We start from the raw sequence: 111956 nt of genomic DNA, 5'->3' as shown, positions 1-111956 counted from the left end.
TTCAAAAAATAAAAAAATTTGCGTTTTTGAAAGTGACATCTTGCATATACTATTAGCAGACAGTATAATAAGTACAGCGAAGCGGTTTCGAGAAATGAAAAAACTTCAATTTTTGAAAGCGGGTGACTATATGAAAACAATCACGAGAGCAAAATATCTCGATAGAATCATTGAACTGAATGGTACTCCTGACATCAAGATCATCACGGGCATTCGTCGATCTGGTAAGTCCAAATTGATGCAGGCGTATATTGCGTATCTGAAAAGCAATTTTGAAAACATCAATATTATCTTCATCGACTTCATGGATTTGGCGTATGAAGAAATCAAGGAATACCATGCCTTACACGCCTATGTGGAAGAACATTATCAGGAAGGAAAAACGAACTACCTGTTTGTAGACGAGGTTCAGATGTGTCCCAAGTTTGAGTTGGCAATCAATAGCCTGTACTCTAAGGGAAAATACGACATCTATGTAACAGGCTCTAATGCTTTCCTGTTGAGTGCAGATCTGGCAACTCTGTTTACCGGACGCTATATTGAAATTCATGTGTTTCCTTTCAGCTTCCAGGAATATTGCCAGTATTATGATGATATTAGTGACAAAGATAAGCTCTTTGATGAGTACGCTATCAAGGGCGGTTTAGCAGGTTCCTATGCTTATAGAACCGAAAAAGACAGAACAAACTATATCAAAGAGGTCTACGAAACGATTGTTACAAGGGATTTGGTACAGAAATATACTCTCCCGGACACTTTGGTTTTACAACGTCTGAGCGAGTTCCTTATGGATAATATCAGCAACCTGACTTCTCCGAATAAGGTCAGTCAGCTACTGACAGCAAATGAGACTCCAACCAATCATGTAACCGTCGGCAAGTACATTAAGTATTTGTGCAATGCTTTTGTATTTTATGATATTAAGAGATATGACATCCGAGGTAAGAAATACCTTGAAAGCTCTGAAAAGTTCTATTTGTGTGACAGCGGTATTCGATATGCAATACTGGGAAGCAGAAATATAGACTATGGCAGAGTATATGAAAACGTTGTTTGTATCGAGCTTCTTCGCCGTGGATATGATGTCTATGTCGGCAAGCTCTATCAAAAGGAAATCGACTTTGTTGCTCAGAGAGGTAGCGAAAAGATTTATATTCAGGTCAGCGACAACATTTCCGGGCAGGAAACATTTGAGAGAGAATGCTCTCCTCTGCTTCAGATTCGAGACGCTTATCCGAAAATGATTATTGCCAGAACCAAACATCCCCAATATAGCTATGAAGGAATCGAAATTCACGATATAGCCGATTGGTTGCTACAAGAATAAGCAAGGTGAAATATCTCCGTCATTCTCTTTTGAAATGATGGAGATATTTTTATTATGACGGAGATTGTAGAACAGAAAATTGTATCAGGTTGCAAAAATCCTTTCCGAACTTTTTACATAGCAGTCATGCACTACGGTGTGTGGCTGCTTATTTTTTTGTGAAAGGAGCAGATGCAAATGAAATTAGTTTTGGCTGAAAAGCCTTCGGTTGCACAGAGTATTGCCAAAGTGTTAGGTGCTGCCAAGCGTGAGGATGGCTACTTAGAGGGAAACGGATATGTGGTCAGCTGGTGTGTAGGGCATTTGGTGGAGCTGGCACAGCCGGAAGTCTATGATGCGAAGTACAGCAAATGGGCTTATGCAGACCTTCCTATCTTCCCGATGGACTGGCAGTATGAGGTTTCTGCCGGTACGAAAAAACAGTTTGGGATTCTGAAAAAGCTCATGGCCAGAGAAGATGTTGCGAGTCTTGTGTGTGCAACAGATGCCGGTCGTGAGGGCGAGCTGATCTTTCGGTTGGTGTACCACAAAGCCGGGTGCAGAAAGCCGTTTGAGCGGCTTTGGATTTCCTCGATGGAAGATGTAGCAATCAAGGAGGGCTTTGAAAATCTCAGGTCTGGAACGGAATATGATGCTTTGTATGAAGCAGCACTGTGTCGAGAACGAGCCGACTGGATTGTTGGTATTAACGCTACTCGACTTTTTTCGACCCTTTACGGGCAGACCCTGAATGTTGGTCGTGTTATGACCCCTACCCTTGCTATGGCTGTTATGCGAGAAGCTGCCATTTCCGCATTCAAGCCTGAACTGTTCTACACAGTTCAGATTGGATTGGATGGTTTTACGGCTGCAAGCGAACGCTTCAAAACCAAGGCAGCAGCCGAAGCTGTCAAACAAAGCTGTTCGGTGGCAATCGTTCAGAAAGCTGAATGTAAGGAGAAAACAGAAAAGCCGCCTGCGCTCTATGACCTGACCAGTTTACAGAGAGAAGCCAACCGTGTGCTTGGCTACACGGCACAGCAGACCTTGGACTACACGCAGAACCTCTATGAAAAGAAACTGGTCACTTATCCCCGTACCGACAGCAGGTTTCTGACGGAAGATATGGCACATAGCCTGACCGACCTCGTAAAGCTGGCTTTCCACACATTCCCCGTGGAGGATGTGGATAACATACCAGTTCATGCAGAGCAGGTTGTGAATAACAAAAAGGTCACAGATCACCATGCCATCATTCCGACCAGAGAATTGCAGAAATGCAATCTGAGCGAACTTCCCAAGGGTGAACTTGCAATTTTGCAACTGATCTCGAATCGGTTGTGCGTAGCTGTTGGCGATCCGCACCGATACGCAGAGACAGTTATTGAGCTGGACTGTGGCGGTACCGTGTTTTCCACCAAAGGCAAAACTGTTGTGCAGGATGGATGGAAAGCTCTGGTTCAGAAAAATGATTCGACAAAATCCGACGAAAACGTGCAGACACTCCCTTCTGTTTCCGTTGGTGACGAAATGACCGTCAGCGGCACGGAAATCAAGGAAGGGAAAACATCTCCCCCTAAACACTTTACCGAGGATACTCTGCTTTCTGCTATGGAAACTGCCGGTGCGGACGAAATGCCTGATGAGGTGGAGCGCAAAGGTTTGGGAACGCCTGCGACCCGTGCCGGTATCATTGAGAAGCTGGTTCGCATCGGTTTTCTGGAGCGTAAGGGTGATAAGAAAACCAAACACCTGATTCCGACCCACAAGGGTACGGCTCTGGTAACAGTCATGCCGGAACAGATTCAGTCCCCATCCATGACGGCGGATTGGGAAGAAAAATTGTTGCTCATTGAGAAAGGCGAATATGCCAGCGAGGACTTTATGGACGAGATCAAAGATGTGATTGCCGGTCTGATTCAGAACTATGAAGTAATCCGTGATTCCGAGGTTATGATGTCGAAAGAAGCCAATTCTATCGGCAAATGCCCGCTCTGCGGCAGTGCTGTAGAGGACAAAGCCAAGGCATTTTTCTGTTCCAACAGAGCTTGCAAATTTGCCCTCTGGAAAAACAATCGCTACTTTGCGAGCATCGGCAAGAGCATGACTTCTGCCACGGCGCAGAAATTGCTTGGTTCCGGCAAGGTAAAGCTCAAGAATTGCAAGTCCGAAAGAACGGGCAACACCTTTGATGCCACCGTCTTTATGGAGGTATCAGATGATGGCAAAACGAAGTTCAGTATGGAATTTGAAAATGGAGGAAAGCGCAAATGACAAATGAGTACAACCCGGATGGTAAGGAAATCCGATTTATCGACAGCCATTATAAGGATTTGTTTCATATCCCCGATGGCAGCTGTGTGCAGATTCACTACCCGGATGAAATGGTTGTGAAGCCCTGCACCTTCATTGACGAGTATCATACGCAGATCGGATACAATGTGTTTCATATCTGCCAGTTTGCAGAAATTATGGAGCGCAACGGCGCAAGCTATATGCCGGAGCCTGAGATTATGGGCGATGAAGCCGCATGGAAGGTCGGAAAGGATAGAATCCTTGCGGTGCAGACCTGCGAAGATGGTTACGACTACACCCTGTTGGATGAAAACTACAACGAGATTGATGGCGGTCAGGTTGATAACCCTGAACTGTCCATGCTCGAAGTCCGCCGGGATATTCTGGAATCCTTCGGGCTGGAGCGCCGGGAACTGCGGGCAATGTTCTATGAGGATGTCATGGAGCAGGCTTTTGAAGTCGGCAGACAGGCGGTGGTGGTCAATGACCCTATCGCTGAGCTTGCTTTTAAGCTCGACCGTTTTGCAGAGAACTTCGACCCCTATGAATATATGGATCAGGTCGATGATGTGCAGGCGCATATCCAAGAAATCAAGGCAGATCTTGCCGCTGGTAATACGGCTCCGTATCGTGAGTTCCTGAATACAGCCATTGAAGAAGCCCGTGAGGAAACTGCGGTTGAGGTTGCCAAAGTGCTGAAAAGTCAGCTGGATAAGCTCGACTCTCCGAAGCGTGAGTCGGTCATGGAAAAACTGGCACAGGCCGCAGAAAAAGCTGCGCCTGCCAGTCCCTCTCCCAAACGCAAAGAGCCTGAACGATAAGGAGGACACGGATATGAAAAACGAAAAATGGGATGATGTTCACGGAAATACCACCCCGGATGACAGAATGGTTGCTTTTCTGGAAAGCCCCACGGATTCCTATGCGATTCTTCAGCTGCGGGAAGATGTAGACGATAATATCCCGCTCATGTTTGCAAATTACAGCTACCTTCAGAAGAAAGAAATGGAGCCTGAGATTGACCGTTACGAGGTGGTCTATCATGGCTCCATTTCTATGTCCGAGGATGTGAATCGGCAGCTGGAAGATTTGTATGTAAAGTTCAATATTGACCACCCGGATGATTTCCGTGGTCACAGTATGTCGGTCAGCGACATCGTAGCCTTAAAGGTAGTCGGTGAGGTATCCTTTCACTATGTAGATTCTGTTGGGTTTCAGAAGCTGGAAAACTTTATGAAGTCCGAAAACTACCTGAAAAACGCAGAGATGGCAATGGAAGATGATTATGGGATGATTGACGGTATCATCAATAACGGAAAAGCGTCCGGATTAGAGGAACGTCCTTCGGTGTTGGAGCAGTTAAAGGAAAAGCCCGTGCCGGATGTTTCCCATAAGCCGCCCAAGAGCCACCCGGAAAGGGAGATTGAATGATGGATTTCACACAGGATGAGCGGAACATGATGATGCTTTACAGCCCTGGCACAAGGTCAGGGCTGTGTGAAGCACTGACACTGATGAAGGAACAGCTTTCGGAGGACGAGTCAGAGCTTTTTGCTTTGGCAGACTCGGTTCTCCGTAAAGTTTCAGCCATGGACGATGCCGCCTTTGAGAAGCTGAACCTTTATCCGGATTGATAGGATTGGAGGGATACAATGAACGCAAAAGAGCGATTTTATTCCGGATTAGCAAAAGAAACGATTGGGAAAATCACCTCGAACACAGATAACTGGACTTCGTTTTTGAGAACGATGTCCCGCAACTATGAGTTCACCTATCCGGAACAGGTGATGATTTATGCTCAGCGCCCCAATGCGACCTTTTGCAAGCCCTATGAGGACTGGAACGCTGAAAATTACCGCAGATATGTAAAGCGTGGCTCTACCGGCATTGCTCTGTTTGTGATGAACAGGGATAAACCGTATCTGCGCTATGTGTTTGATGTGGCGGATACCGGCGTTCGCCGTTCTTCCCCGGAACTGAAACCGTGGGAGGTGACGCCTGAAAACCGCTCCTATGTCATGGAAGCGATGGAGCGTACCTTCGGTGTTGCCGCTGACGGGGTACTGGAAGCACAGCTTGAAGATATTGCATCCGCACTGGCGGCTGAGTATTGGGACGATTACAAAAAGCAGTTCCTCGACATCGTTGCCAACAGCTTCCTTGAGGAGTATGATGAACTCAACATCGAAGTAGCTTTCAAAAATGCGGTGGCAAACAGCGTATCCTATACGATGTATTGCCGGTTCGTGGAAAGTCCCGACAACTACTTCGAGCATGAGGATTTCCAGAAGGTGTTTGATTTTAACACCAGACAGACGGTAAATGCCCTTGGTACTGCGGTGAATGCCATCAGCACAAGGATGTTTCAGGAAATCGAAAAAGCGATTGGAGAACATGAGCAGATTAAAGCTACCGAAAGGAGTACAGATTATGAGCGAGATGACTTACAGACAGGCCGGAGATTATCAGATTCCGAACCTTCAGTTGGAGAACGAGGGAGAGAAACCTCTGGGCAAGTACGGCAGGATGCGTCGAGCATTTTTGGAACAGAACAATCCGATGCTCCTGAACGACATGATTCTGACGGAGAGCCTGTTCCCGCACCTGTGGGAGATCGAGGAAACAGCGAAAGCCAGAGTGGAGTTTCTGATGGAGCAGTACCTGAAGGACAGCCCCGCACCGGACAAGGAAACGCAGCAGATGGCGTGGGTGCAGCACATGAACAGCCTGAAAGCACAGGCGGAGGAAGTCGTGATGACGGAGCTTATCAACAGCTGAGTCTGAACCTTTTCCTCTCCGAAAATGAACAAATCAGTTTTATCGACCGAGCAGAGAGCTTTACGCCCTCTGCTTTTTCTTTTGCCCAGGAAGAAATCGACCACTTCCTTCTGCTTGGTAGCAATACCGATGAAGCCCGAAAAGTCGTAGCGCTGGAATATATGAAGCAGAAGCCGTTGGAAGAAATCGTTCAGACCTTAAAGCAGGTCTATCACGGCGGCTATGGTCTGAAAGAAGATAGCGGGAATATCTGTGCGTGGTATGCCGAGGACGGTATCCACCTTGCCAAAGGTTCCTCTGCCATTGACAGCCCCAGAGCGCAGATCGTTTCTTGGGAAACGGTTGCCGAGCGCATTGGAGAACTGCTTGAAAATGGTCGGTTCGCAACTAATGTGGAACTGGTAGAAGCATCCGGATATGAGCGTCAGAAGTTGGCAGAATCCCTGTGGCATCTTTATCACGATTTGAGTGAAGAAGCCCGTTCCAGCAACTATCTGGCAATTCTTCATCAGGAACCGTTTCGTGGTTTCCCTGACGAAACCGCAGACTTGGCTGAAAAGTTGGATGACCCTCGTTTCCACGCAACCTTGGTACAGCAGTATTCGGAATTTAGAAAAACCCTTGCGGAAAATCCCGATCTGCTTCGTTTTCACTATCACAAGCTGAATCTCATTCAGAAACAGCTGTATGAGTTGAATATGCCTTTGCGTGAGTATCAGACCGATATGATGCAGATGCCCCTTGTCCGCCAGTTCATTACGGATGATGAAGTCAATGCAGACTTGACCCGTGGAAGCGGCTTTTCCGGTGGTAAAGCCCGTATTTATAACTACTGGCAGGAGAATCATTCTGCCAAGGAAAAGATGGACTTCCTGAAGCATGAATACGGAACCGGTGGTCATTCCCATGCCTGCTCTGGTGCAACGCACAGCGGTCAGGATCACGATGCCAAGGGTGTTGCTTACACCAAGAGCGGTTGCGATAAATTGCAGATGTCCTGGGCGCAGGTGGTGCAGAGAATCGACGGTCTGATACGAAAGGGACGCTACCTCAGCCCGGAGGAAGAAGCGGAACGACAGGCTATCGAAGAAGCTAAAACTGATCCGTTGGAAGATGTTTATGACCGTTTCGCAGTGATTGATACCGAGGATGGCGAGTATGCGATCTGGGATAATCAGACCGATGACTACTATGTAGACCCGGAAGGCGTTACGGAATACTTCACGGACGAATGGCTTGCCAATGACTATTTGGAGGAAGTTCGTCAGTCCGTAGCTGCGATGGAGTCGGTTCAGCCAGAAGCGCCTGTGGCAGAGCCTGCCGAAGTTGTGGAAGCATCTGCTTCCGAGGAACCGAAATGGAATTATCAGGTCGGTGACACGGTATATCTGGACGATACAGCTTTCCGTGTGGAGCAGATCACGGACAGAGAAGTTCAGCTGCGTGACCCTACGCTTGCTTATCCCATCTTCCGTGCCGAGAATCGTGAGAATTTCGAGCGTATGCTCTCTCAGGACGAAAGAAACCATGCGGTAAGGGTTGATGCCCAAACCGAAGAAAAGCCCGTTACAGAGGATTTTCTGGGCAAAACCGAACCGAGGGACTACACCCCTGAGTATCAGCTGTTAGACCGTCTGCGTATGGACTGCGAATACTTCCTTGGTGCAGGACAGCACAGCGAAAAGCATCTGTGGGCAGGCAACCGCCATGCACAGATTGCCAAGATGCGTGAGCTGTATGAAATGATTCCCGACAAACCAGAATGGCTGACACCTGAGATGATTAACAGCTACGAGGAGCGCATGGCTCCCCGCTATCTGGTTGCCGCCTACCATCACTTTGAAAACGGCTTCGATGATAAACTGGACTACTACACTCTGGAAGAAGCGGAAAAAGCTGCCCAGGGCTATGTGGACGGAACCATGGAGGATGACGGATTCAAGTACGATGGTGCTGCCGTTTACGATCAGCAGGAGCATAAGTGCATCCGTATCTATGGGGACTACCCTGACGAAAAGGCACACGCACAGGTCAGAGCCAGTGCGGAACCCGAACAGCAGGAACCGGAACACTTCATCGATCATTTTTATGTTGCCGAGGACATTCAGAAGCGGGGTGCGCTGGACATCAAGGAATACAGTTCCTTTGATGATGCCCTGCGAGCCTACTATGCACTTCCTGACACGCAGAGAAAAGCCCTGGGTGCAATGAATACCAGAGATCTGCCGGGTAGTCTGGACTTCGTACAGTGCGTAGATGGAAAGGACACCATCATTCAGGATTATGCCCAGGTGGACGGATGGCAGAATGCCGAAGTCATGGACATTATCGCTCAGCTTGAGCAGTCCATCACCACCAGAGAAATCCCACCTGTTCCTGCGGTGAACTTCCACATCACGGATGACAACATCGGTGAAGGTGGACCGAAGCAGAAATTCGCAAGAAACATCGCAGCCATTGAAACTCTGTTCAAACTGGAAAGCGAGAACAGGAACGCCACTACCGAAGAACAGGAGATTTTGTCGAATTATGTCGGTTGGGGCGGTCTGGCAGATGCCTTTGACCCGGACAAGGGAAATTGGGCGAAGGAGTATCAGACACTGAAAAACCTGCTTTCCGAAGATGAATATGCTGCGGCAAGAGCTTCCACCCTGAACGCACATTACACCAGCCCTACGGTCATTCGCTCCATCTACGATGCGGTCGGACAGATGGGCTTTGAAACAGGAAATATTCTGGAGCCTGCTATGGGTATCGGCAACTTCTTTGGTATGCTCCCTCCTGAAATGCAGAGCAGCCGTTTGTATGGTGTGGAACTGGATTCCATCACCGGCAGAATTGCTCAGAAGCTCTATCCCAACGCAGAAATCAAAGTAGCCGGTTTTGAAACGACAGACCGCCGAGACTTTTACGATCTGGCTGTGGGTAATGTCCCTTTCGGCAACTACAAAGTGTCCGACAAGCCGTATGACAAGCTGGGATTCTCCATTCACAACTATTTCTTTGCCAAGGCTTTGGATCAGGTTCGTCCCGGTGGTGTGGTCGCTTTTGTGACAAGCCGTTACACCATGGATTCCAAGAACTCTGACGCAAGGCGATATATGGCGCAGAGGGCGGAACTGCTTGGTGCAATCCGTCTGCCAAACGATGCCTTTAAGAAAAACGCAGGCACGGAAGTCGTGTCCGACATCCTGTTCCTGCAAAAGCGTGACCATCCGATTGACATTGTACCGGAATGGGTAAACCTTGACCGCACCGAAGAAGGACACACCATGAACAGCTACTTTGTCGCTCATCCTGAAATGGTTCTGGGCGATACGGTGGAAGAAAGTACCGCCTACGGCATGGACATTACAGTGCGTCCCATTGAGGGCATGGAACTGTCCGAACTTCTGAAAGAAGCAGTTTCCCACATCCAAGGAACCTATCAGGCTGTGGAGCTTCCCGAAGCTGACAAGGGTAAGGAAATCGAAACCATTCCTGCAACCCCGGATGTAAAGAATTTCTCTTATACCGTGGTGGATGGCAATGTGTACTTCCGTGAAAACTCCCTGATGCGCCGTGTAGACCTGAATGAGAAAGCAAAAGACCGTGTGATGGGCATGGTGGAACTTCGTGGTATCGTCAACGAGCTGATCGAATATCAGCTTGAGGATTACCCGGATGAAATGATTACTCAGAAACAGGCAGAACTGAATGATGCCTACGATGCGTTTGCCGCAAAGAACGGGCTTATCAATAATCGAGCCAATGGTCAGGCATTTGCTGACGATTCCTCCTACTATCTCCTGTGTTCTCTGGAAAATGTGGATGAGGACGGCAATCTGAAAAGCAAGGCGGATATGTTCACCAAGCGAACCATCAAGCCGGAACGCAGAGTGACGAGCGTGGATACGCCGTCCGAAGCTCTGGCAATCTCTATCGGTGAGCGTGGCAAGGTGGATTTGCCGTTTATGGCACAGCTGCTTGGAACACCTGGAGAATACGATGCGATTCAGGCAGAGCTTCGAGGGGTGATCTTCAAAGACCCGATGGCTCCCGATGCTGTGGAAGTTGGATGGCAGACTGCCGATGATTACCTTTCCGGTGATGTAAGAAGCAAGCTGCGTGTCGCACAGATGGCGGCAGACAGGGATTCTTCCTTCCACATCAATGTGGAAGCCTTGCAGAAAGCACAGCCGAAGGACTTGGATGCGTCCGAGATTGATGTGCGTTTGGGTGCAACATGGATTGATGCCGATTATATTCAGCAGTTCATGGAGGAAACCTTTGAAACGCCGTATTACTTGCGCCGTTCCATTGAGGTCAAGTTCTCCGAGCTGACCGCAGAGTGGCGCATCAACGGTAAGAGTTCTCCCAACTACAACGATGTGGCGGCGTATGTCACCTACGGTACAGAGCGAGCCAACGCATATCGGATTCTGGAGGAAACGCTGAATCTGAAGGATATTCGTATCTATGATACGATTGAAGATGCAGATGGTAAGCAGAAGCGTGTCCTCAATAAAAAAGAAACTACCCTGGCACAGCAGAAACAGCAGGCAATCAAGGATGCGTTCCGAGATTGGATTTGGAGAGATCCGCACAGACGAGAAACCCTTTCCACCAAGTACAACGAACTTTTTAACTCCACCAGACCTCGTGAGTATGATGGCTCTCATATCCGTTTCGGCGGCATGAACCCGGATATTACCCTCCGTGAACACCAGAGAAATGCTATCGCTCATGTGCTATATGGTGGAAATACGCTGCTTGCACACGAAGTTGGTGCGGGCAAGACCTTCGAGATGGCTGCATCGGCTATGGAGAGTAAACGGCTTGGATTGAGCCAGAAATCCCTGTTCGTTGTGCCGAATCACTTGACCTTACAGTGGGCAAACGAGTTCCTGCACCTCTATCCGAGTGCCAAGCTCCTTGTTGCCACCAAGAAGGATTTTGAAACAGCAAACCGTAAGAAGTTCTGCGCTCGTATCGCAACGGGTGACTATGATGCAGTCATCATCGGTCACAGCCAGTTTGAAAAAATCCCGCTTTCTGCCGAACGACAGGAACGGCAGCTGCGGGAGCAGATTGATGAGATCGAGGGTGCGATTGCGGAGCTGAAATGGCAGCGTGGCGAAAACTTCACGATCAAGCAGATGGAGAAAACACGAAAATCATTGGAAGCCAGACTGGACAAGCTCCTTGCCGCTGACAAGAAAGATGATGTCATTACCTTTGAGCAGTTGGGTGTAGACCGGCTGTTTGTGGACGAAAGCCATGCGTTCAAGAATTTGTTCCTCTACACAAAAATGCGAAATGTGGCAGGTCTGTCCACCTCCGAAGCCCAGAAATCTTCGGATATGTTTATGAAGTGCCGCTATATGGATGAGCTGACCGGCGGGCGTGGTGTGATCTTTGCAACCGGTACTCCAGTAAGTAACTCGATGACCGAGCTTTATACGGTCATGCGCTATCTCCAGTACAGTACGCTCCAGCAAAAGAACCTGACCCATTTTGATTCCTGGGCATCGACCTTCGGAGAAACAACAACTGCGATTGAGCTTGCACCGGAGGGAACCGGCTATCGTGCCAGAACCCGATTTGCGAAGTTCTTCAACCTGCCTGAACTGATGAATATGTTCAAGGAGGTTGCCGACATCAAGACCTCTGACCAGTTGCATCTCCCTGTTCCCGAAGCAAAGTTTGAAACGGTTGTGGTTCAGCCCTCTGAGTACCAGAAGGATATGGTGGCTTCCCTTTCAGAGAGAGCAGCAGATGTTCATGCCGGTATTGTAGACCCGTCCGTCGATAATATGCTCAAGATTACCAGCGACGGACGAAAATTGGGACTGGATCAGCGGCTAATGAACACCCTGTTACCCGATGACCCTGACAGCAAGCTCAATGCCTGCGTGGGAAATATCCTGCGTATCTGGCAGGACGGTCAGGCTGACAAATTGACCCAGTTGGTGTTCTGCGACCTTAGCACACCGAAAAATGATGGAACCTTCAATGTCTATGATGATGTCAAAACCAAGCTGATTGCAAACGGTGTGCCTGCGGAAGAAGTTGCCTTTATCCATGATGCAGATACCGAGGCAAAGAAAAAAGACCTCTTTGCCAAGGTTCGTACCGGGCAGGTGCGAGTGCTTCTTGGCAGTACGCAAAAGATGGGTGCAGGAACCAACGTCCAGGACAAATTGGTGGCAGTTCACCACTTGGATGTGGGTTGGCGTCCGTCTGATATGACCCAGAGAAACGGTCGTATCATCCGTCAGGGCAACCGGAACAAAGAGGTTCAGGTGTATCAGTATGTGACCGAGGGAACCTTCGATGCCTACCTGTATCAGACCTTGGAAAACAAGCAGAAGTTTATTTCTCAGATTATGACCTCCAAATCACCGGTTCGCTCCTGTGACGATGTGGATGAGCAGGCGCTGTCCTATGCGGAGATCAAGGCGCTGTGTGCCGGCAATCCGCTTATCAAGGAAAAGATGGACTTGGACATTGATGTGGCAAGGCTGAAGGTGCTGAAAGCTGACCACCAGAGCCAGCAGTACCGTATGGAAGATAAGCTTCTGAAATACTTCCCGGCTGAGATTGAAAAGCAGACAGGCTATATTCATGGCTTTGAAGCTGATATTAAAACCGTGGAAGCACACCCGCAGATTGCCGATGGCTTTTGCGGCATGGAAATCATGGGCAAAGCCTACACCGAAAAGGCAGATGCCGGTGAAATCCTCCTTGCGGCTTGTAAGGACACGAAAAGTGCCGATCCGGTTCCTCTTGGCAGTTACCGTGGCTTTCAGATGGAGCTTTCGTTTGACAGTTTCCGGAACGAGTTCGATGTGACCCTGAAGGGCGCTGTGAGCCACAGAGTAGCCCTTGGAACGGACGCACGAGGAAATATCACCCGACTGGACAATGCCCTTGCAGGCATCCTTGAGCGCTTAGAACGAGCCAATGAGCAGTTGAATAATCTCTACAATCAGCAGGAAGCAGCCAAGGCGGAGGTTGGAAAACCGTTCCCGCAGGAAGCAGAGCTGACAGCCAAAAGTCAGCGACTGGCAGAACTGGATGCAGCCCTGAATATGGAGGACTCTGTGGAAAATCGTGACGAAAGAAGCGAGTCAGAGCGTCCTTCTGTGTTGGCTGATCTGAAATCCAAAGCGGAGCATATCCCGCCTGCAAAATACTCTGAAACCCGTGAGGAGGTGTTGTAATGGCAAAGCGAGATCAGGATGTTCATTTCCTTGCATCCAAGGAGGAGGTCGAGCGAATCCATGAGAAGATGGACGAGCTTGGCATCCGCAGCATGGGAGCCTATCTGCGGAAAATGGCTCTGGATGGTTACTGTATCAGACTGGATTTGCAGGATGTGAAAGCCCTGGTTTCGCTCCTGCGAATCTGCTCCAACAACCTGAACCAGTACGCAAAGCGAGCGAACGAAACAGGCAGCATCTATCGTGCTGACATTGAGGATTTGCAAAAACGGCTGGAGGAGATCTGGACGGACATGAGAGAAGTTCTTGTTCGCCTGTCCTCAATCCAGTAATCCGACAACTTGTTGGGAAGTCGCAGTTTCGGCTGCGGCTTTTACATAAGGGTTGACATCATTGCGTTATGGCAGATACCCTTGTACAATATAATTAAAAGAAAGGGGTTGAGCCTATGAAGCTGGTATTGAAGATATTGGCACTGCCGGTGCTGTTCGTTGTAAAAGTGATTTGCATTCTTGGAAATCTGCTTACAAATGTTGTGTCCTATGTAATTGGTTTATTGCTCTTGGTCATTGGCGGATCTGCGATTTACTGCATTGTAAAGGCTTTGTGGCAGTCCCTGCTTATTCTTGTGGTTCTTGGAATTGCGACAATAGCAGCGGTGTTCTTGCTCGTCTGGGCTGTTATGAAAGTCGAGAATATTGGAGAAAGTCTGGGAGCATTTATCAGGTCATAAGATAATATCAGAGAAAAGTCACCGACCGGTGGCTTTTTCTTTTTGGGAAGGAAGTGATGGGAATGGCAGCGACAAGATTGATTGCACTCCATGTGAATAAGGGAAAGACGGTCGCTCAATGTTTGGCAGACAGAACCGACTACTCACAAAATGCCGCAAAAACCAATGATGGCGAATTTATCAGTTCCTATGAGTGTGATCCAAAGACAGCAGATGAGGAATTTCTGCTTTCCAAACGGCAGTATCAGCATATTACCGGCAGACAGCAGAAGAACAATATCATCGCATACCAGATACGCCAGTCCTTTAAGCCGGGAGAAATCACCCCGGAAGAAGCGAACCAAGTCGGCTATGAAACAGCGATGCGATGGACAAAGGGAAAACACGCTTTCATCGTTGCGACCCACATCGACAAATCCCACATTCACAATCATATCATTTATAATTCGACCTCGCTGGATGCCACACGGAAATTCAAAAACTTCTTTCTTTCCGGTCTGGCGGTGCAAAGACTCAGTGATATGGTTTGCCTGGAACACGGGCTGTCCATTATTACACCGAAGCCGTATCGGGAGCGCCAGAAAAGAACTGTTTATCCCAAGAAGCGTACCCAGCGTGACGAATTATGTGATGCGATTGATGCGGTGCTGAAGCAGAAACCAAAGAGCTTTGATGGCTTTGTTCAGGCTCTGGCTGACATGGGATTTGAGTTCAAGGATGGAAAGCAGCCTGCGTTCAAGGGCGAGAATCAGAAGCGTTTCATTCGGCTGCGTTCCCTGGGCGAAGGATATAGCAAAGAGGAAATTCAAGCGGTTATCTCCGGCAAGAACCTGCACAAATCAAAAGGCGGCTCTGCCAAGGCTCCTGCCCCGAAGCAGTTCCAGATGCTGATTGATATTCAGGCAAAGATGGCCGAGGGCAAGACGGTCGGTTATGAAAAGTGGGCGAAGAAGTTCAACCGAAAAGAAGCTGCCCGAACGGTAATCCTACTGAAAGAAAAAGGCTTGGGCAACTACGACGATCTGACTGCTCATATTGAAAATCTGTCTGCCCGGTTCGATGCGCTTTCTGATTCTATCAAGGTCGCAGAGAAACGTATGGTTGAGGTTCAGGCGTTGCAGCAGCACATCAAAAATTATCGCAACACAAGGCAAATTTATATCGAGTACCGCAAGTCTGGATATAGCAAAAAATTCTTTGAAGAACACCGTCAGGAAATCACAATTCATAAAGCGGCGAAGCAAGCCTTTGATGAATTGCAGATTACAAAGCTCCCGTCCATGCAATCATTGTATGAGGAGTTTCATCAGCTGGCAGTCCAGAAAAAGCAGGACTACGCTGAGTACCGTCAGATCAGAAAAGAGAAAGAAGAACTGCTGATTGCCAAACGGACGGTTGAAACGATTTTGAATATCGACAGGCAGAAAGAGCAGGAAAAAGAGAAAGAGAAAGAGGAAAAGAAGAACTTCCGTTAAAGCAAAAAGCCACGGTCTGCACTCCCCAAAGGGTGCGGATCGTGGCTGCTTTTTTGCTTTTCGATTTCGGTGCTTTCAACCATGGGCAAATTTTTATTCTACTGTTCTTTGAGAAACGATTGAAAATCGTGTAGCCATCATCGGCAGATGATGTTCAAAGGGGATTGGGGATGCTTCCCCAACAAGCAAATTTGCGAAGATTGCACCGAAGGGAAAATCGAGAAAATGAGTGAACCTGTACAGGTTTACACTGCTTGCCAATTTGTGAGATTATGAATTTAGTATCGAGAATAGGGTACACCTAAATTTTGCAATGCTGCAACCCTATCATCGTTGCATGGATGAGTTGAGTATATTGCACTGAGAAAACCATCATGCGGAACATCTGAGATATGTTGGTCTAATACCGTCGCTAATTCAAGACCAAAACCAATTTTATAAGCAAATTCATCAGCCAGATACTCATTTTGTCTCATAGACCACATCAGAAAAAGCATACAGAACTTTACCCATAACCAAGAAAGTGCTGTTGATATTCCTGCGAAAACTGCGGTAATTATACCCATTACACCACTACGAGAGCATATTGCGAACAGCCCCATGATTGCAGAAAAAATCCAGTAGGATATTTTGATTAACAGGAGGCACCCGGATATAAATATATTGCCCCCGCCAATCAATAATTGGATAACAGTATGTCCGTATGAGAGATGTCCGATCTCATGGGCGAGAATTCCAAGTATCATATCATCGGAGAGTAAAAGCAATCCGTCAGTTATGCATAGTGTTTGCCTACCTAGAGCAAATGCATTTGGAGCAGGATCATGGATAATCTTCACTTTCACTTTTTTAGGACAGTATGATGTGTTCTCTTTTGCTTTATCTAAAACATATTGAACCAGCGGGACAACTCGAAGTTTTATATCTACTCTTTTTATATCGCTTGCTCCTGCGAAGGCAGCCAGGCACATTTCGCCTAATGGGGATAAGCTGATAGCTACTGTGAAAAAGTAAATACAAATCAGTTCAACAATGCTTCCTGACGAACCGAACACAGCAACAATCAGCAGAATATTAAGAGTAAAGAACAGAAGAGTTCCTAAGTTTGAGAAGCGAACAATTCTGCCTACACGATGCCAAATATCCATAATGCACCCCCCTTTTATCGTGTTGTTGGTTTGAGCTTGCATTGTTTAATTACTCAAATGTAAAGAAATCTTTGTTTCGCTCTTTGAACAGAGCAAAGACAGTCTCTAACACAAATTCGTTTTCAACACCAACATATTCTTCTGTTTCATCGTCAATTTCTTTCAGCTGCAAAATAACAACTTGCCCATCCGAATCTCCAATAGGAAGCAGGACAACATATTCGTTCTGGCGATACGGTATTAAGTCAAGAAATTCAAATTCAACTTCGTTCCCATTCTCATCATTCAAAGTTATAATGTTGTCTTCATCCATGTCGTCGTTCCTTTTCTTAATATAAATAATTATCGTTGATAATGATGCCTAATAGTTCAAAGAGATTATCCTTTTTGGAAAGAATGCATTTTTTCATGGCTTGTTTAATTTGTTCCGTTGAAATGCTATCAGGCAACATTTCCCTTGGGACACCATGACCGAATTGCCGAAAATACTGTTCTTCGATTTCATAATACTCATTATCAATTTTCGGTTCAGGTGTATTAAGGAAGCTATTCATAAAATCTGCAACGCTCTTGTTTTTGTCCATTGTATGCACCTACCTTTCTCTGCTCAAGACCCTAACATGATTATCTGGTCTAATAGAATCAATCATTGAAGAAAAAATACCAAACGCTGTAGGAAAGAAATTTGCTAATAGCTCTAATTTGCCTTGGTCTCCCATAGACGCTTCAAAAAAGTGGGCAAAGGCTTCTGCTTGTAGATTGCCCGGTCTCGTCCAATAGTTCCTTGAGTGACCATAATTTCCGTGCAATTGACCATTTGTTGTCGCATCAATTAAGTCCGAGAAGGAGTGAGCTGAATCCTGCCTAATACGGGTCAGAAAAGCAGTTTGCTTTTCCACTGGAAGATTGTTATATAAGCTCAGGATTCTTTGTCCGTCCTCAACCAGTGCCTCAGCAAATTCTGGAGTATTGGATAGATTGCTCCGATAGTTGCACGAAGCATGGTCGATCATGTGAGCAAGCTCGTGGAAATAAGTTGTTCCTGCACCTCTTGGATTTGTCATATCAGAAGCTGCATTGTAGTAGACTCCTCGTGAATGCCCTATATAATTTCCCGGTGAGTAATGTGCTGTCTGATCCGGTGGATATTCAGAATCTTGTATCATCAGTTTACCAGCGAAATGGTCAAACACTTCTCTGACATTCTGCTCTGCATTTTCATGGCGTTGTGATATAACAGCGATATATCCGTCTGGTGTGCTACCTTGGGTTAGCACGCCAAGGCAATACTGATAAGACGAATTACCAACATTAGGTGTTTGCAGACCCTGGAGGAAAGAATTTCGTGCAGAAGGAGTGTCCAAATTAACATTATCATATTCTTGTACACTTTTGGCAAGTGAAGCAACGTATTTTTCGGCCTGAAGCATAATCTGTAAAATATCATTCAGGGCTTTGTTGCAATCTTTTACGATAGTTCCCAGCTCATCGTACTTCTTGTCATTCCATCCAATTCCCAATTGCTGATATTTCATCTTCACAGAACTTCTTGTAGTTTCGATAGAAGAAATGGAGGTCCGCATATTTTTCAGTATTGTCAGTAATTGAGTTGCATCAGCATTTACGTTGCTCAAACACTCACCTCCTCATTTGTTAATCATTTCGAGTGTAGCTACCTGTTACTAAAACCGGGATATATGTATCAAGCGATTGAGCTGCAAGTGTTCGATGTCGCCCATCACTCTGAAATACATAATAAGAACCTACCTGCGCAACCTGGACAGGATTATTGTAATAGCTACGAATGGTATCATCTAACACTGGGTTTTGTGAAAGCTCATCCAAAGACATTCCTGACTCAGTATTTTGACGAACATCTTGGATGTGCGAAGCTCGCCTTAGAATGTTTTCTCTCGACCATCCCTCTCGACCATTCCGTGTCCAAAATCCTTCCGGGTTCCCAAGTTCTCGGTCACTGAGATAAACTCCTTCAATATCCCTTGCTCTAACGTATACGAGTTCTGGATTTTCATTTCGAGAAAAGGTATAGTTCCCGTTCTCCCAATAATCTCGATATTCTTCATAGTGATTTCCACGGGAAAAATATCGTTCAGCTGATAGTCTGTCTTGAACAAATGCAAGATTAGAACCAAAGGTATTTGACTCAAAGGTGGTTGTATCTGCACTTGATGGTGTAACAGCAAAACTACTGGTCTGAGGTGTGCTTGCAGATATTCCATTTGTAGATCCTAGTTGAACACTTTCGTATTCACTAAGGCTCTTGGCGAGTAAAGCCACATATTTTTCTGCTTGAAGCATAATTACCAATATGTCATTGAGAGCCTTGTTGCAGTCTCTTACAACCACGCCCAACTCGTTGTATTTTTTATCTTGCCATCCAGCACCTATTGCTTTTTTCAAATCAGTATAGCCTTTATCTGATAAAAATAATATTTCTTTTAATTTTTTCATTTTACTGCACCACCTTTGTTTGAACTTTCAAATCAATCGCCTCTGTATAATGTTTCCACATTTCAGCATAACGTCCATTTTTATGCTCAAAAATGGATCACGCCTTTTTCGCTGAACAAGCAGCGTTCTTTGATACAAAGGAGCTTGACCTTGTGCCGGGTGAGCTGGTCGATATAGCTTTGGGTCATCCCCCATTCCCGGCCTATCCGGGTCAGACTATGGACTAACACCACATCCACCTCGCCAGCGAGAACGGCCTGTGTGACCTTTCCCATGCCCGGACGGTCAAGGGTCAACCCGCTGCCGTATTCGTCCGCAGCGCCGATAATGGTATATCCCGCCCGCTTTGCGTAAAGCTGGAGCAAGAACCGCTGGTGTTCCAATGCAAAGGTATCGTCACGGGCCACACGGCAGTAAATGAAAACTCTCATATCCCACACCACCTTTACACCGCCGGGGCGTAGCTTAATGCTACGCCTTTTCTCGTTTCCAGCAGGATGTCCCGCTCGGGGATTTTGCGGCGATCCGGCACCTCAAAGGCCCCGATACAGTTGTAGTGGATCGTCACCCGCTGGTTGGTTACACCGTCCTCCTTGACCGCAGGATAGACCTCGATGTGGTCAATCAGCTCGGCTACCATTCGTTTGGTGATCTTGGCGGCGTTGGTGTAGTGGCGTACCGTTTCCAAGAAGTCATCTACATCCATCCGCTTTTCTTCCAGCTTTTTCACTTCCAGCCGCAGGGCCTTGATGCGTCCGGCGTTCTCGCCCTGCTCCTGCTCATAGCGCTTTGCCATTTTCGCAAACCGGGCATCGTCGATCTTGCCGGAAACATTGTCCTCATACAGCCGCTCAAAGAGTGTGTCCAACTCCCGGTCACGGGCCAGCAGCCCATCCAGCTCCCGCTTTTTGCGTACCCGCTCATTTTCGGCTACCTTTGCCGAGCGGCCCACCATCGCTTTGATAAAGTCGTTTTCGTACTCGTTGGCGAAACAGGCCAGCCGATGCTCCTCGTAGAGAACGACCTGCTCCAAGAAGTCCAGCCGAATATAGTGGGTGGACGAGCATTTACGCAGCCCCGAATTATGGTTTTGGCAACTGAAAAACTTGATGTCGTGGTTGTTCTGATTAAAGTGGAAGTTCAGATTGCCGCCGCACTCGGGACACTTCATCACGCCGGAAAAGGCGCTTGGCTCTTGGGTGACGGTGGGGCGCTTGCGCCGGGTTCCGGCCTTCAGCGCCTGTACCTTTTCCCAAGTGGGCCGATCAATAATAGCCTCGTGAACATTGAGGAAGATCGCCCGGTTTTCCTCCGGGTTTTCGATCCGGCGCTTCATCTTGTAGGATTTGGAGTAGCTTTTGAAGTTGATGACATCGCCGCAATACTCCTGCGTGGTAAGGATTTTCTTGATCGTGGTATGGCCCCACTTGGTAGGCTCCAAGGTACTTTTGGAACCGCCCCGGCTTGTACCCTTGCTGCGCCAGTAGTAGGTGGGGTTGACGATACCATCAGCGCCGAGAGCGGCGGCAGTTTCGGCCAGCCCGTACCCCTCCAGCGCCATGCGGTAGATACGGCGCACCACATCGGCGGCCACGGGATCGACCACCCAAAACCGGGGATCGTCCGGGTTTTTGATATAGCCATAGGGCGGTGGGGACAGCGGAATCCCGGCGTTGCCTTTCATCTTATTGACGATCCGGCGCTTCTTGGAGATGTCCTTGGCGTAGTACTCATTCATTATGTTTTTGAACGGGGTGAAGTCATCCTCGCCCTCGTCGCTGTCCACGCCATCGGACACGGCCACCAGCCGCACATCATGAAGCGGGAAAAACTCCTCGGTGAGCTTACCCACCTCAATGTAGTTGCGGCCCAGCCGGGACAGGTCTTTGACGAACACCGCCGAGATATACCCGGCCTCGATTGCGGCGATCATTTTCTGAAAGCCGGGGCGCTTCATGGTGGTGCCGGTGATACCGTCATCCACGAAAAAGATGGTGTCCGTATAGCCCTTGTCCTTGGCGGCTTTTTGCAGTATCTTTTTCTGATTGCTGATGCTGTTGGACTCGTTGTCCATATTATCATCACGGCTCAGTCGGCAGTAAAGGGCGGCTGTGCCGAGGGCGGTTTTCTTGCTTGACTGTTTCAAAATATCCTCCTTCCAGCAGTCAAACAAGAGGTTTTATCCTATTTATATTATACCTCCGTTGACCGCCCGTGTTAAGGATGTGGATGAAAAGTTAAGCTGGCTCCAAATCAGCCAACATCAGTTTCAAGAGAATGTCACGCATAGACTCGCCTTTGTCCTTGTAGACGGGCGTGACAATAAATTGGATTTTTCCGACTTGATAAGTGTATTCCTCCTTGGTTGGTACGGGAACTTCCATGTGGGCCTCCTTTCGGCGCAGCGAGAAACAATGACCGACAGTTCCCCTTGTCCCGTGGGGAAACGCAGAAAGGCGGCACCTCGGCGGTGCCGCCCTCTTGCCTTGCTCCACCTTGGGACAGGTTGTCCCAAGGTCAATAGGGGCCGTTCTCAAAGTGCTGCTGGGCCTCCTCCAGCCCGCAGAAGTCAAAAACCTCGTGGAGTTCTGCCACCACACGCCGGATGTCCGTGGGAGAAAAGCCACAGTTTTCCATAGCGTAGATGACATAGCCCCGGCAGGCATTGTTGTTCCACGGCCGGGCCAGCATAGCCGCCAATACAGGATCGCAACTCATAATAGGTTTTCCTCCTTGATAAAGATTTTGGGAGCGCCACGCTCATTTCCTTGGCCCGTCATAAGACAGCGATACTCGACATGACGCTCCCGCTGGGGTGCGGCGGCCGGTCGGGACAGGCGGCCAGCCTGTCCACGCCGGATCGTGGCCGTGGGGTGGCGATGCCCCACTTGCGGTGTTGGTATGGATCGCTCGTCCTCCCGTGGGAGAAGTCACAGCGTACCCACCGCTCGGCTCCCCGGCAAAGCCGGGAGCCGCCGCTATTCAGTTGTCGAGAGGATCAATCCTCTCTATATACCAAGGACAGCAAACACATCAATTCGGACTGGCTTACAGAGTGTCTTTAAGATGTTTTTTCATCTGCTTCAAACCACGCTCTACGGAACGCCGCACAGCACTTTCATTTACGCCCTCGGCCTTGGCAACCTCGCAATAGCTCTTGCCGAGGATAACACAGGCATCCACTCGGCGGCCTTGGATCTCCGGCAGGGTGTTGAGAGCGTTCCAGAGAGTGCAGAACTGATCCATGCGTTCCAACAGCTCCTGCGGGGTCGGCTCGTGCAGACAGGCAGAGTATTCGATCCCATCATTGCAATCGAGGGAATACTGCGCTTTGTTGCGGACGATCCGCCGCTGGTGGGCAGCCTCGTACAGCTTGTCCGCCCGCAGTTCGGCGGCCACTTCATCGGAAACTTCGATATATTCATCGTGGGTGTACCACGGGTAAAACTCTTTCAAATTGATGATAGCCATTATATTTTCCTCCGTTCAGATAGCTGGGTGGATGGCGTTCTGAACGGAGAGGGGGCGGGGATCGACAGCCGGGGCTGCCAGCTTTGGGACAACTTGTCCCAAGGTAAGAATATATAAAAACGCCCGCACAGCATGACGCTATGCGGACGCACGAGTTTTTATTTACATATATGTACTGGAATATTTCATGTTCATGATCGGACGATCCCGGAGGGAGAACTACGCTTTTTTTAGCAGGTGAAAATCACGGGTAGTGTGAAAAAGCAAAATGAACACGACGATCCCTCCATGGAAACCGCCGTGTTCCTCCTAAAGTCATCGTATAAGGCGGTAACTTTGATTGATACCCGCCCCAAAAAACAAAAGAGCCGATAACTCGCACCCAAGGGCTACGGATTGTCGGCTCTGCGTCTGTGCGTCTGGCTCTTTGATAATAGATATATGAAATTGTTTGACACAGATAAGCATTTCACTTTTGCATTTGGGACAAAAGAGTGGGAAATTGTCAAGTATCGTGTCCTTTCGGATTTTAAGTCGTGTTTTGCTCTTGCACACAGGACACAAGAGCCATTCAAAAGACTGTTCTTGTATAGCGGACATTGTTCTCTCTCCTTGTTTTTGATCGTCACGGTAGGCCCCCGCCAACTGGCCACAAGCAGCGTTAATATCGGAGCCAAATTGCGTTCGGATATTGACGCTAATTCCTGCATTATGAATGATACGGCAAAAGGCCTTTATTCGTGTGTGGCTTGAGGGCACCATAGTTTCCGTAACTGTCGTTTGATTGTATGGGATTAAATCTAAATGGTATAGTGGCAAATACTTTTTGTGTTTGAATAACAACTTGGTAAGTTGCTCTGCGTGTCTGTCGCTGTCATTGACATCCTTTAGCATGATGTATGCCAAAAACACCTTGCGATTTGTTTGCCGAATGTGCTGATCTAATGTATCCAGTACCTGACCAAGGGGGTATGTTTTAGTTATTGGCATGAGCGTTTCCCTCAGACGGTCAGTAGGTGCGTGGAGGGAATAGGCCAGATTGACTTGCGGATATTCTCTTGTCAATTTTTGAATACCCGGCACGATACCGATAGTCGAAATGGTGATGCGTCGCTGGGACAGCCCGAACAGTTCCGGGGCGGTCAGATCATGCAGGGCTTCAAAAACTTGTGGATTAGCGAACGGCTCTCCCATTCCCATAAAAGAGATACTGTTGATACTGCATCCTTGTTGCATAAAATATAGGATTTGGTCGGTAATTTCATCCACAGTCAAGTTTCTGCGTAATCCCAAAGTCCCTGTTGCGCAAAACTTACAACCGAAGCCGCAACCGCTTTGAGATGAAATGCAAAAGGAGTTCCAGCCCTCTTTATAAAACAGACCCACCGTTTCCACACGGTTTCCGTCCGACAGTTCAAACAGCACCTTGTCAGTTTGCATTGATTTCTCATGATGGATCGCCTTGATCTCCACAACAGTTTCACCAAACTGCTCCACCAACTTTTCGCGCAGCGTTTTTGGAAGCAACTTCATATCTTCAAAACGCATAATTCCTTGTAGGAACACAGCATCAAGCAGTTGCTTATAACGATACTCAGGTAAGCGCATATCCGCTATGAGCTGTTTCATTTTTTTATACTTGGACATAATTATATTTTCTCCTTCTTATTTAATCGCAATCTTTCCTGTCTTGGTTCACCTCGTCCATAATGCGATAAAGTTTCTCGATCAAGCGACAATTATATTTTTCATTCAAAATGTTCAGCTAAAGTGAAGGTACATTCAGGATAATTTGAACAACCATAAAACGATTTTTTTAATACAATATTGTTGCCACACTTAGGACATTTTCCTACAAGGGGTCCCGAGCGCTTAGTGGGAATTTGTACCCCTTATCGATACAAATTCCCCGTAGGCGCTAGGGACCTCTTTAGCTCCTTGGAAGCTGTCAGTAGTATACCTAATAATTTATCTACATTCCCTTTAGTAACGTGTAACTTTCCAAATTTACAAAAGCGACTCATAGAATTATTTCCTCCCGTTAAATAATAGATAACTATTAAAAATAGACAATACTTGCTCATAAGTAACGGTACTTAAATTGTTTACTTTGGCGTGTTTCATTGCTTGATGAAACTGATTTTTAGTAAACAGTTGACGATATTCTCGATTGACCCATTTTGAAACAAAGTACGTATATAGCTTCCAATATTTATCTGGAACATCTGTGGTATGGCGGGTAAGTTTTATTAAGACACTGTTTACTTTTGGTTTAGGATGAAAGCATTCCGCTGGCAGCTTAAGCAATTGCTGAATCGAGACTTGAGTGTGCAAGAGCAACCCTAGTGTTCGGTGAATATCCAAGGTACGCTTGTAGAATCCTTCTTCAACAATCAGATAGATGTCAGACGCATGGCTTTCAAAAACCACTTTTTTAATAATTTGTGTGCTTAAATGGTAAGGAATACTCCCAACAATTTTATACCTCTGTTTGTTAGGGAATTGAAACTGTAGAATATCTTGGTGAATTAAAGTGACACGAGTATTCAGTTTTAATTTTTCTGACGATAAGTTGAATAGATGACTGTCTAATTCAATAGACGTTACCTGTTTACTTATTTTAGCCAGTTTCGTCGTTAAATGCCCTTTACCTGTTCCAATTTCGTAAACGGTATCGGTTTCTTTTAAATTCAATTGTTTTATTATTTGGTTGAGTACTTTTTCACTCGTTAAAAAGTTTTGAGAATATTTTATATTTTTGTTCATGTAATCACTCCTTCTTAATTACAAATTTTTAGCATCTAATTTAACTTCAATTCTTATTATACAAAATTTTAAGATACTGCACTATCAACACACTCTTAAGTTTGCTTCTAAGTCTTATTTCCATAACTTCTTTCATTTGGGAATAATTCAAGCTGGCGAATCATATAATGTGTACTTGGAATGTAATCAAAATAAAACAATAGTGCTAGATATAAACTCCATGGAATTGGGCGTGTCCGATTTTCGTAGGCACTATAAGTTTGTCGTGAAATACCAACAGCCGAAGCAATTTCTTCTTGTGATGCACCAACTTTTCCTCTGAGTGCGGGTAACTCAATCGCCAATTGAGTGGCCAAGTTCTCTTTCTCATCTTTACTAAAATTCCAAAACTGCTTATAAGCATCTCGCCCTACAAATTGAATCAATAAATCTCCTCCTGGGTATACTCTTTCGTAGAGTACATTACTCCACGAATCGCATTCTTCTCTGTTTTTTTTAGTTTATATCTTTATTTTACAAATTGTCGCACTGTTTGTCAATATGTTAGGGACATAAAACACGAGGTTTTGCACAAAAATCCATCTTAGAAAGTTCCAAAGTCACAATTTGCCGTCAGAATTATAGTCATATTGAAGGAGGTGTACCTTATGGCACGAAAAGGAGAAAATATTTACAAAAGGAAAGACGGCAGATGGGAAGGAAGATACATTAAGTCCCGATCTTCTACAGGCAAAGCCAATTACGGTTATGTTTATGCAAAGTCATATCGAGAAGTCAAGGCAAAACTTATCAGTCAAAGTTCGTGCACGAGTAATTCTGTCACTGTCGATCCAGAAATTAGCTCAGATCAATTTGAACAGGTTGCTATGGAATGGTTTCAAGCTATATGTCCTAAAGTGAAGGAATCTACAAGCAACAAATATAGGAATCTTCTCAGCTCGTATATACTTCCTGTGTTCGGAAGCAAACAATTGCGTGATATAACACACGAGTTTATTGAAACGCAGTGTAATTTTTTCCTTGTTTCTGGTGGATTAAAGGAGAATGGACTTTCCTCTAAAACTGTTTCAGATATTTTATCTCTAATTCGAAATGTCTTACAATTTGCCACCCGAAACGGGAAAGCCATTTCTTGTGACGCACGATCTATACAGATAAAACGTCAAACGAAGGAAATGAGAGTTTTGAGTCGTGCTGAACAGGAAAAATTATGCCAATACTTGTATTCTAATCTTGATTCCTGCAATATTGGTATATTAGTATGTTTATTCACTGGTCTCAGAGTAGGTGAAATTTGTGCGTTACGATGGGAAGATGTTTCATTCTCAGATTACACAATCCACGTGCATCAAACGCTCCAGAGAATCCAAGATAGAACCAACAGTGAATACAAGACAAGGATTGTTGTTACCACACCAAAAAGTGCTTGCTCCATCCGTACTATTCCAGTACCCCATGGCTTAATGACTATTCTTACAGCACACAAAGCTTCTTCTACTGGCTACATCCTAACCAATAGCGATCAGAATCCATTAGAACCAAGAACCATGCAAAATCATTTTAAGAAGGTATTGAAAAACAGCGGAATCACCTCCGCAAATTATCACTCGTTACGTCATACATTTGCTACAAGGTGCATAGAGCTTGGATTCGATGTAAAAAGTCTCAGCGAAATATTGGGTCATGCCAGCGTGAATATTACAATGAATCGCTATGTACACCCATCCATGGATTTAAAAAGAGAAAATATGCAACGGCTTTCTGATTTATTAGCCGTCAAATAAATTGTCAACACCGTCAAATAATGCTGAGTTTTCAGTGTTTGGCGGTGTTTTTTCGTGGAGTAATGTACTCTACGAATTTTTTATTTTAAAGAACCTCAAGATAGCTCATATTGTCGTCTTGGGGTTCTTTTCATTCTATCATTTAATGCAATCTGCCTATAAAATTTTATCATATTGCATTTATAAATGCAACTTGCACCCGATGTTGGTTGTTGAGATTTTTGGTACATTTTATAATGTATAGCAGAATCATACACAGCATGGAGGTGATTGAAACGCAACCGGAAATTGATTACGTTAAGATTGGTCAGCGCATTAGAGCTGCCCGACTGGAAAAGGGTTATAGTCAGGCTGATTTGGGTGCGTTGGTTGGTTGCTCGAACAATCATATGAGCCATGTTGAAGTTGGACAGACGAAAGTTTCTTTGGCAATGCTTCTAAAACTGGCATTCGTCTTGGAAAAGAACTTTGACTATTTTTTACTGGATACCCCATATGCAAAATGCGACAGCATCATTGATAATGAGATTGCTGCAAAACTGAAAAAGTGTAATGTAACAACATTGATAACCGTAGGAAAGTTGATTGATGTCTTGATTGACCAGCAAGAGATGATAAAAAAAGCGGAGCTTGATTGATATAATGAAAAAGAAGCCCATTGACGGTACAGAGTGAACTGCTATGGGGTTCTTTTTTGCAGCACAATATACTGATTCTTTAAGAAGCAAAAAGTCCACCAGTCATGATGCACTACGCATCGTACTGGTGGACTTTTTCTGTAAAGATATAAAAATAGATATTCATATATCGCCATAACCAATGTCGTTATCGTAGGCATGAAGATCTTCTTTCAGGAAATCTGCTTTACGAATATACATCGAATTTACCAGCTCTCCTTTTTCGTGGAGCAGGCTGAATTTGTAGTCTAATAATGCTGCCGGTACATAGAGCATTTTAGCCGTTTCAAAAAATGTGTGTTCCGAAAGGCATTCCAGGACTTTCCCATCTTCTAACAGAAGCTCCGCCGCAAAGAAGTTTGCTTCATTTTCTTCGATTGATCTATCATCAAAAACTTCCATTTCTTGAAAGCCGTGCATCATAGCGATTTTTGTATGCAGGACAGCGTGTCCTAATTCATGTGCGACTAATATACGCTCCAGGATACCGTTCACATTGTGATCTATCACGATATTCTTTTGTCTGGACTGGTAATAGAAGAAGCCCTTCAATTTCTTCTGTAAATCGTAATAGTGGATTTTGATACCTAACAGCTGACATAGCTCGTAAGGGTCTCTGGTGTGATATTTTCGCACAAGCTTATCGACAGTTTCAATGATATGCTCTGCCGTTTTCATTTGCTTCACCTCCGAATCGCACACAGAAAACATATTCTGTGCTTGAGGATTTTACTCTTTATCTTTATGCTTTCTGTATTTCTTCGGAGTGTACTTTTCCCGTGCTGTTTTCTTAGAGTCCATATAAACTGACATAATCGCCTGGAAGAATACATCTTTTGCGTCCTCGTCCAATTCTCCACCGGCAAACAGAGAATTTACACGACCCAACACTTCCTGAGCTTCTTTTGCTCCTTTTGAACCGAAGTTTTCCTTTGCCTCTAAAATAAACATATCCTGATCTATATGGCTCTGGCTATCCGTTTCAGATTCGTCCAAAAGATAGGACACAGAGATATGCAGTGCTTCAGCAAGTTTTCTGATGTTGCTTTTTCTGGGGAGTGTTCCGAGCTGCTCATAGGTGTAAAGGGATCTTTCGGAAATGCCGGTCATCTGGGCAAGCTCCGTTTGAGATAGGTTCATAGCCAAACGAGCTTCTTTAATTTTTTCTCCAAATGTCATGGTAGTATCCTTCCTTTCAAAAAATATTTATTCGTAACTTCCGATTATTTGTTGACAAACTTCTGGAAAATGCTATAATAAGAATCATAACAGAAGTTTTAATTCCACTTAATTATATATCGGAACTTTTATAAAGTCAAGAACTTCCGATTTCACTTCTGTTATTTTAATCAAATATCGGAAGTTATAGTCATTCTTGTCCCATGGTATTTGTTTCCCTTTAGCCAAGTGACAGGAGTTAGAAAGGAATTCTTATTTTATGGATTAGGCTGAAAGGAGATTCTGAATGAGCAGATATAATACACAGGTATTAAGCAGTATTCGAATGCTTTGCCGGATGCAGAACATTGACGAGAAGGTTCTGTATGAAAGAGCAAAGCTGATTTTATCCATATATCGAGAGGTGTGCTGGTCTACCATTGATCGTGCGAATGATGTATGTGATACCCTTATTTGTACTTACGGTGACAGCTTAGATGGTGCATTGATTTATCTGGAGAACTTTGCTCCGGATGAAGCGAGAGAACGATTTGAAGAACGCATTCGCAGCTTATTTGAGACAAAGTGGATCATTGAACTGGTAGATATGGCTATGTTGAAAATCAGAGAATATCCAGATAAAGGCGCTCTGTACTGTGAGATTATCTCAAAGGCATATCTCAACCGCTTCAAGTACAGGGAATCAGAAATGCTGGAGGTTTTGAATATGGAACGCAGCACCTACTATGACCGAAAGAAAGAAGCGATACTGTTATTTGGTCTGTCACTTTGGGGAACAGCCATTCCTAAATTGAAAGATTTCCTGGAAAGTGCCCGGGAGGAAGAAGCATTGTGTTATTGTGAATGCTAAGACAGGATTTTAGTCCGACTAAAATCCGATGAAAATACGACGGTTCCCCTACTGAAAGTCCGACTTGTCCAGTGTTAAAATGGCTATGCTGGGAGATAGCGGCATAAAATTGAATAGAGAGAGTTACGCCTCGTGCCTGTAATGGGTACGGGGCTTTTTTTATACCTGCCTATTTTCCCCCATAATTAACACAAAGGCATGAACGAGAGCTTGGAGTAATTTACTCCGGCTCTTTTTTTATGCCTGCAAGGAGGACAGGCAGATGGCAAAGGGTATTGAGAATCGGGCACGATCTCCTCCCGCTGTTTTTGATTTTGCAACTTCACAAATTCAAAAACACGGAGGAACGAAAATGTATTACGACTTGGTTGAAAGCGGAAAAAGAATTAAAGCCTTGAGAAAGGAACATGGGCTTACACAGGAACAGCTTGCGGAGCAGTTAGGTGTTGCCGCAAACACCATTGCACGAATTGAAACCGGCAACAGAGGTATCTCTATTGATTTGGCAATCGAACTGGTTGTGCGCTTTGAGACAACCCTTGATTACATATTTTTAGGTCGTGAATAACCTCAAAACTATACCTACGAGGCAATAAAAACTTGCATGAGGAACAGGTACAATTTAGATACAGCCAAAGAAAATCGGCTGCTTGATCCTTGAAAACTGAATACACAGTCATCGAATACGTTCCTGTTGCCGGTGCGAGAGCATCAGCCACATCAGCGGTACGCCGAGACGTATCGGATAGAGAAACAGAACGACTTTCTTCTATAAATTAAGCGCTTGTCTCTCTCCCGATGCCAGCGATCAATACTGGCTTGTAAATATTGGGTTGCTCCCAATACGGCCATGAAAGCAACAGGATTAAAGATACTTCTCTACGGAGCTGGCGGAGAACCCGGCAGAGGTTAGATTCCTATGGAACTGATTCGCAATCAGTCGTTCGGTGATTCCCTGAGGGCGTAAGCCCTCTTTCCCAGGGGTGCGTGGCAAATATGGGACACATAGACTTTTGGACTGACTGCCTGATTCCTTTCTGGCAGTCAGTTATTACATAGCCAACGAAAGGAGGTCATGGCACATGATGAAAGAAAATTGGGTATATTGCCGTGGTGATATTTATTGCGCCAAGCTGGACCCGGTAGTTGGGTCGGAACAAGGCGGCATCCGTCCGGTTATCGTCATTCAGAACGATACCGGTAATAAACACGCTCCCACATTGATTGTGGCAACGGTCACCACCAGAATCCATAAGAAAGCGAATATGCCGACGCACTTTGTTATTTACGACAATCCTGCATTCAAAGAAGCGTCCGTTGTTCAGCTGGAACAGATTCGTACCATTGATAAAAGCAGGATTGATAATTACTTAGGTAAGGTAACGCCCCGTGAAATGGTAGCGATTGAGAAAGCCTTATCTGTCAGCCTGGCAATGGAACAGCTGAAAAAGCGTTCCCCAAAACATAAAGCAAAGAGAGCGAAGGAGTGAACATAAATGTTTGAAGAAAGAATCGCTGCCATGAATCAGCGCACCGAAGAAGCGATGGCTGCTAACGCAGTTCAGTTTGATAAGAGAACCTATACGGTTGATGAGATTCAGGATATTCTGGGCATCAGCAGAACCAGCGCATACAACCTTGTGAAAAAGAAAGTTTTCCATAGCGTCCGCATCGGTGGCAGTATCAGAATCTCCAAAAAGAGTTTTGATGAGTGGTTGGATCATCAAATGTAAGATTTGTCAAGGGCGTCGTACAACCCGGCGACAAACTTCAAAACATATTGAGAGTTCGATAAAATGTAGCCATGACAAGAAACACATGGCTACATTTTTTACATAGGAGGTTGTACGATGGCGGAAATGAGAAAACGCACGAGTATGTCTGTTCTGGAAATGGGCAGGATGCTCGGTCTTGGTAAAACGGAGTCATACTGGCTCATTAAGAAGAATTACTTCAAAACCATTCTTGTCGGCAACACCATGAGGGTGATGATCGACAGCTTTGAAGAATGGTATGCCAATCAGTTCAAATACCAGAAGGTCGATGGAACCCCTCCCGGCGAGGAATTGAAGAAAACTACATATTCAATGGAGGAGCTTGGACAGCGCCTTGGGCTGAAAGAAGCGACTGCTTACGAACTGGTTGCCAAAGGGCATTTTGATGTGGTCGATGTCCTGGGCAAGCGCAGAGTGACAAAGGAGAGCTTTGAAAGATGGTATGCTTCTCAAACCGATTACCGCACGGTAGAGGATCAGGAACTGGATGCAGATATTATGGCATCCACCTACGGTCTGCCGGAAATGGCAAGAATGCTTGGGGTACATCGTCAGACCATTTACTATATCGTTGCCAATGAAGATTTTGAGCTTATCAAGGTTGGCAGGTATAAGCGAGCTACCAAAGAGAGCTTTGAAAAATGGTATCACAATCAGACCCGCTACCAGTTAGCGGAAGATAGACAGGAAAGGAGCTGATTACATGGCATCTATCGTTAAGAGAAAAAAGAAGTATTCTGTGGTTTATACATACACCGATGAGAACGGCAACAAGCGTCAGAAGTGGGAAACCTTTGAAACGAATGCCGAAGCAAAGAAAAGGAAGTTGCAGGTTGAATATGAGCAGGAGTCCGGAACCTTTATTCCCCCTTCTGCTAAAACCGTCAATGATCTTTTGGATGAGTATATGTCAATCTATGGTGTGAACACCTGGGCGATGTCTACCTATGAAAGCAGAAAGAGCCTGATTGCAAACTATATTCGTCCCCTCATCGGTGATATGAAGCTGGAGGATGTCACGCCGAGAATCATGGACAAGTATTACCGAGATTTGCTTTCTGTCAAAGCGGTTTCTTCTAAGTATGTAAAAGCCCGTACAGAATATCTGACTCCGCATACTGTCCGAGAGGTTCACAAGACATTGCGAAATGCTTTCAATCAAGCGGTCAAGTGGGAATTGATGACCAGAAACCCTGTGGAGCACGCTACGCTGCCGAAAGAAGAACACAAGACCAGGGATATCTGGACAGCAGAAGTGCTCCAGAAGGCTCTGGAAGCCTGTGACGATGATATTCTTCGTCTGGCTATTAACCTTGCCTTCTCCTGTTCCCTGCGAATGGGCGAGCTTCTGGGGCTTACCTGGGACTGTATTGACATTTCCCCCACCAGTATTGAACTTGGTCAGGCAAGCATCTTCGTTGAAAAGGAGTTGCAGAGAGTAAATCGTGAAGCGATGGCAGATCTGGACGGTAAGGACATCATGTTCAAGTTCCCACCGACCTTCGCCAGTACGCATACCGCATTGGTTCTCAAAACTCCTAAGACCAAAACAAGTGTCCGCAAGGTGTTCTTACCGAAAACCGTAGCGGAAATGTTGGTACAGCGAAAGGCTGACATCGAAGAACTGAAAGACCTTTTCGGTGACGAGTTCGTAGACTTCAATCTGGTTTTCTGTTCTTCCAATGGCAAGCCGATTGAGGGGCAGGTTATCAACCGTGCTTTCAATAAGCTGATTGAGGAGAAGGGACTGCCGAAAGTGGTTTTCCATAGTCTCCGACATTCCAGTATCACTTACAAGCTGAAGCTGAACGGCGGCGATATGAAATCCGTTCAAGGCGATTCCGGTCATGCACAGGTCAAGATGGTAGCGGATGTTTACTCCCATATCATCGACGATGACCGCAGACTGAACGCTGAAAGAATGGAAGCTGCGTTCTACTCAGGCAGACAGGCAACGCCTGAGCCGGTTCAACCAGCCGCAACGGAAAGCTCCGCTGATGATAAAGAACTTCTTCTGAAGCTTCTGCAAAATCCGGAAATGGCAGCACTCCTGAAGTCGCTGGCAAAAACATTATAGTAACTGCAAGGGCAGATCCTTTTACATAGCTACAATAGCTGTAAAAGGGTCTGCCCTTATTTTTTTGTTATGGAGGTCAACGAGTATGGATAGAATCTTTATGGACGAGTATTACGAGCATCTGAGAGCTGACAATATCGAGGCATTTTCCAAGGAAAGGAACGACGAATATGTTGGCAGAGCTGAGGAATACAAAGCAGCAAAGTCGGCATTGCTTGAAGGATTGGGACTTGAGCATTTGTTTGACCATAGCCATGAACTGACTCCGAAAGAGAAAGAAATATGGATGCTGTTCGATAGGGTTGATGTAGCAGAGCTTCTTGCAAGGGATGCTTTTGCCAAGGGTGCTTATATGCTCGGCGCTGAGGATAGAGAGATTATGCTGAAATAAAAAAAGACCTGCTTCGGCGGGTCTAAATTACATAGAATCATTGAGTCTGAAAAACCTTTGAAATTCTTAATAATTCTGGTTGAAAAATTCATTTTGAAATGATATATAAAACAGACTGAAATCTGTGTCTAAGGACACCCGCACCCTCACACGAGAATGAATAGGATTTCCTATCATTTCGCATCACGAGAAGTTACATAGTGACATTTACTTGCACTTGCAACGTCCACCAAAAATCGAAAGACTTGCTAATTTCGAGCCAATCGGACGGTGTAAAATCCCTCTGAATTAGCTATCACAGCGTAGTATCAGATGGGATTTGAAATGCTGAAAAACCTTGTATTTCCAAGCATTTTTAAGCATTAGATGCCACTTCCCGATGTCGTATCGGGTCTACTCCTAAGCGTGGGGTCGGAGGTTCAAATCCTCTCTGGGACGCCAGAAAGCACCGCTGCAAGCCTTTTTTCGGGGTTTGCAGCGTTTTTTTGTTCCTCCTTCTCCCGGTAATTTCACTTCCGTTACCGGGAGATTTTTATACGCCGCATGATGTATATTTGCTAATTGGACTCGAACGCTTTTCAGAAATTTGCTAAGAAAATTCTGCGTTTTGCTAATTCGATTTTTCGGATCACTTTGCCGGGGCTTGCGCCGCTATCAGGGCTGCGAGCGCACTTGCCAGCTCCGGCGACTTCTGAAGCTGCTCCACAAGGCTTTCAAGGTCCAGGGTCGCAGGCTCCGATTTTGCCGGTTCCTCCGGCGGACGGACATTGCGGAGATCAGGCTTGGCATAGAAGGCAGTCTCGAATTTCTGAGCATTGACCTTTCTATCCTCGTCCAGAATGTGAGCATAGATACTGGTTATCATGTCGATCTCGGCATGGCCTGTATCGCCCTGGGTGGCTTTCAGATCGCCGTGGTTGAGTTTCAGTTTGTAGGTGGTACTGGAATGACGGAGAGAATGAAAGACCACCTTCGGCAGCCCTGCATCCTCGCGGAGCTTTGCAAACTCTTTGAGGATGATCCGATCCTCGCAGGGGCGGCCATTGGGAAGTGCTACAACCAGATCGAAGTCCTGATACTCGTCACCCAAGAAGCCTTTCAGCTCGTCCTGGGACTTTTTCCATTCTCGCAGAATGTAAGCCAGTGTTTTTGGCAGCCACACCTTACGGATACTGGAATCGGTTTTCGGCTTTTTCAGAACAATTCTTGTGCTGGTGTTCGGCATGAGCGGAGTGAAGATGTAATAGATATCCTTCTCGCCCAGCGTTTCAATCGCCCGTTTGGATGCCCGTGTCAGCTCCTTGTCGATGTAGACATAGGCGTTATCCGCCGCAATATCTTCATCGGAAATATGGACGTTCTCCCAGGTCAGCCCCAGGATTTCACCCATACGCAGAGAGCAGGCAAAGGAAAGGTTCATTGCTACATAGAGCTTGCTGTCCGTGCATTTGTCCAGGGCAAGACGGATCATATCCGCTGTCCAGATATCCCGTTTCGCATACTCTGTTTTCGGGAGGATCACATTGTCAAAGGGATTTCTTGCAATGATTTCCCATCGTACCGCCTGCTTAAACGCACACCGCAGGAGCTTGATGATCTTTTCAATGGTCTTGTCGCTGACATAGGTGGTAACGGCCTTTCGGGTTTTGGTAGACACCGACTTGGTTTTCTGCAAGGTCTGGATATAACCGTCAACCGCACGGGGAGTAACCGCCTGTACCTCCATATCACCGATGATCGGATTGATATAGTTCGCAATCAGCGCCGTTTGGCTGTCATACATAGACACGCCCCATTTCTTTTCTCCGTAAAGAGATACGAAGTCATAAAGGAACTCGGTGATCGTCTGATTGCTTGGAGGGAGGAAAGTTCCCGTGTGCTGCTGATTTTCGATTTCTGCCTTGCGCTTCAAGGCCTCTTTGTGGGTATGCCAGGTTTCCCACTTCTGTTTGGTTTCTCCGTTTTCGTCCACATAGTTGTAAACAACGGAATAGTTTTTCTTTCGCTTGATTATAGATGCCATATCGTTCTTCCTTTCTTGGATCACAGGTCGAGGGAGTCAAGCCACTCGTCAAATGACCGCTTGGAAATGCGTATGGCGTTACCAATTCGCACGATTTTGAAGTGCCCTTCTTTTACAAGGATATATGCAGAAGTTCTTCCGATGCCCAGAATTTGAGCAATATCGTCAACCGTATACGTCCTTCTTTCAGGGGTTTCTTTCTTCGTGCCGTTCCATGTTTGAGACATGAGAACCCCCTTTCAGTTATGAAAAGGAACAGCACGAATATGTGTGGGTAATATAACTTCCACCATTATTTTACCGTGCTGCTCCGTGTTTGTCTGCTGCTAATTGAAAAGTTTACGATCTATCCATAAACTTTCAAAAAAGAAAAGTAGGCTTACGGACGGCTGCTGGCACAGCTCCACGGGAGTCTAACCCCGGCCCATGCTGATGGGTGCGGCGCACAATGCTTTGTGGGCGTTCAATGCGCGAGTATCTTTAACCCTGCCCGTGTGTCATCGCCCACAAGCTGCCACGCTTGCTTTGCGGTCTGGTGCTGTTCGCTCGCTCGTTGCAGTGGTCCCGTCCTGCGGACTTGAAACGAGGTCATGGCGCACCGGCCGTATGGCTCGGCACAAACAGGAATGTATCCGTTTGCCTTATACTGCGGCGTTGGCCTCCCAACGGGCTTTCTTTGTCAAGGTGCTGCCTCCGGTCACGAAAGAGAGAAACAGGGAAAGGGTAAGCTGTTTCCGCTTTCAGACCGGGCTTGTCAGCTCATGCTGACAATGGAATGAATGAGCTTGATCTCCAATCGGCGCTTCATGTACTCGTCCACCCGAACATGGGGCTGGCCGTCAGAATCGTAAAGCGTCCGGGTGCAGAGCTTATTGATATAGCCCTCATAATACCGGAGTACCTGATCCACAGCCTGAGAGTCCCCGTCACGGGCGGCGTCGATTACCGAAAGAGGAAGAAGCTCCTTGCCCTTGTAAGTGGGTTTCTTCATACCTTCAACCTCCCTTCGGCATGAGTGCGGCCAACTTGATCCGCAGCTCGGTCAATGATTTTGCCCTTCGCCGCTGAACGGCGCTGCGAGACATTCCAACAAGGCGGCCAACCTCCTGATCCGGCAGGTCCAGAACAAAATGCAGGATCAAAATACTCTGCTCCTGAACAGACAAACCGGCAAAGGCGTCAGCCACAAGCTCGTTTTCGATATGCAGGTCATACCCGTGGGACGAGAATGTAAATCTGTCACTGGGGTAGTGATCTACAACGCTGAGCTTGTCCATCTCCATCTGCGGAAGGTCGCTGAATGACAGTTCCCTGTCACGGCGCCTCTGCATTTCCCGGAGGTAGTCGATTGCCTCATGGTACAGTACCAGTTTGCAGTAAGCATCGAACTGGCACCGTTCGCCATAGTCATTACGGGGGATCATATCCATCTTTTCACCCCCTTTCCTGGGGGAATGAGGTGGGTTTCTCCCTTTCCGCTAACAAGGCGAACGCAAAGCCGCTCGCTACCCGCTAATAGCCTCCTTTTTGAAAATTTCTCAAAAAATTTTTTCGAGGCGGGCTTGTCCTCGGAAAACAGCAAAAAGCGCCCAGCAAGTCGCAACGGACCTGCTGGACGCAAAAATGTTTTATAAAGAAGATTACTTACATGGTATAGTTCATACTCAAAGCCGGACGACTCCGACGGAGGGGCTACGCTTTTTTTAGCTGGTGCAGATCATGGATACTGCGAAAGAGAGAAAAGGACACGGCAAAATAACCTCCAATCGGCTACCGTGTCCCTGCAAGTCGTCATAGGTTTGTGCAAACGCAAAGAAACGGCGGCTCTGAAAATCAAAGCCGCCGTTTCAAATGGGCGTGTCAAATTGTCTGCTCTACGACGGCTTTTTTTCTTTTGCCGTCGTCCGGCAGATAGATGGTTTGTTTAGTTATGGCTTGCATTACCTATGGGCTGATTTCCAGACATTCCGGCCTGTGTATGCTCGTCAAATTCCTCTTGACTGTATTTCTCGATACCAGTTAATGTTCCGTGATGTTCGCTGTTCAAGTGGCCGTAATCACGAACGGTATAAATGTCTATTGTGCCAACACCACTTCCAAGCGTTCTCATTTCGCCTCGGAATTTTCCGCTGGTGAGGCTTTCACCATTAGAAGTGAGAACATCCCGGAAATAGCGGACTTCCTCACCATTGAAATACCACTGATCTTTTTCGGCATCATAGGTTACTCCAAATGCCTCATACTCTGCAACGAGCTTTGCAGTTTCGCTATCTTCAAGCAGCGTTCCTGCCATAGCAACGGATGTGCTGTTTTTCAACGCCTCAATATCCCGTGCGTCAAATTCCTGTTGGGTAAACTCTTTTAAGCCAATCAGCTTACCCGCCGGATCAACGGAGCCGTCAGCCGCTTTTGAAAAGCTCTCTAAATCCCGTACAGCATACACATCTACTGTGCCGTTCTCATTTAGGAAATCAATACCGGCGGTTTCATTGTTACCGATGGGATAATAGTCCTCAAACCAGCGAACCAAATTCCCATTATAGGTAAGTTCATCTTTGACCGCATCATAAGTCATCCCATATTGTTCATAAGGTGCAAACATTTTTTCTTTGTCTGCGGCGGAGAGTGCTGAGCTGTCCTCGCTGTTTCCCAGCGCCTCAGAGCCGCCAAGAGGTTGACTGATTTCTTCCTTGATAACGGGATTACCTTGTTCCTGGCTATTCTGTGGTGTCGTGCTGCATCCGGCCAAACAGCCTAACAAGAGCATGGACGCAGCGCATAATGCCATTCGTTTCATAGTGTTTACCAATCCTTTCTTTGAATGTACCCTAAGTATAGCAAAGCATTTTGGGATACCTTTGGGATTAGTTTGTGATTTATGTGTAGTTAAAAAAAGCGGCAGGTTGTTCACCTGCCGTTGATTGTCCGCTAAATCGTGAAGAAGAATTTAACACCGTTTTCTGTGTTGCAAGCCTCACAATAGCTGTTATGTTGTTGTAAAATTCTTTGAACCATATAAAGCCCTAAACCGCTGCCGCCTGTTCTTCTACTGCGGGATTGCTCCATACGATAAAAAGCGTCAAACAATTTGGGAATATCATCTTCTGGTATATGTGTACCTGTGTTCTCTACGGAGAACAAAAAGCGTCCGTTGGTATTTTGTAAAATAATATCAACGCTTGCTCCATGCGACGAATACTTTACAGCATTTGAAATCAAATTGGAGAACACCTTTTCAATCAGTAATTTGTTCCCATTGATAAAAGCGGGAGACTGTATAGCAAGATGTATTTGTAGCTCTTTTGTTGCCACTAAATCATCAATCTCCCTCAAATAGCCATGTATCGTGGGAGCGCAATCAAAATGCTCCATTTTGAAATCGACATTGGTTTCCAGCCTTGAAATCGTTAATATTTCCTGCACCATCGTTTCAAGCGTAGTTGCAACTTCCAAGGATCGGGCAAGATACTTTTCGTGGTCTTTATATGCCCCTATACCCAATAGCATCCCCTCTAATTGACCCTTGATAATGGTGATAGGGGTTTTCAGTTCATGAGAAGCGGAAGAAAAGAAATCCTGTTGTGCCCGTTCCAGCGCCTTTTGATGTTCAATATCCTTTTGGAGCTGGAGATTTGCACTTTGCAACTCCTCCAAGGTAGCAGATAGTTTCCGGGACAGCGTATTCAAGCTATTCTCCAGTACACCCAGCTCGTCAGAACGGCGTTCCTCTAGTTGCCATTCCAGCCGCATATCAGACATTTCTTTAGAAATCCGACTGATTTTTAATACCGGGTTTGTAATGATACGAGAATACACCCAAGCAGTTGCCAACGATACAAGGAGAATAACGCAAAACAAAATCGGTAATACGCTTACAAATGATTGCCGCAGTTCTGCGATTTGAGAGGCTTCTCCATAAACTGTTAAAATATATTGGCTATTATCATCTGCAAATGAGAAGTAATAGCTGTTGGATATAATCGGCGCACTTTCATAAGATGCTCCGCCAAGAGCCTCCCCGGTGATCCCATCGTTAAAGCTATTTTGGTTAGACGGTGTTTCCACCAGAACACCATCAGCAGTATAAAGCTCCACCATGCTAATTGTCGTGTTTTGAAGAAACTGATCAAAAAGTCCGCCACTATCCTGCATACGGATATGTTCTAATTCATAAATAAAGTCGCTTGTCTGTTCATCTAATGCCGCATTGAGATTGTTAGAATAGGTTTGAGGCATATACCAAGCCAAAACGCCATAGACAAGAAAGCTCACGCAGAGCAAAACTGCCACAGTCAGAATAAAGACTTTAGCAAACAGACTGCCTTTAATTCTCTTTATCAACTTTATATCCCACCCCTCTGATTGTTTGAATGAAATCTATTCCCAATTTTTTTCGTAGATTTTTGATATGGGTATCAACAACACGCTCGTCCCCATAAAAATCATATCGCCACAGCTTATCCAACAAGTTCTGCCGGGTCAATATCCGGCCCTGATGGGTCAGCAGTTCCCGCAGTATTTCAAATTCCTTTTGTGTCAGTTCAAAATTAGCTCCGTCCACGGTGGCGGTGTAGCTGTCACAGTTCAAAAGCAAATTGCCATAAGTAATGATTTGATACTTTTCATCTGTTCCCCGGTTACTGCGCCGAAGTACAGCCGCAATTTTGCGGAGCAGGACAGGCATAGAAAACGGTTTTGTGATGTAGTCATCCACCTGCAAATCCAATCCTTTAATCTGATCTTCTTCTCCGCTTAATGCGGTTAGCATAATGATAGGAACATCAGATTGCTTGCGTATCAATTCACAGACACCGTAACCGTCAATTTTGGGGAGCATAATGTCCAATACAACCAAGTCATATCGTTGGTCTGCAAATAAAGAGAGTGCCTCGACACCATCATTTGCAACAGCTACTTCATATCCTGCTTCTTGTAAAAAATTCTGTAAAAGTTCTTGAATATCAAAATCGTCCTCAACGACTAAAATCTTTTGCATGGTATCACCTCCAAGGATAGCTTATCACAGGATTTTGTGATTAAAGTGTAGTTTTCAAAATTCTTTTGTATCTTGCGTCAACGGGCTTTTCTGCGTCCTTTGGTATCAACCACATACGGCTGAATTTTGCAACACCCGGTATACGTTTTTCTTCGCACAGCTTTTGAACCCGCCGCTCGGAAATGCCCCACTTTTTTGCCGCTTCTGGGGCAGAGATATATTCAAGCATTTTGCTACCCTCCCGCAAAAATTCCTTTGTCATTATTATATACGGTCAGACGAATGATAGCAATACCGAGACATGAAATATAAAGTGCAGGAAGAATGGATATCACATCATTCCATGTGCAGACTATGAAATATAGAATGTATGTGGGTGATGTTGAATGGCAAAAGTTAAAGACTGCCCTGGCTTTGAAACCTTCGGTGCAGATGTAAAAGAAGCACGGAAGGCGAAGAACCTTGCACGAAAAGATTTAGCCGAAAAGGTGAATATTGATACCAGGTATCTTGCCAACATTGAAAACGAGGGCACGATCCCCAGCCTGCCGGTCATCATACAGCTTGTAAAAATCTGCGGCCTGCCTATGGAAAGATATTTCAATCCAGAGGTCATGCGAGAGGAAAGCGAGCTGCGCCAGCGGGTTGGACAGAAGTTAAAGCTCTGCCCGGAACAGTATTTGCCTATCGTGGAAGGTGCCATTGACGGGGCCTTAAAAATTGAAAAGCCGAATGAAGAAACGGAGGGTGTCTGAACATCCTCTGTTTTTCTTGTTTTGCGGGCATTTTTGGACTTCCGCAACGCTTTATAAGTAGGGATAAGATACGGTAGCAAGCACAGCAAGCGAGTACCCGCTTGCGAATTTTGAGATTTTCAGGTCCCTTGCCCGAAAATTCAAAATTGCTTGTTGGGATAGTCCCAAACCCTTATAAAGAACGGAGGCGGCACATGGCAAATCGAAAACGGAATATCCAAATGAAATTCTATGTTACGGAGGATGAAAAACGGCTCATAGACGAAAAAATGAGCCAGTTACCCAAACGCAGATATGGCGCATATCTCCGCAAGATGGCGATTGACGGATATATCATCTATACAGACACCGCAGATATCAAGGCGTTCACCAAAGAGCTTTCCGCCATTGGTCGGAATATCAACCAGATTACCAAGCGGATCAACGCCGGAGGTCCTGCGTATCAGGCCGACATGGACGAGATACGGGAAAGGCTGGACGAGATATGGCAGTTACAAAGACACATCCTATCAAATCAACGCTGAAAGCAGCCATTGACTATATCTGCAACCCGGAAAAGACGGACGGAAAGCTGCTTGTATCCTCCTATGGCTGCGCCGCTGAAACCGCGGACATTGAATTTGCCTGGACCCGCCGCCACGCCATCGACAAGGGAACGAACCTGGGCCGCCACCTGATCCAAGCCTTTCAGCCTGGGGAGGTCACGCCGGAACAGGCCCATGAGATCGGCATGAAGCTCGCAAAAGAAATCCTGGGCGGCAAGTATGAGTTTGTACTTACCACTCATATCGACAAAGATCATGTTCATAATCACCTGATTTTCAATGCGGTCAGCTTTACGGATCATAAACACTATCATTCCAACAAGCGAAGCTATCACGATATCCGCCGTACCTCCGACCGACTTTGCAAGGAACACGGTCTGTCTGTCATCATCCCAGGACAGGACAAGGGCAAGAGCTATATTGAACATCAGGCTACGCAGAACGGCACCAGCTATAAGGCAAAGCTGAAAGCGGCAATCGACCGACTCCTGCCAGCCTGTTCCGATTTAGAAGAACTGCTTCGTCGCCTGCAGAGAGAAGGCTATGAGATCAAGCGGGGCAAATATATCTCCGCCAGAGCGCCGGATCAGGAACGATTCACCCGTTTGAAAACCCTGGGTGTGGACTACACCGAAGAAGCCCTTGCCGCCCGGATCGCCGGACGATCCAGACCTTCCCACCAACCGAAACGGCAGGACGGAAAGATCAGCCTGCTCATTGATATCCAGAATAACATCAAGGCACAGCAGAGCGCAGGCTTCACCCATTGGGCGAAGCTGAACAATCTGAAACAGGCCGCCAAGACCATGAATTTCCTGACGGAGCACGGGATAAGCAACTATGGAGAACTGGAAAGCGAATTGACCGCAATATCCGCACGCAGGGATACCGCTCATGCAGAGATCAAGCGGATAGAAAGCAGAAGTGCCGAACTTGCCCTTGTGATGAAGCACGCTACCACCTATCGCCAGTTGAAACCGATCTACGACCGTTACCGTAAATCCGGCGATAAGGAAAAGTTTTTGCGGGGGCATGAGAGCGAAATCATCCTTTTTGAAGCGGCCGCCAGAGAATTGAAACGACTGGGGGCTGTGCCGCTGCCGATAACTGAAAGCATGAAAACGGAGCTTGCTAAGCTCAACGCAGAAAAGGAACGGCTCCTTACGGAGTACAAAACCGCAAGAACCGAAGCCCAAGAATACGATACTGTTAAACAGAATGTAGATGCACTACTGACCGTTCCAAAGGAACAGGAACAACAGCGGCGACATGAACTTGAATAATTTTCTCTGAAAGACGCTGGGCACAGCTCCCGGCGTCCTGTATAATGGAACTGCGGAAGGAGGTTTTACCGATGACAAGAAGCGAAGCAATCAAAGCGTTTTTCTTCAAAAGTGTACTGCCCGTGATCGTGGCACTGATCCTGTATTGTATCTTCAAATCCGCCTGCATGAAGAACGGAGAGCTTGACTATGTATGGCTCTGGATACTCTGCGGGCTGCCGTTTGGCCTCCATCGGATGTGCCTCTGGATCGTGCCGGGCGGCGGCTCCCTGGGTGGAGGGATCGCCCTGTTTGCATTGAACTTCATTATCGGTGGTGTGATCGGTGGTTTCGTTCTGGCATGGCGGCTGATCGTGGCGGTGTGGTATGTGCCGCTGACGGTGTACTGGCTGATCGTTGGATGATTTTCTTGCGTCATGGAAATATGGAAAACTGCCGCTCGTGCCGATGGAAAAGCCATTCACAACCTGATGGAAAAAGACAAGCCTTTTCCCACAGGTCTGCAAACAGCTTTCCCACAGCCTCACAATCCTGGCAGTTTACGCACATTCCCATAACGCCTACTACGGCGAAATTTGATTCTCTTATAGAAATAGAAACCCTTTCATGTTAAAATTAAAATACATACTCCAAGGAGGTTGAGGCTCATGGACGAAAATAATTCCATCCAGCTTTTTGAAGATAGAAAAATACGCACCGCATGGGACGAAGAACAGGAAGAATGGTATTTCTCCGTCCAAGATGTAATTGCAGTTTTGGCAGAAAGTTCTGATCCGAAACAGTACATAAAGAAAATGCGTGCCCGTGATCCGGAGCTGTCTGCCAACTGGGGTACAATTTGTACCCCAGTTCAAATGCCAGCAGCAGATGGTAAAATGCGAAAAATCCAAGCAGCCAATACCGAAGGATTGTTGAGAATTATCCAGTCAATTCCTTCTCCAAAGGCAGAACCTTTTAAGCGTTGGTTGGCCCAAGTTGGCCGTGAACGCATCGAAGAAACGATTGACCCGGAACAGGCAATCGACCGTGCATTAGAGACCTATCAGAAAAAGGGATATGATACAGACTGGATTCATCAGCGACTTCTTTCTATCCGTGTCCGTAATGAGCTTACCGCGGAATGGCAGGAGCGCGGCGTACAGCAAGGCAAAGAGTATGCGATTCTCACAGATGAGATTACGAAAGCATGGTCCGGCATGACTACTCGGCAATATAAGAAGCTGAAAGGTCTGAAAAAAGAAAACCTCCGTGATAATATGAGTACGATGGAAATTGTTCTGAATATGCTTGCAGAGGCAACAACCACAGAACTGTCAAAAGCACATCAGCCGGAAGGATTTTCTGAAAGTCAGAAGATTGCCCGTCGTGGCGGCAGCTATGCCGGTCAGGTTCGACAGGATATTGAAAAGGATACCGGGCGACCAGTCATTACATCGCAGAACGCCGCACAGCTTAATGCCGTAGTCGTTGACATGATAGAAAGTGTAGCGGAAACGGAAAAACCTGATAATGACGAAAACAAATAAAAAAGGCGGGAGTACAGCCAATCGGACGAGCCGAAAAGCTGTACTCCCGTTTTATGTGCCAGAAAGTGTTTGAAATCAAGCCTTTTTCTCCATGTGCCAGCAAGCAGACCGACACATGAAAAATCATAAAGGCTCCCTTTGAAAATACGGATACAGGGAATTATTCTGTGTTTTTTCCACCCATATTCTCACAGATTTTAGACCGTTTGGAACTGTAATGCGGACAAGCGACCAGACACGCCCGGAAACTCTGCTTGCAGCCGTGAACACATTTTTTACAGATATGGTTATACTGCCGCCTGCCGTTCTCACCCAAGAAGAACGCCCATTCCAGCCGCCATTTTTTACTTCGGCTCATAGGCAGTCATGCTCCGGTACATCACGACCGGGCTTCTTGCCCTCCGGTGGCTTGTGCTCGGCACACTCCCGTTTGGCATCCTCCAACCGCTCACGGATGGAAGGCTTCTCCGGCGTTGTCCGATCTGCGTACTCCTGGGCTTTTTCCAATTCTTCGCCGCGTCTGCCGTTGTTGATAACGCCGTCGATCATGCCGTAGTCATCCTCCAGCGTCATTTCAGCGGTGCGGAGAGGATTGTCCTTTTCCGGCTGCTCCGCTGCCACGGCAAAGGCCCGTGTGCCGTTTCCCATGATAAGATACTTTCCATCATCGGAAATATGGTGGACGCCGTAACCGGCCGCCTCCATCTGCTCCCGGCTCATAGCCGTCACCTGAAAGCTGCCCCTGGGCGTTTGGATGCGCTCGCCGGTCTCAAAACGGTCTGGCAGATAAGCGAGGTCTTGCTTCTCTGCTGGGACAGGAAGAACAACGATATTGCCATTGATCTGCATAAATCGTTCCGGCGTTTTGAACTGTTCCGTGTATTTCTGAATCAGTTCCGGGGACAGGGAGGCAAAATCTTCCTCACCAAGTCCAACCACCAGGAAAGTCCCTGCTACGATATCATAAATTTCTCCATTTTCATCCCGCAGCCCACGGTTCAGGTCAAGCCCTATGAGCTTTCCTTCATCATTGCAAACCAGCGCCACCGGGTCAGAATAGGGATAAGTTGCGCCAATGTCTCCGCCGACCTCCGCCTGCAGGGAATGAAGATCGGGGGCGATCTCCTTCACATAGGGTTCCTTCATAGGCTCCACTACAAGCACAGTCATCTTTTCCGAGGCAACCTTCTCCGCAGCGGACAGCATTTCATCCGCATGGGACTTCTCCGGGTCATCCAAAGCGGCCTTGACCTCCGCCGGGTCAAAATCAAGAAATTCCTCATAGCCCGTGGCGTCCTTGAATTTTTCAATCTCCGAAGGAAGATAGTCCTCCTGTGTCTGCCCTAACGCCGCCAGCTTTTCATCCAAAGCGGAAATGCGCCCTGCCATCAGGTTTTCGTAAAGTTCTTCCTTTGCGGCGTGCGCCTCCGGGTGCTCCGCTGCATACTGCGGATCGTTCTGACGGAAAAATTCATCCATGTCAAAGGCGATATCCATAGCCCATTCAGATTTTTCTTCTTCGGGAAGATCGTCCTGAAAAGTCATCACCCGGTACTCGTCGGGGATACTGCCGCGCTCACCGTCGTAATACTCATGGAAACTGTCACCCGTATCACGCACATAGCCCTGATCCGTGAAGGTGCCGTTTTCCTCCAACGCAACGTCCCGACCGTAGGCCTCATAGTTGATGTAATTCTGCAAATGCTCTGGCACCTGCATAACGTCCAGTTCTTCGATATAATAGTGGCCCAGATCGTCATAATCCTCGATATTGGGGTAAATCTCATAACAATCCAGATTCTCGGTGAGGTTAATGATCTCCTGCAGGCTGCTGGTATAGTCACCGATCTCCATAGCGGCCTGGAACTTCGCATAGTCGCTCTGGTCCATTTCATCCAGCTTCGACGCCAGATAATTCAGCTCGTCCAGATTCTCATATTCACCCAGCTTACTGTAAAGACCGTCCACATAGCAGTCATAGTCCGTGATGAACCATTCCTCATAGGGCTGGCCGAAGTCATCCTTCTGGCCGATCCCGATCCGCTTAAACACTTCCTTCAATTCCTCGGCGGTGGTGGGAAACTTCACCCACTCGCCCACAAGCTCGCCCTCATTGTACTTCCCAAGATTGGTGATAAAGGCGGCAAAGGGATAATCCTTGTCGTGATCGTAATATGGCATATCAGCACCTCCTTACAGTTCCGGCGCAGACTTTTCCTTGTGGGGCTGCGACTTGTTTTTCTCTGCACATTCCTTCTTGCCCTGTTCCAGCCGTTCCCGGATGGAAGGCTTTTTCTCCGGCTCCGCAGGGCGTTCATGGTTCCACTCGTCGCCGGAGAGAGAAATGTATCCGTGTTCCGTAAAATGGCCCTGTTCCTCCTGCATGGCGTACTTGCCAAACGGAACAGGGTCGATTGCTTTCAAAAGTTCCGGGGGCAGCAGCATATCCATGTGCTGTGCCAGATACCGCCAGCCCAGATCGTTCAAATCGTGGATGTTGGGCTCAAATACGAAATAGTCAATGTTGTCCGTAAACTCCTTGAACTGCTCCGGCGTTGTCAGCTTGAAGGGCGATGCCTGCACCGCCGCCAACAGTTTCCGATCCTCCGGGGAGAGGGCAGCCACCGCCGCCCTCACTTCGGGTAAATGTTCCAAAGTCTTATTTTCTGCCATCAGCACCAACCTTTCTTTTCGGAAATTCCAGCTTGAAATTGATGTACTTACCGCCCGTGTCATCCAAAATCACCGCAGCGTCATAAGCAGCCTGTTTCTTTTCAGACCACATTCCCTTGACATTGGTGCGTCCCTTTTTCAGAAGGTCCGTCGCCATCTTCTTTGTCAGCTCCTTCTTGCGGCTCGTCCAGAAGCGGTCATTTTTCCAGAGGACAAAACCGCAGGACCGATCCGAACAAGCAAAATTCTTCTTGCCCTCATAGACCGGCTGGCCGCAGCGGGGGCAGGTACCGATCACTTCCTTCTCCGGGGCAAACAGCTTTTTGCCGTCCTCGGAAATGCAGGAATAGGTGGACACGATCTCCTGGACCATCATGCGGATACCGTCCATGAAGGTATCCGGGTCAGCGCCGCCCTTTGCGATCTCCGTCAATTTCTGTTCCCATTCCGCCGTCAGCATAGGAGAGGTCAGCGGCTCCGGCAGGATCGTGACAAGGTTGATACCGGCTTTTGTTGGGATCAGGCTCTTGCCCTTGCGTTCCACAAATCCGGCTGCCACCAGCTTTTCGATGATAGCCGCCCTGGTCGCAGGCGTGCCAAGACCTTTTCGCTCCGCCTCGTCTGGAATATCGTCCTTGCCCGCATTCTCCATAGCGGACAGGAGAGTATCTTCTGAAAGCTTTTGTCAAGGGGGTGCATGGATATTTTTCATATTACTTACGCAGATTCTCTCTCTGCTTCTGCCTGAATAATGCGTTTCAATCTGTCCTCAGCAGTCAAACCGCTACTATGGTCAAAAAACACTTTGACTTTATAATTTGTTTTGCCTTGCTTAATCACAAAAACTCCATCCGGTTTATTTTTCTCCGAATGGTTATTTGGGGTGGGTAGTGTACTGTTCACGATATTTGTCATACGATATTCCTCCTAATTAAATGAAAAAAGCCCGACAAGGAAAGGTCTGACAACGAAGTTCCGACAACGGACATCAGAAAACCTTTTTTCTTTATCGGGCGATACTATTTTTTTACTATTTCCTTTTTCTTTATAATATTGGTTGTCATGGTTGTCAGAGAGGGAAAAGTGCCGCAATATCAAGGCTTTCGGGATTTTTGCCCGACAACCAGACCGACAACCGGCTCGACAACCGAAGCGACAACGGGCTTTTATTTTTGCTTCAACCATTCCTCCGGAAGTCCTAACTGTTCCATTTCCTCTGTCGGGATTTCCTGAAAACCATCCATGCTGTTGTCAGGCTCGTTGTCGTTCCTGATACGCTCCCAGCCCTTTTGTCTGCGGTAAGGCTCTGGAAAATATCTCGGATTGCTGAACGCCCTCCAGCCTGTGACAGCGTTATTCATAATGTCGTTGATCTCTCGCAGCTCCCATTGTTTCGGTTCGTCATAATCATGCCCCAGTGCTTCCTTGTAAAGCTGCTTAGAGCAGACTATGCTGCCGGAATAGCGTTCCAGATAGTCTAAAATCTGTCCTGCCTTTGTGTCCTCCGGCATAAAATCCTTTTGGTGGGCTTTCAGATAATCGTTCATAGCCGGACTGAATCTCAGACGGAAATTGCCGCTTCTGTAAATCTCCATAGCTTCTGCCCACATCTGATTGATATACTCTCTGGAAGCCTGTTCATCTGCCAAAATATGAACCTCAGCCCTTTCAGGATAGACCATAACCGGAACGAAGCGGCGGTTGCCTGTTCTGTCAAGGGGAAGAAAGTCAAGGGTATTAGAAGAACCTCCAAACACACATTGTCGTTTTCTGTCTGCCGGATGTGTTTCATAGGGTATCTTATAGGTTTCCTTTTGGCGGCTCAGAAAGGATTTGATTTCTTCAATGCTCTTAGCGTTGGCGGTTGCAATCATTTCCGACATTTCAATAATCCAATGCCCCTGCATTTTGCGGTACACATTTTCATCATCCAGCTTTTTCAAGTCATCAGAGAACCAATCATCATTGACCGCAAGCAAACGGAAGAAAGAGGACTTTCCGGCTCCCTGACCGCCTACAAGACAGAGCATTACCTCAAATTTGCACCCCGGCTTAAAGGCTCGTGAGATAGCACCCAACAGAAACAACTTCAATGCTTCATAGGTGTAATCATCTGTATCAGAACCGAGAAAGCGGTGCAGACAGAAGCGTATGCGTTCCGTTCCGTCCCAGTGTAGGGCATTGAGAAAATCGCAGACAGGGTGGTAACGGTTTTCGTTGGCAATAACCGCAACTGCGTCTATGATTTTCTTCTCTACGGTCAATCCATAGTTTTCTTCAAAATATAGGAGCAGATATTTCACATCTACATCCGTCAATGTCGGGCTGTCACGATACCAGCCGAGGGGCTTCACAATGTCGATTCTTTCGGTCAGAAGATTTTTTCGGATAGCCCCTTTCAAAAGTGGGTCATATTGCAGAACACGCTTATAATTTGCGGCAGTATTATAAACCTTACCTTTCTCGCTCTGCTCTAAGCTGTTTCGGATTTCTTCTACTGTGCATGGTTCTGTCTGCTGACAATTCTGCAATTCGCTGTTCATGTTTTAACGCCTCCTTTCTCTGTTCTGCCACAAGTGCTTTTCGTTCCTCCAATGAACCATACAGAAGAATATCAAGCAGATATTCGATATAGTTCTTCTTATACAGTGCTTCTGCAAACAGGGGACTCCATTCCTCATCCGGCTGTTTAGGAGCGTATTTCTTTTCCCATTCTCTAAGAAGATGAAAATAATCCGTCAGCACCTTGTAGCAATGATTTTCTTCTTTTTGATATTTTTGCTCCGGTGTCGGCTCACGAATACGAGGGCGGACACTGGGCTTTTGTCGGCTGTCATAGTTAAGACCAAAATCTTCAGCAAGTTTAACAGCAGCTTCTCTCAGCCCGATACCGAATAGCTTCGCTGTCAGATCAACAGCGTCTCCGGTTGCTCCGCAGCCAAAACAGTAATAGCGTTCATCCAGCTTCATACTGGGGGACTTATCCGAGTGAAACGGACAACACGCCATACCTGTGCGACCCACTTTCAAGCCATAGGCTTCTGCGGCTTGTCGGGCAGTAACATTTTCTTTTACAACTTCAAATACATTCATGTGACTCCTTTCCTGAAACGAAAAAAGCACCTGTCATTTTCAAAGTGAAAACAGCAAGTGCTTTAGAGTTCCATATCCTGTTTTTTGCTTTTCGCCTGATTTGTCCGGCTGACTTCACGCTCTGCAATTTCTTTCTTTTTGCGGCTCAACTGCTCTATAATGGAACTTTTGGCTTTCTTCTTAATTTGCTCCGTTCCGGCTTTTTTGACCTCCGGTTTCATCAGCGTAGTTTGGATTTTCTGAATGGTTGATTTCATAGCATTTGTGATTCTTGCAATCACGCCATCCAATCGTTTCGTTGCATACTCGATTTCTTTCTTTGAAGCCTTACGCTCAGGGGAGAGAACCCACGCTTTAGACTGCTCCACAAGCTTAATATCCTCCTTGTGCGTTTCCAGTTTCACAGTATCAGCAACGACCTCAACCGCCTTGTCATAGGCAATATCAGCAACCTCATCCACCAGAGCTTCCACATCCTCAATCTTCATCGTGAGTTCTTCCAACTTTTGCTCCTGTGCTGCCAGTTGCTCCTTTTGCTTGAAAAGAATATAGTCCTGTTTTTCCAGATAAGCACGACCACCATATTCTGGTTCTTCTTCCAGTTGTAAGCCATGCTTTTTCGCCACATCAAACAGAAGCACTCGACAGGCTGAATCGAAAGTCATCTTGCGGTTGTTTTTTCTTCCGACCGGCTTCTCCGGTTCCGGCAGTTCAAACCCCAGTGCTTCCAAAGCCTTTTCCTGTTGTGGGGCAATCTCCCCATATTGATTTTCACAGTCGAACACATGACGCTCGTGAATATGAGGGGTGCTTTCATCCAAGTGCAGCGCCCAATTCAGGATATGGACATGAGAGCCGAAACGCTCATTTACGATTTCCATAAATTCTGTGACAATCTCAATGAGCAGTTCCGGTGGAACATGATTATCAAGTGTTCCAATCTGATAGACCGTTTCCTCTGGACAGGTCTTTTTGCTTTTGAGCAAATCACCGGTTTCCTTATTCCTTTCAGGGTGTCGGTTCTTCACATTTCTTTCGTTCTGTCCGGTCACAAATTCACGATACCGCTGACGATAAAAAAGCTGTTCCACATCTTCAAAAGTGGCAGACAGTTCATTTTCCTTTTCGGGATTTTTGAAATTGAAGCCATTGTAACAGTCCCAATAGAGATTTAGTTTGGCTCGTTCTTCGTCAATGTGTTCGCTGTTGGCAATGTCAAAACTGCGGTCATTGTGCTTCGGATTATAAACGCCATTCTTTCCGGCTCGTCCATTGTGTCTTGTTAATTTCACATGAGTTCCTCCTTTTCTTTTTGATTTCCCCGACAGGGGAGAAGGGCAGCGAAGCTGATTCCTTGCGGCTTTCTGCGTCAAGTAATACCCAGTACTAAGTGGCGAAACGCCACTTAACTGGGCAAGGCTGCCGCCCTTGACCTGCACAGGGGTATTGCATTCCCTGTACCCATGCACAAAGGGTTGCACCCTCCGTACTCCCGCCCGAACAAACTGACTTCGCCCTGTCCCAAGCTCCGTCAGTTCCTTCGGTTTTACAAAACAGTCCACCGGACTATTTTGCAAAAAGAAAAACCGACGCATGATCGCTTTACGCTCAATACATCGGTTTCTTCATCGGACCTTGACGGTCATATTCAGTTGTGGCAGATTACAGATAATCTGCAAATAGATAAACAAAACTCACTAAATCCTTAAAATTCAATTTCCATCGTTTCATTCTTTCCATACTCAAGAGCATCACAACGGCAAATATTATTTTTCTTAATATTTATCTCGTCACTAAAAAATAATTAAAAATGTCTGATTTTGAAACAGGCTTATTGCTACTTGCCTAATGTAACAATTAAAAGCTCAGGAGTATTGTTAATTCGCACAGGAATGATGGAATTACCCAATCCACGACTTACTACCATATCAGTTTTTTCTTTGTGATAAACACCTTCTGTATACTTTGGAAAAAATCCCTGATTAGGAGCAATTAAACCACCAATGAATGGAATACGGATCTGCCCACCATGAGCATGACCTGCTAATACCAAATCAGCACCCAATGCAACATAATTATCAAAGAGTTCAGGTCTATGGCAAAGAACGATATTATACATTTTCTTGTCCAACAACGGCTCCATTTTTGTCTCTACAATTGCCCCTTGAATACCACCCATTGTATCTCGCTCAACAAAATCTGGATCTTGAATACCTATAATGTTAATATTTGAATTTCCTTTTTTTATAAGTTCACATTTATCGTCCATTATATGAACTCCTGCATCAAGCAGTAGTTTATGCAAATCATCATAATTATCAAGCCAAGCTTCATGATTTCCAGTAACATAGTAAATCGGGGCTATATCTCTGGCTTCGTAAATAAATTTCTTTGCTACACCGAAATCTGTGTGAGAAGAATCCACAAAGTCACCTGTTATCACAATTATATCAGGTGCTTCTTTTTGTAGCTGCTCAGTTAATTTTCCATTCCAATCATGGTTGTGTAGGTCTGACACAACAGCAATTTTATACCCATAAAAATCTTTGGGAATTTTGTCATTTATAATGGAGAGATGCGTTGAGGTAAAATGCATATTCGTCCAAAATATCCAGCCAATTAGTACAACTAAGATAATCAAAATTAGCACAATCAAATTTCTTCGTTTGTGTTGCCCTCCAACTACTATTTTCATAATTATCCTCCTTTGAATTAACTACAAATGGTGCCACTGCTTATTCAGTAGTGACACCATTTGTTAGATATTACTTAAAATAGTTATGAAATAGAATAATTACTTCATTCCATCTCCATTGGTAGCAACCAACTTATTATTGATGATACGACGGCAAGAACCATTGCTGACTTTAGTCTTAACCGCAGAAACAATCTGAGCTTCAGACTTATTGGAAACATCAATAGATCTACCAATACTATTGTTAAACAAATCCATTGATTTATCAAGACCACTGGACTCATATTCATGAGCAGTTGCCCATTCTTCTGCAGCAGAAGCGTCCATGGCTTTTTTCATCAATGCATTCCAAAGGCAATGTCTGAAGGCATCAGAATTATCTTGCCAACCATTTTTACCATAGGTGCTAATAGTATAGTCAGTAGCGGATTGTGCAGTCGTAAACACCTTAGTAGCTTGAACTGGATGTTTCTTCACAAGCTCTCTTTCAGCAGGGTTAAGATTGTTATATCCTGGGATATAGTCACCAATGCCATATGTAGCTGCTCTGTTCAGTCCACCATTCTGGATAAACTGTGTTAAGTGTGCATCTTGTTCAGCTTCTGTGCTGTCAGGATTGAGTGCTACAAAATCTTCAAGTTCTGCGGTCAAAACTGCCAAATCTTTGGTAGTCGTAACTTCATTCAGATTCCCAGTTTCCGGCTCCGCAGCGAAAGCTGGTACACTCATTGCAAGCATCAACACACCGGTCAGTAATAGGGTAGAGAATTTCTTCATAATTTTCATAATTAATATCTCCTTTCAAATTTATGAACTCATTTGTAGATAACGCTCTCGATACTGCATTGGTATCAACTCCTTTCTTTGTTTTCCGTTACCCTCTATAACGGATTGAACCCCTGATTTTGGACACTTTATTTGAAAAAATTTTCAGTTTTTTCAAGTTTGATTTGTGGTTTAGCTATACCATCAACAGGCATGGTATATGTATTACCTTTTCGAACAATTACACCTTCATTTATGATGATAGAGCTGATGTGCTGACCATACTCTAATGTCCTTACTAACATCTCAAATATTTACTGCAACTTATTTACCTATGCAATATTATACCTGAAAGCAATCGAGAAATCAATTAATATATTGTAAATTTAGATACAAGAAAATATTTGCAACACAATTTCCATATATTAAAGACAGAGCGATACTTTATATCCCCCATATGTAATTGCAGTCAAAACATCAGGTCTGCACCTGACATTTTAACCGCATATCAGCCCTTATTATCACACTATCCCTGTTGACTGTTCAGCCCATGCTTTTTCGCATATTCACTGGCTTTCTGTCTACGTTCCTCGCTGTAAGGCGGCAGGAAGCGGATAGACAGACGGGACTTTGCCAGCACATAAGAAACACCGCCTTGAACATTGGATTTTTCCAGTCGGCAAAGGTCAGGGTACTTCTTAGTAAAAGCAGCCAGCCTCTTTTTCAATCCGGCGTTGTGGGTATAGATATTTGCCTTGTCCTCGCCCTCATTAAAGAGAACGATTGTTTCTTTCTCAATCTTCGTCAGTCTCGTCATAGCAGCCCTCCCTATGGTCTTTCAACACACGCAGCTTGCGGTAAAAGCAGCGATACCACCTTTCAACACCCTCAGCACTCAGCTTGACGGAAAGCATATAAAACAACTTCTTCGCCGCCGGATCGGGTGCAAGGGCAGCCACCATACGCAAACGCTCGACAGTTGCTTTCAGGTTCGGACAGCCAAAGGCATAAAGGGCTTCCATTTCATTCCGGTTCATCTTCATTGTGTTTTCCTCCTTAAAGTTTGATAAATGAAAAGCGACAGACACTTCATAAGGAAATACCTGTCGCTTCGTTTACGATATAAAAATGTTGGTTTTGGACTTGATAAAATCAGCAGTAAATCATTTCCTGTCTGATGATTTCTTCGGCTCGGTTACGAATAGAGTTCATGGACTGTACCCACAACATCTGATTGTCTGCTTTCATGGTTTCGGTCACACCCTCGGCTTGTTTCATCTGCTCAATGATAAGGCTGCATCTTTCCGTTGCCTGTTCGTCCAGGTCAGCAAGGTAAGTATGCAGTTCGCCGGATAAACAGAGGGCAGAGAACCTTGTAGGGCGGTACTGCTCCAAATATGTCCTGTGCAGTCTGCCCCACATACCGATAGGGCGGTGTTCCTCCGGTAGCTTCAAGTCCGGCACATAGTAATCGCCCACAAGAACATAGTCCAGACCGTTGCTTTTGTCATGGATTCGTGATTTCAATTCTGTCATGCTATTTTTTCTCCTTTCACTTTTTGCCGATTTGATTTGCTTGTGGCGTTCTGTTCAACACACACATTGCTATCAGAACTTTTTTCTTCTGCTATACGCTCATGCTCCGCAAATTCTTTTGATTTCTCACGAATCTTTTTCATATACTTACGATTGGATTCTCGTTTTCTGCGAAGTCGTTCCGCCTCTTTTTCAGCAGCAATCCTTTCTTCCTCTGTTGGCTCATGCTGCTCCACAGGTACTTGAAATTGCGCGACATAGTTAAGATATATCTCCACCTCTGTGGTGCGGTCTGCACCTTTTCCTTGTGGCTCGTGAACCAGAATTTTGTCGATAAATTCATTTATCATGGCAGGAGTAAGTTCTGTAATGTTCTCATACTTTTTAACCAGCTTTAGAAAACGCTCCACATTATTTTGACCGCCTATAATCCGTTGCATATCAGCGGTGTCAGTCTCAATAATCTTGTTCAGCTCGTTCTGCTCATTTTCATAATCAGTAAGCATACTCTGAAAAAGCCTGTCCGGCAATCTTCCAATCACATTATCTTCATAGATTTTCCTGATAAGCATATCCAGTTCGTGAACTCGCTTCTGATTTCTTTCAATGCGTTTTTTTACAGTTTCAGAAACAGCAATATCTTTCATCGCCGATTCTTCTTGCAGAGAATAAACAAACTCCCGCTCATTCAAAGAAACATAATGGCAAGTCTCCTGTATGGTTTTCAGAATGATGCTTTTAAGTGCTTTTGTTGAAATATGGTGGCAAGTACAATGCCGGTCATATCTCTGACAACCCAGATTATATGTGGAACATTCATAACAATCTGCCGGATTGGAATGACTTGTCCTTTTTTCGCCTTTGGCAGTATAGTATATTCTTTCTCGCCCTTTCCGCTGCCTGTGATTATACATCGGCGCACCACAATCAGCACAGTAAATCTTTCCGGTCAGAACATTAGGCTCGCCCATAGGATCTGCTTTTCTTACATTCTGTCTTAACTTTTGAGCAAGCAGCCATGTTTCTTCATCGACAATAGGCTCTTGTGTATCATCAAAAACCACCCAATCTTCCTTATCTGCCCTTTTCGTCTTTTTGTCCTTATAGGAATTTTTGAATGTCCTGAAATTGACAGTCTTTCCGATATACTCTGGTCGGGCAATCAGAGTAGTAACCTGATTTCCTCGCCACATATACGGATTTTCTTTGTCATAGTTGCTTGCATGATTTCCAAGTCCCTTTTTGCCAAGATAATAAGATGGTCTTTCTATTTTTTCTTCTGAAAGTTCTCTTGCTATCTGATAAGGTCCTTTTCCCTCAATAGTCATGCGATAAATTCTGCGGACTACTTCAGCAGCTTCTTCATCAATAATCCAATGGTCGGGGTTTTCGGGGTCTTTCAAATAGCCGTATGGTGGAATATTACTTGTATGAGCGTTGCCGGAAGAACCTCTGGATTTCAGTACAGCTTTAATTTTCTTACTTGTGTCCCTGACAAACCACTCATTCATGATATTCAGAAAAGGGGCAAACTCACTGGTTTCTTGACGGTCACTGTCAATACCATTATTGATTGCTATAAATCGAACTTCCTTTTCTCTAAACAGAATGTCAGTGAAAAAACCTACTTGCAGATGATCTCTGCCGATTCTGGACATATCCTTGCAGATACAGGCAGTGATTTCTCCGTTTTTAACACCTTCAACAAGTCTGTTCCATGAAGGTCTGTCAAAGGTCGCTCCACTCCAACCATCATCGGTAAAATGAACAAGATTCGTAAAACCATGTTTCATAGCATAATCTTCAAGCATTTGCTTTTGATGAACTATACTGTTACTCTCTCCAGCATTATCATCATCACGAGACAGTCTTTCATACAAAGCAGTAATGCCATTGCTTTTATCTTTTTTTCTTCTCATGCTGAACTCCTTTCTTCAATTCCTATCCACTCCTTACGCTCACAAAATATCACATCGGTGTAGGGCTTCGGCGGCTGGGTGAAATGCTCGGTGACGGAAACCTCCGCACCGTCAAAAGTCTGCCCTTCGGTGAAGTCCGGGAGTGTGCCGCCGTCCCCATCCACAGGCTTTTCTTTCAGGAAGATTCGGAAGATTCGGTCAATCTCCCGCCAGCCTTCGGAGAGGATGCGCTTGCCCTTTGCGGTGAAGGAATGATCGCCGCAGTCGAAAGTTGCCGTGACCGCCTCATACTCATAGGGATTGGCAGATGCACACAGCAGCTTGCAGCAGACCAGCAGAAACAAATTGCGCTCGCCTAGGGGCAGAGCCTTGATATCCGCTTTTTCAATCTCCATCGTGGGGATAATGGCGTGGTGGTCGGATACGTCCTTGTCGGAGATCATGGCCTCCATCAGAGGGAAGAAGTCTATGCAGCTATTAAAAGGTGGCAGTTTCGCCGCCAGGTGGATCACGCAGGATGCCGTTTCCACCATATCGGAGGTCAGATACCGGCTGTCCGTGCGGGGATAGGTCAGCAGCTTCTTTTCGTAGAGGCTCTGGGCGTAGTCAAGGGTCTGCTTCGCCGTGTATCCGAACAGGCGGTTTGCCTCACGCTGCAAGGTGGTAAGATCATAGAGCTTCGGCGGCTGTTCTTTTTTCTGCTCTTTCGTGACAGAGGTACAGGTGATGGCCGCACCCTTGCACATGGCCGCTGCCTGTTCCGCCTCCGCCGGATCGGTGAACTTCTCCGACACCGCCTCGGCTCCATTCAGCGTCAGGCGCAGCAGATGATATTTCTCTTTGTGGAACAGCGTGATCTTCGTGTCACGCTCTGCCAGCATTGCCAGCGTGGGCGTCTGCACACGGCCCACATTCAGGGTACGGTGATAGAGAACGGAGAAAAGTCGCGTAGCATTGATCCCCACCAGCCAGTCCGCTTTCTGGCGGCAGAGGGCAGATTGATACAGGGCTTCATAATCGGTGCCGGGGCGCAGATCAGAAAAGCCCTCCCGGATAGCGCTGTCCTCCATCGAGGAAATCCAGAGACGGAGGACCGGCTTGCGGCAGCCGGTCATTTCATACACCAGACGGAAGATCAGCTCACCTTCACGCCCGGCGTCACAGGCATTGACGATGGTATCCACGTCGGGTCGGTTCATTAGGGCGCGTAGATTTTCAAAGGCGTCCTCCTTGCCCGGTGCAAGCACATAACGGAACGGCTCCGGCAGAATGGGAAGATCGTCATAGCGCCATTTCTTGAAACGCTCGTCATAGCCGCCCGCATCCATTGGGGATACCAGGTGCCCAACGCACCAGGATACGAGAAGTTCGTTGCCCTCATAAAAGCCATCGGCCCTGGATGAAGCACCCAGGGCCGACGCGATAGATTTTGCCACACTCGGTTTTTCTGCGATAATCAGTTTACTCATTCTTTTCCTCCGTTTCCTCGTCCTCAGTCAGATATTCTTCTTCATCCTCCAGGTCGAAATCATCCAGATCAGCAGGAACTTTCTTTCCCTGCTTCGGTTTCAGCACCAGGAAATAGACTGCCGCGCCGCCTCCGGCTGCAAGGATCAGCAGCACCGCCAGGATCGCCCCGGTATTGCTTTTCTTTTCGGGTTCCGGATTCTCCGGCTCGGTGGGCTCCGCAGCTTTCTGTTCTGTGCCAACACATTCACTAAGATTTTTTACGCAGACCGGGCAAGCGGTGTTGACCGCTCCGGCCTGGCACTTTTCCGTACAGGTGCAGACAATAGGTGTTTCCGCCTTTTCTCCATCCTCCGTGAGTGCCATGAGGTCGGCTTCATCCACCTGGTTCAGAAAATGCACGGTTTCCTCGCCCTCGTCGTCACGGTCGATAATGAGATAGAACACATTGCCGTTCTTCGTTTCTACTGTAATAAACTGCTTGCCACTGGTGGCAGGGCTGCCGATATCGTCAATCAGTGACAGGTTCCCATCCGGCGTCAGGGCGGCACCGCCATTCAAACCGCCGCCCAGCATACCCAGCAGATTTTCCAGAGTTTCCGCATCCAGAGAGAAAGGACCTTCCCCGGAACCAGCCTCGCCGTCACTTACCGTCATGTAGCCGGAATAGACATAGCCGACTTTCTCCGGCAGGATGACCTTCAGCCAGTCTCCGTCCGTGCCGATCACCTTCACGGTCGTTCCGTTTGGAAGCTGGGTGAAGGCGGTGTAGTCCATTCCCGCACCCGTGCGGACATTCAAATTGCCGCCGCCCGTGGTGACAGTACCGGTCTGCCCGGGGTCATTTTCGCCGGAACTGAACTGGATACCATCATCGGTGACGGATACCGTGACCTGGCTGCCTGCCAGAGTGGAAAGCAGATCAGAAACATCACCGGCCGTTTCCTGTTCAGCCATGGACTCCGTGGTTTCCTCACCGCCGCTGGCAAAGGCGGTGACAGAAAAAGCGGCAGTGCTGAGCACCACCGCCAAAAGAGCCGATACCATTTTTGTCATAAAGTTATGCTTCATCCTCGTATCCCTCCGTTTCCTCATTCTCGGTGTTGCCCTCCTGCAGCATACCTTCCGGCAGGGAGATCATACCGCTGGCATAGGCTTTCAGGAAGGCGGTCAGCTCCTTGTTGTCCATCTTCACGGCTTTCACCATGCGGACGATTTCCAGATTTTCTTCCTCCGCAAGCTGGGTCTCCAGCGCACGAAGGCGTTTCTGCTGCTCCGCGATCTTTTCTTTGGTTTTCGCAATGTCATTGCGGATCTTCTGTGTCGTTGCCATAAATCAAATTACCTCCATATCGTTTTTTAGTTGTAGGGTGGTCGCCCGAAAGCGTAAAAGTGGGATTGCCAGTAGCTTGTGTTGATATCTGCATACTGGATGGGGTCGCCGCAGTGCAGCATTTTCCCGCCGCCCACATAGATGCCTACATGGGAAACACCCGGTGTATCATAAGTGCCGACGAAAAAGATCAAGTCGCCGGGCCTTGCGTTGGCAGAGGATACCGGGGTGGAAATATTGTAGAGTCCCTGGGCTCCCAGCCTGCCCGTATTGCAGACGCCGCTTTGCGTCAGCACCCAGGACACGAAGCCGGAGCAATCAAAAGAAGTGTTCGGATTGCTGCCGCCCCAGACATAGGGATAGCCGATATACTTCTCCGCCTCGGTAATGAGCGCTGCAAAGGTTTCATCTTCCAGTGCGGAAGGCGGAATATCATAGGTGGTGGGTGGTTTGGTGTACTTGTCTACATAGCCGGAGCCTGGGAACAAATCTTCCCGGTTTCCCAGCGTTGCCATATAGACCGCATACAAGGAAAGCATTTCCTCGTCCATGATGTAGACCGGCACATGGGAAAGATCGAAGTTTTCCAGCTTCACCTTGCAGATATAGTAGTTGTACGGTACTTCCACGTCATAGTCATTTCCCTCGCTGTCTGTCCGTGTCTCCGTCCGATAGCGCACCTCCACTTCCACGGTCTGCGTCAGGATGTACTGCTTTTCAAAGAGCATTTGCAGTTCCTCCTGAACCTCGTCGATGGTGAACACACCTTCATGGAACGCCGTGAGAATGGAGATCAGCACATAAGGGTCATGTTCGATCTCGTCCAGATCAAAACGGTATTCGTCATATCCGGGGTGCAGAGTCTCATAGTGGTCCAGCTCATATTGAAGCTCCTGCTCCAATTCGCAGTAGGCCGCCTCTGCAGCCAGCATATCCGTGTCCTCGGAGAGATAAGAGGAAGTAAATACACCGCCCACACCGGAACCTGCCATCATGGAACAGGAAGATACCCCGCCAAACAGCAAGGCAATACAGGCACCAATGCCGATCACCAACAGAACCGCCCGGCTATGATGCTTGATGTAGAGGAATGTTTCCTTGAATGCGTCCTTTACTTTCTGTGCCGCACTTTTCGCCGAGGCCGCTGTGTTCTTTGCGGTTTTCTCCGCCTGCCGCAGCTCCTTTGCATAGTTCCGTTTGATCCGCTGTTTCTGCAGAAAGCGGGATACCGGGTTAGAAGCTGCCAATGCAGGATCATCATGCAGTGCCTTTTGATAAAGGTAGTCGGCGTTTGCCTTAAAAGAGGCCTGCTCTGCCTTCGTCGCGTCACGCCAGGGCTTTGTGCGGTGATGGTGGACAGCGGCACGGACTTTGCCTTTTCCGTAGGCAAGCCCGCGTTCCGTCAGCACTTCGCCCTTGTGTCCAGCCTCAACACCCACATTTTCCTGTTCCACCTCATGCACCTTCGCATGGGCGGCGTGGACGATCTCATGGACCGGTCGGGAAAGCGGATTGTGCCGCAGGCGTCCGTTTGGGCGTTTCTCCACTTCTTCAAAGTGAAGCTGCGTTTTGCCTTTTCCGGCTGTCTCGTCAAAAATACGCTCGGTGCGAAGAACTTTCTTTGTGGGGATAGCGGCCTTTGCCGCGTCCAGCCTATCCGCCGCACGGTCGGAACGGTCGATGTACTTCCCAAGTGCGGAATCGGCACGTTCTTCCTCGGTGAATTGCAGACGGGAGGACGGGCGCTGCCTTGCGGCAGAACCATCCCGCACCGACTGGGTGTCAGCCTTTTCCGCCTTTCGTGCGCTTTTCTTCTCATGGTGTTCCGCCGCACGCAGGGCAAGGTCAGCAGCCGCGCCAGCAGATTCTTCCGAAGAAGCGGACAGCTCCGTTTCCGGCTCCCGGCTGCTGATATGTTCCACCTCGCCCGTGGCAAGGTTTTCCGATACCGCACCGTCACGGGTCATTTTCTGCGTGATCTTATCGGTTGCTTTCAGTTCCCTCATAGGCAGTCACCTTCCTTTCCATAGGGGCAGAAGTCACCGCAGGTGCCATTCTCGATCATGGCGATATAGCGAAAAATGGGATAGGCCTGGGGCGGGCAGACCGCATTTCCCAAAGTTTTCAGCCGCAGCGCCCGATCATCCATGCGCTCGGTCATACGGGGGATTCCTTCCGGTTCAGCGGTCCAGAGGATACGTCCGTCCATCCTTTCGGGAAGCCCATGAGCCATTCCACCCAATCCGGGTTCAGCGCCGATGTTTCGGACACCGGCCGTTCCTGGGAGATGATCTGCGCTGAAAGGTTCCCGTCCTTCTTCGCCGGATTGAAGGCCGACGGCTTCAAGGTCGAGCGGAAACCGTCCGACGCCACCGGGGTCAGATAGAATACCGCCGCCGACAGGCTGAGGCTCCAAATCGCCCCGTTTCGGTTCCGCTTGCGGAATATCCCATTGTCCGACAGGAACACATCCAGGCTTGCCGCGTCCCTGGCGGTGTTGTTGTCGGAGGCAAGGGGTGTGGGAAACATCAGCCGCGACGATAAAAGTTCGCTGGCGCTCATGCCATGCGCCGACGCCGCAAGCCGGAAATACGAATGGGAGAACAGCGTATCCCGCTTTTGCCAGGTCAAAGATCGTTTTGTAGAGCCCCATATTGATGAAGCCAGCAACATTTTCCCCAAGCACCCAACGGGGCCGCAGCTCGGTAATAACGCGGCACATTTCCGGCCACAGGTAGCGTTCATCCGAAAAGCCCTTCCGTTTTCCGGCGGTGGAGAAGGGCTGACAGGGAAAGCCGCCTGAGATAACGGTAACTGTTTCAAATCCTGTTTTTTCAAAAAACGCCTCCTTCGTAAAAGTAGTAATATCCCGGAACCTGGGAACATCCGGCCATCGTGCGGAGAGGACGGAGTGCGGAAAATCCGCCCACTCACACTGGCAGACGGTTTCAAACCCGGCAGCCTCCGCCGCCAGGTCCAGACCGCCAATGCCGGAAAACAGGCTCACATGGGTCAGGTTATTCATGGTCTTTCGGCGCACGGAACGGTTCGATCTCACTTTCCAGCTCCGCAAGAACCGCCTCCATATCCGCCGTGACCGCCTTGCTTCTGGCAATCAGCCGATTCATCACATCAAAGAAGGTTTCACCCTCCTGCTTTTCTTCCGTATGCAAATAGCGGGGATCATTCATGTTCGTTTTCTCCTTTCCCGGTTTCACCAAGTTTTGTCGTCATAATGCTGTAAAGTTCATTGTCCTTCGGGAAGTCATCCACAAAAGGCAGGATCACATTGCCGAAGAAGATCAGCCCCTCGCCGGGGCCTGCGTTGCTGATATGTGCCGCCTGCTGGTTGGAGATATTCAGGCGCTCGCAGAGAATTTTTCTGTCTCCGCTGGCCTGGTTCAGAAGGTACACAAAATCGCTGTTTTCAAAGATGTTCTCGATCTCCGGGGAGGAAAGCAGGTCCTTAATGTTCTGCGTAATTCCCGTGGGGATACCGCCCCATTTACGAAAGCGTTTCCAAATCTCCACGCTCCAGGAACCAACCTCGCCCCGCAGCAGAAGGTGGAACTCGTCTACGAAGTACCAGGTGGATTTGCCCTGATCCCGGTTTTGGGAAACACGGTTCCATACCTGGTCCTGGATCACCAGCATACCCAGGCTTTTGAGCTGCTTTCCCAGCTCCTTGATATCGAAGCAGACAATGCGGTTGTTGATATCCACGTTGGTACGGTGGTTAAAAACATTCAGGCTGCCATGCACATACAGTTCCAGTGCAGCCGCGATCCGCTGTGCCTCCGGCTCCGGCTGCCGTTTGATCTCGTCATATAAATCTTCCAGCAGCGGCATATTCTCCGGGTGGGGGTCTGCGATATAGGGGCGGTACACGATCCGCACAGCACGGTCAATGACCGTCTTTTCCACCGGCTCCAGACCGTTCCGGCCGCCTGCCGCCAGTTCACAGAACGACAAGATAAAGTCAGATTTCAACGCCAGCGGGTTATCATCCTCGCTGTAATTGAGGTTGATATCCATAGGGTTCACATACTGCGTGCTGGTAGGCGAGATTTTGATGACCTGACCTTCCAAACGGTTCACCAGCGGAAAATATTCCGCCTCCGGGTCGCAGATCAGGATATCGTCCTTTGTGTTCAGGAATACCCCAACGATGGAACGCTTTGCGGAAAAACTCTTACCACTGCCGGGCGTGCCTAAGATCATGCCGTTGGGCGTTTTCAGCTTTTTACGATCGGCAAGGATCATGTTGCCAGAAGTAGCATTAAGCCCGTAGTAAAGAGCCTCGCCGCCGTGGAAAATCTCCTGTGTGGTGAAGGGAACGAACACCGCCACCGCCGAAGTGGTAAGTCCGCGCTGTATCTTAATGCGGTTGACACCCAGGGGCAGAGCCGACACGAAGCCGTCCTCCTGCTGAAAGTCCAGCCGCACCAGGGAGCAGTTATATTTCTGCGCCACGCTTGCCGCGCGGAGAAGGTCATTCTCCAGCTTTTGCTTGCTGTCCGCAAAGTTCACCACCAGGAAGGTCATCAGGAACATTCGCTCATTCCGGCTTTGCAGATCACGGAGGATGTTCTTTGCTTCACCTGCATAGGTGGCAAGGTCGGTGGGGATGATGTCCATATCGAACCCTTCCCGCGCCGCCCGCTTCTGAGCGTCGATCTTCATACTGTCAATGTCGGTGATCTTCCGCTTGACCGTTTTGATCGCCTCGTTCTGATCCATGCTGCGGATATGGAGGCTGACAAGCAGCCCGTTGTCCGTATCCAGCAGTTCGGTGAGCATACGGTCATCCATTTCCGGTGTGCTGATCTGCAGGAAGGACACGGCGCAGACTTTATCTGCCATTGTGAACTTCCGTGCTTCACCGAAGCGGAAGGAAGATGGTGCGATAAAATCCTGGACCGACAGGCCGGAAGGGGCAAGCCAGCTCCATTCAAAGGCAAACCGCTCCCCGTCCGGGTGCAGGATGCCGTGGAGCATTTCCAGCCACTCCTTGCCGCCAAGTTCCTTCGCCAAAGCACCCATGACCTTGAAATGGTTGAGGGCGTCCATGACGATCCTGGAAAACCGTGCCCGTGCGGTTTTGCTGTCCCGTGCCTCGATGGTGAGAGTCAGATACTTTGTTTTGATAAGACCGTTGTTGCCATGTTCAAGCTGCTTGCGGAGCATCTGCGTGTAAAGTTCACGGATATGGTCGAAGTGATCTCCCTGCGCCGCAATCTCGATACGCTTCACAAAATCCTCCCGGTTCATGCGGCGGCTCACAAGGGAGAGCTGCATCCCGATAGAAGCGTCATGGGCGTTATACATATCGCAGAGGGCTTCAAAGATCGCCGTCTGGTCGTCAGGCTTTGCAAGCTGATAATTCACATCCTCGAACTCGATACACTTCGACCAGGTGTGATCGTCCAGCTTGCACAGGCCGTCCGGGTACATCTGGCGGAACGGTAAGGTATCCTGTGCGGAATGTACCTTGCCGTCGCCTCTGGCAGTTTCCAGAATACGGCTGATCTCACGCTTTTCTGCGGCGGTCAGCTTTACCGCGGGTTTTGCCGCCTGCCGTGCCTGCGGCTCTTGCTTTCGCTTTCTGAACAATGGCTTTCACCTCCTTTTCCGCCTGGGCCTGCCGCTCCAAGGCTGCGTAGAAATTGATTGTCTGGTAAGGCCGCTCCTTCGTCCGCAGGAACATACAGCGGATGACCTGTCCGGCCACCACCTCCAGGGGTTGGCCGTGCCGCTCATACATGGCGAGCAGAAAGAACGGGAGCATGACGATAATCATGCAGAACGCAGCGGCGCTGTTGCTGGCCGTGCGTCTGAGCAAAAAGAAAAGCGGTACTCCGATGAGTGCCGCCGCTCCGAAACATATAAGCTGCCGTTTGGTGAGTCCAAACAACACTTTGGATTTTACTTTCGTCAAATCCTTTGGAATGGTTACATACGCCAATTTATCAAGCCTCCTTAATGCGCTCCGAACAGGCTCTTAGAGAGGCTGCCGGTCTTGAACAGGGCGAAGCACAGCAGGACCGTGTAGCCCATGCAGGCCCATATCGCGCCTGAGATATTTCCGTCCGTGGCGATACTCTGTACCAAAACAGAGTAGATTCCCACGCACACCATGATTAGAAATGCCTGGAACGCCAATGCAAACAGGGATTTCAAGTAGTTCTGTCCTGTATGGCTCCAATCCCGGTTTGTCATAGTGGCAAGCGGAATTGGTCCAACGGAAGTTGTCAAATACACCTCGATCATGCGGCCGTAGATGACAAGCATGATACAGATGGAAAGGGCGTTCATGGTAAGTCCTACGAAAAGGGACTGGAACCACAGCCCGAACAGTTCTCCCGTGCCCAAGGCTTCAAGCTGCGCCTCCATATCCGTGATGACGCTGCCGATATCAATGGAGGTGTTCCCGATGATGACGCCTGCGCTGCTGTTCACAACGCTTTGCCCCACATCGAAGATACCCATGACGATATTCCATGTGTTTGTCACAATGAGGACGGCACAGAAGGTCTTGAAAATCCACTTGAAGAACATCCAGGTGTCTACATCGTGCAGATTATTTTTCTCTGTCACAAGCTGGATCAGCTCATAACACATTACGAATGTCAGGATAACCCCGGCGATTGGAACGATCACCGTTTCAGAGAGGTTTCGGATCATAGAAAAGACGCCGCTGTTCCATGCCAGCGGCGTCTGTCCCACTTCACCGGCAATCTCGCCTACTTTGGTATTGACCGTATCGAACATGCCCGACAGGTTTCCCGTGATTCCCTCGATGAGCAACCCTCGGAGCCATTCATCGAGTTTGTCGAGTATGCCGCCCATAAGCGATCACCGCCGGACGATCAACCGAACAGGCCGGAGAGCAGAGGTACAAGGGTGATGCCGATGAGGGCGACACCGCCGCCGGCCATCAACTGTTTTATACCCAATTAGGTGTAAAACTCTGCTCGATGGCGGGCGGCGGCGTACAAAAAATCTATATGGTGTTTTTAAGAGAACCGTCCCGGCGGGACAGGTCAGGCAGTGACCTGTTCCACCTCTGGGATGGGTTTGAGATTAAAATGAATTTCGATAGAAATGTGTCTTGTTTTATCTTCGTCAATGCGCTCATGCACGACGATTTCTTTGATTAAGCGGTTGAGGGTGGCTGCGTCCAGCTCTGTGATATTGGCGTATTCCTGAATGGCTTCCACCCATTGTTTTGCGTCATTGGCAAGCTGGACTTCATCGGACAGCCGCTTTCTGCCCTCGGACACTTTTGCTTTAAGCTCCGCTTGCTCGGTCTGTGTCTTTTCCAGCATGGTGTTGAAATTCTGTTCACTGATACGCCCTGCAATCATATCCTCATAAAGCCGCATTACCATTTTGTCCAGAACCTCAATCCGTTCCTCGTCCCTTGTGAGGGAGCGTTCCATTGCTTCCCGCTGTTCCCGCTGCTCGGCTTCACAGGTATTGGTCAAGCGGTCGGCAACCGCTTCCCCGTCCATCAGGGCGGCTCTGGCACATTCCCGGATTTTCCGCAGCACATGGCTGTAAAGGGTGTCATAATCAATCCGGTGCTGGGTGCAGTGGTTCTTTCCAAAGGCATTGTAGGTTTTGCAGGAGTAAATCTGCTGGGGATGTTTTGCGTTTGTGTAGCGTATCGTCAGTGACTTCCCACACTCACCGCATTTTATCAGTCCGGCAAACAGGCTGATTTCATTGGTCTGCCCCGGACGCTGGCGGGATTTCAGCTTGTTCTGCACAATGTCAAAGCTCATGCGGTCAATCAGCGGTTCATGCTGTCCCTCCACCACAATCCAGTCCTCCGGCTTCTTTTCCCCAATCGTGCCGATTTTGAAACGGTAGTCCTTTTTCTGGGAAGCAATCGCCCCGGTGTAGACGGGATTCATCAAAAGGTCTTTGATAACGGAGAAGTCCCACATATACCGCCCGTTTTCCGGGTCTTTCTTTTCCCATTTGGTGCGGGTATTGCGAAGCCCCCGTTCCCGGTTCCACCATGTGGGGCAGGGGATTTTTTCTTCCTCCAGCCGTCTGCGGATATAGTTCGGACCATGACCGTTTAGGGCATATCCGAAAATCAGCCGCACAATCGGGGCGGTTTCCTCGTCAATGAGCAGATGGTTTTTGTCCTCCGGGTCTTTCCGATACCCGAACGGGGCAAGACACCCGGTAAACTGTCCTTTCTGCGCTTTCAGAAGATAAGAGGAATGGACTTTCTTGGAAATATCCTTGCTGTACATCTCGTTCAGGATATTCTTGAACGGGGCAATATCGTTGTTATCACGCAGGGTGTCGATACCGTCATTCATGGCGATATAGCGGACACCGTTTCTTGGGAAAAAGTCCTCAATCAAATGCCCGGTTTGCAGATAGTTACGCCCCAGTCGGCTGAGGTCTTTCGTGATGACAAGGTTGATTTGCCTGCGCTCAATGGCTCTCAACATTCTCTGTAAATCAGGACGCTCCATATTAAGACCTGTGAAGCCATCGTCCTGATAGACTGCCACAACCTCCCATCCCTGCTTTTCGCAGTATTTTTCCAGCATATCACGCTGGTTTGCGATACTGGCACTTTCGCCTTGCAGGTCATCGTCCTTTGACAGCCTGCAATAGACTGCTGCACGATACCCTCCGGCAAGTGCCGAACCGATTGTTCTGTATTCCATTTCGTTCATCATAGCCATTTACCCACACAATCCAGACGGTATCTGGCTCTTTTGAACCTCATCTTCATTATAGCTCATATCTTTCCTTTTAGCAAGATATTCTTTCGTATTTGTCTTACCGTATTTCTGGGAAATCAGGCTGACGAACACATCGGTTGCGTCCAGTTCCCCGTCAAATACCGTTGTAACATGAATCTCTGTTTTGTTTTTTGCCATAGGCAGTTATCCTCCATACATGAAAATAGCCAGACAGAGGGTGTCGGCAACGAAGTCCGGCAACGGGCTTCAAAAGACCTTGCAAACAATCTCAATCTGGCGATGGTTACTATTTATACTTTTCTTTTATTTTTCTGTTGTTTTGGTTGTCATAGGGGAGAAAAGCCGATAGTTTCGGGATTTTCCCCGGCAACCGGCTCGGCAACGGGATAGCAACAGGGGGTGCAACGGGCTGCCATTTTCAGAACGGAAGCTCCATCTGTTCTGTGACCTCCACAAAACCGTCCATCGTTTTTTCAGACGGGTTGCCGGAGTCCGTTGCCGGTTTTTCACGCTCCCAGCCCTTTTGTCTGCCATATTCTGAAAACATTCTTGGGTTCGGGAAGTACCGCCAGCCAGAAATGCACTGGTTCATAATCTCGTTGATTTCCCGGATTTCCCATTGCTTCGGCTCGTCAAAGGCATGGTTCAAGGCTTCCTTATAGAGCTGCTTGGAGCAGACCATGCTCCCGGTGTACTTATCAAGATACGCCTGTATCATCCCGGCTTTGGTGTCCTCCGGCATAAAATCCCGCTGGTGTTCTTTGAGATACCGCTGCATGGCAGGGCTGAAAGCCAGCTTGAACCTGCCGCTTCTGTAAATTTCCATCGCTTCTGCCCACATCTGCTCGATATAGGCTCTGGAAGCGGCTTCGTCCTCCAAAATGTGAACCTCGGCTTGCTCCGGGTACACCATGACGGGGATAAAGCGGCGGTTGCCGGAACGGTCAAGGGGCAGGAAGTCAAGGGCATTGGAAGTGCCGCCAAACACGCACTGACGGGGGCGGTCTGCCGGGTGGGTTTCATAGGGTATCTTGTAGACCTCCTTCTGCCGGCTTAAAAATGACTTGATTTCCTCAATGCTCTTGGCGTTGGCGGTTGCCATCATTTCCGACATTTCGATAATCCAGTGACCTTGCAGCTTGCGGTACACATTGTCATCGTCCAGCTTCCGCAAATCATCGGAGAACCACTCGTCCCGGACTGCCAGCAGACGGAAGAAAGTGGACTTGCCAGCCCCCTGACCGCCTACCAGACAGAGCATGATTTCAAATTTGCACCCTGGCTGAAAGGCTCGTGAGATTGCACCCAACAGGAACAGCTTCAATGCTTCATAGGTGTAATCATCTGCGTCAGCCCCCAGAAAGTGCCGCAGGCAGAAACGGATTCGCTCTGTCCCATCCCACACAAGAGTATTGAGATAGTCCCGGATGGGATGGTACTTGTTTTCATTCGCCACAATCCCGATGGCATTATCAATCTTTTTCTCATTGGTAAGCCCATAGGTTTCTTCCAGATAAAGAAGCAGATACTTCATGTCCGTATCGTTCAGGGCGGTGCTTTCTCTGTGGAAGCCGATGGGCTTTATGATGTCCTTGCGGTCGGTCAGGATGTTGTATGCGATAGCCCCGGAAAGCAGAGGGTCACGCTGGAATACGGTCAGGCAGTTCCGTATGCTCTGACGGACACCGCCTTTCTCGGTAGTTTCCAGCCCCGCCTTGATTTCCTCAATGCTCTGGGGCGGCTGCATGGCGTTCATGGTGTTTTTTAGTTCTTGCTGCGTCTGCGGCTGCAAGCTCTGCCATTCGCTGTTCAAGCTGTATCACATCCTTTCCGTAGTCCGTAATCAAAGCTGCTTTTTCCTCCGTTTCCCCGAACAGCAGCACATCCAGCAGATATTCCACTTGGTCTTGCTTCTGTAAGGCTTCCACAAACCGGGGATGAAAGGCTTCCTCCGGGGAGTGCGGGGCGTAGTCCGTTCTCCATGCCCGGAGCAGGTGGAGATAGTCGGCAAGAATACGGAAGCAGCGGCTCTTTGCTTCCTGAAACTGTTCCTCCGTGGATTTTTGCCGGGGCTTGGGCTTTTTTGCCTTTCCCGGCGGCTTCCAGTCCTCATAGGAAAGCCCGAAGTCCTGTGCCAGCTGTACGGCGGCTTCTTTCTTTCCCAGCCCATACAGGGCGGCGGCAAAATCAATCACATCCCCATCCGCACCGCAGCCGAAGCAGTGGTAACGCCGATCCAGCTTCATGCTTGGGGTTTTATCATGATGGAACGGGCAGCAAGCCATCCCGTTCCGACCTACACGGATTCCATAATGCTCCGCTGCCTGTCTTGTTGTGACAGACTGCTTCACAGCTTCAAATACATTCAAATCTATCCCTCCTTGAAAAAAGAAAAAACACCTGACATTCTCTGATTGAAAATGGCAAGTGCCTGTTAAAGTTCCATATCCTGTTGTCTGTGTTTCGCCTGTGCCGGGGCGGTTCTTTGAGCCTTTTTCTCGTCTGCCTTATCCTGCAAGACTTCCTTGATGGGCTGCTTCTTAGGCGGCTCTTTACTTTCCTCTGTGCCAGGTGTGGCTTTCCGTACCCAGTAGCGGATGTCCCGCAGCTTCTTCAAATCCTCCTGTACCTCGGTCAGCGGTACTTTCAGCTCTGCGATTTCGCTGAGAAGGGTTTCCTGCTCCTCTTGCAGCTCCTCTTGGGTGCTGTCCTTATCATCCGGGTGCTTGGCAAGGTAGGCGGCGGCTTTCGCATATCGGGCAACCTCTGGGTGTTCCTGTTTGAATTTCTCCTTTGTTTTCTTAAAAAATATCTTCTGGTACTTCTCATAGACAGGCTTACATTCCTTGCAGTCTGTCCGGCTGGCAAGAATCCCGTCAATCACTTTGCTGCGGGCTTCCTTTGGCTTCATCTGATTGCGGTAATCGGCGGCTGATTTCCCGGAAGATTCCAGAAACGCTTCTAAGTCCTCCACAGTGGAAAGCCCCTTTTGCCGGAGATAGGACAGGGCTTCGCTGACTGCCTTTAAGTCCTGTGAAGTCCCCCGGTTCTGTCCAGCCCTTGTCCAGTCCTTCCGTTCTTCCTTTCGTATCTCCATATACTTCATCAGCAGATTGGGAAGAAGTGTCGCTTCCTCCGCCGCCTTTTGTGCAAGCAGTTCTTTTCGTTTTTCTCCCAGCTCGGTAATCCAGCCTTTGAGGTTTTGAATGAGCTGCCGGATAGACTTCATCAGGCGGTTGGCGGCTCTGATTTCCCGGTTCAGGTTGCCGATGTTCGTCTGGATACCCCGCTTTTCCATCTGCCGGACAGCAGCTCCCTCATGGACAGTAGGGATAATATCAAGCCCCTGTCTGGCATAAGAACGCAAGTCCACACGCTCTGGGCGGTCATTGGCTTCCAGATAGCGGTTCTGGATGACCTCCCATTCATGCCGCCAGATTTCGCAATACTTCTGGTCGTTCCAATCCACCGTATCCTCCTTGTGGCTTTTCCATCTGCCGGACGGAAGTTTTATCCGTTCCCCGTTTTCGTCAAGGTCATAAACCTTGCGGCTCTTGGGAAGCCATTTTCCATGTTCGTCCATTGCCCTCATAGTGAGCATGACATGGGCGTGGGGATTGTGTCCCGGCGGATGGGGGTCATGGATTGCAAAATCAGCAATCATGCCTTTGGAAACAAACTGCTGCTCACAAAATTCCCGGACAAGGACAGCATACTGGTCGGGTGGTATCTCTCTTGGGATGGTAAGCACCCACCGCCTTGCAAGCTGGGAGTTCCATTGCTTTTCCACCGCTTCGGCGGCGTTCCATAAGGTATTGCGGTCTGCATACGACCGTGGGGCGTTTGCCGGGAGCAGAATTTCATTGTGGACAATACCACGCTTTTCCGGGTAGTGCTTCACTTGCTGGTCGTATTCACAGAACAGCTTTTCGCCGCTTTGGTAAGCAGCGGCGGCAACCGCAGACTGTCGCTGGCTGCGCTGAACAATCGTGATTTCGTTGTGTGGGCAGGGCATTTCGTGTCCCTCCTTTCGGTAATTGGTGGATGGGGTGGCGTTTTACCACCTCATTTTGGCAGAAAAAAAGCAGGAGACCTTTTTCAGATTTCCTGCTCGGTGTGCCGCTGTGAGGGCGGCGGATATTTAGTTGTAAAAGTTCGGGACAAGTTGACCCGATGGGTAGATGGTACACTTAAAAATTATGGTTCTCTTGTCATTAGCTCATTAGCATAATGATTAAGAGCTTCACAAGGTTCATATTTGCATTTATAACCAATACCGTCAATTATAATAAATGGATTGTATGCTATAATCTCCACTTGAGAACCATCTGCCAAAGACAGAGTGAAAATAACTGCTTGTCCGTCATATTCTGTATATGAGTTGTCCTTATTGTAAATAACTACCTCATTGAGATATGATACTAATTCCTCTGTTTCTACTATCTGAATTGTTGTATCAGGTGGCGATAACCGAACACTTGCCGAAGTAATATCTGCTGCCTCTAAATCTTTGAATGGTCTATGAGCAGAAAACAAAAGAAAGCTAATACCTATACCGATTAAACATATCAGTGCAATTAACAAAAACTTTTTATGCTTCATTTGATTCTCCTTTACACACTACTATGAAATTTCTTTTTCATCATCTCTTGGTGGTCGGACATAACATAACATTTCTTTTTCACAAGCACCAAATTTTGAGAAATTGGATTTCGCTTCTTTTATCGTTATTCCATGATTAGAGTCACTTGGTTCGTTATCAGAAGCAATGAACGGGTCATTCTCCCAAAAACAAACGGGACAGATATACCCACAATCTTCATTTGCCGGAACATTATAGGTAAAATATCCGCAGCAAGGACATTGGTATTTTTTCATATAAACCTCCCGTTTAAGCCTTGACCTCAAATTCCTGATTTATTTCTGACTTTATTATACTTCATCGATTATCGAAAAGATAGCATATTTTATGAAACTTGTCGGCTGGGAACAGCTTACAGCGCAAGGTGTCCCCAGATGGCAAGTCCACAAAAGGGTAGCTGGCGGCAGCCAACGCAGGGGAAGCGTAGCGTCCCCTGTATGATTTGGAGCAGACCTTGACTGCGGAAAATCACAGCCCTCCGGCGAGGAGCCTTCGGAGAACGCAATGCACCAACCTTTGGGTGGTGTATAATTGCGCCCTTAGTAAACTAAGGGGTTTCCGGCTTCTCCCGTTCCAGCAGTTTTTTCAATAGTTCCTGCGTATCCTGTCTGTGAAAAATGAGTTTCAACAACAGCATGACATCATCATCTGTCAGGCGTTCCGGCTCTTGCAGAAAACTTTCCAGCATACCGCCACGGGTACAGAGCCGGTGCGTCCGTTCCTTTCGGGTAAGCTGCTTTAACTGGTGCTGCAATGCCTTTTCATCATTGATGGCTTTCCGCAGTTTCTTTTCGCTTTTCTCCAGCTCCCGGTTGAGCTTTTCCAGCTTTGAGGTATCAGGCAAGGGCAGCGTCCTCCTTTCCCGGTATCAGCACATAAATCCTGTTTGGTTCTCCAACGCCCTGACGCACCCGCATGATAAGTCCGGCGGTTTCCAGTTCATTCAGAGAACGCTTGACCGTCATAGAGCTGCGGGACAAGACTGCGGCAATGGCTGTAACAGGGAAGCAGACAAACAGGATTCCGTTTTCGTCCTCCTGCCCTTTGGATAGCATAGCGTCCAACATCCGGCAGTACATGACCTTTGCGGTGCTGCTGACTGGAAATCCTGTCAACGCTCTGGGAAAGGGCATACAGGGCGGCAATGGTGTGTCTATCGTCATAAATTCAAAATTCATTCTGTGTGTTCCTCCTTTTTCTTTGCTCGTTTGGATAAATAACGGGGGCAGTCAATCACAACCGCCCGGAAGCTCTGCCTGCACCCATGCTGGCATTTCCGGCATAATTCGTTGTAAGTGACACGCCCCCGGTCATTGAGGTAAAAGGAAAGCTCATGCTTCCTCTTTTTGCTCATTCTCGGCATATTGCGCTTCCTCCCGTTTTCGTGTATGGTTTCGGGGCGATTTTCGGCAAAATTACAGCCATAGAGCCGCTTAAAATCTCCCGAAGTATCAGCGATAGGGTAGACTGTCCCCCTATCAGATTGTCGTGTTTCGGTATCATTTCGGTGTCAGTTCGCCAGTTCTCCCCGGTGTCGTTCCTCCCCTGAATCTCACAGCGGCGTATCGCTCCCTTTGGTATGCTCGTTTTGGTAAGGGTTCCTCCATATCCCTGCCAAAAGTCATGGCACTACATCGCCGGGGAAGCATATCCCACACAGGCTGGTCATTCGATTGGAATAATCCATCGATGAACTACCTGTATCATAGAACATTTTTGTGCCCTGTGCCGTATATCCACAAAGTAGGAATCAGGGGTAAAAATCAGAAATTTCCACGATTGCGGAAAGTGTGATATAATCCAGATAAGCGGCAGCAATCAAACCACCGGAAAGGAGCGTGCGCCCATGAAAGGAGCAACAAGCATACAGGAACGCCTTTGGGAACTCCGCAAGGACAAAGGCTTAAATCTGGAAGAATTATCAAAGCTGACGGGCATTTCCAAATCAGCTCTTGGGAATTATGAAAAAGAGGATTATAAGGAAATCAATCATGGCAACCTTATCCTGCTGGCAGATTTTTATGGGGTGTCCCTCGATTATCTCTTTTGCCGGACAGAGAACCGGGCGGAGATCAACACGCCATTAAGGGAGCTGCATTTGAGTGATAAGATGGTAGTACTTCTGAAAAGCGGTCGGATTAACAACCGTCTGCTGTGCGAACTTGCCACCCATAAGGACTTTATCGAGTTTCTTGCGGATATTGAGATTTATGTGGATGGGATTGCCACCATGCAGATTCAGAACCTCAACGCCCTTGTCGATACCGTCCGGCATGAAATCATTGAACGGTATCGCCCCGGCGAAGATGACCCCCATTTGAAAGTGCTGCAAGCCGCCCATATCAGCGATGATGAGTATTTTAGTCACATGGTTCTGGATGACCTCAACCTCATTATCCGGGATATTCGGGAAGCCCACAAAAAGGACAGTGAGAGTGCACCCCAGACCACCGTTGCCGATGAACTGAAAGAAAATCTGGAAGCGGTCGAAAATTTTAAGGGCAGCCGGGATGAAAAGCTGGTTGTCCTTTACTGCAAGCAACTTGGTATCAACTATAAAAATCTGTCAGATGAAGAATTTCGCTGGCTCATTCGGATTCTCAAAAAATCAAAGAAAATGGGAACGCCTATCAGCCAGAGGAAAAAACGGTAAAAAAAACCGCTGTTGCATGGTTGGGGTGCCTTCCATGTAGCAGCGGTTCTTGCTGTGGTTATTATTTCATTCGTTTTCTTAATATCCGGCGATAATTTGTTTCTCCCTTTGGTGCGTCCTGTATAATTTCCAACACACCATCTTCAAGCATTTTATCAATGCGATTAGAAATCCATACATCACTAATTCCAAGTTGATATTTTCCTAAAACATTACCTATAACAATAGCCATTTTGAATTGCTCTGGCTGTTCCGCAATTTCACGAAGAATGAAACTATCATATATATCTTCTGAAACACTTTGCAATTTACCATTTAGCATTGCACGCAAAGGTGCATTTTCATTTTGAAGTTGATTCCATTTCATAGCACAAGCTGAAAGAAATACAGGCTTAGCTTTTTCTTGTAGAGTTATATATTTTCCCCATTCGCCAGGAGAAACCTCACCCCATGCTATTTTGGATGTCATAGTGTTTTCTTTTCCATATTCCCAGGCAGGTAACTTAACCAAATAAATTGTTGTCTGACAGTTTAATGGTCGAAGTTGTTTCATAAGCCAGTACATACCGCAAAGTTCATCCGGATTATAGCTATACCAAATACGAACTTCTTCCCCAGCTACATATCGTTCAATAACCGAAGACAATGTAGTTTTAATTTTCTGTATTTTTTCTTCAACCTGATAGTCTAAATCCTCTACAAACCAGACAGACAGCATTTTCTTGAGAACATTTTTCCGCTGTTCGCCAATTCCATTATCAGAAATATCTCCCACACTAAGAGCCATATCAAAACAATAAACATCACTGCTCTTGCCTCCCAATGGAATAGCATTCTCCCAAGCAATATGTTCTTGTTCCTGTGCTTGAATTTGTGCTTCTTTCATTTCATCTGAAGATGGAACACTCCCATCTTCGTGCCTCATAAAGACCGAAACTGCACTTCCTCTATACTTTCCCTTACCGTAAGTTTGGGCAATTTTCAAACTTCCACAGGCACTTTCACCAAATACAATTTCAATCATCTTATATACCTCCGATTTAATTACTCCCGTATGAATAAATTATATCATGCAAAACAATTTCTTCTGCTCGGTTGTGAATGTTATTGCAACGCTGCACCCATTCCATTTGACGGGTACGCTTCAATTCCTCGGTCACGCCCTCGGTGGCTTTCATCTGCTCCATGATGGTGTCTAACCGTTCCTGTGCCTGTTCGTTCAGGTCTGCAAGGTATGTCCATAACTCCCCGGTCAAGGTCAATGTGTTCAATCTGGCTGGGTGGACTTCTCTTAAATATTCCCGGTGCATCCGTCCGTACTTTCCGATGGGGCGGTGTTCTTCCGGCAGCTTCAAGTCTGGGATGTAGTAATCTCCAACAAGGATATAATCAATTCCGTTTTCTGTTATTCTTGGTTTCAATTCGCTCATGTTCCTTACCTCCTGTGGAAGCAGGCTCGTCTGGTACTAACTCAATTACATCGGTAATCTCACAATTCAGCGTTTCGCAGATACGGGCTAATGTGTCCATGCTGATGTGCTTTCCCTCTTTGCTCATGTTGGCAATCATATTCGTTGTCATACCAGCAGCAAGCCTTAAATCTTCTTTTCTCATATCACGCTCTAACAGTGTATGCCAGAGTGGTTTATAGCTGATGTGCATATTGCTTTCCCGCCTTCCTATCCATACCACCGGGGCGGCTGCCCCGGCAGGAACTTTTCTCTTATTATAACACCAATCTTGTGTAATCACAATTTATTCTTGTATCCTGCCGCTGATACCGTCTGGATTGGTTTTTCCTTTCTTTTTGTTCCCTTTAATTAGCCATAAACTGCTTCATACCCTGGCTTTTTGCTGATGTGTGATAAAGAAGTAGTAGAAGTGTAAAAAATTTTGCCGTTCCTATCCGGCGTTTGCGCATTGCGCCGGATAGGTCGGGCGGTCATTCGGGCAGGTCTACCTTGCCAACGAAAGAGTAATAAATATCAATGTCCTGTCTGCGTGTGCCGTTCTCGTCATAGCTGCACTCATGCACAACGATTTTCTCCACAAACTCACGCAAAAGGGTAGGGGTAAGTTCTTCAAAGCTGGTGTACTTGCGGACAACATTCATAAACTTTTCTGCGTTTACCGTGGCTTCCTGCGCTTTGGAAAGCTCTGCCCGGATAGCGGCGGCTCTCTCTTTCAGTTCTTTCTGCTCGGCTTCATAGTCTGCCGACAGCTCCGTGAAACGCTCGTCTGAAATGCGCCCGGTCACGCTGTCCTCATACAGCCGCTTGAAGATAGCGGATAACTCGCTGATACGCTTCTCGGCGGCTTCCAGCTCCTTTTTCCTTGCGGCGTTCCTGCGCTTGCCCCCGTCCTCGTTCTGCTCGATCAGCAGCTTCATAAACCGGGCTTCGTGCTTCGCTGCATAGCTGGTGACTTTCCGCAGATTGTCGGTCACTCCGGCGGTCAACAGGTCGGTGCGGATAAAGTGCGCCGTACAGTCACGGGTACGCTTCTTGTAGCTCCCGCAGATATAACAATCCTGCTTGCGGGTGGCGTTCTGGTAACGCTGCTGGTAAAGGACGCTGCCGCAGTCGGCACAAAAGAGTATGCCGGAGAATAAGCCCACTTCATCATAGCGGTTCGGGCGTTTGCGCTGCTTGCGTAACTCCTGCACACGCTCCCACATCTGGGTGTCAATGATAGGCTCATGGTGGTTCTCGAAAATCGCCTGTTTCTCAATGGGGTTCTCTACGCTGTGCTTGGTCTTGTAGGACGGCTTCTCCGTCTTGAAGTTTACCAGACAGCCCGTGTACTCCCTGTTTTCAAGGATATGTACCACGGTATTGGTCGCCCACTTGCACTCATAGCCGGGGTGGTAGCGGCGGGTGCTTCCCGTCCGACGGTATTCCAGCGTTCCCGGCGTGGGGATCTCCTGCTCTGTGAGCATACGGGCTATCTTGGTCGGCCCGTTCCCGGCAAGGCACAAGCTGTAAATCTGCCGCACAACAGGGGCGGCTTCCCCGTCAATGATAAAATTTTCGTCCTCGTCCATAAAGTAGCCGTATACGGGTTTGCTCGTGACGGGCTTCCCGCTCATACCCTTAGACCGTTTTACTGCTTTGATTTTCTTGCTCGTATCTCTCACCAGCCATTCGTTAAAAATGTTCCGCAGAGGGGCAAAATCATTGTCGCCCTGTGCGCTGTCCACTCCGTCATTGATAGCGATAAAGCGGACGCCTTTCTGTGGGAAAATCATTTCCGTATACATTCCCACTTGCAGATAGTTTCGCCCTAACCGTGACATATCCTTGACGATAACGGTGCCGACTTTTCCGGCTTCAATGTCCGCAAGCATGGCTTGAAAACCGGGTCTTTGGAAGTTCGCCCCAGAATAACCGTCATCTGTGTACCATTGCAGATTGGAAAAGCCGTTCTGCTTCGCATAGGTTTCAAGAATACGCTTCTGAGACGAGATTTGTCAAGGGTATTTTTTCCATATTGTAAAGATAAATAAATTTGCTGATGATTCTGTGAAAAACTAAACAAGCCGACTGTATTATACCAGTCGGCTTGCAGGTTACTCAATATTAAAATATCGGCAGCTTACATAATAGCAAACATTTATACGCTCCAACCAAGGCTTTCCTGCTGAATGGTATTAGTTGATATTGATTTTTGTCCATCCAAATGCTATAATGTTTTCGAATATAGCAGACAGGCTCTCACATAGAGTGGCAAACTCTGCGAAAAATATTGACATATTTTTTGAAATCGGCGTATTGATGTGGACTCTCCACCCCGTACATTTACCAGTGCTACAGAGATTTGCCTGCACTTATGACGGATGCGTATCTGAGAGCGGATATGGACGTTGCAAATCTAATGCATGTTGTGCGTAATCTGCATTAACAAACGCAACGAATCGGAAGAAGCGTCGTGGGTAATTTGGAGCCTATACTGGGAATATTTAATGAATGATCCCGACAAAACTATTTTCAGCTGGCGTTATTATTTATCCGGTTACTTTGGAACGGAGGTGCAAGAATTTCGGAAGATGTAATTGGATCGAACGTTTTCTGGCCCTATTTGCGGTGTTTCCTGATTTTTTAAAACTTATCCCAAAAAGGAGAAAATATCATGAGCAAAATGAATAAGAAGCTTCCAGCGCTGTTTCTAGCACTTGTTCTGGTGCTGGGTATGACGGCCTGCGGCGGCAAGGCCACGGATGGCACGACCGGCAGTACGGACAACACTGTGACCGCAGAAGAGGAAGATCACAAGACGCAGAACACCAAGGTTGACCCTAATTCCCCAATCACCGAAGAAATGCTTCGCAACCATGCAGTCGCTCCGGCAGAAGACTTCACCTATGATGTAGAGGATGATGGTATCAAAATCAGAAGCTATACGGGCAGCGATACCGTTGTTGTCATCCCTGAAGAGATTGAGGGCAAGCCGGTTACGGGTTTCTATGATTACGTTTTTGCCAACGATAACCCTGTGCGTGCGGTATTGATCCCGGAAAGCGTAAAAGAATTAGAACAAGTATTTACGAACAATGAATCAGTGGAACTTGTAATCTGTGAGGGTGTAACCATATTCAGAGGACTGACTTTTGGGGATTGCTCTAACCTGCGTCAAGTCATTCTCGGCGAGAATGTGCAGGAATTAGTAGGTATTGGTACATTTACCAACTGCTGCCGGTTAATGGAACTCCACTTTACAGATGCACTAACCAGTATTGATGACGAAGAAAATTTTTACGGTTGCGACAACCTCACCATCTACGGTCCGGCAGACAGCTATATTGAATCCTTTGCCAAGGAGTATGGAATTCCGTTCGTAGTGGAGTAACACATTTAAAAAGCATATTACGTGTATCGTGCAACAAAACAAAGTGAAAATACAGGTTGGAAAGGAGAGCTCTATTGGCGAACAATAGGGCTCTCCTTGCTGATGGAATCCAATGAAAGGTAGCAAGCTGTTCCTCTGGACAATGACTTTACAGTGAGGTGCTGCAATATGCTGTTTTACAATACTGAACAGGAACGGGATTCACCGTTCCTGTTCGTAGTGTTTGGGTTTCCTTTGCCGTTGCGTCTTTGTCTGTTGTTTCTGTCGCAGGTGCTCCCGGACGGAGTGTGCTTCCGCTTCCTCATGGAGCAGATTTGCAACATCTCGCTTGCTGTCAAACATCATCAGCGAATCGTATTTCTCGCCGTAGGCGTTCTGCACACGAGTAACCGCAGAGCGTTCTTTTTCCCCACGGATGGAAAGCCGTGCCTCCATCAGCTCACCGGCGTCAAATTCTGAAGCCTGTTCCTTCAATCCGCTGTATTCCTTCAGTGCGGCATCCAGTTCAGCAGAATACTTTGCCTCCTGCGCTTCCAGTTTTTTCAGCGCACTTTCCATTGCGGCAATATCCTTCTTTACAGAAGAAATACCGGTATCATCGGCGCAGTCCAGAGAACGGAGCAGCATTTCTTTCTCGGTATTCAGTTCCTCCAATTCTTCAGTCAGCTCTGCGATACGGCGGGAAAGGTCATGCAGCTTGGGTATCTGATAAAACGGCGTTTCTTTTTTCTCCGCAAGCAGATTTTTACATTCCTTGCTTTTCGCCTTGATCTGCTGCACCAAGCCCGTATATCGCTCTAACTCTGGCTTGATTGCCTTGACACGCCTACCGATGTTGTGCTTGCCAATGCCGATATGACGAAGCTGATAACTGAAAATCAGCATACTGCCTCGCAACTTTTCCATTGCCTCCGCTATGGCAGGAACGCTGTTCTTCACTGTCTGCATCAGCTTTTTGACCGTCGCTTTCAATTCCCGGAGCAACGCATTGTCAGCCTTGATCTGGCGGTTGATTTCACAGCGGTCAGACATGATACCCTTCTTCTCCAATGCACGGGCAACCACTCCCTCGTGAATGGTAGGCTGCTCGGTCAAACCTCGGTCTGCATGGCTGCGGTGGTCAATGCGCTCCTCGTGCCCGGCGCGTTCCAGACAGCGGTTGGACACATCTGCCCAAACCGCCCGCCATGCCGCAAGCTGCTCCTCACTGTTCCAGCGCTCGGAGATAGGATTCTGTCTGCCGTAGCGGGTGCTTTTGGGGTGCTTATCTGCACGGGCAAGCCCCTGCGCATCGGCCTCGGAAGGAACCATATACACCTTCTTTTTGCCGACCTTGTAGGGATATTGTTTCTCCCATCGCTCGTTCTGTGCCGCCTTAAACTCAGCGGCAGTAAAACCTCGTTCCTCACCGTTTCTCATGCAGAGATATTCCTTCTCGGTCTTGTACTGCCAGTGTCCCTGCTCATCCAACGGGCGCACCGTCAAGAGAATGTGGGCATGAGGGTTGCGACCGTCGGTGTCGTGGATGGCTGCGTCGGCGCACATTCCATCGGCCACAAACTGCTCCCGGATAAATTCTTGCAGCAACTCAATCTGCTCCTCACGGTTCAGCTCTATGGGCAAGGCAACGACAAATTCCCGTGCCAAACGGCTGTCTTTGGCTGTCTCCACTTCCTCCACGGCGTTCCAGAGCTTTTCACGATCTTGCCATTCCTGCGGGGCATATTCCGGCAGAAACACTTCCTGCCAGACAAGTCCCTGTTTTTTTGTGTAGTCATGCTGTATCCCGTCGTAATCGTTATACAAGCGGGAGCAGCTCAGATAAGCGGAGGCGGCCACAGCGGAGCGTCCCGCACCCCGGCTGACCACCTTCGCTTCCAGATGGTAAATTGCCATTGTTCGTTCACCTCGTTTTCTTTTTTCTGTTTCTCTTTTGTAAAAGAGAAAATGGACGGGCTGAACGCCTGTCCATTTCTGCGGCAAAGCTGCCGGTGGCAGGTTTGCGCAGGCGGTTGGAAAATAGCGTCGGTTGAAGCGACGGTATTTGCCCAATCGCGCAGACGATGACAGCAGCATCCGCAAATGCTGTGGCATTGTCTGTCGCTTTCCGCAGAAAGCGAAATCCCCCTCGGAGAGCGCACGATGCCGCAGGCATACCACCGCCTGTTTTACAGGTGGTGAGTAAGTGCGCCCTTCGGGAGAAAAAAGAGGAAGGCCCCCGTTTTTCCGGAGACCTCCCATCTGAAATTTAGATTTGTTTTCCCAGCTTCCGTGAAAGATACCCCTCCAGCACAGACGGTTCCATCGTGCGCACCTCTGGCAGCACCTTTTCCAGAATCGCACCCTCCTGAATGAGCCTGCGTGTTCTGGCTTTGCGCTCCTTGACTCTGTCTCTGGCCTGCGCTTCCTCCAATCGGTGCTGTGCCTGCAACAACTTCTTTTCTGCATCTGTCATGTGAAAAATCCTCCTTATCTTCGTTTCTGCCAGACGATTTCATAGCCCAGCGCATCGGCAAGCTGGACGGCTTCGACATAGCGCAGGGATTCCCGCTGGAGCTTATTAGACAGGTTGGATACACTGTCAGACCAGCCGTGTTCGTCCCGCAGCAGATCAACGATCTCCTGCATGGTCATTCCCTGACGAACGATGTACGACTTGATCTCATTTCTCAGATTGGATTTCATCAACTTTTTACCTCCATATTTTCGTGATATTGGTTTTTGAGTAAGTGAACTGTGTGCGCTTTGCGGTGAAAAATCTGCCGTGCCGCAAATCTGCTCAGATTTCCGTCCGTGATGCCCTGTTCACAACTGCGCCCTATCGGCTTCATCATTCTGCGTGAGGTCATGCGGAACGGTGGGATATACCACATTCCGGTGCAATGGCTTCACACTACGGTAAATCACCGGACGGTGCAGTGCGTTCGACCTGCGGCGAAAATCTTCACGGATTTCACAAGCATTGATTTTGGAACAGCAAAATCGAGCCGTCGGTGTACGGCTTGGTACGGCAAGCCCGCCTTCTGTACGTTGCTGTACGCCTGTTTTGCGTGCCAGCCGCCGATTCGACGGCAGGTTTTACACTCTACCGTGAAATGCTTCACGGTGCGCACAAGCAAAGACGGTTTTTGAGAATGGAATCAAAAACAGCCGTACAGGGTGTACGGCGTGTACGGCAATTTTGAAGTCCATTCCTCATTTTTAATACGGCGGCGGATTGACCACCTCAATGCCCACAAACCCCCGCACCCGCTTACCGCCGACATGGACATTGTTGGTGGCCTCTACATTGTAAAGCCGCTCATTTTGTACAAGCTCGGAGCTGACCCGGTTGGCGGACATGGGCTTCTGCGCGTTGTCGTCGCACCATCTTGTGTAGGCTTCATAGATCGCCTTGGAGCTGGCCTCGCTGTCTGCCCGAAAGCGGATATAGCCCTCGGATTGCAGAAACTCGATCACATTGTTGCTGCTGCGCTTGACCGTCTCCATATTTTCTTTGGCTTTGCCCGAAATGCTGAACTGATAATTGTTCTCGATCAGCCGGTACAGCCCCTCCAGACACCAGAGAAAGATGCCCTCCTTTTCCCGCAGCAGTTTGTCCACCAGAAACGGATCGTCCGCTCTGCCTGCAGGCCGGTCTTTGGTGGTCAGCACGATCTGGCGGCGAAAGAAGCCGTCGGACTTGTCGTGCAGGGCGGTCAGCGCACCGTTGCCAAAGCAGAGGAAGCGAACATAAAGCTGGCTTTGATAGCTCTGAACGCCCTTGCGCTCCATGTCCATTTTGCACTCAGATGTGACGATGGATTTGATATAATTGGTCTTGGGCAAGGCGCTCATGTCCATATCATCGTCCACCATCAGGAGTTTGTTCTCCAAGTCCGCACGGCTGAACCGGTTGCTCTCGACCTTCTGGATGCTGGTGGTATTCATGCTGTCACCCAACAGCGAGCGCATGACCAGCCCGATGCGGCTTTTGCCCTCGCCGCCCTTGCCGATGAGCATGAGCATTTTCTGACCCTTGGTAGTCGGCAGCAGGCAGTAACCAAGGAACTCCTGCAAGGTGGGAATGTCCTCCTGTTGCAGCAGCTCCGATAGGAATTGCAGCCAGCGTTTCGGTGTAGGTGCATCAGGATTGTAAGAGACGGTCAGGCGGTTGTTGCAGTAGCTCTTGTTGGGGGTAAAGCTGCCGTCCATGAAATACGTCCCGTTGGCAACATGGATGCGATCTGTCTCAATGGGCAGCGGCGGCGAATACGCTTGCAGCTTGATGCTGGCAAGCAGATTTGTCACGACTTTGGACAGGCCAGAGGTCAGCACTCCGGAGATTTCCTCCAGAATGAGATTGCCGATCTGCCCCTCGTCCTCAATCAGCCCATCCACCGTGAACAGCCGACCGCGCACACATTTCATGGGGTGCTTGTCCAAAAACTGCTGGCAGAACAGCACCTCATTGATGTGCCTGCCGTCATACCAGTCAGGCCACGCCTGCGCTGTCATATCCATCTTCCAATTCCTCCCTGTGAATTTCCTCTAATCTTTTTCTCAGCCCGTCCAGTTTGCCGTCCGCCATCTGCTGTTGGACCACCTCTGCGCATTCGTGGGAATCCCCGGCGCACAGAATATCCAAGTAATATTCCGTCTGGTCGAGATTGCGGCAGGCTTCTATAAATCGCTCATGAAGCGGCTCGCCCTGTGTGCGTGGCGCATACCGAACCTTCCAGTCTTGCAGCACACGGACATAATCCGACAGAACAAAAAAGCACAGCCGCTCGTTTTCCATGAGCTGCTGTGCTTCCGTGCGGATGCGCTTTGCGTGGAGCGCTGCTGCGCTGGGCGGCTTGTCCGGGCTGAGATGAAAATCTGCCATCAGCTTCCGTGCCGCGTTATACGGTGAAAGCTGAAACAGCCTGCCTACAAAGTCGATCACATCTCCGTGCTCCCCGCAGGCGAAGCAATAATAATGGTCATCGGCCACATACAGGCTGGGGTGCCGGTCGTTGTGAAAGGGGCAGAGGGCTTTGCCATATCTATTCACATCGATCCCATACAGTTCTGCCGCCTCCCGCAGATTGACGTTCTCTTTTATGATTTCAAAAATACGCATGATACCTCCATTTCTGCGCAAAAACGGCGGCCTGCCCAATCTGGGGCAAGCCGCCGTCTGCGTCTTTTCTTATGCTGTTTTCGTTTCTTCCTCGTTCTTAGCTTCTCGCAAGGCTTTCTTCCGTGCGCCCTGCCGCTTAATCTGTGCTGCATACCGACAATCGTCACTGCAATATTTCACATTTAACCTTGTTGTGATAAACTCCTTGCCGCAGTTTTCGCAGGTACACGCCCGACTGCGGCTCTCCGCCGCCTCCTGCCGGTAGAATTTTGCCCGGCAGTTGGGGCCGCAGAACAGGGTATTTGTCCGCTTGGATTCAAACTCCTGCCCGCAGCATTTGCAGGTCAGCGTAACCGGGACACCCACGATGCGTTCCCCGGATTTCAGCTTCTGATAGCGCTCCCGGCTGCGGATGCGCTCTTTTTTCAAGAACTCCTGCCGCTTGATTTCTTCCTCGGTCAGCTCCGGTGCGGGAAGCTCAAACTGCCCGATAAAGCGAAGGTGGATCTCCACCTCCTGCACCCGGTCGCCGTCAATACGCTCCGGGGCGTGGACGATGATCTTCTCAATAAACTCGTTGATCATGGGCGTGGTCAGCTCGGAGAAATCCGTGTACTTCCTTGCCAGCTCCAGAAACTGCTCCACACGGGCACTGTCCTCTGCGAAAGCGGACAGCCTTTCTTCCGCTTCTGTGACAGAGGCTTGCAGCGTTTTTTGCTCGGCTTCGTAATCCGCCAGCAGACTGTCAAAGCGTTCATCGGTGATGCGCCCGACAGCAAAGGATTCATAGAGCTTTTTGATGATGGTGTCCAACTCGGTAATACGCTTTTTGTCTTTGCTCAGCTTTCGCTTGGCATCCTTGGCCGCCTCTGCCTGTCGAAGCTGGGAGGCGGAGCGTACCTTCTCCAGAAAAGCGTCTCGGTCGGAGATGGCAAAGGTGCTGGCAGCCCGGATGGTTTCCAGAATCAGCTCCCGCAGCGCTTTGGTGCTGATATGATGTCCACAGCAAGCGGCGGAGCGCTTTTGACCTGCCAACTTGTATGTGGAGCATTCAAACGCATCGTAGGGATAAGGTTTGCTTTCTGTCCCTCGTGACCGATGGTTATACATCTTTGCTCCACAGTCAGCACAGAACACAAGCCCTGTCAGGGGATTCGCCTCACCCAGCGTGTCATGCCGCCGTGGCGTTTTCCGCAGCTTCTGTGCCAGCTCCCATGTTTCTGCATCCACGATGGCTTCATGGGTGTTCTCGAAAATCAGCCAATCCTCCGGGGGATTCATCACCGCATTCTTGTCCTTATAGGACTGCTTGTGGGAACGGAAATTCACAGTATGCCCCATATACTCCGGCTTGGAGAGAATCTGCCCAACGATGTAGCCGCTCCAGTTATACGGGTTGGGGAACTCCTCCTTGCTTTTCCAGACACCCTTGTTCTGTTTGCCAAAGTAGACCGCAGGCGTGTCGATCTTGTCATCAAACAGGATGCGGGCGATGTCGTAGGGGCCTTTGCCCTCAATGGTCAGCTGGAAGATACGCCGCACCACGGCAGCCGCTTCCTCGTCGATCAGCCAGTGGTATTTGTTCTCCGGGTCTTTCTTATAGCCGTAGATGGCACAGTTGGTGGTTGGCTTGCCGGATTCCCCCTTGACCCGAATGGCGGTTTTCTGCTTGCGGCTCAGGTCACGAAGATACCATTCGTTCATGATGTTGAGGAAGGGCGCAAACTCGTTGCTGTTCTGGTCATCACTGTCCACGCCGTTGGCAATGGCAACAAAGTGGACGCCATGCTGCCGGAAGAATACCTCTGTGTAAAAGCCGGTTTGCAGATAGTCACGCCCCGCCCGGCTCATATCCTTGACAATGACATGGGCCACCTTGCCTGCTTCAATGTCCGCCACCAGCTGTTTCCATGCCGGACGCTCGAAATTGCCGCCGCTCCATCCATCATCGGTATAGTGGCGGCAGTTGGTGTAGCCTCTCTGCTGGGCATAGCTTTCGAGGTATTTTTTCTGATTCACGATGGAGTTGCTATCCCCGGCATTGTCATCGTCGCGGGACAGCCGCTCATAGAGAGCGGTAATTTTGCTTTCAGTCTGTTTCACGCTCATGATGCGCTCCTTTCAGACTGTCGGCTCATTTGTGGTGTCTCCATTATACCATAGGTTCCGTCGTTTGTAACCATATCATTGCGTACAATCCGCAAAATTTTATCCTCCAAGGTCTCGCCGCCACTTTCGTTGAACACGACTCTGACCTTGTAGGTGGTGCCGCCGATCCGGCGGATGATAAACTGTTCTCGTTTGTTCTGCTCCATAGGCATCCTCCTTGCGTGATTGGTTGGATTTTGATATAATATGTTTGGTTCCGTTGGCTGTAAGCTAACCCTGGCTTTCTGTTGGTTTTCCATGCTCCATATCCTCCTTTTCTTCGCTGATGGCTCGGAAAGTAATCCGTGTAACTTGTGCTAAGATTACTTCCTCTACTAATAGGAGAAATACGGGGTGTAAATCGGAACCGTTTTTGAAAAAAAGAAAAATATTTTTTCGGGGAGGTGAAGCTGTCATGGAATCATGGGAGGATGAACTGCTGCTGGATGATGATTTTTCCGATGAGGAAGAAGATGCCGAGGAGCAAATAGAGGAAACCGGCCTTGAAATGGATGCGGACGGCTTTGCCGATTGGGAGGATTCGCCTGACACTGCGCCGGTGGATGAGACGCTGGAGGAAGCACTTGCAGAGGAGCGCGCTTTGGAGCTGGAAAGCGAGCTGGAGCAAGACGAGCACCCCAGAGACTACAACGCCGAGCTGGAGGACGAGGAAGAGGAATCCGCGCCCACCAGCGAAAAACGACTCAAGCGGGAAATTCGTGCAGAGGCGTTGAAGCGTTTAGAGGAAGCGGCACAGACGGAATCCGATTTTCTGACTGTGGTAGACGAGTGGAACATGCTGGACAGAAATCGGGAGCGCCGAGAGCGTGACCACGAAAACCTGCGTGGGGATGTGCCGTTGGAGTTTCAGGCGGTACCTGATCCGAGGATCGCCCCGCTGTGGATGAATCTGCCGAGGTTCCGTCAGCTCTGTCAGGGAAATTTTCTTGACATCATCTTCTCCTGCCCTTACGAGCTGCACGAGCTGACTTCCAACCGTTTTCTCTCCAAGCTCTTTTTCACCCTCAGTGATGAGCAGAAGGAGGTGCTGTACTACCTGTTCGTCAAGCAATACAGCACCGCACGGCTTGCTGCCATCCGTGGACAGTCCGACCGAAACATCCGAAAGCTGCGGATGACCATTCAGAAAAAGCTGCAAAAGCGGATGTATGAGCATCTGAGTGAAAAGCTGGAAAACGATCATGGCCTTACCCTGCGGGAGCGCAAGTTCGTAGAGGAATATGAAGCGCTGCTGCAAACCATGGGCAAGGATGCCGTGATCCGCCGAGAGAACAAAACAAAGCCGAGAAAAAAGAAAGCCGTCCTTGACGATGCCGAGGACGGTTGATACAATGGTAATATGGTTAATATATAGATAGATTACGATTCGAGAGGAACAGCGTCATGAACAATCTGTTTGCACAGTCCCGTTCCCATTGGGTGCGGTATGACCGCTATGAGATCAAGACCGGCAAGGACGGAAAACGCTATATTACGCCGGAGAAGGCGGCAAAGCCCGACATCTATAACCCGCTGAAGGAGTCCTCCGAGATGGTGCTGGAAGCACTGAATGTGGGGATGTTGATGATGAACCGCAGGTCGGAGGATGTGGTGGAAAAGGCAATTCTGGCCTTTGTGACCCACTACGGTCTGTTGGGGCTGATGACGGCACTGCCCACCACGCCGTCATTTATGGACTATGAGGCAGTCTATCTGCCAAAGAATCACTTCATCAAGGAAGAAAGCATGGCGACAGAGGATTATCTTGCTCTGTTCTATCCCTTCGACAAATTGGATGTGGTGAAAAAGGGTGTGGAATCCAGTTGGAATGTTTCCGGGGATAATATGATGATTGCTCTGACGATGACCTTCATGGAGGAACCAATGGCGAAGAACATGAGCTTCCAGCGGGAGTATGCCGAACCTTATGACTGGGTAGCGCAGCAGTTCAAGGATTGGGCGTTCACGCTGACCACCTCCGTTTTGTACTATAACGACTACGACAGCATTGACGAGGATACAAGAAATCTTTACCGCAAGGCCATGGCTGCCTTCGGCGGCATTGCGCCTACCTATCATATCGAACTGCTGGAGAAACCGACCATCTATTGGGACTTTCATTCGCTGCTGCTGGGCATCCAGATGATGTTCAGTTTCATGCTGGTGGACGATGCAAAGCCCCTGCGGCTGTGCAAGCACTGCCAGAAGGTATTCCTCGGCAGCCGGGCCAATTCCGCATTTTGCAGCGCCCGGTGCAAGAATCAGTATAATGTCTATAAGAGCAGAGGAAAAAATAAGGGACAGGACGGTGAGAATGATGATTGACCGCTGGATCGCAGAAGCGACCGAATGTGATTTCAAGGTCGCGCTGGAGGTAAAGAAGCCGAAAAGCTGGCTCAAAAGCGTTAGCGCCTTTGCAAATGGCATTGGCGGCACACTGTTTTTTGGTATTGATAATGACAGAAATGTTGTCGGCTTAGCTGACGCACAGACTGATGCGGAGACAATCAGCCGGTTGATCAAAGAGCGTATCACGCCTTATCCGAGTTTTATCCTCACACCAGAACGGGAGGACGGCAAGGATATTCTTGTGCTGTCTGTGTCCGCAGGGCGCTCCACACCGTATTACTACAAAGCAGACGGCATTATGGAGGCATATATCCGCATCGGCAATGAAAGCGTGATCGCCCCGTCCTATGTGCTGAACCAGCTTATTCTCAAGGGAATGCACCGCACCTATGACGAACTGGTTTCTGAGTATGATTTCAAGGATTACGCTTTTTCCAAGCTGCGCGAACGGTATAAGGCTTGGACGGGCAACAGCATGGAAGAAAAGCTGTTCGATTCTTTCGATATGCGGGACGAACACGGCAAGCTGACCAATGCAGGCGCTTTGCTTGCGGATGATTCTCCCATCCGGCATTCCCGCCTGTTCTGCACACGCTGGAACGGCCTTGATAAAAGCGGCGGCATGGTAGATGCACTTGACAGTGCGGAATTCTCCGGCAGCCTGATCATTCTGCTCAATGAGGGCGTCAGCTTTGTCAAGCGGAATATGAAAACGCGCTGGAAGAAAACCGCCGATTCCCGTGTTGAGATGCCAGACTACTGCGAACGAAGCGTTTTTGAGGCGCTTGTCAATGCGCTGATCCATCGGGATTATCTGATTTTGGGCAGCGAAGTCCACATCGACATTTACGATGACCGCCTTACCATATATTCTCCCGGCGGTATGGCAGACGGCACACGGATACAGGAGCGTGATCTGTCCAGCATTTCCTCCACGCGCCGCAACCCTGTCCTTGCAGATATTTTCGGACGGCTGGGCTATATGGAGCGGCAAGGCAGCGGCTTTAAGAAAATCACGGAAACCTACCGCGCCGCTCACAATTACCGTGACGAACTGGAGCCTAAATTCTATTCAGATGCCAGTTCTTTTCAAGTTACGCTCTATAATCTAAATTATGGAACAGTGGCAACTGCAAGCAAGGTTACGATTGAGGACGAAAATATTGCGATTGAGGTTGCGATTGACCGGCTGAACGCAAGCCAAGGTACGATTGCAAAGGCAAAAGCGGTATTTGCAAATATGGGCGTTGATGGTGTCTTTGGTCGCTCCGATATCGCTACTATCACAAAGGATTCTGTTACTGCCGCAGGCAATCTCATTACAAAACTGAAAAATGCGGATTTGATCGAGCCTGTCAGCGGCTCTGGAAAGGGCAAATACAAGTTTGTAGCACCAAAAGAATAAAGATAATGCCCGTTATCGGCCATACAACCAATAACGGGCATTTGTCATTCATATACAAGCTCGGTTAAAACGATTTCCTCCGCACGGTTGCGGATGCTGTTCATGCGGCGCACCCATTCCATTTGGTCGGCGGCTTTCAAAGTTTCTGTCACGCCTTCCTGCTTCGCCATTGCAGGAACGATGATTTCCATACGCTCATTGCAGGCTTGGTCGATCTCGGCAAGATGCCGATGCAGCGTTCCGCTTGTGAGCAGGCTTGCATAGAGAACCGGACGATGTTCTTTCAGATAGCTGCGGCGCACACGCCCGTACTTGCCGATCTGGTATTCTGGTTCGTCCGGCAGCACAAGGTTCGGGATAAGATAATCACCCTCCTGACGGTAAGTGCCGCCCATTTCCTCAAATAGAGATTTCATAAAGTTCAGCTCCTTTTTGTGTTGATTTGCAGCGGTTATAAGGCTTTTTGGGGCTCCTTTCCTACAACTGCCGTTCCATTCACCACAAATGAGCCGCAGTCATATGTATTAGGTGGGAGAAACCACCCTCTACATAGTAACTCTTGGTTTGAAATAGAATTGCTCTCACCTTGCAGCTCGTCCTCGTGGGATAATCTCGGATAAAGGGCGGTAATAAGGTTTCGGGTGGTCTGTCTTAACATAGTGTCCTCCATTTCCGACAGCCAGCCCCACTATTCCGTATGACTATCATACCACACGCCGGGGCTGGCTGTACAGTCCTTTCTGCTTCTTTACGTCCCGTCAAATTGCCGATTTTTGTGTAGCAGCTTCCGCTTCCAGCACTTTCAGCATTTTATCGGCGGCGGTGGCGGTGGTGTCCTGCTTGAAATAGCCGGAAACGACAAGGACAGAATTACCTATGCGGATTTCCGTCACGCAATCCGGGCGGCGGGTGCTGCGGTCATTCTTTGGGGTGTTGGTCATAGGCGGCTCTCCTTTCTGTTCATCAGCTTTTTCAGTTGTCCCATTTTCTCCTGCGCCGTGGCTTTTCGGAAGTTGCTCCCGGTAAAGCGGACAGGAGAACACATTTCAATCAGACGGTCATAAATGCGGGCGTGGGCGGTGTCCTCCGGGTGCTGCAAGTCCTCCAGCGTGAGATTAGTCGTGACGATCAGCGGCCTGCCGCTGCGGTAACGGCTGTCAATCACGTTGTAGACCTGCTCTAAGCCGTATTCCGTTCCCCGTTCCATTCCAAAATCGTCAAGGATAAGCAGCGGGAAGCTGCAAAGTCGGGAGATATATTCATTCCTGCCCTCAAAGCTGGCGGCAAGGTCACCCAATATCAATGCAAAGTTTGTCATGCACACGGGGATTTCACGCTCCATAAGGGCATTTGCGATACAGCCCGCAAAATAGCTCTTGCCTGTGCCAACGCCGCCCCATAGCAGATAGCCAATGTTGCGCTCTTTCATGGTTTCCCAGTTCTCCACATAGAAATGGGCGTGTTCCATTTGCGGGCACTTGCCGTTGTCGTTCTCAAACGTCCAGCCCTGCATAGCCGGGTCTGTAAAGCCCCGCCGCTTCAACCGCTCGACAGTTTCAAGGTGACTGCGCTGTTTCTCTGCGGCTTCCCGTTCCTCACGCTCTGCCCGCTGGCAGTCACATTCTGCCGGGTGGCGGTCACGCCCCAGCCATGCGGCGGTTTCTTTGGGGAAATAGCCCTCTTTGGGCTTGTGGCACTTCCCGCAGTATAAAAGCCCGTCCTCGCCGGTGTAGTCCTCCGGCTCCGGCGTGGTGTCGGTCATATTCAAAATCATTTCATCAAATCCATTCGTCATAAGCTCTCGCCCTCCTTACAGGTATAATCGGGTATGCCCTTTTTCGGGGCTTTCTTGGCTGCGTCCTCCTGCGCCCACTTGAAAATCGTGGCTGCATGGCTCTTGTATTTCCTCCCGCTGGAAGCGATATGGCAGGATAGGCGGTCAATGTAATACTCCCACTTGCCGGGAAGCTCTGTTTTCAGCCCGTCAAGCTCCGTATCGGAAAGAATGACATTGTGGTATCTGCCATAGGCGGCGGGGGCGGGGTGTCCCGTTTCTAACTCTCTCTCTTTTTCTATTTCTATATCTATCTCTTTCTCTATCTCTATCTCTGGTGGACAAATGTCCGCTCGATATGGTGGACATTTGTCCGCCCCTGTCTGCGGCAGGGCTTTTTGTTCCTGCAAAGCCAGCCGCGCCCTGCGCTTGCGCTCCCCCTCGGTAGAGGACTGGCCGATTAAAAGCTCAATGTTGCTCATGTAGAGTGCGCCGCTTGGCAAAGGCTCCACAAGCCCCAGCTTCATAAAGATTTTCAAAGCTCTCTCTACGGTACCTACCTGCTGGCGGGTAATGGTCGCAATCATCTGGGCGGTGTAGGGGATATTCTCGTCAAGCTGCAATTTCCCGCCGTTTTTCAGCGATTTCAAGTACAGCTTCAAGAGAATGTTGGAATAGATAACGCCGTCCTGCATACTTTCCAGCAGAACGATTGCATCATCGTCAAAATAGCTCTCTTTCAGCTTGAGGTAGTAATATTTGCGGTTATCTGCCATAGGCTGCGTCCTCCTTTTTCCAGCGTTTGGAATAATAGCGAGGGCATAGTATGATAACCGCCCGGAAGCTCTGTTTGCAGTCACGGGTGCAGCCCCGGCATAGGTCGTTGTAAGTGATACGGTTGCGGTGGTTGAGGAAGAAAGACCATTCCAGCCGCCGCTTCTTGCTCATTCTCGGCAATGGTAAGCTCCTTTCTGCCGTTCCTATCGGTGTAGCGGGATAGGGGGCATTTTCTGTATGTTCTCGGTATCATTTTCGGGCTTTTTCTGCCCTGTAAGCCCCGTTTGGAAGTCGGGGAGTATTGCGGTAAGGGTTCATATCATACCTGTATTTTTGTAGGGTTTCGGTATCATTTCGGGGCGGTCTTTAACGCTCCTGTTCACGCTTTTTCTGCTGGCTCGGTGCGCCCCTTAAAATCTGGTCGATATTGCGTCTGACTGTCTGAAGCTCCTGCGCCCGCTGGCGTTTCTCCCGGTAGTCGTTATATCCGGCGTTCTTCTGGACGGTAAGCTGCTCAATCTCCCTTTGCAGGGCTTTGCTGGCTGGCAGCTTGGTTATTCCATGCTCCCGGAAATAACGGGCGGCTGTGTCCGCTATGATAAAATCGCTTTCGTGCTGTTCCCGGTAGGCTCTCCGGGCTTTCTCCGATTTCTGCGCTTTCAGACCGTCACGGGCGGGCTTCGTGCCGATATAGCCCAAAAGGTTGCGCTGCAATTCCTTTTTCTCCCGGATAGCGGCTTCCAGCCCTTTCAGTCCGGCAAGGCTCTCCTGCGTGGCGGTGTTGGCTGCGGAAATGGCAGCGTCCAGCTCGTCCGGGGAAGAAAAGCCATACTGCTGGTAGAGCATGAGGGTAGCCGACATCTGTTTGAGGTTGTGCATGGTCGCCCACTTCTCATAGCCCCGTCCTTTCCCCTCGGCTCGCTTGGCGGCTATGTCTACCATGCGCTGTACAGCGTCATTGTTCGGGGCGTTTTTCGCTTCTTTTTTCGTCCGTAAGCGGTCTTTGATACTGCCGGGGTATTCCGCTATGGCTGCGGGTTTTTCGGCGGCTCTGGCGGCGTTCTGCTCCAAAACGGAGAGGACAGCAGCCCGGTCAAAATCGTCCCCCAGCTTCCGGGCGGTAATTGGCTTCGTCCTGTCCGGCGTGAGGTAACTTAGCCGCCCCCGGCTCTCCTTGACGGTCACACCATGCCGGAGAAGCAGGGCGGCAAACTCATCAAAGCCGGAAGCAGCGGCAAGGGCTTCCCGGATAGTCCGGCGCAGCTTCGCCTTATCCGTTTCAAACTTGGTCTGCCGGGGCGCGATACCGTCCGCAGCAATAGGGGCGTTGGCTCTGTCAAGGGCAGCCTGTCCTTTCTTCTGCGCCCAATACTCACGCTCGGTAATGCGTTCTTTGCTGCCGTTCAAAAGGTCTATCTGGTAAAGCCCCTCGCTGTGGCACATCTCCATGACTTCGGCTTTCAGATAGTTCATAGCTGCGTCCGTACAGCGGTGCTTGCAGCCTGCTTTCCTGTCCGCTGGCCTGTCCATGTGGGGCAGCATGGGAACCTCCGCAATCCGCAGACTGTTAATGACGATATGCACATGGATATTTTCGGTGTGGCTGTGTCCGTCCGGGTGGGTGCAGACAAGGGCCTGGTGTCCGGGGAAATGCTCGGCGCAGAACTTCTCGCCCAGCTCCTGCGCCCGATCAACGGTCAAGCCGTTGTCCGGGCCGTCCCGTGGGTCAAAGCTGATGATGTAGTGGTGGCTCTTTACGTCCTCCCGTTTCTGGTTCTTGCCGTAGCGGAGATTGGAGCGCATACAGGCAACGGCAAAATCCTCCCCGCCACAATTCAGAGAGGATATGCGGTAGTCTACCCTCGGTATGAGCCGCCCGTCTGCGTCAAGGGTGGGCTTCATGGTAAACTCGTCATGCTCGAATGTGAGGTATTTTTCAGCGTCCCCGTAGTTGGCATTTTTAGAGCTGATATGTTTGAGTATCGCCAACGGCTTCACCTACTTTCTGCAAGACTTCAAACTTCAAGGCGGCAAGGTCGGCGGCGGCTCCCCGCACTTCCTTTTCCAGCCCCCGGTAGGGGCTTCCGTATTCGTTCAGGCTCCGGGCAATCTGGTTTAAGTTGCCGCCGATTTTCCCGTACTCTGCCGTGAGCTTGGAGAGGGCGGCAAGCAGCCCGTCATTGACCGGGGAAACGGTGACAATGGGGCGTATGGTCGCTTTCCGTATGGCTTGCCGGATAAACTCGGACTGGCTGATTTCATAAGCCGCCAGCCGCCCGGTGAAGTCGGCGTATTCTTCATCGGTCATGCGGGTCTTTACCACATGACGGCGGTGGGGCGTATTGTATTTCTTTCGCATGGTCTGTGACCTCCTTTCTCGCCCGACAGGGCGCATAGCAGGGTTTGGGGAAGGCACTCCCCAACAAGATTCCCGCAGGGGCAAAAATAAGCGGAGAGCGAATTTTGGCACCTCGGTAGAATCTTGCTCTGAAAAACTCCGGCGTTCCCCGGCTCCCGTCCTTTCCGCTAACAAAACGTTTCAAAAGGGCTTTGCTACCCGCTATTCCGGCTTATCTTGAAAATTTTCCTTTCACTACCTACAACACCACGCAAAGCAAAATGGACGGAGATTTTTAGAATTTCCCCTCTATTCCCTACAACACCACGCAAGCCGGAATAGGCGGACAATGGCAGTATTTTTTTCTTTGATACCCTCTACGGATAAGTAAGGGATTTTGCCAACTGCGGCGGCTATTTTCCCTTTTGTTTTTTCATACTGGGGATTTTCAAAAATGCCAAACAGGAACGAAAAAAAGCAGCAAATCTGTTGAATAGATTTACTGCTTTCTGGTTGCCGGCGAAGCGGCGGTTATTCAGTTGTAGGCGGTAGGGCTATCTCCCAAAGCGGAACTTGAAAATAGCTGTGAGAAGCGTCTGGGTGATGTAGTCCTCTGTATCTTGGTCTACCCGTCCATTCACACGGGCGGCACATTGTATGCGGCGGCGGTAATACTGCAATACAGTTCCCACCGCTTCCGGCTCCCCGCTGGCGGCTTGGACGATTGTTTCATAGGGGAGAAGCCTATTATTTCTCATATGCCATTCCCTCCATTTCCGCTTGGAGCTGCCGTAGGGCTTTTCGGATATGGTAGCCCGCTGTGCTGCGGCTGCGCCCGTACTGTCTGCCAATTTCGTGCTGTGGAATACGCTTGAAAAAGGACAGGTAAATCATTTCCCGCTCCCGTTCGTCCAGCCGTGACAGGGCTTCCGCAAGTAAACCGCTGCTGAAAATGACCGTATCGCCGCAAAGGGTAAGTATGTATTCCTCGTCCGGCTCCGGGGCTTGGAAATATTCATCTGTCGTGCCTAAAGGGTAGTGCTTTTCGTCTGTGAGGTATTCAAGGGATATTTCTCTTTTGTGCTTCCTGCTCCGTGTCCTCGCTGCGTTGATCGTTGCATTTCGGATAACGACTTTGCAAAAGGCATGGAAAGTGTACTCGATATGTTCCCGATATTCTTCTGTACAGGTCATGGAAAATCCCCCTTTCCTCCCAAAAGGGCTGTGGCTGGTTAGTAGTTGCTTTTTATGATAGTAAGGGGCGGCAGCACTTTAGGCTGTCGCTCCTTGACTGCCTAACTGCAAAACCGGGCGGGGCTGTCAACGGCTGCGCATATGCGCCGTTCATCTTGACCGTTGACTGGCTCGGCTGGGTTTGCTATTTACCCGACAAACTTGAATTTATTTTAAGCTATCACGTTTTACCTTCTTAAGCCTTACTATCATTACCATAGGAATTTCTTTGTTGGTTTTAAAACATTCTTCATAAAATCCATCAATGACAAATCCAGCTCTAAAACAAAGGTTAAAAATATCTTGTATGGAACGATGATAATAAATCTGCTCTTTCGGTTGCCCTTCAATCGCTATATCATAGTAACTGTGCGGTGTCATATATTTTTCAGTCAACGTGACAAAACAAGGGTGTTGCGTTGCAAAGACAAAAATTCCGCTTTCCTGCAACAGTTCATAAACAGCCATAAGAAGTGGTTCAATATCCGTAATATCCATAATTGCCATATTAGAAACTGCTTTCGTAAAGGCTCGATTTCTTTTTAATTCTAATATACTTTTTCTATCGGTCGCATCCGCCACACAAAATTCAATTTGTTTTGCATATTGTGATTGCCGTCTTTTAGCCAATTCTATCATTTTTTTGCTGTAATCAAAAGCGACAACCGAAGCGCCTCTTTGTGCAAGATACGAAGAATAATTTCCATTGCCACACGCAATATCCAAAATGTAATCCGCAGGATTAGGAGATAGAAGTTCCGTTACTTTGGGACGCACTACCTCTCTGTGAAATTCATTAGATTCGTCACCCATTGCATTATCCCAAAATTGTGCGTTCTCCTCCCAGATTTTTTTACTTTCCTCTGTTCCCATGTTCTCTCCCACTCCCCAAATTTGCTTTTTTGCTTCCATTAAATCTTCCTTACTATATTCCATTGTTACCCTCCATAACTTCTGATTGTTGCCGTCTTGACGATTATGTATCTTTACATTACCTTCTGAAACATATGGCGCACCTTGTCCAGGCGGCTGTTTGGACGGCGGGGCTGGATGACCGGCTGACCGACAGCGGCCTGATATCCTTTCAGCTCTGTAAGGCATACGCTCCGCCCGTTGGTGTAAAAGGCCAGATCAGTACGGTATGCCTGTATACAGCGGGCGGGAATCTCGCCAGTAAAGACAACTTCATCCTTTTTTACCTGGGCCGTTTCGATGGTGGCACAGTATTTCGGTGCATCATGATAAGCCCTGGAAAGGTATTCCTGGGGCGCATAGAGGATGAAGGAGAGATAAGGTTCCAGCAGCTGCGTCCCCGATTCCTTCAATGCCTGTTCCAATACAATCGGGGCCAATGAGCGGAAGTCCGCCGGCGTGCTGACCGGACTGTAATAAAGCCCGTATTCAAAGCAAATCTTACAGTCCGTTACGTTCCAGCCGAACAAGCCCTGCTCCAGCCCGTAACGGATACCATCCCTGACAGCGTTTTGAAAACTCTGGTTCAAGTATCCCAGCGAAACCCGGCTCTCGTATTGTACACCGGAGCCAAGCGAGAGTGGTGTAACAGACAGTCCTATGGATGCCCAAAACGGGTTGGGCGGCACCTCGATATGGATGGTGTGGCTGGCTGCTTTGAGCGGCCGCTCCATATAAATGACGGAGGGTTCCTTTACCACTGTTTCAAGCTTGTATTTTTCCGACAGCAAAGCGGAAACAACCTCCAACTGCACCCGGCCCAAAAAAGAAAGAATGATCTCATGGGTGATGGAATCCACTTCGCAACGCAAAAGCGGGTCAGTATCCGCAAGTTGCGTAAGAGCGTCCAGCAGCCGTTCTCTTTGCGCTGCCGTTTTCGGCGCAATCGTCGTCCGCAGCATGGGGAGGGGGTCCTCGCGCCACCTTTTACGAGGGAGCCGGGTTTGGTCCCCTAATACATCGTTTAACCTCACGCTGTCGCTGGGAAGGATAACAATTTCACCCTGATAAGCGGTGTCTGTCCGAACAATTTCCCCTTTGGATGGAATACGCATCTCTGTGATTTTCAGCTTTTCTCTCCCGGCCAGGGCCACCGTATCCCGCAGGCGCAGCGTTCCGCTGTATAACCGTAGATAGACACGCCGCTGGCCGCAATCGGTGTACTCAACCTTGAAAACGCTGCCGCATAGGGCGGCGCCCCCCTGTTCCCCAATCGGTTGGAACAGCCCTGTCACCGCATCCATCAACGGTTGAATGCCAAGGCCATTTTTGGCGCTGCCATGATAGACTGGGAACAGGGAGGCGTCTTGAACCCGCTGCTGTTCCTCCCGCGCAAGTTTTTCCCGGCTGATTGGTTCTCCTGCGATATACTTTTCCAATAATTCATCGTTATTTTCGATGACCGCATCCCATGCTTCTATGTCGGTATTTTCCTCCAGGACTATTTCCGGGGACAGCGACACCGTCTGCTTGATGATAATATCGGCGGAGAGCTTATCCCGAACAGACTGAACCACGCTCTGCAAATCAACGCCAGCCTGGTCGATCTTGTTGATAAAGATAACGGTGGGAATGTTCATTTTCCGCAGGGCATGGAACAGAATACGGGTCTGGGCCTGCACGCCATCTTTAGCGGAGATCACCAAGATGGCCCCATCTAAAACAGCCAAAGAGCGGTACACCTCCGCCAAAAAATCCATGTGGCCGGGCGTATCCACAATGTTAACTTTACATCTGTGCCACTGGAAGGAAGTGACTGCCGCTTGAATGGTAATTCCGCGCTGCCGTTCCAAAATCATAGTGTCTGTTCTTGTAGTTCCTTTATCCACGTTTCCTTGTTCCGCAATCGCTCCACTGGTGTACAGCAGGCTTTCCGTCAATGTTGTTTTTCCTGCGTCTACATGGGCGAGAATTCCAATATTGATTATTTTCATGTGATTGTCCTCCTTTTACAGCCCCAAAAGGGCATAAAAATCCCCAGCAGTAAAATACTTTTACCACTGGGGATTATAATTTGCGGACATACACATATACAGCATACACCTGTTTGTGATTGCTGTTTTTCGGATATGTCAAAATTGATAAGGCAAAAGTATTCTTAAATTGGGTACAAAAAACCAAGCCCCCACAAAAGGGACTATCATAATCCTTTGTTCCCACTATTTGATTATAGTTTTATTTAAGAATACCTTGCCGCATATTTTTTACTCCTTTTTTGGAATGATGCTATTATATCACATTAGTTTTAGGAAAGCAAGTACCTAAAAGAAATTTTTCTTCCCCTTATATGTAACAATCATACCGACTTTCTGGCGTTCAGAATGGTTTCTGCTGTCTGCTGTGGTGTTTGGTTGGAATTGTCCAGCCAAAAGCCGATCCGTGGTGTTGTCTGCATAAATGTATCGTATAAGGTTTCAACCGTAAAGCCGGAATAGCCTGTTTTCTCCCTGTATCGTTCCCTTCCTTTTATTGTTTCCACATCTGGACAAAGAACGACAACCTCAACAGGGTATTTATGCGGCACAAAAAATATGTACATGTAACTAATTCAACACATTTATAATTTGAATAGGGACATTATAGCATTTACTAAATACAAATTCAATGTATACGGAAATAAAGATATAAGGAGTGGGAAGGATTCCGCCGTAGTCGGCATTGTAGGAAAATCCAAAAGTTTAGATTTTCCCACAATGCTTATCTTTTGGTCTTTGGTTCGGAATAGTGTAGTGCTGGCGGTCTATCTCTTGTTTTCGGTTGCTTGCTTCCTTACCGTACATGAGCATTGGAAGCAGGGTTGTCCTGGCCATAACCTTCCAGAAGGTTGATAACGCCCCAGATACCAAGACCTGCGCCCAGGGCCACTACGAGAGTCTGCAAAACACCAACTGCACTGTTGAAAAATGCCATAAAATAATCCTCCTAAAAAATGTTTTTGATTTGGGTTTAAGTAGTTGCGTCAATCTCGTACACATCGAAGGTATCCGTGGGCTTTACCACGGTACGCTGCTTCTTCATGTACCGTTCCATGTCAAAGATATTTTTAGGGTCGGCGTCGGCCGTGTATCTGTAATTCGGGTGCCGGGTGAGGTCGTACTTGTCCGAAAGGAACGGACGTACGCCTCGCAGCATGAAGATACACTTGCCGCCGTCCATCACTGCCAATTCGTCCTGGGTCATCAACTCCTTTCCTAATTTCTGATAACTGAGGCCATGGGAAACCTGGCTGCCCCGGTTTTCGGACTGGTTATAGAGATCAATCGTCTCTTTCCCCAGCAGTTCCGAAATTTCCTTGAGCGTGGATTTCTCCTTGCCTCCCAAAAACAAGGTGCTGTCACAGTTACCGACAATGGTATCTGCCGCATCCTTGTAGATGGTCTTTAACTGACTCTGCGACTGCAAAATAATAGAAGCCGATATTTCACGGCTTCGGATGGTGGCAATCAGCTTATCGAAGTTCGGTATCTGGCCGATGTTGGCAAACTCGTCCAGGATCAAACGGACATGGACAGGCAGCCGCCCGCCGTAGAAGTCATCCGCCTTGTCGCAGAGCAGATTGAAAAGCTGACTATACATGAGGGCGGCCACGAAATTGAAAGTGCTGTCCGTATCTGACAGGATCACAAACAGCGCCGTCTTTTGGTCGCCCAGGGTATCCAGTTCCAGTTCGTCATATTCCATCAGGTCCCTCAGCTCCTTGATATCGAAGGGAGCAAGCCGGGCGCCACAGGAAATGAGGATGGATTTTAAGGTTTTGCCAGAGACAAATTGTCAAGGACTTTTTCATCAAATTCACAAAAAAACCACAAAAAAGGTGCCAGAAGCACCGTATGGCTCCTGACACCTCGTTTGATAGATTACATTTTTCCGTTCAGCAGGTCTTTGCAGAGATACGCATAGTCTGGCAGCTGGTTGATATATGGCTCCCAGCGCCGCTTGATTTCGGCCAATTCCAGCGGATCGGCTGCTTCCAGTGCATGATCGTTGCCTGTCATATATAAAACATCCGTAGCAACATCATCCAAACACCTGCCGCAGAGATCGGCGGCTGATTCGATTCTGATACCGGTATCCACATAGACTGGATTGACGCCAATCGTCAGCCAGACATAGCCTACCTTGTCCGACCAGAGCAGTTCAAAATCAGGGCTTTGCCGCAGATGTTCCGCAAAGACCTCCTTTACTCGCTCAATTTCATGTTTTTCTTTTTCTGTGTAAAGCATTTTCGTATCCTCCTTGACAAAAATTTTGGTGCGTACCATCATCAGTTTAGCACAAGGCAGCTTCGTTTATCAGTCTGTCACATCTGCTGAATTTCATTTTTGAGCATACGCTTGATTTTATCGCTCATGGTTTCTGTGCTGGTATTGCTGAAATGGACATGAACCTTGTAGGTTGTCTTGCCGATTTTCTTTACCATCGCTGGCGTGTTTTCCGGCGCTCTGGACACAGTAGCGGCGTCTGCCGCCTGCATAGTACGGGGTTCTCTGTTCATGGCGCTCCTTTCTCCGAACGGGTCTGTGCCGCCCGGTAAAAAATCAGTCGTGCTTACTGCTTACAATGTCTTTTGCTGCCTGTCGGGTAGCACCGGCATTTTCTTCCCGGAAATTCTTCCCGTCAAAGAGAATCGGCGCACACCGTTCCAAAATACGGTCATAGATACGGGCGTGGGCCAGATCAGGTGGGTTTTTCAGCTCGGACAGTTTCAAGTTTGTTGTAATAATCATGGGCCTGCGGCTGCGGTAGCGGCTGTCAATGACGAAAAACATCTGCTCCATCGCATACTCGGTACTGCGCTCCACACCCAAATCGTCAATGATGAGCAGGTCGTACTCGTCAAAGCTGGCGATAAAGTCGGCCCTGTCCTCGGAGAACATCCCTGTCAGGCGGTTCAGAATGGTGGGAAAGTTCGTCATCAGCACCGGCACATCCCGGTCAAGCAGGGCGTTGGCAATACAACCGGCGAAAAAAGACTTGCCGGTTCCCACATCCCCGAACAACAGCAGGCCGGTGTTGTTTTTATATGCCTCCTTCCAGTTTTCCACATAGGCGCGGGCCTTGTCCATCAATGGGTTTTGCCCGTTATCATTGGAAAATGTGTAGTCGTACAGATAACGGTCTTGCAGGCCCTGTGCCTTTCGGCGTTTGATACGCTCCATGCGGCGCTGCCGTTCCTCGGCGGCCTTGCGCTGCTCCTCAGCCTCCCGCTGGCACTGGCAGATGCAGCGCGGCATAAAGTAGCCGGGTTTCCCAAAGCATGGCACAACGGTCTGCCTCTGGCCGCCGCACTTCTTGCAGTGAATGAGGCCGTCTGCCGGGTCTATGTACTCGTCCCCGGCCAGCTCCACACCGGCGGCTGCCTTGTCGATCAGCGCCCGGATTTCTGCGGTAATCTCAATCATACGGTTTCATCCTCCTTTACGCTGTAATCCCGGTTGCGAGAGGGCGGGGCTGCTTTCTTCGCGTCCTCACCGGCCCAGCGCCGGATGGTCGCGGCATGGCTCTGATACCGCTTGCCGGTAGAGGCCATGTACTCGGACAGCTTTTCGATGTACTGGCCCCATATGGTGGGAAAGCTGGCCTGCAAGTCTGCCATTTCCTCGTCCGTCAGGAAAACATTCTGGTAACGGCCATAGGCGCGGGCGGAGTGTCCCTTCTCTATCTCTCTCTTTATCTCTATCTCTTTCTCTAACTCTATCTCTATCTCTGGTGGACGAATGTCGGACAAATGTCCGCCACTTGTCCGGAGCGCAGAAAGCGCCTTATTTTGGAGCCTCGCAGCCCGCTTTCGCTCAGCCTCGGTAGAGGACTGGCCGATTAAAAGTTCGATGTTGCTCATGTAGAATGTGCCGCTGTCCAGCACCTCCACAAGACCCAGCTTCAAAAAGATCTGCAAGGCTCTCTCCACAGTGCCGATCTGCTGACGGGTGATGGTGGCGATCATCTGTGCCGTGTAAGGGATGTCCTCGTCAAGCTGGAGCCGCCCGCCATGTTTCAGCGATTTCAGATACAGCTTGAGCAGAATGTTGGAATACAGCACACCATCCTGCATACTTTCCAGCAGCACGATGGAATCATCGTCAAAATAGTTTTCTTTAAGTTTCAGGTAATAATATTTTCGGTTGTCTGACATAGGGTTCCTCCTTGGGGGGGTCTCTTGGGATTCTGTACGCATTTTAAGGCCGTTTTAGGGGGCAGAGGATAAATCTATCAGGCCCCCAGCGACACCCTCGAAAAAAGCCTTGATTTACAAGGGGTTTTCAGCCCCTAAAGCGTGACATTTCGCCCTTTGTTTCCGCTTGCGCTGGGCGGCCTTGATACGCTTCATGCGTCCGGCACATTCCGTGCAGTATTTGGCCCGGTTGGAGCCGGGGGTGAACAGCGCCCCGCAGACGGCGCACCGTTTGGCGTCCAGGCGGTGGAACAGGGCCGTTTCCAGTTCTCTGTCCAGCGGCAGCACCGCCGCCCGGAACCACCGGCACAACAGGGAGTAGGAAATGGACTGGACGCAGACACATTCCTCCCCATCATCCAGCGCGATACAGTGGCCGCCGTCATAGTTGCAGCACTCATGTACCAGCCGCCGCGCTCTGCGGTACTGACGGTAGTCCATGACGGGGACGGGTTCAGGCTTGCTTTTTTTCATGCTGGCACTTCCCACACCCGCCGCAGTTGCCGCAGCCCTGGCAGGCATGGGCCTCCGGCTCCGGGCCGGTGGGCGCGTCTGCCGATTCCGGCTGCAAGAGGGCAAGGGGCAGTCGGATATTCAGGTGGATAGTGACGGGCAAAATAATTTGCTTCATACAGTGACCTCCTTCAATGAATTTACTGTTAAATATTCGTGCAAAGTATTGTTTTCTTCGTGCAAATGGCATATACTAAAAGTACCAGCAGAAAGGGGTTGATCGTATGGCTGGAAATACCACAAACATCAGTATCCGCATGGATGCAGATTTGAAAGCGCAGGCGGACGCACTGTTTACTGAACTTGGCATGAACCTGACTACGGCGTTTAACATCTTTGTGCGCCAGTCGCTTCGTGAAGGCGGCATTCCCTTTGAAGTAAGGCTGGAACAGCCGAACAAAGAAACGGTTGCTGCCATGCTGGAAGCGGAAAGGATTGCAAAAGACCCGTCTGTAAAGGGCTACAATGACCTTGACGAGTTGTTTGCTGACCTGAAAAGATGAAAGAAACCAAATATACCGTCAAGTACACGACCAGTTTCAAAAAAGACTACAAACGAGCCATCAAGCGTGGCTTGAAGATTGAGCTGCTGGAGCAGGTCGTAGCGTTGCTGGCAATGGGCGAACCGCTGCCGGATAAGAACCGCGACCATGACCTGTCCGGCGATTGGGCAGGCCATCGGGAATGTCATATTCTCCCGGACTGGCTGCTTGTCTATCGCATAGAAGATGATGTTCTGGTGCTGACGCTGGCCCGCACCGGCACACACAGCGACTTGTTCGGCAAATAAACAGTCTGCCGCCGTATGGGGAAACCTGTACGGCGGTTTTTCTGTATGCAAAGGTATGTCGTGAAGCGCGACGCACTTGACAGGGGTACGCCAAAACGCGGTATCCTTTACCGATTCGGCTCCCGGTTGTGAGACTTGTCCCTTTCCTGTCGGGACAGCTGCTCGGCGGTTTTGCGGAGCCGTTCCACTGCTTTCAAATCCTCCCGCATGGCTTTCATGGCAAGCGTGTCCGTCTGCTTTCCAGCGGCCAGCTGGTCAATTTCCAGCTGCCATGCCTTTGGGGTGATTGCCTCGCCGCTGTCTTTCAGTTCTTTCAGATACCGGGCCGCTGCGTCATACAGAATCAGTTCCCGGCTGTGGCGCTGTTCAAACTGTTCCCGTTTTTCCGGCTTTACTTTGGCAAGCTGCTTGTGGATGGACTTGTGCTGGTTGTACTGTTCCCACATCTCCCCGCGTTCGGTAATGGTGGCGATCCGGCGCTCGGCCTTGACGATCTTTCCCCGCAGGTCATAGTAACAGCTGTTCATATCAGCGATTTTTTCATGAAGCTGCTGCATAGACTGGATGCCGTTTGCCTGCAAAAAGCTGAATAGTGCAGCGCTTTCCTGCAAAGCCCGGATTTTGCCGGTGCGGGTGTGGGGAGCGTTCAACTGCTGCTGGGCCTCCCACAAGTCAATCATGCTGAGCTGCTGGCCCTCCGGCTTTTTGGCTTCGGCCTTAGACCAGTTGTAAAGGCGGGTAATGCGGGCCTTGATTTCTTTCAGCAGCTTGTTGTCGGCGGCGATCTGCCGGTTTACTTCGCCCTTGTCGGTGCGGATGCCGCGCTTTTCCATTTGGCTGGCGGCTGGCCCCAGATGGACGGAGGGAATCTTATCAATGCCCTGCCGCCTGTAGCTGCGATGGTCAATGCGCTCCGGTCTGCCGGCAGATTCCAGCGTCCGGTTGGTGTAGGCCGCCCACGCTGCCCTCCAAATCTCCACATTTCCTTTATCGTTCCAGTTGGTCGTATCCTCTCGATGATTTTTCCAGCCGCCTTTCCCATCCGGGATACGCTGTCCGTTCTCGTCCAGATCGTATGCCTTGCGGCACTTTGCGCCCCACTGTCCATTTTCTTTCAGAGGCCGGAGCGTCAGCATGATATGGACATGAGGGTTGCCGGTTCCCTTGTCATGGATAGCAAAGTCAGCACACATTCCTCTGTCTACAAAGTTGTCCTTCACATAGGCGCGCACAAGGGCAAGCTGCTGTTCGCCGGACAGTTCACGGGGCAGGGCTGCTTCAATCTCGCGGGCAAGCTGGCTGTCCCTTGCTTTCTCGATTTGCTCCACGCTGTTCCAGAGGATAGATCGGTCTGCAAATTCCGGCGGCGCGTTGGCAGGCAGCATGATCTCCGCATGGACAATGCCGCCTTTCCGGGTGTAGTCGTGGGTCATTCCGTCCCATTCATTTGTCAGCTTGGTTCCGCTGCGGTAAGCAGCTGCGGCAACAGCAGAACGGCCTGCGCTGCGCTTGATGATACTGACGGGGATATGACAGAAATCTATGGGGAACACCTCCTTTCAGTGAGGGGATAACAGGCTCTGTGGAGCCGGGCATACGCAAAGCGGGTGTCTGGCTGCGCGGGGCGCACAAGGGGTTTGGGGAGTGTAGCGCCCCATCGCGCTCGGAGAGCGCAACAGCCCCCGGCAGGGCGCACGACACCGGTAACGGTGTATAAGTGCGCCCTTGTAAACAAGGGACTTATGGCGTGTCCCCGGATTTTGGCAGGTTTGCAATCAATTCCACAGCCCCCGGAAGATGGGACAGGGCAATTAGAAATGCTTTGACCTCTGCGCCGGAAAGGTTGGAAGCCAGCGGGAAAATCCCCTCCAAAACGGCTCCGCGCTCAATCAGGCGGCGGGTGCGAACCCTGCGTTCCTCGTTCCGCTGCTTGTTCTCCAAAATCTTCTTTCGGTTTTCAAGCTGCCGAATCTCCTTCAGGACTTTCTCCCGTTCTTCTTTTTGGGGGTGGGCTGTAATTTTTTCGTTCATGTCAGGCACCTCTTTTCTTTGGAAATACTCATAGATTGACCGTCCATTTCTGTCGAGCAAAGTACCGGCGCAGCCTCCGCAGTGCGGCATGGATGGATTTTCCCGCCTGTGCTGGCGTGATACCCTCCATTGCGGCAATATCTTTCACTTTCATACCCAGCATATAGCGGGCGTGAACACGGCGAGCCTGCATAGGCGGCAGGGAGGAAATGGCTTCATACAATCGCCGTATCAGTTCTTCGTATTCGGCTAATTCTTCTTTTTCTATCAGGTAGTCCTCCGGCGATGGCTGCGCCCAGCCGATGGCGGCATTTTCGATTCCATCGTTACAATCGAGGGAATAAAACGCCTTATACCGGAACATCTTGCGATCTCTGGCGGCCTCGGCTCTCTTGTCCAGAAGAAACGCTTCGACGATCTCATCGGACACCTCCACAAAAATGTCCTCTTTGCAAAATGGATAATATTGTTTGAGATTGATGGTCTGCATAGGCACGCCCTCACTCTGCTTGAAAAAGGTCATCATAGCAGCGGCGCATATTCCGCAGACCTCGACGGATGGCAACGCTGACCTTGCTGCTGTGGATGCCCTCTCTCCGGGCGATTTCCGGCTGCTTGATACCGGCAATGTAGTAGGCGTGAACACGGCGGGCCTGTGTCGGAGTGGCATGAGCCAGAGCCACCGGCAGAGCTGCAATCAGGTGCAGGCGGGTGGTCATTTCTTCTCGTTCCAGCAAAATATCTTCCGGCGATCTGCTGTGTTCCAGTGCGTAATTTTCCAGCCAGCTGTATGCGTCCAGAGAGTAGTAGGCGCGGTGGTAGACTTTCCGACGCTCATAGTTCTCCATCTCCCGCTGGGCCTGATACATCGCTGCCCATACCTCGTCCGTAACATCCACAAACTCGTCATGCCGGTAGTGGGGATACATCCACCGCAGATTGATTGTTTTCATAGGCTTACCTCCTGAAAATCGGAGAGGCGGGCAGCTCGTCCGCTGTCCGCCCCTCGCTGAGATAAGGGAAATGATCCCTTTCACTTGGTAGCCAGAAAACAGGTCATTCGTTAAGCCTGTTCTCAAAGAAATTTATAAATTTTTTTCTGACCGCCTCCACACTTTGATAAACAGCCACTTTGGAGCAGCCGCACAGCACACCGATCTCTGCAAGGCTCAGCCCGTCAAGCGCATAGAGCAGGAACCGGCGGCGCTGGGCCTCGGTACAGGTGTCCAGAACAGCCATCAGCTCATGCAGTGTTTCCATGCGGCAAAGGTATTCCTCCGGCGTTTCGCCGTAGACCCCTACACCCTCGGTGGTAATGATGTACTCGTCAAACTCCCGACCATCCCAATGCCGCCGCTGTTCATGGAACAGGTTCTCCGTTTTATGATCGGCCCGATCAAGAAATTCATAGACTTCCAGCGTAACCTCCACGGCCACAGCTTGTCCGTTATAATTGATGGTAACTTCCATCTGCCTTTCCTCCATTCAGATTTTTTTGGTAAATCTGAATGAGGCGGCGGGGCGCGGCTCCGGGGATAAAGTTCGGGCCATGCTGACCCGATGTTCCGGCTCCATAGGGACAAAAAAGCGCCCGGACAGCATAAAGCCATACGAGCGTAATAGAGTATATTTTGCTGTTTAGTTACATGGTATAGTGCATACTTCTGACCGCATTGCTCCGCTGCTGGGAACAGGCTTTTTTTAGCTGGTGCAGGTCATGGGGACTGTGAAAAAAGGCAAAAATAGACACGGCGGCAATCCTCCTATGTGCCGCCGTGGATTTACACGGTGTTAGGTCGTCGTTGGTTTAGCGTAGACGAAAAGAAACGGCGGCTCTGATTTCTCAAAACCGCCGCCAGAGTATGTAGAGTAAGCGCACAAAATCAACCTGCCCAGCTACGGTTTTTTTCTTTCCCCATTGGGCGGGGCAGGCTCTCATCGTATATTGAAATAAAAAAGAACCGATAATCACAAGTGAATTTACCTTGCGTATTATCGGCTCTGCGTCTGTGCGTCTGGCTCTTTGATAACAGATATATTCAGTTGTCGTGCGGAGATCAATGTTTCATGCTTGCATTTGGGACAGTACAATGGGAAGTTTTCAAGAACTGTATCTTCTCGTATTCGTACCCTTGTTTTAGAGCCGCAGACTGGACACAATATCCATTTCTGTATCATTACTTTGCACCTTTTTGCAATGAATAAATAGCGTTCTATAATTCTTGGTATAAGTGCTGACCTTTTTTGTCCACCCACGCCACCATTGTTAAAAGCAGCAATAGAATAATTGCACAGGCAAGCCAACTCCCCATAAACAAGGCGCTTGGGAAAAATCTCAACAGCAGATATGCCGTTCCACAGGTAACTACAACTCCGATCAAGGCCGTCAAAATTGCTGGTAGACTTTGCTTGATAATATGGGTGACATTCTCCCATTCAAAATTTGGGAAAATGAGATTTAAGATGTAGCCTATCATTCCGATC

The 111956-nt window shown here is 48.5% G+C and carries 120 protein-coding genes and 9 pseudogenes (1 of these 129 only partly in view); 31 read left to right on the top strand and 98 right to left on the bottom strand.

The window, feature by feature from the left end:
- Positions 1–94 precede the first annotated feature (94 nt).
- The 5 genes from R2K26_RS09690 (at position 95) to R2K26_RS09670 (ending at position 5235) form a co-directional block, all read left to right on the top strand.
- Positions 95–1327: an ATP-binding protein gene (locus R2K26_RS09690; RefSeq protein WP_002304383.1), complete on the top strand. Its 1233-nt coding sequence runs from the start codon at positions 95–97 to the stop codon at positions 1325–1327.
- Positions 1328–1504: 177 nt separating this feature from the next.
- A complete protein-coding gene (locus R2K26_RS09685; protein ID WP_002578949.1) occupies positions 1505–3580 on the top strand; it encodes a DNA topoisomerase 3 in 2076 nt (691 codons plus the stop codon).
- Positions 3577–4422 carry an LPD16 domain-containing protein gene (locus R2K26_RS09680; RefSeq protein ID WP_002304387.1) on the top strand — a complete coding sequence of 282 codons (846 nt, stop codon included), beginning with the start codon at positions 3577–3579 and terminating at the stop codon, positions 4420–4422. Before R2K26_RS09685 ends, R2K26_RS09680 begins: the two co-directional genes overlap by 4 nt.
- Positions 4423–4435: 13 nt before the next feature.
- The gene (locus R2K26_RS09675; RefSeq protein ID WP_002304389.1) at positions 4436–5032 is read left to right on the top strand and encodes a YodL domain-containing protein; all 597 of its coding nucleotides are present in this window, start codon (positions 4436–4438) and stop codon (positions 5030–5032) included.
- Positions 5029–5235 carry a transposon-transfer assisting family protein gene (locus R2K26_RS09670; RefSeq protein WP_002578948.1) on the top strand — a complete coding sequence of 69 codons (207 nt, stop codon included), beginning with the start codon at positions 5029–5031 and terminating at the stop codon, positions 5233–5235. The genes R2K26_RS09675 and R2K26_RS09670 overlap by 4 nt, the downstream gene beginning before the upstream one ends.
- Positions 5236–5283: 48 nt before the next feature.
- Here R2K26_RS09670 and R2K26_RS09665 read toward each other — a convergent pair whose 3' ends face one another.
- On the bottom strand, positions 5284–5997 hold the full coding sequence (locus R2K26_RS09665) for a hypothetical protein (RefSeq protein ID WP_021632746.1): 714 nt from the start codon (positions 5995–5997) through the stop codon (positions 5284–5286).
- Positions 5998–6040: 43 nt separating this feature from the next.
- Here R2K26_RS09665 and R2K26_RS09660 point away from each other — a divergent pair, with 43 nt between their 5' ends.
- The 5 genes from R2K26_RS09660 (at position 6041) to R2K26_RS09640 (ending at position 15792) form a co-directional block, all read left to right on the top strand.
- Positions 6041–6379, top strand: a complete 339-nt coding sequence (locus R2K26_RS09660; RefSeq protein WP_118199520.1) for a TnpV protein — start codon at positions 6041–6043, stop codon at positions 6377–6379.
- Between the two features lie 161 nt (positions 6380–6540).
- Entirely contained in the window at positions 6541–13584 is a 7044-nt protein-coding gene (locus tag R2K26_RS09655) for an LPD11 domain-containing protein (RefSeq protein WP_227612560.1), read from the top strand.
- The gene (locus tag R2K26_RS09650; protein WP_002578947.1) at positions 13584–13916 is read left to right on the top strand and encodes a plasmid mobilization protein; all 333 of its coding nucleotides are present in this window, start codon (positions 13584–13586) and stop codon (positions 13914–13916) included. The genes R2K26_RS09655 and R2K26_RS09650 overlap by 1 nt, the downstream gene beginning before the upstream one ends.
- Before the next feature lie 116 nt (positions 13917–14032).
- Positions 14033–14317, top strand: a complete 285-nt coding sequence (locus R2K26_RS09645) for a hypothetical protein (protein ID WP_002578946.1) — start codon at positions 14033–14035, stop codon at positions 14315–14317.
- Between the two features lie 62 nt (positions 14318–14379).
- On the top strand, positions 14380–15792 hold the full coding sequence (locus R2K26_RS09640) for a relaxase/mobilization nuclease domain-containing protein (protein WP_002578945.1): 1413 nt from the start codon (positions 14380–14382) through the stop codon (positions 15790–15792).
- Between the two features lie 278 nt (positions 15793–16070).
- On the opposite strand, the gene R2K26_RS09635 is transcribed toward R2K26_RS09640, so the two are convergent.
- The 14 genes and pseudogenes from R2K26_RS09635 to R2K26_RS09560 form a co-directional block, all read right to left on the bottom strand.
- Positions 16071–16940, bottom strand: a complete 870-nt coding sequence (locus tag R2K26_RS09635; RefSeq protein ID WP_002588966.1) for a zinc metalloprotease HtpX — start codon at positions 16938–16940, stop codon at positions 16071–16073.
- Positions 16941–16989: 49 nt separating this feature from the next.
- Positions 16990–17253 (bottom strand): DUF1292 domain-containing protein, encoded by a 264-nt coding sequence (locus R2K26_RS09630; RefSeq protein WP_002304397.1) that lies wholly within the window; start codon positions 17251–17253, stop codon positions 16990–16992.
- 16 nt (positions 17254–17269) lie between these two features.
- The gene (locus tag R2K26_RS09625) at positions 17270–17524 is read right to left on the bottom strand and encodes a hypothetical protein (RefSeq protein ID WP_002588965.1); all 255 of its coding nucleotides are present in this window, start codon (positions 17522–17524) and stop codon (positions 17270–17272) included.
- Between the two features lie 9 nt (positions 17525–17533).
- A complete protein-coding gene (locus tag R2K26_RS09620; RefSeq protein WP_002304399.1) occupies positions 17534–18574 on the bottom strand; it encodes a hypothetical protein in 1041 nt (346 codons plus the stop codon).
- Between the two features lie 19 nt (positions 18575–18593).
- Entirely contained in the window at positions 18594–19412 is an 819-nt protein-coding gene (locus tag R2K26_RS09615) for a hypothetical protein (protein WP_021386793.1), read from the bottom strand.
- 86 nt (positions 19413–19498) lie between these two features.
- Entirely contained in the window at positions 19499–19843 is a 345-nt protein-coding gene (locus R2K26_RS09610; RefSeq protein ID WP_009896530.1) for a recombinase family protein, read from the bottom strand.
- A 14-nt stretch (positions 19844–19857) separates the two neighbouring features.
- Positions 19858–21558, bottom strand: coding sequence for a recombinase family protein (locus tag R2K26_RS09605; protein WP_316520203.1), 1701 nt, complete (start codon positions 21556–21558; stop codon positions 19858–19860).
- A 91-nt stretch (positions 21559–21649) separates the two neighbouring features.
- Complete coding sequence (locus R2K26_RS09600; protein WP_009896533.1) at positions 21650–21796, bottom strand: hypothetical protein; 147 nt, start codon at positions 21794–21796, stop codon at positions 21650–21652.
- Between the two features lie 133 nt (positions 21797–21929).
- Positions 21930–22130, bottom strand: a complete 201-nt coding sequence (locus R2K26_RS09595; protein WP_009896535.1) for a hypothetical protein — start codon at positions 22128–22130, stop codon at positions 21930–21932.
- Between the two features lie 330 nt (positions 22131–22460).
- Positions 22461–22883 (bottom strand): RNA polymerase sigma factor, encoded by a 423-nt coding sequence (locus R2K26_RS09590; protein WP_009896537.1) that lies wholly within the window; start codon positions 22881–22883, stop codon positions 22461–22463.
- A 315-nt stretch (positions 22884–23198) separates the two neighbouring features.
- On the bottom strand, positions 23199–24530 hold the full coding sequence (locus R2K26_RS09580) for a Cfr family 23S rRNA (adenine(2503)-C(8))-methyltransferase (RefSeq protein WP_396897240.1): 1332 nt from the start codon (positions 24528–24530) through the stop codon (positions 23199–23201).
- A 107-nt stretch (positions 24531–24637) separates the two neighbouring features.
- Positions 24638–24742, bottom strand: a pseudogene (locus R2K26_RS09575) (topoisomerase DNA-binding C4 zinc finger domain-containing protein); the annotation flags it as partial.
- A gap of 169 nt (positions 24743–24911) precedes the next feature.
- A complete protein-coding gene (gene erm(B) / locus R2K26_RS09570) occupies positions 24912–25649 on the bottom strand; it encodes a 23S rRNA (adenine(2058)-N(6))-methyltransferase Erm(B) (protein ID WP_002292226.1) in 738 nt (245 codons plus the stop codon).
- Positions 25650–25756: 107 nt separating this feature from the next.
- The gene (locus tag R2K26_RS09560; RefSeq protein ID WP_010729536.1) at positions 25757–26074 is read right to left on the bottom strand and encodes a helix-turn-helix transcriptional regulator; all 318 of its coding nucleotides are present in this window, start codon (positions 26072–26074) and stop codon (positions 25757–25759) included.
- Positions 26075–26296: 222 nt separating this feature from the next.
- Here R2K26_RS09560 and R2K26_RS09555 point away from each other — a divergent pair, with 222 nt between their 5' ends.
- Both R2K26_RS09555 and R2K26_RS09550 read left to right on the top strand, forming a co-directional pair.
- Entirely contained in the window at positions 26297–27433 is a 1137-nt protein-coding gene (locus R2K26_RS09555; protein WP_002304408.1) for a site-specific integrase, read from the top strand.
- Positions 27434–27693: 260 nt separating this feature from the next.
- Positions 27694–28071: a helix-turn-helix domain-containing protein gene (locus R2K26_RS09550; protein WP_002578940.1), complete on the top strand. Its 378-nt coding sequence runs from the start codon at positions 27694–27696 to the stop codon at positions 28069–28071.
- 162 nt (positions 28072–28233) lie between these two features.
- On the opposite strand, the gene R2K26_RS09545 is transcribed toward R2K26_RS09550, so the two are convergent.
- Positions 28234–28788 (bottom strand): ImmA/IrrE family metallo-endopeptidase, encoded by a 555-nt coding sequence (locus R2K26_RS09545; protein ID WP_002304410.1) that lies wholly within the window; start codon positions 28786–28788, stop codon positions 28234–28236.
- 51 nt (positions 28789–28839) lie between these two features.
- Positions 28840–29289 carry a helix-turn-helix domain-containing protein gene (locus R2K26_RS09540; RefSeq protein WP_002304411.1) on the bottom strand — a complete coding sequence of 150 codons (450 nt, stop codon included), beginning with the start codon at positions 29287–29289 and terminating at the stop codon, positions 28840–28842.
- Positions 29290–29575: 286 nt separating this feature from the next.
- Between R2K26_RS09540 and R2K26_RS09535 the strand changes: the two genes are divergently transcribed.
- From R2K26_RS09535 to R2K26_RS09505, 7 genes are all read left to right on the top strand, one after another.
- Complete coding sequence (locus R2K26_RS09535; protein ID WP_002304412.1) at positions 29576–30139, top strand: hypothetical protein; 564 nt, start codon at positions 29576–29578, stop codon at positions 30137–30139.
- A gap of 262 nt (positions 30140–30401) precedes the next feature.
- Positions 30402–30707 carry a helix-turn-helix transcriptional regulator gene (locus R2K26_RS09530; protein WP_002304413.1) on the top strand — a complete coding sequence of 102 codons (306 nt, stop codon included), beginning with the start codon at positions 30402–30404 and terminating at the stop codon, positions 30705–30707.
- A gap of 514 nt (positions 30708–31221) precedes the next feature.
- Positions 31222–31629 carry a type II toxin-antitoxin system PemK/MazF family toxin gene (locus tag R2K26_RS09525; RefSeq protein ID WP_002578938.1) on the top strand — a complete coding sequence of 136 codons (408 nt, stop codon included), beginning with the start codon at positions 31222–31224 and terminating at the stop codon, positions 31627–31629.
- Positions 31630–31635: 6 nt separating this feature from the next.
- On the top strand, positions 31636–31872 hold the full coding sequence (locus tag R2K26_RS09520; RefSeq protein ID WP_002304418.1) for a helix-turn-helix domain-containing protein: 237 nt from the start codon (positions 31636–31638) through the stop codon (positions 31870–31872).
- 117 nt (positions 31873–31989) lie between these two features.
- The gene (locus tag R2K26_RS09515; protein WP_002304420.1) at positions 31990–32613 is read left to right on the top strand and encodes a helix-turn-helix domain-containing protein; all 624 of its coding nucleotides are present in this window, start codon (positions 31990–31992) and stop codon (positions 32611–32613) included.
- A gap of 4 nt (positions 32614–32617) precedes the next feature.
- On the top strand, positions 32618–33991 hold the full coding sequence (gene xerC, locus R2K26_RS09510; RefSeq protein WP_002304423.1) for a tyrosine recombinase XerC: 1374 nt from the start codon (positions 32618–32620) through the stop codon (positions 33989–33991).
- A gap of 85 nt (positions 33992–34076) precedes the next feature.
- Positions 34077–34382 carry a hypothetical protein gene (locus R2K26_RS09505; RefSeq protein ID WP_002304425.1) on the top strand — a complete coding sequence of 102 codons (306 nt, stop codon included), beginning with the start codon at positions 34077–34079 and terminating at the stop codon, positions 34380–34382.
- 628 nt (positions 34383–35010) lie between these two features.
- Here the strand turns inward: R2K26_RS09505 and xerC (R2K26_RS09500) are convergent.
- From xerC (R2K26_RS09500) to R2K26_RS09465, 8 genes are all read right to left on the bottom strand, one after another.
- Positions 35011–36405: a tyrosine recombinase XerC gene (gene xerC / locus R2K26_RS09500; RefSeq protein WP_186292809.1), complete on the bottom strand. Its 1395-nt coding sequence runs from the start codon at positions 36403–36405 to the stop codon at positions 35011–35013.
- Positions 36406–36425: 20 nt separating this feature from the next.
- Positions 36426–36632: a helix-turn-helix domain-containing protein gene (locus R2K26_RS09495; protein WP_005541444.1), complete on the bottom strand. Its 207-nt coding sequence runs from the start codon at positions 36630–36632 to the stop codon at positions 36426–36428.
- 527 nt (positions 36633–37159) lie between these two features.
- Positions 37160–37396: a helix-turn-helix domain-containing protein gene (locus R2K26_RS09490; RefSeq protein ID WP_021738107.1), complete on the bottom strand. Its 237-nt coding sequence runs from the start codon at positions 37394–37396 to the stop codon at positions 37160–37162.
- Positions 37397–37400: 4 nt separating this feature from the next.
- Positions 37401–37835, bottom strand: coding sequence for a sigma-70 family RNA polymerase sigma factor (locus tag R2K26_RS09485; protein ID WP_162226066.1), 435 nt, complete (start codon positions 37833–37835; stop codon positions 37401–37403).
- A 494-nt stretch (positions 37836–38329) separates the two neighbouring features.
- Entirely contained in the window at positions 38330–39202 is an 873-nt protein-coding gene (locus tag R2K26_RS09480) for a hypothetical protein (RefSeq protein WP_316520024.1), read from the bottom strand.
- A gap of 131 nt (positions 39203–39333) precedes the next feature.
- Positions 39334–40746 (bottom strand): HAMP domain-containing sensor histidine kinase, encoded by a 1413-nt coding sequence (locus tag R2K26_RS09475; RefSeq protein WP_316520022.1) that lies wholly within the window; start codon positions 40744–40746, stop codon positions 39334–39336.
- Complete coding sequence (locus R2K26_RS09470; protein WP_173737156.1) at positions 40730–41401, bottom strand: response regulator transcription factor; 672 nt, start codon at positions 41399–41401, stop codon at positions 40730–40732. Before R2K26_RS09470 ends, R2K26_RS09475 begins: the two co-directional genes overlap by 17 nt.
- A 40-nt stretch (positions 41402–41441) precedes the next feature.
- A complete protein-coding gene (locus R2K26_RS09465; RefSeq protein ID WP_173737155.1) occupies positions 41442–41630 on the bottom strand; it encodes a helix-turn-helix domain-containing protein in 189 nt (62 codons plus the stop codon).
- A gap of 157 nt (positions 41631–41787) precedes the next feature.
- Between R2K26_RS09465 and R2K26_RS09460 the strand changes: the two genes are divergently transcribed.
- The 5 genes from R2K26_RS09460 to R2K26_RS09440 all read left to right on the top strand — a co-directional run bounded on the left by R2K26_RS09460 (position 41788) and on the right by R2K26_RS09440 (position 45510).
- Positions 41788–42156 carry a helix-turn-helix transcriptional regulator gene (locus R2K26_RS09460; protein ID WP_021738115.1) on the top strand — a complete coding sequence of 123 codons (369 nt, stop codon included), beginning with the start codon at positions 41788–41790 and terminating at the stop codon, positions 42154–42156.
- Between the two features lie 194 nt (positions 42157–42350).
- On the top strand, positions 42351–42680 hold the full coding sequence (locus tag R2K26_RS09455) for a plasmid mobilization protein (RefSeq protein WP_316520014.1): 330 nt from the start codon (positions 42351–42353) through the stop codon (positions 42678–42680).
- Positions 42641–43984 (top strand): relaxase/mobilization nuclease domain-containing protein, encoded by a 1344-nt coding sequence (locus R2K26_RS09450; protein ID WP_316520012.1) that lies wholly within the window; start codon positions 42641–42643, stop codon positions 43982–43984. The genes R2K26_RS09455 and R2K26_RS09450 overlap by 40 nt, the downstream gene beginning before the upstream one ends.
- A gap of 71 nt (positions 43985–44055) precedes the next feature.
- The gene (locus R2K26_RS09445; protein ID WP_316520010.1) at positions 44056–44388 is read left to right on the top strand and encodes a DUF6050 family protein; all 333 of its coding nucleotides are present in this window, start codon (positions 44056–44058) and stop codon (positions 44386–44388) included.
- 243 nt (positions 44389–44631) lie between these two features.
- Positions 44632–45510: a Bro-N domain-containing protein gene (locus R2K26_RS09440; protein ID WP_316520009.1), complete on the top strand. Its 879-nt coding sequence runs from the start codon at positions 44632–44634 to the stop codon at positions 45508–45510.
- A gap of 354 nt (positions 45511–45864) precedes the next feature.
- Here R2K26_RS09440 and R2K26_RS09435 read toward each other — a convergent pair whose 3' ends face one another.
- The 34 genes and pseudogenes from R2K26_RS09435 to R2K26_RS09275 form a co-directional block, all read right to left on the bottom strand.
- Positions 45865–47691 carry an antirestriction protein ArdA gene (locus R2K26_RS09435; RefSeq protein WP_316520006.1) on the bottom strand — a complete coding sequence of 609 codons (1827 nt, stop codon included), beginning with the start codon at positions 47689–47691 and terminating at the stop codon, positions 45865–45867.
- Between the two features lie 12 nt (positions 47692–47703).
- Positions 47704–48183 carry a hypothetical protein gene (locus R2K26_RS09430; RefSeq protein ID WP_316520004.1) on the bottom strand — a complete coding sequence of 160 codons (480 nt, stop codon included), beginning with the start codon at positions 48181–48183 and terminating at the stop codon, positions 47704–47706.
- A pseudogene (locus R2K26_RS09425) lies at positions 48170–48859 on the bottom strand (DNA topoisomerase); the annotation flags it as partial. The gene R2K26_RS09430 and the pseudogene R2K26_RS09425, both read right to left, overlap by 14 nt.
- A 41-nt stretch (positions 48860–48900) precedes the next feature.
- Positions 48901–49098, bottom strand: a complete 198-nt coding sequence (locus R2K26_RS09420; RefSeq protein WP_005335835.1) for a hypothetical protein — start codon at positions 49096–49098, stop codon at positions 48901–48903.
- Positions 49099–49349: 251 nt separating this feature from the next.
- The gene (locus tag R2K26_RS09415) at positions 49350–50726 is read right to left on the bottom strand and encodes a virulence-associated E family protein (RefSeq protein WP_110437423.1); all 1377 of its coding nucleotides are present in this window, start codon (positions 50724–50726) and stop codon (positions 49350–49352) included.
- A complete protein-coding gene (locus R2K26_RS09410; RefSeq protein WP_110437422.1) occupies positions 50638–51276 on the bottom strand; it encodes a CHC2 zinc finger domain-containing protein in 639 nt (212 codons plus the stop codon). The genes R2K26_RS09415 and R2K26_RS09410 overlap by 89 nt, the downstream gene beginning before the upstream one ends.
- A 62-nt stretch (positions 51277–51338) precedes the next feature.
- Positions 51339–52871 carry a serine/arginine repetitive matrix protein 2 gene (locus R2K26_RS09405; protein ID WP_172594837.1) on the bottom strand — a complete coding sequence of 511 codons (1533 nt, stop codon included), beginning with the start codon at positions 52869–52871 and terminating at the stop codon, positions 51339–51341.
- A gap of 242 nt (positions 52872–53113) precedes the next feature.
- Positions 53114–53971 carry a metallophosphoesterase gene (locus tag R2K26_RS09400; protein WP_097780881.1) on the bottom strand — a complete coding sequence of 286 codons (858 nt, stop codon included), beginning with the start codon at positions 53969–53971 and terminating at the stop codon, positions 53114–53116.
- A gap of 99 nt (positions 53972–54070) precedes the next feature.
- On the bottom strand, positions 54071–54757 hold the full coding sequence (locus R2K26_RS09395) for a DUF6973 domain-containing protein (RefSeq protein ID WP_110437421.1): 687 nt from the start codon (positions 54755–54757) through the stop codon (positions 54071–54073).
- 505 nt (positions 54758–55262) lie between these two features.
- Positions 55263–55553, bottom strand: coding sequence for a molecular chaperone (locus tag R2K26_RS09390; protein ID WP_097780880.1), 291 nt, complete (start codon positions 55551–55553; stop codon positions 55263–55265).
- On the bottom strand, positions 55531–55779 hold the full coding sequence (locus R2K26_RS09385; protein WP_097780879.1) for a ferredoxin: 249 nt from the start codon (positions 55777–55779) through the stop codon (positions 55531–55533). The genes R2K26_RS09390 and R2K26_RS09385 overlap by 23 nt, the downstream gene beginning before the upstream one ends.
- Before the next feature lie 109 nt (positions 55780–55888).
- Complete coding sequence (locus R2K26_RS09380; protein ID WP_005930786.1) at positions 55889–56272, bottom strand: TnpV protein; 384 nt, start codon at positions 56270–56272, stop codon at positions 55889–55891.
- Positions 56269–58191 (bottom strand): recombinase family protein, encoded by a 1923-nt coding sequence (locus R2K26_RS09375; protein WP_316519977.1) that lies wholly within the window; start codon positions 58189–58191, stop codon positions 56269–56271. Before R2K26_RS09375 ends, R2K26_RS09380 begins: the two co-directional genes overlap by 4 nt.
- Before the next feature lie 53 nt (positions 58192–58244).
- Positions 58245–59660, bottom strand: a pseudogene (locus R2K26_RS09370) (DNA topoisomerase); the annotation flags it as partial.
- Positions 59653–60315: a DUF4366 domain-containing protein gene (locus tag R2K26_RS15460; protein ID WP_396897242.1), complete on the bottom strand. Its 663-nt coding sequence runs from the start codon at positions 60313–60315 to the stop codon at positions 59653–59655. The pseudogene R2K26_RS09370 and the gene R2K26_RS15460, both read right to left, overlap by 8 nt.
- Before the next feature lie 9 nt (positions 60316–60324).
- A pseudogene (locus tag R2K26_RS15455) lies at positions 60325–60615 on the bottom strand (SH3 domain-containing protein); the annotation flags it as partial.
- 103 nt (positions 60616–60718) lie between these two features.
- Positions 60719–60991 (bottom strand): DUF4315 family protein, encoded by a 273-nt coding sequence (locus R2K26_RS09360; RefSeq protein ID WP_021738126.1) that lies wholly within the window; start codon positions 60989–60991, stop codon positions 60719–60721.
- Between the two features lie 26 nt (positions 60992–61017).
- On the bottom strand, positions 61018–62997 hold the full coding sequence (locus tag R2K26_RS09355; RefSeq protein ID WP_316519971.1) for a C40 family peptidase: 1980 nt from the start codon (positions 62995–62997) through the stop codon (positions 61018–61020).
- Entirely contained in the window at positions 62994–64016 is a 1023-nt protein-coding gene (locus R2K26_RS09350; RefSeq protein WP_316519969.1) for a DNA cytosine methyltransferase, read from the bottom strand. Before R2K26_RS09350 ends, R2K26_RS09355 begins: the two co-directional genes overlap by 4 nt.
- Entirely contained in the window at positions 64009–64182 is a 174-nt protein-coding gene (locus R2K26_RS09345) for a hypothetical protein (protein ID WP_021739915.1), read from the bottom strand. The genes R2K26_RS09350 and R2K26_RS09345 overlap by 8 nt, the downstream gene beginning before the upstream one ends.
- The gene (locus R2K26_RS09340) at positions 64175–66604 is read right to left on the bottom strand and encodes a VirB4-like conjugal transfer ATPase, CD1110 family (RefSeq protein ID WP_396897239.1); all 2430 of its coding nucleotides are present in this window, start codon (positions 66602–66604) and stop codon (positions 64175–64177) included. The genes R2K26_RS09345 and R2K26_RS09340 overlap by 8 nt, the downstream gene beginning before the upstream one ends.
- Positions 66522–66956 carry a PrgI family protein gene (locus tag R2K26_RS09335; protein ID WP_316519965.1) on the bottom strand — a complete coding sequence of 145 codons (435 nt, stop codon included), beginning with the start codon at positions 66954–66956 and terminating at the stop codon, positions 66522–66524. The genes R2K26_RS09340 and R2K26_RS09335 overlap by 83 nt, the downstream gene beginning before the upstream one ends.
- A gap of 14 nt (positions 66957–66970) precedes the next feature.
- Positions 66971–67840 carry a VirB6/TrbL-like conjugal transfer protein, CD1112 family gene (locus R2K26_RS09330; RefSeq protein ID WP_117863040.1) on the bottom strand — a complete coding sequence of 290 codons (870 nt, stop codon included), beginning with the start codon at positions 67838–67840 and terminating at the stop codon, positions 66971–66973.
- Positions 67841–67860: 20 nt separating this feature from the next.
- Positions 67861–67944: pseudogene (locus R2K26_RS09325) on the bottom strand (Maff2 family mobile element protein); the annotation flags it as partial.
- Positions 67945–68034: 90 nt separating this feature from the next.
- The gene (locus tag R2K26_RS09320) at positions 68035–69705 is read right to left on the bottom strand and encodes a recombinase family protein (protein ID WP_006060475.1); all 1671 of its coding nucleotides are present in this window, start codon (positions 69703–69705) and stop codon (positions 68035–68037) included.
- Complete coding sequence (locus R2K26_RS09315) at positions 69706–69903, bottom strand: hypothetical protein (RefSeq protein WP_003020324.1); 198 nt, start codon at positions 69901–69903, stop codon at positions 69706–69708. It lies immediately after the preceding gene.
- A gap of 241 nt (positions 69904–70144) precedes the next feature.
- The gene (locus R2K26_RS09310; protein WP_316520863.1) at positions 70145–71482 is read right to left on the bottom strand and encodes a virulence-associated E family protein; all 1338 of its coding nucleotides are present in this window, start codon (positions 71480–71482) and stop codon (positions 70145–70147) included.
- Complete coding sequence (locus R2K26_RS09305; RefSeq protein WP_316519946.1) at positions 71451–72095, bottom strand: CHC2 zinc finger domain-containing protein; 645 nt, start codon at positions 72093–72095, stop codon at positions 71451–71453. The genes R2K26_RS09310 and R2K26_RS09305 overlap by 32 nt, the downstream gene beginning before the upstream one ends.
- A gap of 65 nt (positions 72096–72160) precedes the next feature.
- Positions 72161–73741, bottom strand: a complete 1581-nt coding sequence (gene mobQ / locus R2K26_RS09300; protein WP_316519944.1) for a MobQ family relaxase — start codon at positions 73739–73741, stop codon at positions 72161–72163.
- Positions 73742–73923: 182 nt separating this feature from the next.
- A complete protein-coding gene (locus R2K26_RS09295) occupies positions 73924–74328 on the bottom strand; it encodes a hypothetical protein (RefSeq protein WP_242411074.1) in 405 nt (134 codons plus the stop codon).
- 21 nt (positions 74329–74349) lie between these two features.
- A complete protein-coding gene (locus tag R2K26_RS09290; RefSeq protein ID WP_316519939.1) occupies positions 74350–74604 on the bottom strand; it encodes a CPCC family cysteine-rich protein in 255 nt (84 codons plus the stop codon).
- Between the two features lie 311 nt (positions 74605–74915).
- Positions 74916–75212, bottom strand: a complete 297-nt coding sequence (locus R2K26_RS09285) for a DUF3847 domain-containing protein (RefSeq protein WP_002594808.1) — start codon at positions 75210–75212, stop codon at positions 74916–74918.
- Complete coding sequence (locus R2K26_RS09280; protein WP_097786107.1) at positions 75205–75546, bottom strand: DeoR family transcriptional regulator; 342 nt, start codon at positions 75544–75546, stop codon at positions 75205–75207. Before R2K26_RS09280 ends, R2K26_RS09285 begins: the two co-directional genes overlap by 8 nt.
- Positions 75543–75731, bottom strand: a complete 189-nt coding sequence (locus tag R2K26_RS09275) for a hypothetical protein (RefSeq protein ID WP_005930722.1) — start codon at positions 75729–75731, stop codon at positions 75543–75545. The genes R2K26_RS09280 and R2K26_RS09275 overlap by 4 nt, the downstream gene beginning before the upstream one ends.
- A gap of 483 nt (positions 75732–76214) precedes the next feature.
- Between R2K26_RS09275 and R2K26_RS09270 the strand changes: the two genes are divergently transcribed.
- Entirely contained in the window at positions 76215–77021 is an 807-nt protein-coding gene (locus R2K26_RS09270; protein WP_316519911.1) for a helix-turn-helix domain-containing protein, read from the top strand.
- A gap of 61 nt (positions 77022–77082) precedes the next feature.
- On the opposite strand, the gene R2K26_RS09265 is transcribed toward R2K26_RS09270, so the two are convergent.
- The 4 genes from R2K26_RS09265 to R2K26_RS09250 form a co-directional block, all read right to left on the bottom strand.
- A complete protein-coding gene (locus tag R2K26_RS09265; protein WP_014078537.1) occupies positions 77083–78045 on the bottom strand; it encodes a DUF3658 domain-containing protein in 963 nt (320 codons plus the stop codon).
- 16 nt (positions 78046–78061) lie between these two features.
- Positions 78062–78451 (bottom strand): TnpV protein, encoded by a 390-nt coding sequence (locus tag R2K26_RS09260; RefSeq protein WP_117534454.1) that lies wholly within the window; start codon positions 78449–78451, stop codon positions 78062–78064.
- Positions 78411–78683, bottom strand: coding sequence for a helix-turn-helix transcriptional regulator (locus R2K26_RS09255; protein WP_002592127.1), 273 nt, complete (start codon positions 78681–78683; stop codon positions 78411–78413). The genes R2K26_RS09260 and R2K26_RS09255 overlap by 41 nt, the downstream gene beginning before the upstream one ends.
- Positions 78684–78963: 280 nt before the next feature.
- Positions 78964–80487 carry a recombinase family protein gene (locus R2K26_RS09250; RefSeq protein ID WP_244052803.1) on the bottom strand — a complete coding sequence of 508 codons (1524 nt, stop codon included), beginning with the start codon at positions 80485–80487 and terminating at the stop codon, positions 78964–78966.
- Positions 80488–81149: 662 nt separating this feature from the next.
- On the opposite strand from R2K26_RS09250, the gene R2K26_RS09245 reads away from it, so the two are divergent.
- Positions 81150–81866 (top strand): leucine-rich repeat protein, encoded by a 717-nt coding sequence (locus R2K26_RS09245; protein ID WP_117491335.1) that lies wholly within the window; start codon positions 81150–81152, stop codon positions 81864–81866.
- A gap of 201 nt (positions 81867–82067) precedes the next feature.
- Here R2K26_RS09245 and mobQ (R2K26_RS09240) read toward each other — a convergent pair whose 3' ends face one another.
- The 7 genes from mobQ (R2K26_RS09240) to R2K26_RS09210 form a co-directional block, all read right to left on the bottom strand.
- Positions 82068–83762: a MobQ family relaxase gene (mobQ, locus tag R2K26_RS09240; protein WP_117491337.1), complete on the bottom strand. Its 1695-nt coding sequence runs from the start codon at positions 83760–83762 to the stop codon at positions 82068–82070.
- Positions 83763–84114: 352 nt separating this feature from the next.
- A complete protein-coding gene (locus tag R2K26_RS09235; RefSeq protein WP_008394456.1) occupies positions 84115–84321 on the bottom strand; it encodes a DUF3847 domain-containing protein in 207 nt (68 codons plus the stop codon).
- Between the two features lie 14 nt (positions 84322–84335).
- The gene (locus R2K26_RS09230; RefSeq protein ID WP_117491339.1) at positions 84336–84551 is read right to left on the bottom strand and encodes a DUF6471 domain-containing protein; all 216 of its coding nucleotides are present in this window, start codon (positions 84549–84551) and stop codon (positions 84336–84338) included.
- A gap of 516 nt (positions 84552–85067) precedes the next feature.
- Positions 85068–86369 (bottom strand): phage/plasmid primase, P4 family, encoded by a 1302-nt coding sequence (locus R2K26_RS09225; RefSeq protein ID WP_316519876.1) that lies wholly within the window; start codon positions 86367–86369, stop codon positions 85068–85070.
- On the bottom strand, positions 86341–86970 hold the full coding sequence (locus R2K26_RS09220; protein ID WP_117491343.1) for a CHC2 zinc finger domain-containing protein: 630 nt from the start codon (positions 86968–86970) through the stop codon (positions 86341–86343). Before R2K26_RS09220 ends, R2K26_RS09225 begins: the two co-directional genes overlap by 29 nt.
- Before the next feature lie 69 nt (positions 86971–87039).
- On the bottom strand, positions 87040–89079 hold the full coding sequence (locus R2K26_RS09215) for a recombinase family protein (RefSeq protein WP_117491345.1): 2040 nt from the start codon (positions 89077–89079) through the stop codon (positions 87040–87042).
- On the bottom strand, positions 89076–89285 hold the full coding sequence (locus R2K26_RS09210; RefSeq protein WP_118603264.1) for a transposon-encoded TnpW family protein: 210 nt from the start codon (positions 89283–89285) through the stop codon (positions 89076–89078). The genes R2K26_RS09215 and R2K26_RS09210 overlap by 4 nt, the downstream gene beginning before the upstream one ends.
- 248 nt (positions 89286–89533) lie before the next feature.
- Here R2K26_RS09210 and R2K26_RS09205 point away from each other — a divergent pair, with 248 nt between their 5' ends.
- The 3 genes from R2K26_RS09205 to R2K26_RS09195 are packed head-to-tail and all read left to right on the top strand — an operon-like array spanning position 89534 to position 92872.
- The gene (locus R2K26_RS09205) at positions 89534–90466 is read left to right on the top strand and encodes a sigma-70 family RNA polymerase sigma factor (protein WP_316519870.1); all 933 of its coding nucleotides are present in this window, start codon (positions 89534–89536) and stop codon (positions 90464–90466) included.
- A gap of 56 nt (positions 90467–90522) precedes the next feature.
- Positions 90523–91443, top strand: a complete 921-nt coding sequence (locus R2K26_RS09200; RefSeq protein WP_117491347.1) for a hypothetical protein — start codon at positions 90523–90525, stop codon at positions 91441–91443.
- Positions 91433–92872 carry an ATP-binding protein gene (locus R2K26_RS09195; protein WP_117491349.1) on the top strand — a complete coding sequence of 480 codons (1440 nt, stop codon included), beginning with the start codon at positions 91433–91435 and terminating at the stop codon, positions 92870–92872. Before R2K26_RS09200 ends, R2K26_RS09195 begins: the two co-directional genes overlap by 11 nt.
- Before the next feature lie 44 nt (positions 92873–92916).
- Here the strand turns inward: R2K26_RS09195 and R2K26_RS09190 are convergent, their stop codons facing one another.
- The 21 genes and pseudogenes from R2K26_RS09190 to R2K26_RS09095 all read right to left on the bottom strand — a co-directional run bounded on the left by R2K26_RS09190 (position 92917) and on the right by R2K26_RS09095 (position 106769).
- Positions 92917–93288 (bottom strand): TnpV protein, encoded by a 372-nt coding sequence (locus R2K26_RS09190; RefSeq protein ID WP_316519865.1) that lies wholly within the window; start codon positions 93286–93288, stop codon positions 92917–92919.
- A gap of 140 nt (positions 93289–93428) precedes the next feature.
- A pseudogene (locus tag R2K26_RS15450) lies at positions 93429–93530 on the bottom strand (recombinase); the annotation flags it as partial.
- A 100-nt stretch (positions 93531–93630) separates the two neighbouring features.
- Positions 93631–93813: a transposon-encoded TnpW family protein gene (locus R2K26_RS09185; RefSeq protein WP_002605634.1), complete on the bottom strand. Its 183-nt coding sequence runs from the start codon at positions 93811–93813 to the stop codon at positions 93631–93633.
- Positions 93810–94667 carry an ATP-binding protein gene (locus tag R2K26_RS09180; protein WP_002605635.1) on the bottom strand — a complete coding sequence of 286 codons (858 nt, stop codon included), beginning with the start codon at positions 94665–94667 and terminating at the stop codon, positions 93810–93812. The genes R2K26_RS09185 and R2K26_RS09180 overlap by 4 nt, the downstream gene beginning before the upstream one ends.
- A complete protein-coding gene (locus tag R2K26_RS09175; RefSeq protein ID WP_002605636.1) occupies positions 94664–95422 on the bottom strand; it encodes a phage replisome organizer N-terminal domain-containing protein in 759 nt (252 codons plus the stop codon). The genes R2K26_RS09180 and R2K26_RS09175 overlap by 4 nt, the downstream gene beginning before the upstream one ends.
- Positions 95412–95603: a hypothetical protein gene (locus R2K26_RS09170; RefSeq protein WP_006058351.1), complete on the bottom strand. Its 192-nt coding sequence runs from the start codon at positions 95601–95603 to the stop codon at positions 95412–95414. The genes R2K26_RS09175 and R2K26_RS09170 overlap by 11 nt, the downstream gene beginning before the upstream one ends.
- Positions 95604–95789: 186 nt before the next feature.
- Positions 95790–97412: a relaxase/mobilization nuclease domain-containing protein gene (locus R2K26_RS09165; RefSeq protein WP_002602093.1), complete on the bottom strand. Its 1623-nt coding sequence runs from the start codon at positions 97410–97412 to the stop codon at positions 95790–95792.
- A complete protein-coding gene (locus tag R2K26_RS09160) occupies positions 97384–97782 on the bottom strand; it encodes a plasmid mobilization protein (protein WP_002602094.1) in 399 nt (132 codons plus the stop codon). Before R2K26_RS09160 ends, R2K26_RS09165 begins: the two co-directional genes overlap by 29 nt.
- A gap of 533 nt (positions 97783–98315) precedes the next feature.
- Complete coding sequence (locus tag R2K26_RS09155) at positions 98316–98519, bottom strand: helix-turn-helix domain-containing protein (RefSeq protein WP_002602095.1); 204 nt, start codon at positions 98517–98519, stop codon at positions 98316–98318.
- On the bottom strand, positions 98509–98955 hold the full coding sequence (locus R2K26_RS09150) for an RNA polymerase sigma factor (RefSeq protein ID WP_002602096.1): 447 nt from the start codon (positions 98953–98955) through the stop codon (positions 98509–98511). Before R2K26_RS09150 ends, R2K26_RS09155 begins: the two co-directional genes overlap by 11 nt.
- A 207-nt stretch (positions 98956–99162) precedes the next feature.
- Positions 99163–99930 (bottom strand): class I SAM-dependent methyltransferase, encoded by a 768-nt coding sequence (locus R2K26_RS09145; protein ID WP_002586626.1) that lies wholly within the window; start codon positions 99928–99930, stop codon positions 99163–99165.
- A 50-nt stretch (positions 99931–99980) separates the two neighbouring features.
- The gene (gene tet(W) / locus R2K26_RS09140) at positions 99981–101900 is read right to left on the bottom strand and encodes a tetracycline resistance ribosomal protection protein Tet(W) (protein ID WP_316519831.1); all 1920 of its coding nucleotides are present in this window, start codon (positions 101898–101900) and stop codon (positions 99981–99983) included.
- A 362-nt stretch (positions 101901–102262) separates the two neighbouring features.
- Positions 102263–102484 (bottom strand): annotated as a pseudogene (locus R2K26_RS09135) (phosphotransferase); the annotation flags it as partial.
- A gap of 263 nt (positions 102485–102747) precedes the next feature.
- Positions 102748–102876, bottom strand: a pseudogene (locus R2K26_RS09130) (Maff2 family mobile element protein); the annotation flags it as partial.
- A 36-nt stretch (positions 102877–102912) separates the two neighbouring features.
- A pseudogene (locus tag R2K26_RS09125) lies at positions 102913–103737 on the bottom strand (VirD4-like conjugal transfer protein, CD1115 family); the annotation flags it as partial.
- An 86-nt stretch (positions 103738–103823) separates the two neighbouring features.
- A complete protein-coding gene (locus R2K26_RS09120) occupies positions 103824–104189 on the bottom strand; it encodes a hypothetical protein (protein WP_118280944.1) in 366 nt (121 codons plus the stop codon).
- 77 nt (positions 104190–104266) lie between these two features.
- Positions 104267–104461 (bottom strand): transposon-encoded TnpW family protein, encoded by a 195-nt coding sequence (locus tag R2K26_RS09115; RefSeq protein WP_044987216.1) that lies wholly within the window; start codon positions 104459–104461, stop codon positions 104267–104269.
- 43 nt (positions 104462–104504) lie between these two features.
- Entirely contained in the window at positions 104505–105368 is an 864-nt protein-coding gene (locus tag R2K26_RS09110; protein ID WP_316519826.1) for an ATP-binding protein, read from the bottom strand.
- Positions 105365–106099, bottom strand: coding sequence for a phage replisome organizer N-terminal domain-containing protein (locus R2K26_RS09105; RefSeq protein ID WP_316519824.1), 735 nt, complete (start codon positions 106097–106099; stop codon positions 105365–105367). The genes R2K26_RS09110 and R2K26_RS09105 overlap by 4 nt, the downstream gene beginning before the upstream one ends.
- Before the next feature lie 114 nt (positions 106100–106213).
- Positions 106214–106612 (bottom strand): cysteine-rich VLP domain-containing protein, encoded by a 399-nt coding sequence (locus R2K26_RS09100; RefSeq protein ID WP_110102433.1) that lies wholly within the window; start codon positions 106610–106612, stop codon positions 106214–106216.
- Positions 106593–106769, bottom strand: coding sequence for a hypothetical protein (locus tag R2K26_RS09095; RefSeq protein ID WP_009296691.1), 177 nt, complete (start codon positions 106767–106769; stop codon positions 106593–106595). Before R2K26_RS09095 ends, R2K26_RS09100 begins: the two co-directional genes overlap by 20 nt.
- A gap of 106 nt (positions 106770–106875) precedes the next feature.
- Between R2K26_RS09095 and R2K26_RS09090 the strand changes: the two genes are divergently transcribed.
- The gene (locus tag R2K26_RS09090; RefSeq protein ID WP_005924829.1) at positions 106876–107154 is read left to right on the top strand and encodes a type II toxin-antitoxin system RelB/DinJ family antitoxin; all 279 of its coding nucleotides are present in this window, start codon (positions 106876–106878) and stop codon (positions 107152–107154) included.
- A complete protein-coding gene (locus R2K26_RS09085; RefSeq protein WP_002596328.1) occupies positions 107151–107441 on the top strand; it encodes a type II toxin-antitoxin system YafQ family toxin in 291 nt (96 codons plus the stop codon). Before R2K26_RS09090 ends, R2K26_RS09085 begins: the two co-directional genes overlap by 4 nt.
- Before the next feature lie 107 nt (positions 107442–107548).
- On the opposite strand, the gene mobQ (R2K26_RS09080) is transcribed toward R2K26_RS09085, so the two are convergent.
- The 7 genes from mobQ (R2K26_RS09080) to R2K26_RS09050 form a co-directional block, all read right to left on the bottom strand.
- On the bottom strand, positions 107549–108994 hold the full coding sequence (gene mobQ / locus R2K26_RS09080; RefSeq protein ID WP_316519784.1) for a MobQ family relaxase: 1446 nt from the start codon (positions 108992–108994) through the stop codon (positions 107549–107551).
- 187 nt (positions 108995–109181) lie between these two features.
- Positions 109182–109472 (bottom strand): DUF3847 domain-containing protein, encoded by a 291-nt coding sequence (locus tag R2K26_RS09075; protein ID WP_316519782.1) that lies wholly within the window; start codon positions 109470–109472, stop codon positions 109182–109184.
- Between the two features lie 28 nt (positions 109473–109500).
- Positions 109501–109962: an RNA polymerase sigma factor gene (locus R2K26_RS09070; protein ID WP_007860238.1), complete on the bottom strand. Its 462-nt coding sequence runs from the start codon at positions 109960–109962 to the stop codon at positions 109501–109503.
- Positions 109963–109972: 10 nt separating this feature from the next.
- Positions 109973–110425 (bottom strand): RNA polymerase subunit sigma-24, encoded by a 453-nt coding sequence (locus R2K26_RS09065; protein WP_316519780.1) that lies wholly within the window; start codon positions 110423–110425, stop codon positions 109973–109975.
- A gap of 103 nt (positions 110426–110528) precedes the next feature.
- Positions 110529–110942 carry an RNA polymerase sigma factor gene (locus R2K26_RS09060; RefSeq protein ID WP_007860240.1) on the bottom strand — a complete coding sequence of 138 codons (414 nt, stop codon included), beginning with the start codon at positions 110940–110942 and terminating at the stop codon, positions 110529–110531.
- A gap of 522 nt (positions 110943–111464) precedes the next feature.
- Positions 111465–111650: a cysteine-rich KTR domain-containing protein gene (locus tag R2K26_RS09055; protein ID WP_117539823.1), complete on the bottom strand. Its 186-nt coding sequence runs from the start codon at positions 111648–111650 to the stop codon at positions 111465–111467.
- 35 nt (positions 111651–111685) lie between these two features.
- Positions 111686–111956, bottom strand: partial view of a hypothetical protein gene (locus R2K26_RS09050; protein ID WP_316519762.1) — the final stretch only. Its footprint extends 1349 nt past the window's final position; the window shows 271 of its 1620 coding nt (coding positions 1350–1620); its start codon lies off the right edge, out of view — the gene reads right to left on this strand; its stop codon occupies positions 111686–111688.

The sequence above is a fragment of the Neglectibacter sp. CSJ-5 genome (assembly GCF_032490475.1).
Taxonomy (GTDB): domain Bacteria; phylum Bacillota; class Clostridia; order Oscillospirales; family Acutalibacteraceae; genus Hominenteromicrobium; species Hominenteromicrobium mulieris.
The sequence above is the reverse complement of the archived record's forward strand: the minus strand, read 5'-3'. Positions and strand labels throughout refer to the sequence as shown.

Bases quoted from the DNA above. Each gene is read 5' to 3' on its own strand.
- R2K26_RS09690 (WP_002304383.1), top strand. From the start codon at position 95: ATGAAAAAACTTCAATTTTTGAAAGCGGGTGACTATATGAAAACAATC.
- R2K26_RS09685 (WP_002578949.1), top strand. From the start codon at position 1,505: ATGAAATTAGTTTTGGCTGAAAAGCCTTCGGTTGCACAGAGTATTGCC.
- R2K26_RS09680 (WP_002304387.1), top strand. From the start codon at position 3,577: ATGACAAATGAGTACAACCCGGATGGTAAGGAAATCCGATTTATCGAC.
- R2K26_RS09675 (WP_002304389.1), top strand. From the start codon at position 4,436: ATGAAAAACGAAAAATGGGATGATGTTCACGGAAATACCACCCCGGAT.
- R2K26_RS09670 (WP_002578948.1), top strand. From the start codon at position 5,029: ATGATGGATTTCACACAGGATGAGCGGAACATGATGATGCTTTACAGC.
- R2K26_RS09665 (WP_021632746.1), bottom strand. From the start codon at position 5,997: ATGTTCTCCAATCGCTTTTTCGATTTCCTGAAACATCCTTGTGCTGAT.
- R2K26_RS09660 (WP_118199520.1), top strand. From the start codon at position 6,041: ATGACTTACAGACAGGCCGGAGATTATCAGATTCCGAACCTTCAGTTG.
- R2K26_RS09655 (WP_227612560.1), top strand. From the start codon at position 6,541: ATGAAGCAGAAGCCGTTGGAAGAAATCGTTCAGACCTTAAAGCAGGTC.
- R2K26_RS09650 (WP_002578947.1), top strand. From the start codon at position 13,584: ATGGCAAAGCGAGATCAGGATGTTCATTTCCTTGCATCCAAGGAGGAG.
- R2K26_RS09645 (WP_002578946.1), top strand. From the start codon at position 14,033: ATGAAGCTGGTATTGAAGATATTGGCACTGCCGGTGCTGTTCGTTGTA.
- R2K26_RS09640 (WP_002578945.1), top strand. From the start codon at position 14,380: ATGGCAGCGACAAGATTGATTGCACTCCATGTGAATAAGGGAAAGACG.
- R2K26_RS09635 (WP_002588966.1), bottom strand. From the start codon at position 16,940: ATGGATATTTGGCATCGTGTAGGCAGAATTGTTCGCTTCTCAAACTTA.
- R2K26_RS09630 (WP_002304397.1), bottom strand. From the start codon at position 17,253: ATGGATGAAGACAACATTATAACTTTGAATGATGAGAATGGGAACGAA.
- R2K26_RS09625 (WP_002588965.1), bottom strand. From the start codon at position 17,524: ATGGACAAAAACAAGAGCGTTGCAGATTTTATGAATAGCTTCCTTAAT.
- R2K26_RS09615 (WP_021386793.1), bottom strand. From the start codon at position 19,412: ATGAAAAAATTAAAAGAAATATTATTTTTATCAGATAAAGGCTATACT.
- R2K26_RS09610 (WP_009896530.1), bottom strand. From the start codon at position 19,843: ATGAGAGTTTTCATTTACTGCCGTGTGGCCCGTGACGATACCTTTGCA.
- R2K26_RS09600 (WP_009896533.1), bottom strand. From the start codon at position 21,796: ATGGAAGTTCCCGTACCAACCAAGGAGGAATACACTTATCAAGTCGGA.
- R2K26_RS09595 (WP_009896535.1), bottom strand. From the start codon at position 22,130: ATGAGTTGCGATCCTGTATTGGCGGCTATGCTGGCCCGGCCGTGGAAC.
- R2K26_RS09590 (WP_009896537.1), bottom strand. From the start codon at position 22,883: ATGGCTATCATCAATTTGAAAGAGTTTTACCCGTGGTACACCCACGAT.
- R2K26_RS09580 (WP_396897240.1), bottom strand. From the start codon at position 24,530: ATGTCCAAGTATAAAAAAATGAAACAGCTCATAGCGGATATGCGCTTA.
- R2K26_RS09555 (WP_002304408.1), top strand. From the start codon at position 26,297: ATGGCACGAAAAGGAGAAAATATTTACAAAAGGAAAGACGGCAGATGG.
- R2K26_RS09550 (WP_002578940.1), top strand. From the start codon at position 27,694: ATGGAGGTGATTGAAACGCAACCGGAAATTGATTACGTTAAGATTGGT.
- R2K26_RS09545 (WP_002304410.1), bottom strand. From the start codon at position 28,788: ATGAAAACGGCAGAGCATATCATTGAAACTGTCGATAAGCTTGTGCGA.
- R2K26_RS09540 (WP_002304411.1), bottom strand. From the start codon at position 29,289: ATGACATTTGGAGAAAAAATTAAAGAAGCTCGTTTGGCTATGAACCTA.
- R2K26_RS09535 (WP_002304412.1), top strand. From the start codon at position 29,576: ATGAGCAGATATAATACACAGGTATTAAGCAGTATTCGAATGCTTTGC.
- R2K26_RS09530 (WP_002304413.1), top strand. From the start codon at position 30,402: ATGGCAAAGGGTATTGAGAATCGGGCACGATCTCCTCCCGCTGTTTTT.
- R2K26_RS09525 (WP_002578938.1), top strand. From the start codon at position 31,222: ATGATGAAAGAAAATTGGGTATATTGCCGTGGTGATATTTATTGCGCC.
- R2K26_RS09520 (WP_002304418.1), top strand. From the start codon at position 31,636: ATGTTTGAAGAAAGAATCGCTGCCATGAATCAGCGCACCGAAGAAGCG.
- R2K26_RS09515 (WP_002304420.1), top strand. From the start codon at position 31,990: ATGGCGGAAATGAGAAAACGCACGAGTATGTCTGTTCTGGAAATGGGC.
- xerC (WP_002304423.1), top strand. From the start codon at position 32,618: ATGGCATCTATCGTTAAGAGAAAAAAGAAGTATTCTGTGGTTTATACA.
- R2K26_RS09505 (WP_002304425.1), top strand. From the start codon at position 34,077: ATGGATAGAATCTTTATGGACGAGTATTACGAGCATCTGAGAGCTGAC.
- xerC (WP_186292809.1), bottom strand. From the start codon at position 36,405: ATGGCATCTATAATCAAGCGAAAGAAAAACTATTCCGTTGTTTACAAC.
- R2K26_RS09495 (WP_005541444.1), bottom strand. From the start codon at position 36,632: ATGTCTCAAACATGGAACGGCACGAAGAAAGAAACCCCTGAAAGAAGG.
- R2K26_RS09490 (WP_021738107.1), bottom strand. From the start codon at position 37,396: ATGAAGAAACCCACTTACAAGGGCAAGGAGCTTCTTCCTCTTTCGGTA.
- R2K26_RS09485 (WP_162226066.1), bottom strand. From the start codon at position 37,835: ATGGATATGATCCCCCGTAATGACTATGGCGAACGGTGCCAGTTCGAT.
- R2K26_RS09480 (WP_316520024.1), bottom strand. From the start codon at position 39,202: ATGAAACGAATGGCATTATGCGCTGCGTCCATGCTCTTGTTAGGCTGT.
- R2K26_RS09470 (WP_173737156.1), bottom strand. From the start codon at position 41,401: ATGCAAAAGATTTTAGTCGTTGAGGACGATTTTGATATTCAAGAACTT.
- R2K26_RS09465 (WP_173737155.1), bottom strand. From the start codon at position 41,630: ATGCTTGAATATATCTCTGCCCCAGAAGCGGCAAAAAAGTGGGGCATT.
- R2K26_RS09460 (WP_021738115.1), top strand. From the start codon at position 41,788: ATGGCAAAAGTTAAAGACTGCCCTGGCTTTGAAACCTTCGGTGCAGAT.
- R2K26_RS09455 (WP_316520014.1), top strand. From the start codon at position 42,351: ATGGCAAATCGAAAACGGAATATCCAAATGAAATTCTATGTTACGGAG.
- R2K26_RS09450 (WP_316520012.1), top strand. From the start codon at position 42,641: ATGGCAGTTACAAAGACACATCCTATCAAATCAACGCTGAAAGCAGCC.
- R2K26_RS09445 (WP_316520010.1), top strand. From the start codon at position 44,056: ATGACAAGAAGCGAAGCAATCAAAGCGTTTTTCTTCAAAAGTGTACTG.
- R2K26_RS09440 (WP_316520009.1), top strand. From the start codon at position 44,632: ATGGACGAAAATAATTCCATCCAGCTTTTTGAAGATAGAAAAATACGC.
- R2K26_RS09435 (WP_316520006.1), bottom strand. From the start codon at position 47,691: ATGCCATATTACGATCACGACAAGGATTATCCCTTTGCCGCCTTTATC.
- R2K26_RS09430 (WP_316520004.1), bottom strand. From the start codon at position 48,183: ATGGCAGAAAATAAGACTTTGGAACATTTACCCGAAGTGAGGGCGGCG.
- R2K26_RS09420 (WP_005335835.1), bottom strand. From the start codon at position 49,098: ATGACAAATATCGTGAACAGTACACTACCCACCCCAAATAACCATTCG.
- R2K26_RS09415 (WP_110437423.1), bottom strand. From the start codon at position 50,726: ATGAACAGCGAATTGCAGAATTGTCAGCAGACAGAACCATGCACAGTA.
- R2K26_RS09410 (WP_110437422.1), bottom strand. From the start codon at position 51,276: ATGAATGTATTTGAAGTTGTAAAAGAAAATGTTACTGCCCGACAAGCC.
- R2K26_RS09405 (WP_172594837.1), bottom strand. From the start codon at position 52,871: ATGCGTCGGTTTTTCTTTTTGCAAAATAGTCCGGTGGACTGTTTTGTA.
- R2K26_RS09400 (WP_097780881.1), bottom strand. From the start codon at position 53,971: ATGAAAATAGTAGTTGGAGGGCAACACAAACGAAGAAATTTGATTGTG.
- R2K26_RS09395 (WP_110437421.1), bottom strand. From the start codon at position 54,757: ATGAAAATTATGAAGAAATTCTCTACCCTATTACTGACCGGTGTGTTG.
- R2K26_RS09390 (WP_097780880.1), bottom strand. From the start codon at position 55,553: ATGACGAGACTGACGAAGATTGAGAAAGAAACAATCGTTCTCTTTAAT.
- R2K26_RS09385 (WP_097780879.1), bottom strand. From the start codon at position 55,779: ATGAAGATGAACCGGAATGAAATGGAAGCCCTTTATGCCTTTGGCTGT.
- R2K26_RS09380 (WP_005930786.1), bottom strand. From the start codon at position 56,272: ATGACAGAATTGAAATCACGAATCCATGACAAAAGCAACGGTCTGGAC.
- R2K26_RS09375 (WP_316519977.1), bottom strand. From the start codon at position 58,191: ATGAGAAGAAAAAAAGATAAAAGCAATGGCATTACTGCTTTGTATGAA.
- R2K26_RS15460 (WP_396897242.1), bottom strand. From the start codon at position 60,315: ATGACGGTAAGTGACGGCGAGGCTGGTTCCGGGGAAGGTCCTTTCTCT.
- R2K26_RS09360 (WP_021738126.1), bottom strand. From the start codon at position 60,991: ATGGCAACGACACAGAAGATCCGCAATGACATTGCGAAAACCAAAGAA.
- R2K26_RS09355 (WP_316519971.1), bottom strand. From the start codon at position 62,997: ATGAGGGAACTGAAAGCAACCGATAAGATCACGCAGAAAATGACCCGT.
- R2K26_RS09350 (WP_316519969.1), bottom strand. From the start codon at position 64,016: ATGAATAACCTGACCCATGTGAGCCTGTTTTCCGGCATTGGCGGTCTG.
- R2K26_RS09345 (WP_021739915.1), bottom strand. From the start codon at position 64,182: ATGAATGATCCCCGCTATTTGCATACGGAAGAAAAGCAGGAGGGTGAA.
- R2K26_RS09330 (WP_117863040.1), bottom strand. From the start codon at position 67,840: ATGGGCGGCATACTCGACAAACTCGATGAATGGCTCCGAGGGTTGCTC.
- R2K26_RS09320 (WP_006060475.1), bottom strand. From the start codon at position 69,705: ATGGCTATGATGAACGAAATGGAATACAGAACAATCGGTTCGGCACTT.
- R2K26_RS09315 (WP_003020324.1), bottom strand. From the start codon at position 69,903: ATGGCAAAAAACAAAACAGAGATTCATGTTACAACGGTATTTGACGGG.
- R2K26_RS09310 (WP_316520863.1), bottom strand. From the start codon at position 71,482: ATGAACGCCATGCAGCCGCCCCAGAGCATTGAGGAAATCAAGGCGGGG.
- mobQ (WP_316519944.1), bottom strand. From the start codon at position 73,741: ATGCCCTGCCCACACAACGAAATCACGATTGTTCAGCGCAGCCAGCGA.
- R2K26_RS09295 (WP_242411074.1), bottom strand. From the start codon at position 74,328: ATGAAGCATAAAAAGTTTTTGTTAATTGCACTGATATGTTTAATCGGT.
- R2K26_RS09290 (WP_316519939.1), bottom strand. From the start codon at position 74,604: ATGAAAAAATACCAATGTCCTTGCTGCGGATATTTTACCTATAATGTT.
- R2K26_RS09280 (WP_097786107.1), bottom strand. From the start codon at position 75,546: ATGAATTTTGAATTTATGACGATAGACACACCATTGCCGCCCTGTATG.
- R2K26_RS09275 (WP_005930722.1), bottom strand. From the start codon at position 75,731: ATGCCGAGAATGAGCAAAAAGAGGAAGCATGAGCTTTCCTTTTACCTC.
- R2K26_RS09270 (WP_316519911.1), top strand. From the start codon at position 76,215: ATGAAAGGAGCAACAAGCATACAGGAACGCCTTTGGGAACTCCGCAAG.
- R2K26_RS09265 (WP_014078537.1), bottom strand. From the start codon at position 78,045: ATGATTGAAATTGTATTTGGTGAAAGTGCCTGTGGAAGTTTGAAAATT.
- R2K26_RS09260 (WP_117534454.1), bottom strand. From the start codon at position 78,451: ATGAGCGAATTGAAACCAAGAATAACAGAAAACGGAATTGATTATATC.
- R2K26_RS09255 (WP_002592127.1), bottom strand. From the start codon at position 78,683: ATGCACATCAGCTATAAACCACTCTGGCATACACTGTTAGAGCGTGAT.
- R2K26_RS09245 (WP_117491335.1), top strand. From the start codon at position 81,150: ATGAGCAAAATGAATAAGAAGCTTCCAGCGCTGTTTCTAGCACTTGTT.
- mobQ (WP_117491337.1), bottom strand. From the start codon at position 83,762: ATGGCAATTTACCATCTGGAAGCGAAGGTGGTCAGCCGGGGTGCGGGA.
- R2K26_RS09235 (WP_008394456.1), bottom strand. From the start codon at position 84,321: ATGACAGATGCAGAAAAGAAGTTGTTGCAGGCACAGCACCGATTGGAG.
- R2K26_RS09230 (WP_117491339.1), bottom strand. From the start codon at position 84,551: ATGAAATCCAATCTGAGAAATGAGATCAAGTCGTACATCGTTCGTCAG.
- R2K26_RS09225 (WP_316519876.1), bottom strand. From the start codon at position 86,369: ATGGATATGACAGCGCAGGCGTGGCCTGACTGGTATGACGGCAGGCAC.
- R2K26_RS09220 (WP_117491343.1), bottom strand. From the start codon at position 86,970: ATGCGTATTTTTGAAATCATAAAAGAGAACGTCAATCTGCGGGAGGCG.
- R2K26_RS09215 (WP_117491345.1), bottom strand. From the start codon at position 89,079: ATGAGCGTGAAACAGACTGAAAGCAAAATTACCGCTCTCTATGAGCGG.
- R2K26_RS09210 (WP_118603264.1), bottom strand. From the start codon at position 89,285: ATGGAGCAGAACAAACGAGAACAGTTTATCATCCGCCGGATCGGCGGC.
- R2K26_RS09205 (WP_316519870.1), top strand. From the start codon at position 89,534: ATGGAATCATGGGAGGATGAACTGCTGCTGGATGATGATTTTTCCGAT.
- R2K26_RS09200 (WP_117491347.1), top strand. From the start codon at position 90,523: ATGAACAATCTGTTTGCACAGTCCCGTTCCCATTGGGTGCGGTATGAC.
- R2K26_RS09195 (WP_117491349.1), top strand. From the start codon at position 91,433: ATGATGATTGACCGCTGGATCGCAGAAGCGACCGAATGTGATTTCAAG.
- R2K26_RS09190 (WP_316519865.1), bottom strand. From the start codon at position 93,288: ATGAAATCTCTATTTGAGGAAATGGGCGGCACTTACCGTCAGGAGGGT.
- R2K26_RS09185 (WP_002605634.1), bottom strand. From the start codon at position 93,813: ATGACCAACACCCCAAAGAATGACCGCAGCACCCGCCGCCCGGATTGC.
- R2K26_RS09180 (WP_002605635.1), bottom strand. From the start codon at position 94,667: ATGACGAATGGATTTGATGAAATGATTTTGAATATGACCGACACCACG.
- R2K26_RS09175 (WP_002605636.1), bottom strand. From the start codon at position 95,422: ATGGCAGATAACCGCAAATATTACTACCTCAAGCTGAAAGAGAGCTAT.
- R2K26_RS09160 (WP_002602094.1), bottom strand. From the start codon at position 97,782: ATGCGAAAGAAATACAATACGCCCCACCGCCGTCATGTGGTAAAGACC.
- R2K26_RS09155 (WP_002602095.1), bottom strand. From the start codon at position 98,519: ATGAGAAATAATAGGCTTCTCCCCTATGAAACAATCGTCCAAGCCGCC.
- R2K26_RS09150 (WP_002602096.1), bottom strand. From the start codon at position 98,955: ATGACCTGTACAGAAGAATATCGGGAACATATCGAGTACACTTTCCAT.
- R2K26_RS09145 (WP_002586626.1), bottom strand. From the start codon at position 99,930: ATGGAATATAGTAAGGAAGATTTAATGGAAGCAAAAAAGCAAATTTGG.
- R2K26_RS09120 (WP_118280944.1), bottom strand. From the start codon at position 104,189: ATGCTTTACACAGAAAAAGAAAAACATGAAATTGAGCGAGTAAAGGAG.
- R2K26_RS09115 (WP_044987216.1), bottom strand. From the start codon at position 104,461: ATGAACAGAGAACCCCGTACTATGCAGGCGGCAGACGCCGCTACTGTG.
- R2K26_RS09110 (WP_316519826.1), bottom strand. From the start codon at position 105,368: ATGATTGAGATTACCGCAGAAATCCGGGCGCTGATCGACAAGGCAGCC.
- R2K26_RS09105 (WP_316519824.1), bottom strand. From the start codon at position 106,099: ATGTCAGACAACCGAAAATATTATTACCTGAAACTTAAAGAAAACTAT.
- R2K26_RS09100 (WP_110102433.1), bottom strand. From the start codon at position 106,612: ATGAAAAAAAGCAAGCCTGAACCCGTCCCCGTCATGGACTACCGTCAG.
- R2K26_RS09095 (WP_009296691.1), bottom strand. From the start codon at position 106,769: ATGAAGCAAATTATTTTGCCCGTCACTATCCACCTGAATATCCGACTG.
- R2K26_RS09090 (WP_005924829.1), top strand. From the start codon at position 106,876: ATGGCTGGAAATACCACAAACATCAGTATCCGCATGGATGCAGATTTG.
- R2K26_RS09085 (WP_002596328.1), top strand. From the start codon at position 107,151: ATGAAAGAAACCAAATATACCGTCAAGTACACGACCAGTTTCAAAAAA.
- R2K26_RS09075 (WP_316519782.1), bottom strand. From the start codon at position 109,472: ATGAACGAAAAAATTACAGCCCACCCCCAAAAAGAAGAACGGGAGAAA.
- R2K26_RS09070 (WP_007860238.1), bottom strand. From the start codon at position 109,962: ATGCAGACCATCAATCTCAAACAATATTATCCATTTTGCAAAGAGGAC.
- R2K26_RS09065 (WP_316519780.1), bottom strand. From the start codon at position 110,425: ATGAAAACAATCAATCTGCGGTGGATGTATCCCCACTACCGGCATGAC.
- R2K26_RS09060 (WP_007860240.1), bottom strand. From the start codon at position 110,942: ATGGAAGTTACCATCAATTATAACGGACAAGCTGTGGCCGTGGAGGTT.
- R2K26_RS09055 (WP_117539823.1), bottom strand. From the start codon at position 111,650: ATGATACAGAAATGGATATTGTGTCCAGTCTGCGGCTCTAAAACAAGG.